Genomic DNA, 110314 nt, shown 5'->3' with positions numbered 1-110314 from the left:
TTTTCCAGCTCATTGGTGGCGAGCCAGGCGCGGGCGGCTGGGTTGTTGTCGAGCAGGAAGCGGGCGCTGACCTCGCTTTTGTCGCTATCGGGTCGCACCATGCTCGCTTCGGCTCGTTCCCCGAGACAGAGGCCGAGGGCGTCGATGGCGATGGATTTACCGGCACCGGTCTCACCGGTGATGCAGGTCATGCCCGGCTGCAGATCGAGTTCGAGAAACTTGACGATGGCGAAGTTGTTGACGGTCAGCTGGGTCAGCATGGTCTCATCCTGTATAGGTCAACATTACTGTGTATGCATCCAGTATATACTGGTCTTATATACAGTAAAGAGGGCGACGCCATTTTTAACAAGAACGGGTCACCTGACAGGTGACCCGAACGGGATGGCGATGAGAGAGATGCGAGACGGTGGGGCCGGGTCAGTGAAAGGCCGACATCAGATCCGGATGTGCGGCGATCACCTCGTCCAGCGCTTGTTCCAGCTGACTACCGCTGGTGATGAGGGGGTTGAGCACCAGAGCGCGCCAGGCGGTATGGCGGTTGCCGCTGATAGCTGCTTCGATGGTGAGCTGCTCGAACTCCTTCATCAACTGCAGCAAGCGCAGGGTATCTTGCGGAAAGGGGGCTACGTTGAGTGGCAGTGGGCCTGACTTGGTAATGAGGGAGCTGACCTCTACGGCGCACTCGTCTGGCAGACCGTTGATGGCGCCATTGTTACGGGTGTTGACGTGCATGATGATGCGTTTGTCGTTGTGGATCGCGCTCATCAGTTCGCATGCAGCTTCCGAATAGTACTGGCCACCGCGTCCTTCCAGCGCTTTCGGTTTCTCGGCGAGATCCGGGTTGCGATAGAGATCGAACAGTTGCTGCTCGATGGCCTTGACCACCTCACCGCGGGTGCCTTCGCCATTGGCCTCCCCGAGTTCCTGTTTGAGGATATCGTCGCTCATGTAGTAGTAGCGCAGATAGGCACAGGGGATCATGCCCAGATTAGCCAGCAGATCCTTGGGCCAGGCAAAGGGGGGAATATTGCGTGGCACCAGCGGATCAGACCCTTGTGCCAGCCGATCGATCACCGCGCCGAGCTTATCCTCGCCGTTATGCTGGATCTGGCGCACGAAGATAAAGTGGTTGAGCCCCGCCACCTGCATGATGAACTCCTGCTCATCGCGGGTCTCCAGCAGGGTGGCGACCCCTTTTTGCATGATCACCGGCACGTTGCACAGCCCCACCGCCTTGATCTTGCTATGGCGCAACACGGCTTCGGTCACCATGCCCGATGGATTGGTGAAATTGAGCAGCCAGGCATCGGGGCAGAGGCGCTCCATGTCGGCGGCGATCTGCAGAGCGACAGGGATGGTTCGGCAGGCGTTGGCAAAGCCGCCCAGTCCATTGGTCTCCTGACCGATCAGGCCATATTTTAACGAGATCCGCTCATCGCTGATGCGTGCTTCCAGACAACCTGCGCGGAACTGGGAACAGACATAGTCGGCATCGCGCAGCGCCTCTTCTCGATCCAGCCGGGTTTCAACCCGTACCGCCAGCCTTGCTTTGGCCAGCATGCGGCGGGTGAGGGCGGCGATAATCTCCATCTTTTCGCGACCATCGTCGATATCGACCAACCAGAGTTCGCGCATCGGCAATTCGTGCTGGCGCTGGATCAACCCTTCGATCAGTTCCGGTGTGTAGCTGGAGCCTGCACCGATGACCACAATCTTGAGTCCGTTTTTCATTGTCCACCTCATTAACAGGGATAGGGTTTGATCCTATTAAATGAGGGTTGTTGCGGGCCGACAAACGAAATAAGGGGGGCTATGGATTAGCCTGTTTCATGTATGAGCGGAATGGCATACTGATGCCCTGCATCGCAACGAGCGTCATAACGAGGTCCTCCATGCTGGTACAACAGAATACCCTGGCCCTGCTGCACACCTTCGAAAGTACGGCGCGGCACCTCAGTTTCACGCGTGCCGCCGAAGAGATGAACCTCACTCAGGGGGCTATCAGTCACCGTATTCGCCATCTGGAAGGGCTGCTGGGGTTTCGCCTGTTTATTCGCCTGACACGCAAGCTTGAATTAACGGAGGAGGGGGCACGACTGCTGGCGACCCTGAGCCACTCTCTGCGCCAGATCAACGAGGAGATTGAAGATATCCGGGCTCAGGATCTGCGCGGTACGCTCCATGTGGGGGTTGCGCCGACGCTGGGGCTCAATTGGCTGATGCCCAGATTGCCGCGCTTCCAGCAGCGCTGGCCCGGGCTGAATGTGATGATGCGGGTACGGGCGGGGGCGGTGGATTTCAACGAGGAGCGAGTGGATCTGGCGATTTATTACGGCGCGACTCGCTGCAGTGATCTGCACCGGGAGTTGTTGATGGAGGAGCGTTTGGTGCCGGTTTGTTCCCCTGCCTATGCTGGCCAGCTGGGATTGCAGGCGGATCCGTCCCGGTTGGCGGAGGCCTGTTTTATCCATGCCTCGGAATCGACTGATGTGCAGCAACTCTTCTCGGAGTGGCGCCTCTGGTGCGATGGCACAGGCATGACACTGCCCTATGAACAGCGCCACTACGGTTTCAATCACTATCAGATGGCCCTGCAGGCGGCACAAGGGGGGATGGGGGTTGCAATGGGACGAGAGGTGTTGGTGCGTGACTTGTTGGAACAGGGTGCGCTGGTGGCGGTAGGTGGCCCGGCAGTAGCCGCCGGGCGCAATTACGAGTTGATCTCGCCGCGAGAGAACAGCGAGCGGCCGCGCTTTCGTGCCTTTAGCGACTGGCTTCGCAGCGAGGTGGCGCTCAGTCTGCCCGACAGTGATCGCATCCTTTAGAAGAGCTTGCTGCCCCAGCCGAGCTTGTTGCGCAGCACGTGGAAGTAGCTGTAGTCGAGCGGATGCACCAGATGAAGCTGGTGGTGGCTCTTCTTGATGAGGATCTCGTCCCCCGGGTGGACCGCCAGGGTCACCTGACCGTCACAGCTTACCTGCATGGCGTCATCCTGATTGTCCGGTGAGACCAGCAGGCGTACTTCGCTGTCGGCATCGAGCACGATGGGGCGGCTGCTGAGGGTGTGCGGGAACATCGGCACCAGCGTGATGGCGTTGAGCTTGGGGGTGAGGATTGGGCCACCTGCCGACAGAGAGTAAGCGGTGGAGCCGGTCGGCGTGGCGACTATGATGCCATCCGAGCGCTGGCTGTACATAAAGCTGCCATCGATATAGACCTCGAACTCAATCATGTGGGCAATTTTGCCCGGGTGCAGCACCGCTTCGTTAACCGCCAGATTGCTCGACTTGCGCTCGCCGTGGCGATAGACCGAGGCCTCCAGCAGGAAGCGGTGTTCGCTCTTGTAGTGGCCGGAGAGCACCTGTTCCAGCGGCAGCAGATAGTCTTGCGGCGAGAGATCGGTCAGAAAGCCGAGGTTGCCCCGGTTGACCCCGATCACTGCCACGTCGAAGCGCGACAGCACCCGCGCAGCACCCAGCATATTGCCGTCACCGCCCACCACGATGGCAAGATCGGCCAGCAGCCCCAGCTGCACCAGATCCATCACGTTTTCATCGAGGATGCTGAGGGTCTGGGCGACCCGGCTCTCTACCAGCACACGAAAGCCGCGGGCGGTCAGGTATTGGTGCAGGCCGGTCAGCGTCTGGTTGGCCCCTTCATGGTGCGGTTTGCCAATCAGGGCGATGGTTTTGAACGGAGAATCCATAGTCTGTCGGGTGTGGAGTGGATATTGCGGGCCAGTATACAGTGCTTTGCCGCGCTTGTGGGGCTCCCGAGTGTGACGCGGTTAGCTATCTCATTGAACCAGCTGGCTAAAAGGTGAGCAGCAACACTCAGAAACAGGTGATTGCGGCCGATCAGAACCCCGGATTGGCCTTTTACCCCTTGAAAGCCGGGGATGCATCCCCATAATAGCGCCAACGTAGTCGGTCTGTTGTCGTCCGGTCGCTCAACCAGACGCCAAGACCTTCATAAGTAACCCCGGAATTGGAGATGTCATGAACCACGAAGAGCAAAAGGTTGAAGCGATGGAGCAAGTAGAAGTCCAGCCAGTCGAGCCGACCGATGTAGACAGTGAAGTGACAGCCGAGCAGGCCCGCATTGCCGAACTGGAAGTGCAACTGGAAGCGGCCCAGCAGGCCTCTCTTGAAGAGCGTGAGCGCGCCATTCGCGCCGTCGCCGAGATGGAGAACCTGCGTCGCCGTGCTGCCCAGGATGTGGAGAAGGCGCACAAATTCGCGCTGGAGAAGTTCGCAGGCGAACTGCTGCCGGTGCTGGACAACCTTGAGCGCGCCATTGAACTGGCCGACAAGGAGAACGAAGCCCTCAAGCCGATGATCGAAGGTGTCGAGCTGACCCTGAAATCCATGCAGAGCGGCGTAGCCAAGTTTGGTCTGGTGGCGCTTGACCCGATCAACCAGCCGTTTGACCCCAACGCCCACCAGGCGATGAGCATGGTGCCGAGCGCCGATGTGGCCCCGAACACCGTCATTGCTGTGATGCAGAAGGGTTACGACCTCAATGGTCGAGTGATCCGTCCAGCCATGGTGATGATCGCCAAAGCGGTCGATTGATTGGCCGTGGGTGATCGAGCCCGCCCGGTGGCGGGCTTTTTGTTTATTTGAGCAACACCCTGTCAGCTTGTTCGGCTGCACGGTTAAACGTGCCGTTCAATCATGACAAAGGGTGTGGTTTTTTAGGGTTGGGGCTTGAAGCTGTGTCTGGCGACCCCATATAGGGTACAAGGCCGCGGCGGCACAAAAAATTTGATGCCGGGAGCTTGAAAGCCAGATTGGCAGCCCCCACCTAGCCGTTAACGCATTAAGGCGAGTTCCTCGCCAGTTTATTCAAAGTATTTGGAGATTCGTCAAATGGGTAAAATCATCGGTATTGACCTGGGTACTACCAACTCCTGCGTCGCTATTCTGGATGGCGACACTGCTCGCGTGATCGAGAACGCAGAAGGCGATCGTACTACTCCGTCCATCATTGCCTATGCCGATGATGGCGAGATCCTGGTTGGTCAGCCGGCCAAGCGTCAGGCCATCACCAACCCGAAAAACACCCTGTTCGCCATCAAGCGTCTGATCGGTCGTCGTTTTGAAGATGAAGAAGTGCAGCGTGACCTGAAAATCATGCCGTACGCCATCGCCAAAGCTGACAACGGCGACGCCTGGGTTGAAGTGAAGGGCAAGAAAATGGCACCGCCGCAGATCTCTGCTGAAGTGCTGAAAAAGATGAAGAAGACCGCCGAAGACTACCTGGGCGAGCCGGTAACCGAAGCAGTCATCACTGTGCCGGCCTACTTCAACGACGCCCAGCGTCAGGCGACCAAAGATGCCGGTCGCATCGCCGGTCTGGATGTAAAACGCATCATCAACGAACCGACGGCAGCTGCTTTTGCCTACGGCGTGAACAAGGTCAAGGGCGAGCGCAAGGTTGCTGTATATGACCTGGGTGGCGGTACTTTCGATATCTCCATCATCGAGATCGACGAAGTAGAAGGCGAGACCACCTTCGAAGTACTGGCGACCAACGGTAACACCCACCTGGGTGGTGAAGACTTCGACAACCGCGTCATCAACTATCTGGTCGACGAGTTCAAGCGTGAGCAGGGCATCGACCTGCGCAACGACCAGCTGGCTCTGCAGCGTCTGAAAGATGCCGCCGAGAAAGCCAAGATCGAACTCTCTTCTGCCCAACAGACCGACGTCAACCTGCCGTACATCACTGCAGATGCCACCGGTCCGAAGCACATGAACATCAAGGTGACCCGCGCCAAGCTGGAGTCCCTGGTAGAAGACATGGTGAAAGACTCTCTGGAGCCGGTTCGCGTTGCCCTGAAAGACTCCGGTCTGGCAGTTGGCGAGATCGACGACGTGATCCTGGTTGGTGGTCAGACCCGTATGCCGCTGGTTCAGAAGACCGTTGCCGAGTTCTTTGGCAAAGAGCCGCGTAAAGACGTCAACCCGGACGAAGCCGTGGCCATGGGTGCTGCCATCCAGGGTGCCGTATTGTCCGGTGACAAGACAGACGTACTGCTGCTGGACGTTACCCCGCTCTCTCTGGGTATCGAAACCATGGGTAGCGTGATGACTGCGCTGATCGAGAAGAACACCACTATCCCGACCAAGAAGTCCCAGGTGTTCTCCACTGCCGAAGACAACCAGTCTGCCGTGACCATTCACGTGCTGCAGGGTGAGCGCAAGCGCGCCAGCGACAACAAGTCTCTGGGTCAGTTCAACCTGGAAGGCATCCGTCCGGCTCCGCGTGGTCTGCCGCAGATCGAAGTGACCTTCGACATCGATGCCAACGGTATCCTGCACGTCTCTGCGAAAGACAAAGAGACCAACAAAGAGCAGAAGATCACCATCCAGGCCTCCTCTGGTCTGTCTGATGACGAGATCGAGCGCATGGTACGCGAAGCCGAAGCCAACGCGGCTGAAGACAAGAAGTTCGAAGAGCTGGTACATGCCCGTAACCAGGCTGATGGTCTGGTCCACTCAGTCCGCAAGCAGATCACCGAAGCCGGTGAAGCCCTGCCTGCTGACGAGAAGAGCAAGATCGAAGCCGCTGTGAGCGAGCTGGAAGCGGCCCTCAAGGGTGACGACAAGGCAGCTATCGAAGCCAAACAGCAGGCTCTGCTGGAAGCGTCTCAGAAGCTGATGGAAATTGCCCAGCAGCAGGCTCAGGCACAAGGCACCGCCGGTGCTGATGCCGGTCAGTCTTCCTCTTCTGCCAAGGCTGATGACGACGTAGTCGACGCCGAGTTCGAAGAAGTAAAAGACGACAAGAAGTAAGCCCTACCCAGATGGGCGGAGTTCGCTTCGCCCATCGGCTTAGTCAATGAATTCACGGGCGTTGGGTAACCAACGCCCGTCTGCGTAACTGCTTAAGCAGCAACAGGATGAGTATGTCGAAGCGCGATTTCTACGAAGTGCTGGGTGTGGCGAAAGATGCCGACGAGCGCGAGATCAAGAAGGCGTACAAGCGTCTGGCCATGAAGTATCACCCGGATCGCAATCAGGGTGATGCCGCATCCGAAGAGAAGTTCAAAGAGGTCAAGGAAGCCTACGAGGTCCTGACCGATGCCAACCTGCGCGCCCGTTATGACCAGTACGGTCATGCCGGTGTCGACCCGAGCCAGGGGGGCGGTGGCCACGGTGGCTTCGGTGGTGGTGCCGACTTCGGCGACATCTTTGGCGATGTGTTCGGTGACATCTTCGGTGGCAACCGTGGTGGTGGCCGTCGCGGTCCGGCCCGTGGCTCCGATCTGCGTTACACCATGGAGCTGACGCTGGAAGAGGCGGTGCGCGGGGTCTCCAAGGAGATCAAGGTGCCGACCCTGGTTCACTGTGAAGTCTGTAATGGCTCCGGTGCCCACACTGGCAGCAGTGCCCAGACCTGCCCGACCTGCCACGGCTCCGGCCAGGTGCAGATGCGTCAGGGCTTCTTCGCGGTGCAGCAGGCGTGCCCGCACTGCCACGGTCGTGGCAAGATCATCAAGGATCCATGCCGTAAGTGCCACGGTGAAGGTCGCTACCAGCGCACCAAGACCCTGTCGGTGAAAATTCCGGCGGGCGTCGATACCGGCGATCGCATCCGTCTCTCCGGCGAAGGGGAAGCGGGGGAAGCGGGGGCGCCGGCAGGGGATCTGTACGTACAGGTGCACGTCAAAGAGCACGAGATCTTTGTGCGTGACGGCAACAACCTCTACTGCGAAGTGCCCATCAGCTTCACCGCTGCCGCCCTAGGTGGCGAGATCGAAGTACCGACCCTGGATGGCCGGGTCAAGCTCAAGGTCACTCCGGAGACCCAGACCGGCAAGATGTTCCGCATGCGTGGCAAGGGCGTCAAGTCCGTGCGCTCCGGTCAGGTGGGGGATCTGATGTGCAAGGTGGTGATCGAGACTCCGGTCAACCTCACCGAGCAGCAGAAAGAGCTGCTGCGCCAGCTGGACGAGTCGTTCAGCGGTGCCGCTGCCAAAACCCACAAGCCGAAATCGGAAGGTTTCTTCGAAGGGGTGAAACGCTTCTTCGACGATCTGACCAGCTGATTTCAGCCACCCGAATAAAAAGAGCCGGCCTTGTGCCGGCTCTTTTTTTGGTTTTTTGCTGTCAATCAGTGGTACTGGTGCGCCAGAACACCTGCTTGATATGGGGGTGGATGGCCAGTTTTTGCATCAGGGCATCCAGTTCATCGCCATTGATGGAGGTGGCGAGCAGTACCGCCGAGATCTCCAGATCCCGCACACCGAACGGCTCGATATCGAGCTCGCTCAAAGGGTAGTTGGCCTGCTCCAGCATCTCTTCGAGCCAGTGCAGCACCTCTTTTTGATGCTCGCGCTGGGTCAGCGCCGTTACCTTGTAGGTCACTTCGGTGTCGGTATTGTCCACCGGACGCCGGTTGATCTGATTGACCAGTGGCCGTAGCAGGGTATTGGCGGCGAGCACGAACAGAGCCCCCAGGATTGCCTCTATGGCGAGCCCGGCGCCACAGGCGGCGCCGACCGCAGCTACACCCCACAGGGTGGCGGCGGTGTTGATGCCACGGATGTTGCCCGATTCGCGCATGATGACACCGGCGCCGAGAAAGCCGATGCCGGAGACGATATAGGCCACTACATGGACCACGTTGTAGTTGCCGCCGTGCAGGTCATAGATGCGCTGGGCCAGACTGACGAACAGCGCTGCCCCCACGGCGACCAGCACGTTGGTGCGAAGGCCTGCGGTACGTTGGCGGTACTGGCGCTCCAGCCCGACCAGACTACCGAGCACGAAGGCGAGCAGCAGGCTGGCCAGGGTGTCGAGCAGGGAGATCATGTCTATTTGTTGCCACATCTTCATGGCGTACTCCTTCTGATGAACGCTGGCTTGGCACAATCCATGATGAAACGCCGGATGGCGGATGGATCAGGGGATGATTGCGCTGACGGCCAGCAGGAAAACACTACAGAGTGCCTGCCGTATGGCACCCGGAATGCAAGCATTGGTGGCGTATCTGTTATCCGATACGCCGCAGGGTCAGGGTCTGATCACGATAAACGGGGCCAGCGTGGCTGGCCCCGTGAACGGTGTTAACGCAGGATGGCGTCCTCAGTTGAGTTGGGGATTGCCATCACTGCGTGGACGCAGCTCCCAACGTACCGGATGTGCCACCCCGACCTGATGGACAAACTGCACCAGATAGCGGCGCTGGGGTGGGGTGCACTGCAGGTTGAGCACAAGCTCCCGCCCGCCGCTGCGACCCGGCTTCATCGATTGCATTGGTTGCAGCCCGGCCGGTTGCAGGGTGTGGTTCACCATATCCAATACCTGCTCCATATCGGCGCGATCCTCGCAGCGGATCTGCAGCCGGTAGTGGTGCTGGCGCTGTTTGCCGCGCAGCCAGCGTGGCAGCCAGCGACGGCCCAGCTTGCTCAGCAGGGGATGAGCCTGTGTTGCCATCATCGGGTTGGCAACGGACTTGGTTGATACAAAACGCATAGCAGCCTCCTTGTGGGAAGCAGAAACTATGCAGGCATGACGGCCATGGCTTTTGGCCAATGGTCACCAGACGTCAAGTGTAAAAAGAGAAGAGGGGAGTGGATTTCCGCTTCTCGCAGGGCTGCGAGCATGCGGCAGAGAAAGACCTGCGGTTAGCTCGCGACCTGGGTACCGGCTGACAGGGCCGGTCTACAACTGTCACTTGATGAGTTGCCCACTGATGGTCTCCGCTATTGATAAGAGGCTCTAATGATAGCCGAGGCGGTAGGCAGGGTAAACCCCATGCCACCAACAGCAACATCTTGAAACATAATTGAATACCGGAATTCACAGATGGCGCCGGATTATCAGAATCGGTTAGTGCAACCTCATCTGTTTTTAGCACCACCTCTTTTACACCACTCTATTTCAGGCCCAAGCGCTTCAGGAGCAGGGCTGCCGGACAGAAACCGGTGAACGCACTCTGGATCAGGTTGACCCCGACAAAGACGCTAAGCCAGACAAAGCCCGGATGGACCCAGGCGGTAAGGATCAGCGAGAGCAGCAACATGCAACCCGCGACGACTCTGACTCCGTTATCTACCGTCATGACCTTCTCCTCATTTAATTTAGGCATTGCTAATTTAGTGTCGCTTTATACAATAGAACCAAATATCAGCAATTGCTAATTTACTTCTATGAGTCAATTCGACGAGATGAACAGACATGCGACAGCCGCCGCCTCCCTGCTCAAGGCGTTGGCTCATCCTGAACGCCTGATGGTGCTTTGCCAGCTGGTGGAGGGGGAGAAGGGGGTCGGGGAGCTGCTAGCCCACAGTCAGTTGGGTCAGTCGGCCTTCTCCCAGCAACTGTCGGTATTGAAGCGCTACGGTCTTATCCGTTCGCGCAAGGTCTCCCAGCAGATCTACTACTCGCTGGTGAGCGAGGCAGCCGCCGATGTGCTGGGGGCGCTGCAAACCCATTTTTGTCACTCAGAAAATAAGGAATCTTGATGATGGAAAGCCAATGGCTGCTCTCTTTGGGCGGCGGCATGCTGGCGGGGCTGTCAGCTCTGATCCTGATGTTGTTCAACGGCCGCGTTGCAGGGATCAGCGGCATTCTGGCCGGTGCCTTGCAACACCGCGCGCCTTGGCGGGTGCTGTTTCTGCTGGGACTGGGGGTGGGCGCCTGGCTGGCACTGACTCTGGGTTGGGCCAGCATGCCTGCATTCACTACCCTGCCCGGTTGGCCGGTGGTGCTGCTGGCCGGTCTGCTGGTCGGCATCGGCACCCGTCTGGGCAATGGCTGCACCAGTGGTCACGGTATTTGCGGCATGGGGCGGCTTTCCCTGCGATCCATCGTCGCCACCCTGACCTTTATGGCGGCAGGATTTATCACCGTCTTCGTCACTCATCATCTGTTGTAAGAGGCTGATCGCCATGAAGTTGCTGACAAGTTTGTTCGCGGGCCTGCTGTTCGGGCTGGGGATGGCCATCTCCGGCATGGTGGATCCAGCACGGGTTACTGGTTTTCTCGATCTGGCTGGCGCCTGGGATCCCAGCCTCGCCTTCGTGATGGGAGGCGCCCTGCTGGTCTTTATGCCGGGTTACTTCTTGTTGGTGAAACCCCGTCGTCAGAGTGTGCTGGGGGAGCCCATCGCGGCCGTACCAGCCTCAAAACTGGATCGCAATCTGGTCGGTGGTGCCGCGTTGTTCGGTATCGGCTGGGGATTGGTGGGTATCTGCCCGGGGCCTGCCTTGAGTCTCATTTCCAGCGGCCAGCCCATGATAATGTTGTTTATAGTGGCCATGGTGGCCGGGATTTTGCTTGTTGATCGGGTTTTGGTGAAGGTGCGGGAGAAGCGCTGCCATCCCCGCTCTGTCTGAACGGATTGCCCCTGGTGTCGGGGAAGGAGGATTATCATGGAACAGATCCGCGTGCTGGGGGCCACCATGCTGGCCGTGGTCTCCGCTCTTGTCTCTCCGATGACATGGTCTGCCGAGGTGAATGGCGATGCAATCCTGACCCTTGCCCCTCGTCAGGTGACCGACTGGCTCACCCTGGATGGCACCGTCAGTGCTATCAATCAGGGGACGGTGGCGGCCCAGACCAGCGGCCGGGTCTCCCGTATGCTGGTGGATGTGAACGATCAGGTGCAGGCGGGGCAACCCCTGCTTGAGATCAGCGGCAAGGAGCAGTTTGCCGCCGTCACGGGTGCACAGGCGCGGTTGGCCCGGGCGCAGGCCCAGCAGGTGGAAGCCGAGCGCCAGCTTGCCCGCTTTCAGGCTCTGATTGCCAAGGGGGTGATCACCCGCGCCCAGCTTGATAATGCCGAGGCTTCCGATCGCGCCGCCCGTGCCGAGGTCAATGCGGCCGATGCAGCCCTCACTCAGGCCCGCGAGGCCTACGGTTATACCCGTATTCTGGCCCCCTACGCCGGAGTGGTGACCAAACGGTTGGTGGAGCTGGGGGAGACGGTAGCTCCCGGCACGCCGCTGCTCTCCGGCTTTTCCCTTGATGCGCTGCGGGTGGATGTAGATCTGCCCCAATCTGCGCTCGCTCTCGCCAGTCAGCCAGCGGATGTGCAGGTGTTGTTGCCGGACGGCAAAACCGTTACCCCTCTCAAACTGACCCGCTTCAACTATGCCGACAGCCAGAGCCACGCCTTCAGGCTGCGCCTCGACCTGCCGCTGCAAACCGCCGGGGTATTGCCCGGCATGTGGCTCAAGGTACAGCTCAAACAGGGTGAACGTCAGGTGTTGCAGGTGCCGGAGCAGGCCCTGCTGAGGCAGGGTGAGTTCAGCGGTCTCTACCTCAAACAGGGGGATGGCTGGGCGCTGACGCCGGTGCGAGTGGGTCACTGTCAGGGGGCGCAGTGCGACATTCTGGCGGGCGTCCAGAGTGGCGATCAGGTAGCGGCGGATGGCTGGGTTCGCCAGCAGGCGGTGTCCCATGAGTAACGATGTTGACGGCAACAAAGGCAAGCTGGGGCCTGCCGGCCGACTAGCTGCACTGTTTCAGGGCTCGGCCATCACCCCGCTGCTGGCACTGGTGGGGCTCTTGCTCGGCCTGTTTGCGGTACTTGTGACCCCTAAGGAGGAGGAGCCGCAGATCGATGTCACCTTCGCCGATGTCTATATCCCCTTCCCGGGAGCCACCCCGGCAGAGGTGGAGTCTCTTGTCACCACCCCTGCCGAGCAGGTGGTCTCCCAAATCAAGGGGGTCGATACCCTCTACTCGTTCTCTCGCCCTGATGGTGCCCTGCTGGTGGTGGTGTTCAAGGTAGGGGTGAGCCGCGAACAGGCCATCGTCGATCTCAACAACCAGCTCGACTCCAACCGCGACTGGTTGCCACAGGGGATCGGGGTCGGTCAGCCGCTGGTGAAACCCCGGGGGATCGACGATGTCCCCATCGTCAGTCTGACCTTATGGAGCAAAGAGTGGAACAAAGAGGGGAGCAAGCAACTGGGGGCCCCCGAGCTGACCCGGGTCGCCCATGAGCTGGAGACCGAACTCAAGCGCATTCCCGGTACTCGCGATATCTACAGCCTGGGTAGCCAGAGTGCCGTGTTGCGGGTGATGCCGGATCCGGCGGCCCTCAGCGCCCACGGCATCAGCTGGGGCGAGCTGAGCCAGAGGCTTGCGGCCGCCAATCAGGTAGGAACGACACAGGCTATCGAGCAGGACAACAGTGAGATCAAGGTGCAGGTGGGGCAGTTCCTGCAAAGTGAGCAGGAAGCCCGCGAGCTGGTAGTGGGGCTGCACGACGGCAAGCCCGTCTATCTGGGGGAGGTGGCCAGGGTCTCTCTGGGTCAGGAGACCCCGACCAAGCGCAGCTGGATGGGGCTGGGGCAGGCCAGTTATCCGGCGGTGACGCTGGCTATCGGTAAGCAGCCGGGTCAGAACGCGGTCGATGTGGCCAAGCGGGTAGAGGCGCGGGTCGAGAGCCTCAAAAATCGACTCATTCCGACTGGCGTCGAGGTGACGGTGACCCGTGACTACGGCGTCACCGCCGAGACCAAATCCAATACCCTCATCGGCAAGCTGATTTTTGCCACCACGGCGGTGGTGGTGCTGGTACTGGTGAGCATGGGCTGGCGCGAGGCGCTGGTGGTGGGCGTTGCCATCGTCATCACCCTGGCACTGACCCTGTTTGCCAGCTGGGCCTGGGGTTTTACCCTCAACCGGGTATCGCTGTTTGCGCTGATCTTCTCCATCGGCATCCTGGTGGATGACGCCATCGTGGTGGTGGAGAACATCCACCGTCATCGCGGCCTGGGCAAGGGTTCCCTCAAGGATCTCATTCCGGGAGCGGTGGACGAAGTGGGGGGGCCGACCATACTGGCGACCCTGACCGTCATCGCGGCCCTGTTGCCGATGGCCTTTGTCAGCGGCCTGATGGGCCCCTACATGAGCCCCATCCCCATCAATGCCAGCATGGGGATGCTCATCTCCCTGCTGGTGGCCTTTATCTTCTCCCCCTGGCTGGCGAGCCATTTGCTCAAGGATTCGGTGCACGGTACCCACGGCGAGGCCAAGGCCGGCCTCTTTCACCGGCTAATGACCCCTTTCCTGATCGGTGATGGCGCCAAGAGGGCCAGACGCAAACTCTGGCTGGTGGTGTTGCTGCTGGTCGGGGCGGCTGCCGCCATGCCGGTGGTGCAGTGGGTGGTGCTCAAAATGCTCCCCTTTGACAACAAGTCGGAATTCCAGCTGGTGCTCGACATGCCGGAGGGGGCCACGCTGGAGCAGACCGAGCGCACCCTGCTGGCGGTCGGGCGAGAGCTTGCCAAGGTGCCCGAGGTGAAGGATTACCAGATCTACGCTGGCACCGCGGCCCCCATCAACTTCAACGGCCTGGTGCGTCACTACTTTATCCGCAGCGGTGCCAACGTGGGGGATATTCAGGTCAATCTGGTGGACAAGCATGAGCGGGATCGCAGCAGTCACCAGATTGCCCAGTCGGTTCGGGCACCGCTGCAGGCCATCGCCAGCGCGGTGGGGGGCAACCTGAAAGTGGTGGAGGTACCCCCCGGCCCACCGGTCTGGTCACCCATCGTTGCTGAAATCTATGGCCCGACTCAGGCCACCCGCGAAGCGGCGGCGCGCGCCGTTCAGGCCCGCTTTATGGCCACCGCGGATCTGGTGGATGTCGACATCTATCTGACCGACCCGCAGCCCAAGTGGCGGCTGGTGGTGGATCGCAGCAAAGCGGCCTTGCTTGGGGTCGATCTCGGCGACCTGGTGAGCACCCTCAATGGCGGGGTGGGTTATCAGGATGCCAGCTGGCTGCAGGGGCACGGCGCCAAGTATCCGGTGCCGATCCGCATCGAACTGGCCCCCGGTGACAAACGGGAGCTGGCGGGCGTACTGGCCCTCAAGGTGCGCAGCCAGAGTGGCCAACTCATCCGGGTATCCGAGCTGGTGAGCCGCCGCGATGAGGTGGCACCCAGCTATATCATGCACAAGAACATGCAGCCCATGGTGATGGTGGTGGCCGACATGGGCAGCCACACCGATAGCCCGCTCTACGGCATGTTTGCCGCCGGTGCCGATATCGACCAGCCCCAATATTACGTGCAGCAGCCCGACAAGCTAGGGGAGGTGGCGCTGTTGTGGGACGGGGAGTGGAAGATCACCTACGAGACCTTCCGCGACATGGGTATCGCCTACGGGGTGGGGATGATCCTCATCTACCTGCTGGTGGTGGCCCAGTTCCGCTCCTATCTGGTGCCGCTTATCATCATGGCTCCCATTCCGCTCACCCTCATCGGGGTGATGCCGGGCCACGCCCTGCTGGGGGCCCAGTTTACCGCCACCTCGATGATCGGGATGATCGCGCTCGCCGGGATCATCGTGCGCAACAGCATCCTGCTGGTGGACTTTATCGAACAGCAGCGCAGCGCCGGAGTGGCGTTCGAGCAGGCGGTGATCAAAGCGGCGCAGGTGCGGGCCAAACCCATCATGCTGACCGCGTTGGCGGCGATGATCGGAGCCCTGTTTATCCTCGATGATCCCATTTTCAACGGGCTGGCCATCAGCCTGATTTTCGGGATCCTGGTCTCCACCTTGCTCACCTTGGTGGTGATACCCTTGCTCTATTATGCCCTGCTCTCCCGACGCTCATGACGGGAGTAAATAGCGAAAGGATGCGCGATGAAGAGAGGCTGGCTGTGGTGGGGATGTGGTGCCGTGGTGGCGGTGGTTGCTGTGGCATGGTGGTGGCGACCGCAGCCGACGCCGATCAGGCTGGCTGAGGTCGGGCGGGGGGACGTGCTGGTCAGTGTGGTCAACACCCGGGCCGGTACCATCAAGTCGTGCCAGCGGGCCGGGCTCAGTCTGCCCGGTGGCGGGGTGGTTGAGCAGATCGCCGTCAAGGCCGGGGACAGGGTGGCGAAGGGGGAGCTGCTGCTGACCCTCTGGAGTGACGATATCCGCGCCGATCTCGCTCGTGCTCAAGCCCAGCAGGCTCTTGGCAAGACCCAGCGCGAGGAGCGCTGCAGCGAGGCGGCCTACTACGAGCGGGAGGCTAACCGACTAGCCACCTTGCTGGCCAAAAACCTCACCTCCCGCACGCTCGCCGAGCAGGCCCAGAATCTGGCCGATACCCGCCGCTATAGCTGTCAGGCATCCCGTCAGCAGGAGCAGGTTGACGAGGCGCAGGTCGCCCAAGTAGAGGCCCGCTTGAGCGAGCGCCGCTTGCTGGCACCGTTTGCCGGGGTGGTGGCCGAGGTAAACAGCAAGCTTGGCGAATACATGACCCCCTCACCACCCGGGGTGGCCATGCCTCCGGTTATCGATCTCATCGACGATCGCTGCCTCTATGTCTCAGCCCCCATCGATGAAGTGGATGCTGCCCGCCTCAAGGTGGGCCAGCAGGCTCGGGTGCTGCTCGACGCCATGCCTGGGCGCGATTTTGCCGCCACCGTGACCCGCATCGCCCCCTATGTGAAGGAGTTGGAGAAGCAGGCCCGCACCGTCGAGGTGGAAGCGACGCTCACCGCCCTGCCCACCGATGTGCTGCGGGTGGCGGCCAGCGCCTTCGTCTTTTGAGTCACTGCCTGAGCCGTTTCCAGCTTTTTGCAAGAGCGTAGTGCTTCAAGACGTTGCTCGTTAATCTCATCTTGCAGTGTGGCCAACTGCTCCCCGAGTCGGATTTGTTCTCTTTTCGCGGCGATCTTCGCCTTCATGATTTCTGAAATTTCAGCCATGTCTACTTCCTGATCGACTTCCTGAACTAATGCCAATAATTCGTCGAGCAGGAGCCTGCCAAGTTGGAAAGCATGGATCCACAATTCTCCCGTTTTAGCGCGACTTTTTGTGCCAAGTGAGAAACGGGTCTCACGAGGTGCGCCGAACTGGCGGAGGGAAGGGGGGAAGATCAGGCGGTAGCAGTAGACACCACAGCGGTTTTTGATGAGACCGGGATAGAGCATATGTGACACCTCAGTGTGTCACTCCCTGACCAGCCATAAAGAAAAAGCCCTGACGAATCAGGGCTTTAGAAGGTGGTGGAGCTGGGGGGATTTGAACCCCCGTCCAAAATTACTACATCCTTGGTACTACATGCTTAGTCACTCTTTACATTCGCCAACCCGCTGCGGAGAGACACGCCACGAATTGACTAGCTCGATTGGTTTTAATGCTTCCGCCCCGAGCAGGACTTCCACACGATCCTGTGAAGGATGACCTTCCGATTCCCTAGGACACAGGCAAGCTAGGGTAGAAGGGCTCTATGCAGGTTATTAAGCTGCTAGTGCGTAGTTTTCGTCGTTTGCGACTATTTTTTTGCGGTTTATTAACGAGGCCTACCGCACCTCGGCATGCACCTTGGGTTTCGTGAATCTTGTCGAATCCAGAATCAGCCCCAAGTTGTCAAAAGTGATTGTACGCAAAAATGTTGTGATAGCAAGGCGTTGATCCCCATTCCCTCTGGCAATCCGTCTGTTTGCCGATTTATTGTGCGTAGCTGGACTTGGCTGCCAGCTGCGTTGGGGGAAGGTGAACTGGCGTCGGGAGTTGGGGCGGCAGATCAGCCGCGATTCTTGTTCTTCATGATGCGGGCTTTTTCCCGATCCCATTCGCGGGCCTTGGTATCTTCGCGTTTATCGTGCTCTTTCTTGCCCTTCACCAGACCAATCTCGACCTTGACCCAGCACTCTTTCCAGTAGAGGGCCAGTGGCACAATGGTGTAACCCTGACGGGCGGTCAGGCTTTCGAGTTTGTCGAGTTCGCGACGGCTCAGCAGCAGTTTGCGGGTCCGGGTCGGATCACAGACCACATGGCTGGAGGCCGCGTTCAGTGGCAGGAAGGTGGAGCCAAACAGGAAGGCCTCTCCTTGCAAGAAGATGACATAGGCTTCGCTGATGTTGGCCTTGCCCGCCCGTAGGGATTTGACTTCCCACCCTTGCAGGGACAGACCGGCTTCCACTCTCTCTTCGATGAAGTATTCGTGGCGCGCGGTTCTGTTGAGTGCAATGGTGCTGGACCCGGCTTTGTTTTTACTGTTTTTTTTGCTCATGACGGGCGATTTCCGGCAATGACTAGGAGGCTCGTATTATACGTAGGCGTGAGCGGCTGTAAAACGCGCAGCAGGTCAAGTGGTGGCTTTCTGAGCGGTTTGGCCGAGGTTTTACCTCCACAACCCGAAACATGGTGATAAAATCGCGCCGATTGGATGAGGAAAAGCCATGCCCCGTATTACTCGCAGTGCCCTGGTGATGTTCAGTGCAGAACAGATGTTCAAGTTGGTTAACGATGTGGATGCCTATCCGCAGTTTTTGCCCGGCTGTGTCGGCAGCCGTGTTCACGAGGCTGGCGATGACTATATGATGGCGTCGGTCGATGTGGCCAAGGCGGGGATTGCCAAGACCTTTACTACTCGCAATCAGCTCGATGTGAATCGTCAGATCAAGATGGAGCTGGTGGATGGCCCGTTCCGCAAGCTGGCGGGCTGGTGGACCTTTACCCCGCTTGATGTGGATGCCTGCAAGGTGGAGTTTGATCTCGATTTCGAATTCACCTCCAAGCTTATCGAGGTGGCGTTTGGTCAGGTGTTCCGCGATCTGGTGAGCTCCATGGTCTCAGCCTTCTCCAACCGGGCCAAGGAGGTCTACGGTGTCTGATCAGCTCAATATCGAGGTTGTCTATGCTCTGCCGCAGCAGCAGACGGTGATTGCCTTGCGGGTGGCGCCCGGGACCTGCGTGCAGGCTGCCATTGAGCAGTCCGGTATCGTGCAGAAGCACCCCGAGATCGATCTGGCTGTCAACAAGTTCGGCATCTACAGCCGCCCGGTCAAGGGAAGCGAGCCGTTGCAGGATGGGGATCGCATCGAGATCTATCGTCCACTCATCGCCGATCCGCGCGAGATGCGTAAAAAGCGTGCCGAGAAGGCCAAAGAGGAGGGGCGAGCCGATAGTGTCACTGGCGGACGACCCGATGCTCACCGAAAACGGGGTGAGCGTGAGTCGCAATAGCTCTTGCTATCTTTCAGGATCAAAAAAGGCGCCGAGGCGCCTTTCTTGATCCTGCCTGCCGGTCATCTGGCCGCGCGGGACATCAAGGGGGGACTGCATCAGCCTAGGGTTGGCTCTGCCACACCCAGCCGGGTGCGTGCCCAGGCGGCCAGCAGTTCGACACCGCTTTGCATCACCCGCTCATCGAAATCAAAGGCGTTGTGGTGGTGCGGCGCTGCCAGATCGGCCCCCAGGATCAGGTAAGCTGCTTCGCCCCCCTGTTTTTGTACCCGCTCCATCAGAAAACCGGCATCTTCGCTGGCGCCAAAGCGGCGGGTCTGGATGGTGGCGAGCCCCTGTTTGCGTGCCAGCGCCGCCAGCTCGGCTTGCAGCGCCGGGCTGTTATCGAGCGCAATGGCCTCACCCTGTTTGATGATGCGGTAGGTGACTCCGTGGGCGAGGGCGGTGCCTTCGACGATACGCTGCACCTGACTGAACATGTAGTCGTTGAGCGCGCTGTCGGCGCCGCGGGTTTCACCGTGCAGTTCGGCATGGTCGGGGATGACGTTGCGCCCGTTGCCACCATGAAGCTGGCCGATGTTGATGCGGGTCATGCCGTCGCGGTGGCGGGGAATGCCGAGCATGGCGGTGGTGGCCATGCAGGCGGCGGCCAGCGCATTGCTGCCGGCGTTGGGCTCGAGACCGGCGTGAGCTGCGGTGCCCATAAAGTGGACGTCGAACTTGGTGGAGCAGAGAAATTCGGTCGGGTTGATCACCAGCTCGCCGCTGCCGGCGTGAATGCCGATATGGAGCGAGAGCAGGGCATTCACGTCATCGAGTGCGCCACCGGCAGCCAATGCCTTGCCCCCGCGACACCCCTCTTCTGCAGGTTGGAAGAAGAGCTTGATGCGACCGCAGAGCTGCTCCTTCATCGCCATCAACTGGCTGGCCAGCCCCATGCCGATGGCAGTATGGCCATCGTGGGCACAGGCGTGCATCCACCCCTTGTTGTGGGAGGCAAAGCCCTCTTGCTGCGGCTGGTGTTGTTCGGCATCGGACTCTTCTACCTCCACCGCGTCGATATCGAAGCGAAAGGCCAGGGTCGGGCCGGGACGGCCGGTATCCAGCTCCCCCATCAGCCCGGTGACATCGCCGATGCGTTCCAGCCAGTCGGGATGAGCTCCCTGACGGCGGGCGCGAGCCTTCTCGGCCGCCACATCCACATCACGGCCCATCATCAGATTGCTGGCCAGCAGCTTGTCACCGAGCACGATGCGATAACCGAGCTCGCTCAGGTGGTGGGCAATCAGGCTGGTGGTGCGAAACTCTTTCCAGGCGGCTTCCGGCAGGCGGTGCAGGTCGCGGCGCCACAGGATCAGGTGCTCAAGGGTCATCTTGGCTTCCTTGGTGATTCGATTTGTCGGCTATTGTGCCTTTTTTCCCGGCTGACCACACGGGGGCTGCAGCTGGTCGGGGGAGCTGTGAGTGCGAGTGCTGGTAGTGGAGGCTGTGAATGGTGGTGAGCGCCCATAAAAAACGCCTCCACAAGGGAGGCGTTGTCGATAGATGGTTATCAGGCCGCGTGATGGTAAGCGGAGGCTTCAAACAGCTTCTTGTTGGCCACCAGATCGATAGGGTCAAAATCATCGACGTTGATGGTGCGCAGGCGACTGATCTCTGCGCGGCGCAGTAGCTCCGCTTCACTTTGGGTCAGTACGCCAGCGGCCAGGCCAATGTCGGCCACCTTGTCCAGCGCCATGAAAGGACGCTTGATGCCGTCTGCTTTGCAGACTTTCTCGAACAGCGGTTCGGCCGCCAGCACGTCATCGAGCGCCTGCTCCAGCAGCCCGAAGGGGTTGCCCTCTTCGCGGGTCAGATACTGACCTTTGGCCAGACGGCTGCGGGTTTCGCTCGGAGTTTGCAGCAGACGGGCAACCTGTTGATCCAGCTTGTCGCACGGGCGGTTCAGGTCACGACCGAGCGGCAGCACCACGGCGCGCAGGGCAAGGCCAATCCAGCGGTTCGGGAAGTTGCGCAGCAGCTCGTCGATCGCCTCTTGGGCCTTGAACATGGCATCTTGCAGTGCCCAGTGCAGCAGCGGCAGGTCGGCCTGCTGGCGTCCCTCGTCCTGATAGCGCTTGAGGGCGCTGGAGGCCAGATAGAGCTGGCTCAGCACATCGCCAAGACGGGCTGAGACCCGCTCCTTGCGCTTGAGCTCGCCACCCAGGGTGCCCATCGCCATGTCTGACAGGAACGCCAGGTTGGCCGAGAGGCGGGAGAGCTGCTGGTAGTAGCCCTTGGTCTGATCCTTGTAAGGGGCCGCGGCAAAGCGGGCGCCGGTGATACCGAGCCAGAAGCTGCGCACCAGGTTGCTGATGGCAAAGCCGACGTGGCTGAACACCGCCTTGTCGAAATCCTTCAGCGCCTGCTCTTTGTCGGGGTGGCTGGCGGCCAGCATCTCCGGCAGCACATACGGGTGGCAGCGGATAGCGCCCTGACCGTAGATGATCATGCTGCGGGTCAGGATGTTGGCCCCTTCCACCGTGACGGCGATGGGGGCACCCTGATAGCCACGGGCCAGATAGTTGTTGGGGCCCATGCAGATGGCCTTGCCGCCGTGGATGTCCATCGCATCGATGATGCACTTCTGGGCACGGTCGGTGAGGTGGTATTTGACGATGGCGGAGATGACCGAGGGCTTCTCGCCAAGGTCGATACCGGTCACGGTCAGGTTGGCTGCGGCGCCCATGATGTAGGCGTTGCCACCGATGCGGGCCAGCGGCTCTTCAATCCCTTCCATCTTGCCGATGGGCAGTTTGAACTGACGACGGATGCGGCTATAGGCACCGCTCGCCAGGGCCAGCATCTTGACGCCGCCGGTACTGTTGGAAGGCAGGGTGATGCCACGACCGACCGACAGACACTCGACCAGCATTCGCCAGCCCTGACCAGCCATGGTCGGGCCGCCGATGATGAAGTCGAGCGGGACGAACACATCCTTGCCCTGAGTCGGGCCGTTCTGGAACGGCACGTTGAGTGGGAAGTGGCGACGGCCGATGCCGACACCCTTGATGTGAGTGGGGATCAAGGCGCAGGTGATGCCGAGCTCCTCTTCATCACCCAGCAGGTGTTCCGGGTCATGCAGCTTGAAGGCCAGACCCAGCACGGTGGCGATGGGGGCCAGAGTGATGTAGCGCTTGTTCCAGGTCAGGCGCATGCCGAGCACTTCTTTTCCTTCCCATTCGCCCTTGGCGATGATACCGAAATCGGGGATGGAGCCGGCGTCAGAACCCGCTTCCGGGCTGGTCAGGGCGAAGCAGGGGATCTCTTTACCTACCGCCAAGCGGGGCAGGTAGTAATCCTTCTGCTCGTCAGTGCCATAGTGCTGCAGCAGTTCGCCCGGGCCCAGCGAGTTGGGTACGCCGACGGTGGAAGCGAGCACGGCGCTGGCGCCGCACAGCTTTTGCAGGACGCAAGACTGGGCGTAGGCCGAGAACTCCAGACCGCCATATTTCTTCTTGATGATCATGGCGAAGAACTTGTTGTCCTTCAGGTATTGCCACACCTCAGGGGAGAGATCCGCACGCTCGTGGGTCACTTCCCAGTCGCTCACCATGCGGCATACTTCCTCGACAGGCCCATCAATAAAGGCCTGTTCTTCGGCAGAGAGGGTCGCGATCGGGATGGCGTGCAGCTTCTTCCAGTTCGGGTTGCCCGCGAACAGATCGGCTTCCCACCAGGTAGTACCCGCTTCAATCGCCTCTTTCTCGGTGCGAGACATCTCCGGCATGATCGATTTGTAGAGCTTGAACAGCGGTTTGGTTATTTGAGTGCGGCGAAATTCCACCAGATTGAGCGGGATAGCGATCACCGCGAACAGCGCCCAGACCAGCAAGGGCACATGACCATAGATGGCGCCAAGCACCAGGGCTGCACCGGTGACCAGGGTGGAGGTGAACAGGGATGCCCGGCGATAGGCCAGGGCTCCGATAACCAGGATCACCCCGAGCAGAGTGAGGGTCGTCGTCATTGCTTGCTCCTTGCGTGTATAAGGTTGCCAACGTGGCGTAACTGATCCAGAGGTCTGACCTGTTGGATATGGCCCCTGTTGTAATTCATACGCACAAAGTTATCAAGCTGTTTACATCTTCATTACCTTCTGTCTGTGATCCCCATAACGCTCACGAGTCGCCAGCGGTGTAGCTCGCAGGGGGGGCGACTGTGCGCTTGGCTTGTGCGAGAATAGTCGCGAGCTACACGCACACTAAAAACCGTGGAAGAGACATCATGTACCAAGAATTGATCCGCAATGAACTGACCGAAGCTGCCAGCGTACTGCAGGCCTTCCTGGCTGATGAGCAGAACCTGAAAAACATCGAAGCGGCTGCCAAGCTGCTGGCTGACTCTTTCAAGGAAGAGGGCAAGGTGCTCTCTTGTGGCAACGGTGGTTCCCACTGTGACGCCATGCACTTCGCCGAAGAGCTGACCGGTCGTTACCGTGAAAACCGGCCGGGTTATGCCGGTATCGCCATCTCCGATCCGAGCCACCTCTCTTGTGTTTCCAACGACTTTGGCTATGACTATGTCTTCTCCCGTTATGTGGAAGCGGTTGGCCGTCGTGGCGACGTGCTGCTTGGTATCTCCACCAGTGGCAACTCCGGCAACATCCTGAAAGCTATCGACGCGGCCCGCGCCAAGGGGATGAAAGTGATCGCCCTGACCGGCAAGGATGGCGGCAAGATGGCGGGTCTGGCGGATGTCGAAATCCGGGTGCCGCACTTTGGTTACGCCGACCGTATTCAGGAAGTGCACATCAAGGTGATCCACATCCTGATCCAGCTGGTCGAAAAAGAGATGGCCAAGTAATCGGCAACTCGTCGATAAAGGAGCAGGGAGGAGTACCAGTGATGCACTCCTCTCTGCTCTTCTAATCCGGTTTTTGCTGGCCAGCCCGAGAGCTAAGCCAGTTGTTATGTAGTCAAGGAAGGGAGCATCCGGATATGTGCGAACTGCTCGGCATGAGTGCCAATGTGCCGACCGATATCTGTTTCAGTTTTACCGGCCTGATGCTGCGTGGCGGCAAGACCGGCCCCCACAAGGATGGCTGGGGCATTACCTTTTACGAAGGGAAGGGCTTTCGCACCTTCAAAGATCCCGAGCCCAGCGCCCAGTCACCTATCGCCAGACTGGTACAGGCGCTGCCCATCAAGAGCTGCGCCGTGGTCAGCCACATTCGGCAGGCCAACCGTGGCTGCGTGTCGCTGGAAAATACCCACCCCTTTACCCGTGAGTTGTGGGGCCGTTACTGGACCTTCGCCCACAACGGTCAGCTGACCGGCTACAAGAAGCTGCCAACCGGCCGCCACCGGCCGGTGGGGGATACCGATAGCGAGCACGCCTTCTGCTGGCTGCTCGATCGGCTGGAGCAAAAATATCCCAAGCGTCCTGCCAACTTTCCCGCCATGTTTCGCTATATGGCCACCTTGTGTGATGAGCTCAGAGGGCTGGGAGTATTCAACATGCTGCTCTCGGACGGGGAGTATGTGATGAGCTACTGCAGCAACAACCTGCACTGGCTGACCCGCTGCGCGCCTTTTGGCGAGGCGAGTTTGCTGGATGAGGAGGTAGTGATCGATTTTCAAAGCGAGACTACCCCCAACGATGTGGTGACGCTGATCACCACCCGCCCGCTGACCGGCAATGAGAACTGGGTCAAGATGGCGCCCGGCGAATTTAACCTGTTTCGCATGGGGGAGCGGGTGGCGACTAACCAGACCAGTGTCGCACCATAAAAAAATACCAGGGTAGAAAACTACCCTGGTTCTTCGCAGCAGCCATAAAGGCAAAAAGGGATGAGAGGTGTTGCTGAGCAATATCACTCTGACAACATGATTGTTTCTTTTGTGTTAACAAAAAGAAACCTGGTTGTGTTTTTTGTCATGGATACAGCGTCGATAGTGGGTGTTTCCTCACGTTTTTACTCCCGCCCCCTCTTCATCATTAAATGGTGGTTCACTACTCTCGCGAAATAGTTGATGAAATTATCTATAGTATGGTCTGTTTGAATACCTTCCTGAGGAGGCACAGATGGAGTGGGTAGATCGCAAGGTATTGCAGCAACTGGCCGAAGATATTGGCCAGGAGATGTTGCCGGTGGTTATCTCTGTTTTTATCGAAGAGGTGGGCGAGCAACTAAGCCAACTCAGACCACTCTATGAACAAGGCGAGTGGGGGCAAATGGCCAGAGTGGCTCACAGCATGAAATCATCCTGTGGCAGCTACGGCGCCATGACCAGTTATCAGCAGGTGGTTGCGCTGGAGATGGCCTGCAAGCAGGCCGATGCCGGTGAAGCGGAGCGTCAGCTGCAACTGCTGGAAGCGTCGCTGCCCCAAGTTCTCTCGTTGCTTTCCGACTACCAGTAGATGGTGCTTTGCGCTGATGGAGACCAGCTTAGCGCTGGTTGAGCAGTTGCTGGATGATCTTGTCCAGCGCCAGTTTCAGTTTCAATCGATCGTGACGATGGGGCAGTTCGACCTCACCCAGTTCAGCTTCGATCAGCCGTCTTTGCCATGGCCCGGCATCATCAGTTCCATGGGGGGCCAAGATGGCGTCGAGCCGCCCGCTCCCCACCCGTGACTCCAGCCAGCGACATTGACTCATCAGATCCAGCTGGCTGGCAGGGCCATTCTCCGCCACCAGATTGCAGACAAAGACCAGCATGGCGCGGCTTTCATTGATGGCCTTGGCTATCTCGGTCAACAACAGTGGCGGCATGATGGAGGTAAGAAAGCTGCCTGGCCCCAGGATGATCATGTCGGCCTGTTGCAGCGCCTGCACAGCTTCTCTGGTCGCTTGCACTTCAGGCCTCAGGCCGAGTGAGAGGGGCGGGGTAGCCAACTGATCGATTGAGACCTCTCCCAGGATCTGAGTGCCACACTCCATGTGGGCACAGAGGTCGGTGGGAAATTCAGACATGGGTAGCAATTGTGACTCGATTTTGAGCATGTCGCTGATCAGCTTGATAGCATCAAGAGGACGGACACAGAGATTATCGAGCGCCAGCAGCATCAGGTTGCCAAGGTTGTGGCCCGCCAGCTCGCCTTTGCCGGCGAAGCGGTGTTCAAACAGCAGGCTGCCGATGCTGGGATCGGTTACCAGCTGGTTCAAGCAGTTGCGCAGATCGCCCCAGGCAATGCACTCCTGGCTTTTGCGCAGGCGCCCGGTTGAGCCGCCATCATCGGTGGTGGTGACAATGCCGGTCAGGCGTTGGCCGAGGAAGGAGAGTGAAGAGAGCACTCGACCCATGCCGTGGCCACCACCGATGGCAACGACCCGATCGAAGTCATTGATGTTTTTTTGCCACATGTAGGCGTCCTGTCATTGGGTTCAGTTGACTGCTATGTTAGCAAGAGCAATAAGATAATTGTTTGATAAAGGTATGATTTTTGCTTGCGACCGCTATCCGATAAGACAAGGAGATGGTGTTGAAATTTCTGACCGTTCACTCCCTCGCCCAGAATTCATCGCTGGCGGCTCAAGATATCTGCGCGCGGTTACGCCGCTATACCGAGCAAGCACCCTCCCTTTTGCTGGTCTATTTTACCCAAGCTCATGACGGGGCGATACTGCGCGAAGAGTTGAAACGCCAGTTCCCGGTCACCCGATTGCTGGGGTGTAGCTCCTGTGGCGGCGTGATGACAGAGATGGGGCATCATGCGAGGCAGGGTTATGGTCTGGCGGTGGCGGCCCTGTACGATGAGCGGGGAGCTTACGGGATCGCGGGTGCCAGAGGTGAGCATGTGGATGTGCGGCAGTTGCTGCGCAGAGCCATGAGCGATTGTGGCCGGCCTGGCGAGTTACCCCAGCTCATCCTCTTGCATACCAGCCCGGGGCAGGAGGAGGGGTTGCTGGCTGGCATAGAAGCCGAGCTTGGTGCATCGGTACCGGTGGTCGGTGGCTCTGCGGCCGATAACGGTGTAAGTGGCGAGTGGCAACTGTGTTGGGATGATGAGGTCAGCTCGGATGGCATTGTGCTGGCAGTACTCTACCCGGAGTGTCAGTTGGCGTTCCAGTTTCACTCCGGCTATGTGCCTGCCGAACACAGCGGCGAGATCACCGCCTGCAGCGGGCGGGAGGTGCTCACCATTGATCACCAGCCTGCCGCCGAGGTTTATGCTCGCTGGTGTGGGCGCGATCATCCCTGGTCTGCTGGTGCTATTTTGCGGGAGACCACCTTGACCCCGCTAGCCCGCCAGGTGGGCATGCTGGATGGTATTCCCTACTATAAACTCTCCCATCCCGAGGCCGTCACCGAGCAGGGGGGGTTGCGCCTCTTTACCGATGTGGTGCAGGGAGAGCGGTTGCTGTTGATGTACAGCAGCCAGGAAGGGTTGTTGCAGCGCAGTCTCAATGCCATCCGGATTGAGCCAACCTATGGGGTTGATGCCGAGTTACAACCGATCGGTGCCCTCATCATCTTTTGTGCTGGTTGCCGTTTGGCGCTTGGTGAGATGTTGTGCCAGTTTGTCGAGCAGAGCCAGGCTCGTCTCGGCAAGATCCCGTTTATTACACCCTTTACGTTCGGTGAGCAGGGGCGGTTGCCCCATGGCGAGCTGGCCCATGGCAACCTGATGGTATCGAGCGTGATCTTCCTGACCAGTTGAGCAGAGCAGGCAACAAGATGATTGGCAACAGTGAACTGGAAGCCCTTGGTGACAAATTGCAGACCACGCTGGTTGATCTCATGCGCTGTCGCGAGCGTGAGGCCAAGTACCGTCATGAGTCCCAGACACTGTTGGGCGGGGTTGCCACATTGGCGGATGCAAAGACCCTGGAGCAGGTGCTGGAGAGCCTTATCCAGGTGCTCAAACCCTTTATCGGATTTGAGCATGCAGATGTGGTGGCTTGGGAGGGGACACAGGGGATAACCCACCTCAGCACCGAGCCGGGTCAGTGTGGGCGCCACTGGTTGATGACGTCAGCCTTTGGCCGTGCCATTGCCGGAGAGACGCTGGTGATCTATGACCCTTCCCAGTTGCCTGAGCTGGCGCCACTGGCGAGCGAGCCGGGTTGGGCCAGCGTGATGCTGACCGGGCTGCAGGCTCCCGGTTTTACTGCTGTCATCATCTGCCGTCATTCACAGGCGGGCACGTTTGACCTCACCAGCAAGGCAGCCATGCAGCGCTGTCGCCCGCTCATTTCACAAGCCTTGGTCAACATCACATATCGCGCGCGTTTACAGGAGCAGGTCGAGGTAAAAACCGAGGCATTGCAGGCCAGTGAACGCCGTTTTCGCAGTTTCGCCGCCATGGCCTCGGACTGGTTCTGGGAGACGGATGCCGAGCATCGGCTCAGCTATGCATCCGAGCCGGGATACCTTGATGAGATGACGCCGCTGGCCACGCGGCCGACCCTTTATGACTATGTTTGCAACAAGCAGAGTGCCGAGTCGCAGTCTTATCTCACGCTGCTGGGGCAGCGCAAGCCGGTGCGGGGTGTACGCATGCAGGTTGCGCTGGTCGAGGGGCCCTGCTGGATGGAGGTGAGTGCCGAGCCCTGCTTTGACCATGTCGGCACCTTCACCGGGTATCGCGGAACGGCACGGAATATCAACAACCAGATCCGCCGTGAAGAGGAGTTGGCTCGGGCACGGGATGAAGCTGAAGCGGCTAACCGTGCCAAGTCCCAGTTTCTTGCGATGATGACCCACGAGATCCGCTCTCCCATGAATGCGGTGCTGGGGATGCTCGATTTGGTGCTGCATGCCGAGCTGGCACCGGAGCAGCAGCAACTGTTGCGCCATGCCACCCATTCGGCAAGGTTGCTGCAGACAATCATCGATGACGTACTCGATTTCTCGAAAATCGAGTCCCAGACCTTGGCATTCCACTGTGAAACCCTGCAACCGTTCAGGCTGTGCCAATCCCTGATTGAGCCGTTACAGCGTCGCGCCCAAGCCAAGGGGATTGCGCTGCACTATCGGGTGGATGAGGCGGTCCCGATGGCGTTGCAAGGGGATCCGGTTCGCCTGTCACAGGTGATGGGGAATCTGCTCGATAACGCCCTCAAATTTACCGATCAGGGACAGGTGACGTTGCACCTTGGTTGGCATGAAGAGAAGCTGCGGGTCTCGGTCTGCGATACCGGAATAGGCATCGCCGAAGCAGATCAATCCATGTTGTTTGAACCCTTCTCCCAGGTCGATAACTCGGCCACCCGCCGTTTTTCCGGTACTGGCCTCGGTCTTGCCATTAGCAAGCGGTTGGTGGCATTGATGGGGGGAGAAATCCGGTTGGCGAGCGAGCCGGGCAAGGGAAGCTGTTTCTGGTTTGAACTCCCCGGTATGGCACTGCCTTGCGACTGCCAGCCCCAGCCGGAGGAGACTCCCCCCCCTTTGCTGCCACTGGATGTGCTGGTGGTGGAGGATAGCCCGGTTAATCAGCTGGTGGTGTCGCTGATGCTGAAAAAACTGGTGAGCAAGGTGCGTCTTGCAGCCAACGGTCTGGAGGCGCTGGCCCAGGTAGATGAACACCAACCGGACCTGATCCTGATGGATATGCGGATGCCCCTGATGGATGGACTGGAAGCTACCCGACGGCTACGGGAGTTGGGATGCGCCATGCCTATCGTCGCGTTGACAGCCAATGCGATGGCGGAGGACAAGGCGTGCTGTCTGGCGCAGGGGATGGATGATTTTCTGGCCAAGCCAATTACGTTATCGCGGCTGAGAGAGTGTCTGCAGCGTCACTTTGGTCAGCGGTTGCCGACTCGCGGATAAAAAAAATGGTCAACTTTGTGGGTTGACCAGTTCTTCAGCAAATACTGAAGAGAGCACGGGATAAATCGGGTTGTAAAAATCTATATGAAAAATCTGTGCCAACTTTTATAAGGACTCTTTTGTGTTCATTTCGGCCGTTTAGCGCAGCGGCTCTCTCTTGTTCTGACCTATTTCGTTCCTACTCATTTGCAAAATGCAAAAATCTTATTTTCATTGTTGGAATAATTGCATTTTGCAACGCTGTTTTTTGTCATTGCGAAATCAGGCGATGCAGGAATTTGCGGGCTGCTTCGCTGTTTTGTTTGGCAATCAGCATCTGCTTTTCATAAATCGGCATCGGCAGAATCTCGAGCCAGCGTTGGCAGAGCCAGGCCGCATCTTCAAATCGTTTGTCCGGATAGAGCTCGTCCAGTTCAGGGTACTGCTCGAACACCTCGCGCAGGCGGTTGACCAGCAGCTTGTCGTTGAAATCAGAGTGGGTGCTTGGCCAGTTGGGGAGCATCTCTACTTTGGCCCGGCGCAACCCCATGGTGTCGGTTTCCATCTCGTGGATACAGAAGCGCTCAAGCCCAAGGACAGTGATGCCCAGTAGTCCATCGTTCAGGGTATAAAAGTCGGTTACCTTGACCCGGGTGCCCACTGGCAGGATCCGCCCCGATTGACCGGAGCTGGTCGACTCTTCCATCACGATGCCAAATCCCTGATCGTTGATGAATGACTCCTTGAGCATCTGCAGATGGCGTGGCTCGAACAGACGCAGAGGAAGCTTGCCGCCGGGAAGTATGTGGGAAGGCAAGGGGAACAGCGCCAAAGGTTGTAGTTTCATGTTCCATCCTCCATTGAGTAGTTGCTGTATAGGGCAATGCAGCGACTGTGCCAGAGAATGAAAAAAGCCACCGGAGGGTGGCTTTTCGGGGGGAAGATAGCGCTCAGTTGCGCTGTTCCAGATACATGACAGCCGCTTCCACGCGGCTTTGCGCCTCGAGTTTCTTCAGCAGGCTCTTTACGTGAACCTTGACCGTTCCCTCGGAGATATGGAGTACCGAGGCGACCTGTTTGTTGGAGAGGCCTTTTGCAATTTCGCGCAGGATTTGCATTTCGCGACGCGTTAAGCTTTCCAGCTTCTGTTGCAGGTGATCCAGCTCGTAGATGTTTTCGAGATAGGGGCGCAGCGGTTCGCTCAGGATCTGCTTGCCGGTCATCACGTCTGCCAGCTGGGCCAGCAGCAGATCAGGCTCGGTATCCTTGAGCAGGTAGCCATCGGCTCCCGCCTTGAGCAGCGCGATCACATCCTGGCGAGCATCGGAAACGGTGAGGATCACCACCCGGGAGGTGATCTCTTCAGCGCGCAGTGCCTTGAGGGTGTCAAGACCCGATAGTCCCTTCATGTTGAGGTCTAGCAGGATCAGATCCGGTTCTGACTCTTTGGCAAGTGCCACGGCATCTGTACCGTTGGAGGCTTCGCCAGTTACCTCCATGTTCTCTTCCAGAGCTAGCAGCTGCACAATCCCTTTGCGCATCAGGGGATGGTCGTCCACGACCAGAACACTGTATTTCATCTCGTCCATCAGGCGTCTCTCGTTAGACTGGTGGGAAAGGTCAGATGCACGCGGGTGCCTTGTGGCTGTTGTTCACTGATGGTCAACAGACCATGCAGCTTGCTGGCACGCTCGTTCATGATGCTCAAACCGTAGTGGTTGATCGCCGAGCGGGCGAGTCCGATCCCGACACCGTCATCTGAAATCTGGACCTCGATGTTACCACTGGCGAGGGTCTCACAGCTAACATCAATCACTTGCGCGTTGGCATGTTTGATGGCGTTGAGCACTGCCTCACGGATCAGCTGCAGGATGTGAATATGCTGACCCGCCTCCAGATCGGTGTCGGCCAGACCGTAGTGGCACCTGATCTCGGCCTGAGTTTGCGGCTGCAACTGATCGAGCATGACCCGGATCGCTTCGCCCAGATTGGCGTCTCCGATGGTGAGACGGAAGGTGCCGAGCAGCTCGCGCAGCTGGGTGTAGGCGTTGCTGAGTCCCTCATCGATCTGCTGCATCGCCTCTTGGGTTTTTTCCTGCTGCCCTTTGGCATAGGAGCGTTTGAGCAGCGTGGACTGGATCTTGAGATAGGAGAGCGCCTGGGCCAGCGAATCGTGCAGCTCTCTGGCAATCACTGCCCGCTCCTCCATCAACAACAATCGCTGCTGCTGTAGCTGGGTCTGATCCTTGTGCAGCACCTGGGCCAGCAACATGGTGAAGTTTTTGATCAGTCGTTCATCGATAGGATGTTGGCTGATGATGTCGAGGCGGCCGAACTCCTGCTCGTCCATTTGCAGATAGAAGCTGGCCACCGCATCAAGATCGCCGGGCCAGCCGGTGCGCCCCGAGATGTAGACCGGCATGGCATTGTGCTCGAAGCGGGTCAGCCGGATATGGTCGATATGCTGGTGGGCGGCTGCCCTGTCCAGCAGCTTGATCAAGGTGCGGGTGCTGAGCGGGGCTGCGTGCAGCTTCTGGGCGGTTGAGTAGAGAAACGAGAGGGTATCGTTGGCCTGCTGCAGCTTGGCGGTTTTCTCCTCGACCTTGTTTTCCAGCTCCCGATAGAGCTTGCCCAGCTCGTCCGCCATGGTGACGAAGGCGCGCGACAGCTCCCCCAGTTCATTTTCGCCGTGGGCGGGCAGTTGCAGATCGAAGTCTTGGCGCTGGATCTGGCGAGCGCAGAAAACCAGCTGGTTGAGCGGGGCAACCACCTGCTGGCGGGTGAAGCGTACCGTGAACCAGGCGATGGTGATGATAGCGAGCAAGCCGAGCCCCTCTGCCAATGCCAGCATCCGCACCTTGAATTCGACATGGTATTGCATCTGATTTACGAAATTGTCGATGGCCGCCACAAACTGTTCGGTGTTATCGGTGTAACGTCTGGGGGTGCGATCCTCGATGTGCTGGCGCATCACCTGCCACTGACCGAGTACCTCGCCATAGGTACGGCGCAGAGAGGCGGGGGTGATCCAGCGTTGGGTCTCCTGTAGCTCCGCAGCATGAAGTGTCTCTTCAAACTGGCTCAGACGGCCCAGTACGCTGTCGCCCCGTTCGATCTCGTAGGCCATCCGGTAGGCTTGCATCCGCAGCGAGCCGGAGAGGTTGATCGCCTTGGCGTCAGGTACCGAGTAGAAAAGGGTCACCATCGCGACCAGCGCAATCAGGCTCGCCATGAAAAGGATCAATACCATAGCGCGGCCAATGGCACTGCTGACCGAATGGACCCTGAATCGTTTTCCCATACTGATGCGCACCTCTGGCTAGTGATAAGGACTCAGCAAGATGCGTGGGAGTGTACTCCAACTTGTGTTAGCATCGAAAAACTAGATGAACTCCGAGCGGTTTTGCCTACGTCCTTGCGATAGGGGAAAACCAGCCGACAGCCGTTGTGCGAGCTGTAAGGGTCAGGAAAGAAATGCCCTGGCCTCCCGTATTTGGAAAGGTGTTTATGTTGCCACTTGAAGATGGTTTTTCCCGTCGTTTTTACTATTTGCGTCTGTCAGTGACAGATGTTTGCAATTTCCGTTGCACCTACTGTCTCCCCGACGGTTATCGCCCTGCTGAAGACCACAAAGAGGGGCGTAAATCTTTTCTCTCGGTTGACGAGATCCGCCGCGTGGTGAGTGGCTTTGCTGCCATGGGTACCCGCAAGGTGCGTATCACCGGCGGCGAGCCCTCCTTGCGTCGTGATTTCACCGAGATCGTCAATGTGATCGCGACCACGCCGGGCATCGAGAAAGTCGCCATGACCACCAACGGTTATCGCTTGAAAGAGCGGGCCCGCGAATGGTTTGACGCCGGACTTAATGCGCTGAATGTCAGTGTCGACAGTCTCGACCCGCGCCAGTTTCACCAGATCACCGGTGAAAACAAGCTGGCCGAGGTGATGGAGGGGATCGAAGCGGCGCTCGCTGCCGGTTTCAAATCGGTGAAGATCAACGCCGTGCTGCTCAAGGGGCTTAACGACTACCAGCTCGATGCCTTTTTGGGCTGGATCAAGCACAAGCCCATCGAGCTGCGTTTCATCGAGCTGATGCAGACTGGCGAGATGGATACCCTGTTTCGTGACCACCATGTCAGTGGTGAGCTGATCAAGCAGCGCTTGCTTGAGAGTGGCTGGGTACAGCAGCTGCGCGGCAAGGATGATGGTCCGGCCCAGGTCTTTATGCACCCGGAGTCGCAGGGCGGGGTGGGTCTCATCATGCCCTATAGCAAAGATTTTTGTGCCGGTTGCAACCGGTTGCGGGTCTCCTCGAAGGGGAAGCTTCACCTCTGTCTGTTTGGCGATAACGGTGTCGATTTGCGTGATCTTCTGACGACGGATCAGCAGTCGGATGCACTGCAACAGCGCATTCGTGCCGCGTTGGCTGGCAAGAGTGCCAGCCACCGCCTTCATGAAGGCAATGCGGGCATCACCCCTCATCTCGCTTCTATCGGCGGATAACCGCAAAAAATTGCCAACGATTAAATAGCAATCCTCACATGGAGGTATTTTAACCGATACCTCCATTTTTATTGCGCTGCAAGGCTTTGATCTAGCGCAATAATCCCCTCTGTTTATCTCCCTGGTGGTATATCCCTGCCCTTGTCAGGACCGCAATATACACCCACTCTTATAATTGGTATCACAAATGCCAATCTTGGACTCGCACCGCACCCTTCTCCAACCAAACGGGAGTCAATATGCCGGATGAGATCGATCTTACCCGCCGTGGCCTGTTTCGGGGGCGGCTGCGAACCACCGAGCCGCCGCTGCAGTTGCCCTGGTCGGTGAACTGGTCTGCCTTTGTCGCCGACTGTACCCGTTGTGGCGACTGTCTGGCCGCCTGTCCGGAGCAGATCCTGGTAAACGGGGAGGGTGGTTTTCCGGTGGTCGATTTCCAGCTTGGCCAGTGCACCTTCTGTACCGAGTGTGTGTCAGCCTGCAAGGCGCCGCTGTTTCGCCCGACCACCGAATCCCCCTGGCACTACCAGGCCCATATCGAGGCTAACTGTCTGGCCAATGGTCAGGTGTTCTGCCAGCGCTGTCAGGACAGCTGCGAGCCCCATGCCATTCGCTTTATGCCGGTACTGGGACGAGTGCCCACCCCGACGATCGATCCGGGTCGTTGCAATGGTTGTGGTGCCTGTGTGCAGGACTGCCCGGTTGGCAGCATCAAGGTTGACGGGCGAGCAGCCCCATTAGGTGGTGTGAGCCAGCCCACCCTCAAGCAGGAGTCAGAATGAGCCAGAAGCCGTGTGACACAGAAGCCACCAAGGATCAGGAGTTCCATGTATCGAGTCTGGTGGTGCTGACCCAGCCCCCCTTGCGCCATCAGCTCGCCGAGCAGATTGGCGCCCTTGAAGGGGCCGAGATCCACGCCGTCAGTGACGAGGGCAAGTTGGTAGTGACCCTGGAAGGTCCGAGTCAGCGGCCGATCATGGCGGCGATTGATGCGATACAGGCGATGCCGGGCGTGCTCTCTGCCGCCCTGATTTACCACCAGTTCGATGAACTCGGCGGTCATTGAAAGGATTGATGGGATGCCGGGTGTGGCTTCTGCCGCTGGTGGTTGGCTCCCGTTCGACAGATTCGACAACTATTACGCGATAAGCAATGTGAGGATATGCCATGAAGCTGAGTCGACGCGACTTTATGAAGGCCAACGCGGTGGCAGCTGCCGCGGCGGTGGCCGGTGTCAGTGCCCCCACGCTGGCAGCCAATCTCATCACCAGTACCGACAAGACTGCCATCCATTGGGATAAAGCCCCCTGCCGTTTCTGTGGCACCGGCTGCTCCGTGCTGGTGGGTTCTCAGGATGGTCGGGTCGTGGCGACTCAGGGTGATCCCGATGCACCGGTCAACCGTGGCCTCAACTGCATCAAGGGCTACTTCCTCTCCAAAATCATGTATGGCCAGGATCGCCTGACCCAACCGATGTTGCGGATGAAAAACGGCCAGTTCGACAAGGATGGCGACTTCGCCCCCATCAGCTGGGATCAGGCGTTCGACATCATGGCCGAGAAGTTCAAGGCCACCCTCAAAGAGAAGGGGCCGACCGCCGTCGGCATGTTCGGCTCCGGTCAGTGGACCGTCTGGGAAGGCTATGCCGCCGCCAAGCTGATGAAGGCCGGTTTTCGTACCAACAACATCGATCCCAACGCCCGCCACTGCATGGCCTCCGCGGTAGTCGGCTTTATGCGTACCTTTGGCATGGATGAGCCGATGGGCTGCTACGACGATATCGAGCAGGCCGATGCATTCGTGTTGTGGGGCTCCAACATGGCCGAGATGCACCCCATCCTCTGGTCGCGGATGTCCGATCGTCGCCTCTCCAACCCCGATGTGCAGGTGCACGTGCTCTCTACCTTCGAGCACCGCAGCTTCGAGTTGGCGGACAACGGCATGGTATTCACCCCGCAGACCGATCTGGCGATCCTCAACTATGTCGCCAACTACATCATCCAGAACGACAAGGTGAACTGGGAGTTCGTCAACAAGCACACCGTGTTCAAGAAGGGGGTTACCGACATCGGTTACGGTCTGCGCCCGACTGATCCGCTGCAGCAAAAAGCGAAGAACCCGGATAGCGGCGATGCCACTCCGATGACCTTCGAGGAGTTTGCCAAGTTCGTGGCGGATTACGATGTGGAGTCGGTCTCCAAGCTCTCTGGCGTCTCCAAAGAGAAGCTGGAAAAGCTGGCCAAGCTCTATGCCGACCCGAGCAAGAAGGTGGTCTCTTACTGGACCATGGGCTTCAACCAGCATACCCGCGGTGTCTGGGCCAACAACCTCTGCTACAACATCCACCTGCTGACCGGCAAGATCTCCCAGCCGGGCTCCGGTCCTTTCTCCCTGACTGGCCAACCTTCTGCGTGCGGTACCGCGCGGGAAGTGGGCACCTTTGCCCACCGTCTGCCTGCCGACATGGTGGTGACCGAGCCCAAGCACCGCGCTATTGCCGAGAAGATCTGGAAACTGCCGGAAGGCACCATTCCTGACAAGGTGGGTTTCCACGCTGTGCTGCAGGATCGCATGCTCAAAGATGGCAAGCTCAACGCCTACTGGGTGATGTGCAACAACAACATGCAGGCCGGCCCCAACATGAATACCGATCGCCTGCCGGGCTATCGCGATCCGCGCAACTTCATCGTGGTATCCGATCCGTACCCGACCGTAACTGCCCAGGCTGCCGACCTCATCCTGCCCACCGCCATGTGGGTGGAGAAAGAGGGGGCCTACGGCAACGCCGAGCGCCGTACCCAGTTCTGGCACCAGCAGGTGAAAGCGCCGGAAGGGGCCAAGTCCGACTTGTGGCAGCTGATGGAGTTCGCCAAGCGCTTCAAGGTGGAAGAGGTGTGGCCAGCAGAGCTGATTGCCAAGATGCCGGAAGTGAAGGGCAAAACCCTGTTCGACGTGCTCTATGCCAACGGTCAGGTCAACCAGTTCCCGAAAGAGCAGAGCAAGGGGGTGCTGAACGACGAGGCCGAGCACTTCGGGTTCTACGTCCAGAAGGGGCTGTTTGAAGAGTACGCCAGCTTCGGCCGTGGTCATGGCCACGATCTGGCTCCGTTCGATCAGTACCACGAAGCCCGTGGTTTGCGTTGGCCGGTAGTGGATGGCAAAGAGACCCTGTGGCGCTATCGCGAAGGGTTCGACCCTTACGTCAAAGCGGGCGAGGGGGTGCGCTTTTATGGCAAGCCCGATGGCAAGGCTGTCATCTTCGCCCTGCCGTTTGAGCCTGCCGCCGAATCGCCGGACCAGGAGTATGACCTCTGGCTCTCCACCGGTCGCGTGCTGGAGCACTGGCACACCGGCACCATGACCCGTCGGGTACCCGAACTCTATCGCGCCTTCCCGGATGCAGTGTTGTTCATGCACCCGGAAGATGCCAAGGCCCGTGGCGTACGCCGTGGTGAAGAGGTGATCGTCTCCTCTCGTCGCGGCGAGGTGAAGACCCGGGTCGAGACTCGTGGCCGCAATAAACCGCCCAAAGGCTTGGTGTTTATGCCTTTCTTTGATGCGAGCCAACTGGTCAACAAGTTGACTCTGGACGCCACTGATCCGCTCTCGAAAGAGACGGATTACAAGAAGTGCGCCGTCAAGGTCGTCAAGGCATAAGGCGGGGAGCGCGAGATGAGTCGTAGTCGGCGCCAGTTTCTGGTCGACATGGCCTCTCTGGCAAAAGGGGCCTGCGGTGTGGGCCTGCTTGGCGTGGGGCTTGGCGGCATGGCACGCCAGCAGGTGCATGCAGTGCCGGCTCAGGCGCTGCGTCCCCCTGCGGCCCTCGATGAGGGAGAGTTCCTCAGCGCCTGCGTGCGCTGCGGGCTCTGCGTCGAGGCGTGCCCCTACGACACCCTCAAGCTGGCCCGGCTGTTTGAGCCGGTGACCACCGGCACCCCCTACTTCAAGGCGCGCGCCGTCCCGTGCGAGATGTGTGATGACATCCCTTGTGTGGTGGCCTGCCCGAGCGGGGCGTTGGATCAGACCATGACCGACATCGATCAGGCGCGGATGGGCGTGGCAGTGCTCATCGATCACGAGACCTGCCTCAACTATCTGGGTCTGCGCTGCGATGTCTGTTATCGGGTCTGCCCGCTTATCGACAAGGCGATCACCCTTGAGCTGCAGCATAACCAGCGCACTGGCAAGCACGCCATGTTCCTGCCCACGGTGCACAGCGATATCTGTACCGGCTGTGGCAAGTGCGAGCATGCCTGCGTGCTGGAGGAGGCCGCCATCAAGGTGGTGCCCCGCCAGCTCGCCAAAGGTGAGCTGGGTCATCACTACCGGCTTGGTTGGGAAGAGAAAGCGAAGGCGGGCAAGTCGCTCATCGGCGACAGGCTCACCCTGCCAACCCGCAAACCGGAGGGGCTATGAGTCGTTATCCGGGAGATGAGGCGCGCATCAAGCTGGGGTGGTGGCGTGCTCATCGCTTCCTGCTGCTGCGTCGGCTGAGTCAGTTCAGCGTACTCGGGCTGTTTTTGCTGGGGCCGCTGGCGGGCATCTGGATCCTCAAGGGCAACCTCTCCAGCTCGCTGTTGCTGGAGACGGTACCGCTGACCGATCCGCTGACCCTGTTGCAGTCGCTTGCTGCAGGCCATTGGCCGATTCCCACCCTGTGGTTGGGGGCTGTCATCGTGCTGGCCGGTTACTGGCTGGTCGGGGGGCGGGTGTTCTGCTCCTGGGTCTGCCCAGTCAACCTCATCACGGACGCGGCGGCCTGGCTCAGGGGGCGTTTTGGCCTCAAGGGCAACGGTCAGTTCAGCCGTGCGACCCGTTACTGGCTACTGGCCATGGTGCTGGTGGTGCCTGCGGTGGTCGGGGTGATGGCGTGGGAGTTGGTCAACCCGGTGTCGCTCGCCATGCGCGGTCTGCTATTTGGTATGGGGGCGGGCTGGGCCCTGTTGGCGGCGCTGTTCCTGTTTGATCTCTTCGTGGTGGAACGGGGTTGGTGCGGTCATCTCTGTCCGGTGGGGGCCTTCTATGTCCTGCTCAACCGGAGCGGGTTTATCAAGATTTCTGCCAAGGGACGCGAGCGGTGCAACAACTGCATGGATTGTTATGCGGTTTGCCCGGAGCGTCCGATCCTGCGCGGGCCTGTTCACGGTGCCAAGCGCGGTCACGGGCCCTTGATTGTGGCTCAGGAGTGTACCAACTGTGGCCGCTGCATTGATGTCTGCGCGGAACAAGTTTTTGAAATCACTGTAGGTTTTGCCGTCAAGGCAGAAAAAACGTCGGAGAACACATAATGAAAAAGCTGATTGGCGCAATGCTGGCCTGCCTGATGGCGGGCTCCTTGATGGCAGCCACCCCTGAAATCACCAACAGTACCGGTGGGATAAAGTCCGAGCGTGGCGACATCGATCTGGTGACTGATGCCGATGCCGCCCCGTTGAAAAACTTCCGCAAGGATGGTGCACCTTACGATCGCCAGTACATGCACCAGCCGCCGTTGATCCCCCACGATATCCGCAACTACGAGGTGGATACCAAGGTCAACAAGTGTCTCTCGTGCCACAGCTTCAAGAATGCCAGCGCCATGAAGGCACCCAAGATCAGCCCGACTCACTTCGAGACCCGGGATGGCATGACGCTGGGTGAAGTCTCCCCCCGCCGCTACTTCTGCCTGCAGTGCCATGTGCCGCAAGCGGATGCCAAACCGCTGGTGGAGAATACCTTCAAGCCAGTCGACGCACTGAACTGAGGAACCCATAGATGAAATTACCCGGCTTTATCCAGCGTCTGTGGATCACCTTCAAATCACCGTCAAAGGCGGCCCTCTGGGTACTGCTGCTGATGGGTTTCTTCGGTGGTGTTATCTTCTGGGGCGGTTTCAACACCGCCATGGAAGCGTCCAACACCGAGGCCTTCTGCACCAGCTGTCACGAGATGAAGGACAACGTGTTCGAGGAGTACCGCGACACCATCCACTACGCTAACCGCTCTGGCGTACGGGCCAGCTGCCCGGATTGCCATGTGCCGCATGAATGGACCTACAAGATCATCCGCAAGGTGCAGGCATCCAAAGAGCTGTGGGGCATGCTGACCGGCAAGGTCGATACCCGCGAGAAGTTCGAGTCGCACCGGCGTGAAATGGCGGAGCGGGAGTGGCAGCGGATGAAAGACAGCGATTCGCGCGAGTGCCGTAACTGCCACAACTTCGAGTACATGGACTTCTCCGTGCAAGGGCAGCGTGGCGCCCAGATGCACTCCACCAGTTTGGCCAGTGGCGAGAGCACCTGTATTGACTGTCACAAGGGGATTGCTCATCAGCTGCCCGACATGACCGGAGTGAAGGGGTTCTGATCCTCTTTGCGCAGGTCGGGTTTGCCCGACCTGCGTTTTGTCTATATATGGGACAAACATCAGATTTGTGAGTCTTTTAAATCCCATATCTCGTGAAACCTTTGATAGAATCAGCCCGCCGTCAAGCGCTTGAGCAAGTTGGTTACTCCTGTCTGCGTCAGTTTCTGCATCGAGACAGATGACCCCTCATACCCCTTCTCTTCCTGCCTCGTTGACGGCCCATAGCCATAAGGAGCTGCCCGATGGGACAGAAAAACAACGCATTTATTCCCCTCAAGATTGCCGTGCTGACGGTCTCCGACAGCCGTACCGCCGCCGATGACAGCTCGGGTGACTATCTGGTCTCGGCCCTCACTGACGCGGGTCATCAACTGGCCGACCGCGCACTTTGCCAGGATAACCTGTTTCGCATTCGGGCCCGGGTGAGTGACTGGATCGCCGATGAAGGGGTACAGGTAGTGCTGATCAACGGTGGCACCGGTTTCAACGAGCAGAACCGGGTACCGGAAGCCGTAGGCGTGCTGTTCGAGCGTACCGTACAGGGCTTTGGCGAGATGTTCCGCCAGCTCTCCTTTGCCGAGATCAAGGGCTCCGCCATGCAGAGCCGTGCGCTGGCAGGATTGGCCAATCGCACCCTGATCTGCTGCCTGCCCGGTTCCACCGGCGCCTGCCAGCTGGGCTGGGAGCAACTTATCCGCGAGCAGCTCGATGCCCGCACCAAGCCGTGCAACTTTGTCTCCCACCTTTGAGAGCAAGCGATGAACCAGACCGATCCCAAGCAGATTCAGCCTAACTTGACCCACCTCAACCAGAGCGGCGAAGCCCATATGGTGGATGTGACCGACAAGCAGGTGACCGAGCGTGAAGCCCGTGCCGAGGCGTTTGTCGCCATGGCACCCGAGACCCTGGCGCTGATCCTGAGCGGTCAGCATCACAAGGGGGATGTGTTCGCCACCGCCCGCATCGCGGGCATCATGGCGGCCAAGAAGACCTCTGATCTTGTCCCCCTCTGCCATCCGCTTGCCTTGACCAAGGTTGAGGTGGAGATAGTGCCGCTGCCCGAGCAGGATCGGGTGCATATCCGCACCCTCTGCAAGCTCTCCGGCAAGACCGGCGTGGAGATGGAAGCGTTGACGGCTGCATCGGTGGCGGCGCTGACCATCTACGACATGTGCAAGGCGGTACAAAAGGACATGGTGATTGAACAGGTACGACTGGTGGAAAAAAAGGGCGGTAAATCCGGTCACTTCCAGCTGGGTGTGACTGCAGGAGAGCAAGCATGATCAAGGTACTGTTTTTTGCGCAAGTAAGAGAGCTGGTTGCGTGTGACGAGTTGAGTCTGCCTTGCGACTACGCCACTGCCGAAGCACTGCGTGCAGCTCTCTGTGAGCGCGGCGACAAGTGGGCGCTGGCCCTTGAGGCGGGCAAGTTGCTGGTGGCAGTCAATCAGACTCTGGTGCCCCTCGACACGCCCCTCAATGATGGCGATGAAGTTGCCTTTTTCCCGCCGGTGACCGGAGGCTGATGATGAGCGAGGCAACCATGACCGATCGCATTCTTGTACAGCGGGCCGATTTCTCGCTGGCCGATGAATATGCCCGCCTCGCCACCCGCGCTGACAGTGGCGCCATTGTGACCTTCGTTGGCAAGGTGCGCGATTTCAATCAGGGGGAGGAGGTGAAGGGGCTGGCTCTTGAACACTACCCCGGCATGACCGAGAAGGCGCTGGCCGATATTGTGCAGGAGGCCCGCCGCCGTTGGCTGTTGCAGGAGTGCACCCTGATCCACCGTATTGGCGAGTTGCTGCTTGGCGATCAGATTGTGCTGGTGGCGGTGAGCAGTGCCCACCGTGACGCCGCGTTTGATGCCTGCCATTTCATCATGGATTTTTTGAAAACCCGGGCGCCGTTCTGGAAAAAAGAGCTGACCGCCGAGGGCGTACAACGCTGGGTTGAGGCCAAGGAGAGCGACAACACTGCCGCCGCCCGCTGGCAAGTTTGACCTGCTTACGGTAAGGGGCGCAGGTTCAACGGAAGCCGTGCCCCAGTCTTGGGGCTGGCTTGGCCAGACCCGCATCAGGAGGAAAGGAATGAAACCGCTGTTATCTGTTGTCATGTTGGGGATCTGTGCTGCCACCTTGCATACCGGTGTTGCGCAAGCTGATGAAGTGAAAGTGGCCGTGGCGGCCAACTTCAAGGGAACCATCGAGCGGATTGGCAAGGAGTTCACAGCCAAGACCGGCCACACCCTGGCTATCTCTTCTGCCGCGACCGGAGTGCTCTATACCCAGATCAGCCATGGTGCGCCGTTCGATCTCTTCCTCTCCGCCGATGTGAAAACGCCGCAGAAGCTGGAGCAAGAGGGTAAGGGGAGCGATCGCTTCACCTACGCCATCGGCCAACTGGGGCTGTGGCAGAAGGGGGGACCCGCTCCTGATGAAGCGACCCTGCGCAACTGGAAAGGCAACCTTGCTATCGCCAATCCGAAAACCGCCCCCTATGGTGCTGCCGCTATGGCAACCCTTGACCATCTCAAGATCGATCCCAAGCAGTACCGTCTGCTGACAGGTACCAACATCGGTCAGACCTGGCAGTTTGTTGATACTGGTAATGCCGAACTGGGCTTTGTTGCCTGGGCCAATCTGGTGGAAGCGGGCAAGACCGGCGAAGCCTGGGCTGTGCCTGCCAGCTTCTATCCGCCCATTGAACAGCAGGGGCTGGTATTGAAGAAAGGGGCGGCGGTTGATGCTCTGGTGGCCTGGCTCAAGGGGCCGGGTCAGGAGCAGATCAAGGCCGCAGGTTATGCGTTGCCGCAGTGATGGCATGAACGTGAACCGGCAGATGGCGGGTCGACCTTCGGGTCGGCCCGCCTTTGCGAGTGAGAAGGGATGCCATGTTGTTATCTCAATTGATGCGGGAGGCTGGCGATGAGTGAAGGGGATCTGCTGGCGGTCTGGTTAACCTTGCGGTTGGCTGCCAGTACCACCGGCATCCTGTTGTTGCTGGCGCCACCACTGGCATGGTGGTTGTCGCGCAGCCAGAACCGGCTGCGCCCCTTGGTGGAGGCGCTGGTGGCGTTGCCACTGGTTCTGCCCCCCACGGTGCTGGGTTTTTATTTGCTGCTGGCCTTCTCTCCTGAATATGGTTTCGGTGCCTGGTGGCGTCACACCTTCGGTGCGCCACTTGCCTTCAGTTTTACCGGCCTGCTGCTCGCTTCCATTCTCTATTCGCTGCCCTTTGTGGTTCAGCCGCTCACCTCCGCCTTTGTCAATATGGGCAACAAGGAGCTGGAGGCCGCCGCTACGCTGGGGCTGGGTCCACTGGAGCGTTTTTTCCACATTATCTTGCCGATGACCCTGCCGAGCTTTGTGATGGCAGCGGCCCTTGGCTTTGCGCACACCCTGGGGGAGTTTGGCGTGGTGCTGATGATTGGCGGCAATATACCCGGCGAGACCCAGGTGCTCTCCATCGCCCTGTTTGACCACGTGGAGACGATGGATTACCAGAGTGCCCATGTTCTGGCGGGCGGCCTGATGGGCTTCTCGCTGGTGATGCTGGTACTGGTCTACGGGGTGTTGCAACGTCGGCAACGGAGGCTGTTTGGATGAAGCCGTCACCTGTTGATGCACAGAGCAACACGTTGCAGCTCGAGGCCAGGCGCGAGTTTGGCCCCTTTACCCTCGATTGCGAACTGCTGCTCGAACTGGGGGGGATCCTTGGCCTGTTTGGCCCCTCCGGCTGTGGCAAGAGCACTTTGCTGCGCATTATCGCCGGGCTCGATCGCCAAACGGGGGATCGTTTGCAGTGGAATGGGCAGTTGTTTGCGAAACGGCTACCCGAAGCACGTCGCATCGGACTGGTGTTTCAGGATTCGCGGCTCTTCCCCCATATGACGGTGCTGGGTAATCTGCAATTGGCTGCTCGCAAGGGGCGAGGGCGCTGGCAGCCTGAAGTGCTGGCGGCGCGACTCGGTTTTGCCGATCTGCTGGCGCAGCCGGCGCATGCCCTCTCTGGTGGTCAACGCCAGCGGGTCGCGCTGGGGCGGGCGCTGCTGGCCGAGCCCGATCTGCTGCTGCTTGATGAGCCTTTTTCTGCGCTGGACCGGCGCAGCCGCATCCATCAGGCCCATGTGCTCAAGGGGTTGCAGCAGGAGAGTAGCATACCCATGATCTTCGTCAGCCACGCCATGGAGGAGGTGAGCCTGCTCTGCGATCAGCTGGTACTGCTCGAAGGTGGCAGGGTGGAGGCGCAGGGCAGGCCGAGCGAGATCTTTGCCCGCACTGACCTCTCGCTTGCAAGCCGTGACGATGCCGGGGTGATGCTGGATGCCACGCTGGCCCATTACGACGATGATGAGCAGATGGCGACCCTGCTATTGGGCGATCAGCGTCTGCGGGTCACCATGAACCATGTGCCCGATGAGAGTGGCCTTTTGCAGATCAAGGTGGCCGGGCGGGACGTGGTGATCGCCACTGCCCCCATCGAGCACTCCAGTCTCTCCAACTGCCTCACCACCCGGTTGCTGACAGAACGAGAGGTTCGTCCCGGCCAGACCCTGTTGCAGTTGGCGCTGGGTGAGCAGATACTGCTGGCCCGGATCACCAGCCGCTCCGCCAGGCGCTTGGCGTTGGCGCCGGATCAGCAGATCTACGCCTATATCAAGGCGGTGAGTCTGGTCAGCGAAGGTTGAGTCGTCCCCGTTCTGATAGAGTGTGGCGGTGACGGGAGCAATAAAAGCACCAAATGGTTCATGGAATGAGTCGAGAGGCAATGAACTGATGCGCCGCAATCAGGTGATGAAATCGAACGGTCTGGCCCTGCGCAGTGCGGGGGAGGGCCCCTTGCTGCTGTTGCTGCATGGGCTGGGCTCCTCCAGCCTCGACTGGCAGGCGCAGCTCGAGCGTTTTTCCGAACACTACCGGGTGGTGGCGCTCGATCTGCGTGGCCACGGCCAGAGCATGCAGGAGGGGCCGTTCGACGTAGCGACTCTGGCGGCCGACGTGGTGCGCTGGCTCGATGAGCAGCCAGAGCCCGCCTGGGTGGTGGGATTGTCGCTGGGTGCCATGGTGGCGCTGGAGCTGGCACTGCAACTGCCGCACAAGGTGCAGGGATTGGTGCTGGTCAACGGCTTTAGCGAATTTTTGCTGGAAACGGCAAAAGAGCAGGAGCGCTATGCCCAGCGCCTCAAGTGGTTGCGCTGGTTTGGCATGCGTCCGCTCGCCTGGTGGCTGGGGCGCGAGCTCTTTCCCGGTTCAGATCTTGCCCAAGTGCGCCACACCTTCCGGTTGCGCTTCGTACGCAACAACAAGAAGAAGGTCTACAAGGCACTGCTGGAAGCCTTGCCAGGCTGGTCAGTGCGCGCCCGTCTCGGTCAGATTTGGCAGCCGGTGGCCATCATCTCCACCAGTCATGACTACCTGCCGCTCGCCAAGCGGGTGGAGCAATTTGCCTCCCTGCCCAATGCTACCATCCACACTCCCAATGGCCACCACGCCTGGCCTGCAGAAGATCCTTCCGGGTTCAATCACCTGTTGCAACGGATATTGGCCACCCATTAAAACCGAGCTCTGCCGTGAGCTTGGCTCGTCGCATTTTGAAACAATTGTCATGTTGTAGTGGTTGATTAATCTCATTAACTTGGGTGATGCAAGAGGGATATTTTTACACCACATTGACTGTAGAAAATTCACCTCTTTTCATCCGGTTAGACCGAAAATAATAATATTGTCAGGGACAGTAAAATGAAAAAAATAGTATTGACTGCAATCACTGCATTAATGATGGCGGGTTGTGCCCAGCAAGGTTTCACGGTTCATTCGGGCACTGCGGCTGCGCCGACCAAAGAGGTGACGCATCACTTTTTTATCTCGGGTTTGGGTCAGAGCAAAACGATTGATGCGGCTGCTGTATGTAACGGTGCGGACAAGGTTGTGCGTGTCGAATCGCAGCACACTTTCCTTAATGGCCTGTTGGCTACCGTTACCTTCGGAATTTATACCCCGCGTGAAGCTCGCGTTTATTGTGCCGGTTAATTTCTGGGAATGTGTTTGAACTGAAAAAGCCGGATCAGATGATTCGGCTTTTTTGATCATGCTGTCCCATCGGCTTTAAGCGTGCGAGCAGACCGGGCAGTCGGGCCGCTTGGGCAGCTTCATTTCGCGGAAGGTACCGCCAAGGCCATCGATCATCAGTAAACGGCCGCTGTAGTTTTTGCCCATGCCAGCCAGGAGCTTGATGGCTTCGAGCGCTTGCAGGCTGCCCACCAATCCCACCACGGGGGCGAGTACCCCCGCTTCGACGCAGGTGAGTGCCTGCTCGCCAAACAGGGCGCTGAGGCAGGCGTAGCAGGGTTCACCCTCCTGCCAGGTGAAGCTGCAAACTTGGCCTTCGAGCCGGATGGCGGCACCGCTGACCAGCGGCACACCGTGTTGGCGGGCCTTCTGGTTGAGCAGATTGCGAATGGTCAGGTTGTCGGTGCAATCGAGTACCAGCTGATGCCGGGGCAGCAGGGTATCGAGCAGCTCCTCATCCGCCACGGTAGCGTGGGTCTCCACGTTAAGCCAGGGGTTGAGAGCGCGTAGCGACTGCGCTGCCGAGTCCACCTTGTAGTGGCCGATCCGCTCATCGGTGTGCAGCACCTGACGTTGCAGGTTGGAGAGCTCCACTTTGTCGAAATCGACCAGCGTGAGCTGGCCGACCCCGGCCACCGCCAGATACTGGCTGGCAGCGCAGCCGAGGCCGCCTGCACCTATCACCAGCACCCTGGCCAGTTTGAGCGCCTCTTGCCCCTCAAAATCGAAGGATTTGAGGATGATCTGGCGGTTGTAGCGCAAGAGCTCTGCGTCGCACAGGATCTCGCTCACAGCAGCAATCCCCCGAACGGTTCGACGGTGACGGTTTCGCCTGCCGCGACGCGGCCACGCTCGCGTTCAAGGATGATGTAGCAGTTGGCTCGCGACAGGGAGCTGAACACGGCGGAGTCCTGCGAGCCGGTGCTGCGCACTTCAAGGCCGTTTGGTCCCTGACTCAGGATACCGCGTTGGAAATCAAGCCTCCCCGGCGCCTTTTTAAGCGGCTCGGCCGCGATGGCGTTGAGCTGGAGCGGGCGAGCGAAGTGTTGGCCAGCCAGCTTGGCCAGCGCCGGTTGCACCAGCTGATCGAAGGTGACCATGGCGGAGACCGGGTTGCCCGGCAGGCCGAAGAACCAGGCGCGGGGCAGGCGGCCGAAGGCAAACGGCTTGCCCGGTTTGATGGCTAGCTTCCAGAAGCCGATCTCGCCGAGCTCGTCCAGCAGCTGTTTGGTGAAGTCCGCTTCACCCACTGATACGCCGCCGGTGGTGATGAGCACATCGGCCTCTTCATCGGCGCGGAGAAAGGCGGCGCGTAGCTGGGCCGGGTCGTCCGGGATGATGCCAAGGTCGAGACAGTCACAGCCCAGACGCGCCAGCATGGCCCGAACGCCGTAACGGTTGGAGTCGTAGATGTCGCCGTGGGAGAGCGGGGTGCCGACCGGTTTGAGTTCATCCCCGGTGCTGAAAATGGCCACTTTCAGCGGCCGACGCACTGGCACGGTCGCGATGCCAAGGGAGGCCAGCAGGGGCATCTCGCGGGGGGTAAGGCGAGTGCCAGCGCGCAGCACGCAATCCCCCTTGCCGATGTCGCTGCCTGCCAGGCGAATGTTCTGTCCGGCGGTGGGGTTGCACAAAAAAGTGATCCGATCGCCGTCGGCCTGCGTTTCTTCTTGCATCACCACCGCATCAGTGCCCGCGGGCACGGGTGCTCCGGTCATGATCCGTACGCAGTGGCCAGCGGGCCACTCGCCCTGATAGGGCTGACCGGCAAAGGCTTTGCCTGCCATGATGAGGGGCGTGCCGTTTGCCAGATCGGCCAACCGCACTGCGTAACCGTCCATGGCCGAGTTGTCGAAGGGAGGCACGGCGAGGGGGGAGGCGATATCACTGGCAAGGATCCGGCCAAGGGCTTGTGGCAGGGGCAGTGGCTCGCTGTCGCAGCAGCAGGCGAGTTGCTCCAGCATCCCTTGCAGGGCATCGCTTAACGGCAGCAGTGCGCTGGTATCAAATCCCATCGTCATGACCTCTTTCTATGATTGAAGGCGGGATTATCACAAAATTCCCTCGGGATGGGCAGGCTATCTCAAGGGAATCTCGAGTCAATAGCAGGCGAAAAGGGGGGTCATGGTCATAAAGTATGAGGTGACGCACAAGTTGACTTGAATCTTGGCGGCAATGGCCGTTTACTATGCCGCCATAACCGATATGGCCGACATAACATAAGGGGTTGCTCGGCGAGCGACCCTCACTGTCCCTGAGCGTGGGAGATAAGATAATGACAACCTTAAGTCAGGAAGCCTTGCAGGTCATGGCTGCCCTCGAAACACAGGGACTGGAAACCCCCTTGGTCGCCAATGAGCTGAACAGTCAGCAGAAGCGGGAGAAGATCGAAGGCCATATGCGCGCCATTATGGAGACGCTGGGGCTGGATCTGGCCGATGACAGTCTGGCCGAGACGCCGCACCGCATCGCCAAGATGTACGTTAACGAGATCTTCTCCGGCCTCGATTATTCCACCTTCCCCAAGGTGACGGTGATCGAGAACAAGATGCGGGTCGATGAGATGATCATGGTGCGCGACATCAGCCTCACCAGTACCTGTGAACACCACTTCGTCACCATCGACGGGTTGGCCCATGTGGCCTATATCCCCCGTGGCAAGGTGATCGGACTCTCCAAAATCAACCGCATCGTGCAGTTTTTTGCCCGCCGTCCCCAGGTGCAGGAGCGACTGACCCAACAGATCCTGCTGGCGCTGCAAACCCTGCTCGGTACTCAGGATGTGGCCATCAGCATCAAAGCGACCCACTACTGCGTCAAGGCGCGCGGGGTGATGGATTCGACCTCCTACACCACCACGACCTCCCTCGGCGGAGTGTTCAAAACCCAGCCTGACACCCGGGCCGAGTTTTTGAGTGGCCTGCGTGGATAAAACAATGGTTGTTTTGTAACCGCCTAGCTGAATATGTGCTGAATAAAAGAGACGCCAGCAGCCCTTGCTGGCGTTTTGCATTGGCAAGGGTGAGCGTCGTGGCGTTACGGTTTGACCTGAAGTGATAGCGGCAGGTAAGCGTTATGCATTTCTTCGATTTATTCATCTGAACGGTATATTTAATCGAGGGCGAAAAATCCCCCCTTTTTACCTTACAAAAAGTAACCAAACAGACTCTTTCCGGGCTACAACAATCCGGTTAATCTAGTGGCCTCTTCAAGACGCTCGCTGTCGCTCATGGAATTCAGAGATATTCATCAAGGTTGGATGGTCCGCCACTGAACCAGTGGTCGGTTAGTACATGCCATGGGGTGTGGACCGGACGAGTGCAACGAATTTAACGACCACCAGGATACGCCATGAATACCAGTTCAATGACCATAGGCAAAAAACTCACCGCCGGCTTTGCCGTGCTCGGTTTGATGGTCGCCTTTATCGGCGGCTTTTCGTTGCTGGAGTTCAGCAATATGAACCGGGCCGCTATCGGTTTTACCGACAGTATCCTGCCTGCCGTCAACCGCACCAATGCGATCGGTGACAGCATCAGCGAGTTGCGTCGTTATGAACTGGGCCTGTTTCTGGTGGCCTCGGATCCCCAGAAGGGGAGCGAGTATCGCAGCATGGCTTCGCAGTTGGTTGAGCGTCTCAAGCAGCAGATGATCGACCATGACAAGACCATCTGGGCACAGGATCTGGAAGAGCGTCGCACCTTTGATATCGTCAAGTCAGACTGGGCAAGCTATCTCGCCCTGCACCAGCAGGTGAAGCAGATGCAGGACAGCGGTCTGATGGCCGAGGCCCAGCAAGTGTTCATGGAGCAGGGGATCCCTCTCTACAACAACCTGCACAAGTCCGTAGCCGAGCTTATCCGCATCAACCATAGCTATGCGACCGAGTCGCGCAAGGTGGTGGTCGCCTCTTATGACTCTGCCAAGTTGAGCGTGACGATTGCGCTGGTGCTGGGTCTGGTGCTGGTGGTGGCACTCTCCATAGTGCTGACTCGCCAAATCCGTGACCCGCTCATCATGCTGGCCCGTCAGGCCCAGCGCATTGCCAATGGCGAGCTGGGGCAGGGCGAACTGCAACAGTGGATCCGTGACAACCGCTTCAACCGTGACGAACTGGGTCAGCTGGGGTCAGCCATCAACCGGATGCAGGGCTCCCTCTCCGATCTGGTGAGCGAGATTGCCGGTTCCGTGAGCCAGCTTAGCAGTGCGGTGGAGGAGGTGAGCGCCATCTCCACTCAATCTGCCAGCGGCATGGCCATTCAGCAGAGCGAAGTCTCCCAGGTGGCGACTGCCATGAACGAGATGCAGTCCACTGTCAATGAAGTGGCCCGCAATACCACGGATGCCATGAGCGCCGCCAAGGATGCTTCTCGCACCTCTGCCGCTGGCAGTGACGTGGTGCGCAGCTCCATCGCCAGTATCGAAGAGGTATCGGTCAAGATTGAGCAGGCAGGTACTGTGGTACAACAGCTGGAAGCTGACAGCGCCAACATCAGCGTGGTGCTGGATGTGATCCGCGATATCGCCGGTCAGACCAACCTGCTGGCGCTCAATGCCGCCATCGAAGCCGCTCGTGCCGGTGAACAGGGCCGTGGTTTCGCGGTCGTTGCCGACGAAGTGCGTTCGCTGGCTCAGCGTACCCAGGACTCCACCGCCGAGATCAGCAAGATGATCGAGCTGTTGCAGAGCCGTGCTGCCGAAGCGGGCAATGCCATGCAGTTGAGCCGCCACCAGATGCAGCAGAGTGTCGGTCTGGCGCGGGATGCTGGCACCAGTATCGATACCATTAATGGTGCCGTGGTGCGCATTACTGACATGAATACCCTGATTGCTACGGCCACTGAAGAGCAGAATGCGGTGACTGAAGAGCTCAATCGCAGCATCGTCAACATTCACAATGCGGCGGACGAGAATGCCCAGGGGGCCGATCAGATTGCCCAGGCCTGTGTCGAGCTGAGCAAGCTGGCCAGCACCCTGCACCATATGACCCAGCGCTTCACCCTGTAACAGGTGACGTCTGGATAACAGAAGGCCCCGCCAATTGGCGGGGCCTTGTTGTTTCTGGCCGGTTTGTTGATCGTAGGGTCGAGTAGCGAAGCGTAATCGGCCGAAGCCAGATCCCTCACCTGACCATTTAGCTCAGGCCAATTATCTCGCCGTTCTCATCGATATCGATATGACGATAGGCTGGCAGGCTGCCCAGCCCCGGCATGGTCATTATGGGGCCCGCCAGGGCATAGACGAACCCGGCACCGGCACAGAGCCTCACCTCGTCGATGGGGACCTCAAAATCACGGGGCACCCCTTTGAGGGCCGGGTCATGGCTGATGGAGAGCGGCGTCTTGGCCACGCAGACTGGCAAGTGGTTCCACCCCTCGGCGGCAAGTTGTGCCAGCTGCTGGCGCACTTTGTCCGAGAGCTGCATGCCGCGCCCGCCATAGCCACACTCCACCAGCGTCGCCAGCTTGGCTTCAAGGCTTGCCTCGTCGGGATAGAGCAACTTGACTTTGCCCGGTTGCTCGCAGGCAGCGACCACGGCGTGGGCCAGGTCACTGGCACCGGCACCACCCTGGGCAAAGGCGTTGGAGATGGCGCTGCCACAGGCTCCGGCCCTCATCGCCTCGCGGGTCAGCAAGGCAAGTTCAGCCTCGCTGTCGGTGGGGAAGCGGTTGATGGCGACCACCACGGAGACGCCGTAGCGGCGGGCATTGGCGATATGCCAGGCGAGATTGGCACAGCCCTGTTCAAGGGTCGGCAGATCCTCGCGCAGCAGGCTTTCCGGCAGCGGCTGGCCCGGGCGGATGTCGAGCAGACCGCTGTTGGCCTTGAGGCCACGTACCGTCGCCACCAGCACCACGCAGGAGGGGGTCAGGCCGGATTGGCGACTCTTGATGTTGAAGAACTTCTCCAGCCCCATGTCGGAGCCAAAGCCTGCCTCGGTCACCACGTAATCGGTGAGACCGAGCGCCATGTGATCTGCGATGACCGAGGAGTTGCCATGGGCGATGTTGGCAAAGGGGCCGGCGTGCACCAGTACCGGGGTCTGCTCTGTGGTCTGCATCAGGGTCGGCAGCAGGGCCTCTTTGAGCAGCACCGTCATGGCGCCCGCCACTTCCAACTGTTCGGCTGTGATGGGGTTGCCGTGAATGTCGCGGGCCAGCTGGATGCGGCCGATGCGCTGGCGCAGGTCTTTCAGGTCGCTTGCCAGCGCCAGAATGGCCATCAGCTCGGAGGCGGCGGTGATGACGAAACGATCCTGCCGTTCAACCCCGTCGGCGGCGCCACCCTGACCGATGGTGAGGTGACGCAGGGCGCGGTCGTTCATGTCGAGGGTGCGCGGCCAGAGGATGTTGTCGGCATCGATATCGAGCCGCGGCAGGCCAGTTTTGGCGCTGAACTGGTCGCCGAGTTTGCGCTCGTGGAACAGGCGGGCATCGAGGGCCGCCGCCGCCAGATTGTGGGCCGCCGTCAGGGCGTGAAAATCGCCGGTGAGGTGGAGGTTCATCTCCTCCATCGGCACCACCTGGGCGTGGCCACCGCCAGCAGCTCCCCCCTTGACCCCGAATACCGGGCCGAGACTCGGCTGGCGGATGGTGGCGATGCTGGGCTGGCCGATATGGTTGAGCCCCATGGAGAGGCCCAGCGTGGTCACTGTCTTCCCTTCACCGAGCGGAGTGGGGGTGATGGCGCTTACCAGTACCAGCTTGCCCGCTGTCTTGGGCTTGGCCTTGAGCAGGTCGAGGCTGAGTTTGCCTTTGTAGTGGCCGTAGGGGCTGAGCAGGTGCTGGGGGATGGCGAGGCGATCAGCCAACGCGTGAATGGAGAGACGGGGGGACTGGCGGGAGATCTCGATATCGCTTAGCATCAGCACCTCGTTGGCATATCAGGGTAAAATATGCGGCGCAGTCTAGTGGAATATAACGGGTAATCCAATGACGAAAACGTTTTTATGTGGTGGTGAGCAGGCTCAGAAGCCTCTTCTGCTGGATCTCAATGAGCTCTATCATCCTCCCAAACAACCTTTCACCGCCTTTGGTCTGGTCAGTGCGCTGGTTCCGCTGTTTGGTGTCGGCTGGCAGGCGATGACTGCGGATCCGCAGACCCAGCTGCGTTACGAGCTGCGCAAGCGGGTCAATAAACACAGAACCGATGAGGTGAATCTCATTCTGATTTTGCAATTGGCCGCTATGTTCGATTGCCACGAGGTGGTGGTGACGCTGCCCTACACACTGAGCGAAGAGCAGCTTGCGGCCATTCGCACCCGGTTGCCGCGCTGGCAACTGACGCAGGAAGCGTTGCAGCTGCAAGCCACACATGCTCCGGCAACGTCTGCCAAGCCTTAAGATTCCCACTTTTGCGGGGCGAGATAGCGCTCCTGCACAAACTCGATAAAGCAGCGCACCTTGGCCGAGACGAAGCGGCGGTGCGGATAGACTGCATAGAGTCCCACCTCACCCTTCTCCCACTCCGGCAGCAGGCTCACCAGCTGCCCTGCCCGCAGCGCCTCTCCCACGATAAAGGTGGGCTGCAATATGATGCCTTGATCATCACAAGCGGCGCGGGTCAGTGCCACCCCGTTGTTGGCCCGCAGCGGTCCCTGCGGCCGGATACTCTGTGCCTCGCCACCCTGTTTGAAGTGCCACTCCGGTTGGGTCAGGGTGTAGACCAGACAGTCGTGCTGTTTGAGATCCTCCGGGCTCTGCGGGGTTCCCTTGCACGCCAGATAGGCGGGGCTGGCGCAAAGTGCCAGCTGGATGGTGGCGAGCTGGCGTGCCACCAGTGAGGAGTCGCTGAGATGGCCGATGCGCAGCGCCAGATCGAACCCCTCTTCCACCAGTGCTACCCGCCGGTCGCTGTACTCGATATCGAGCTTGAGGTCGGGGAAGCGTTCACGAAACAGTGGCAGGGCGGGGGAGAGGTGGAGATAGCCAAAGTCCATCGGTACCGAGAGCTTGAGAGTCCCGTTGGGTTGCTGGTTGTGGTGGGTCAGCTGGCTGTGGGTCTCTTCCAGCTCCGCCAGCAGGGCGAGGGAGCGCTGGTAGTAGAACTGGCCCGCTTCGGTGGGGTTGACCTGACGGGTGGTGCGCGACAGCAGCCGGGTGGCGAGGGACTCCTCCAGCTGCTGCATCAGTTTGGAGGCCATGGCCACCGAGATGCCAAGCTGGTTGGCGGCCTTGGTAAAGCTCTGGCACTCCACCACCTTGATGAAGGTGCGCATGGCGGCGATCTGATCCATTTTCCATCCTCAGTAAATAATGAATTTAATGAATCGCTGATTATTCATCCTGACGACGAGGTTAGCATGTCCGCCAACGATGTGAACCCCAAGATGAAGGAACGAACGGATGAAAATGAGCAAAGCCCTGCTGGCCTCCTGCCTCTTTATGGCAGCCCCCCTGATGGCGGCGGAGTACGATGTCGACCCGGCGCACACCACGGTGCAGTTCAAGGTGGGCCACCTTGGCTTCTCCGAGCTGGTGGGCCGCTTCAACACCTTCAGCGGCACTTTCAGCATGGATGACGCCCATCCGGCCGCGGCCAGGGCGAGCTTCGAAGTGGATGCCGCCAGTGTGGACTCCAACCACGAGCCCCGTGACAAGCACCTGCGCAGCCCCGATTTCCTCGACGTGAAGCAGTATCCGAAGATGACCTTTGTCAGCTCCGCTTACGAAGGAACCAAGGACAAAGGCGTACTGAAAGGCACTCTGACCCTGCACGGCGTCGCCAAGGAAGTGGCATTCGATCTGGTGAAGATCGGTGAGGGCAAGGATCCCTGGGGCGGTTATCGCAGCGGCTTCAACGCTTCCACCACCATCAAGCGCAGTGACTTTGGTGTGAGTTACATGCTGCCCGGCATTCCGGACGAGATGAACATCAACCTGTTTGTCGAAGGCGTGCGCAAGTAATGGGCGCCTCACTTTTGCTGCAAACCCTGGCGGCTCCTCTGGGAGCCGTTTTGCTGTCGTGGCGTTGGCCGCGGCTGGGTTATCTCTGGGGCGCTCTGGCTGGTGGGATCCTTGTTGGGCGGAGCCTATGGCCTGCCGGTTAAGGCGTGGCAGTGGTTGCCGCTGACCTTGCTGGTGCCAGCCATCGCGGCGCAGGTGACCGATCTGCGCGGTTCGCTGCTGCTCTTTGCCGTCGTCGGTGCCTTGATATGGTGGCAGGGGCTGGCCTCGGTGCTGGCGAGTGAACCCATGATCTGGCTGGCACTGCTGCCCGCCATCTGCTGGTTTGGCTGGAGCGCCTTGCGCGGTGACAGCCTCGAGGGGCTCGGTTTTGCTCTTGGCTTTATCTGGCTGGCGCTGGTGATCGGCATCGATGGCAGCCTGTTGATTGCCCAGTTGGCCGGGGCCTTGGCCGCCTTCGCCGGTTTTGGCGCGCTGCTCGCCGCGTTCACCGGTCGCAAGGTGATGCCTGCCGGGTTGGCACTGGCGTTGGCCTTCGTCCAGATGCTCGCCTGGCAATATGTGGAGGTGCCGCTGGTGGTATTGTTGCCGGTCTGGTTGCTGCCTGTGCTGGAATGGACATGCCGTGACAAACGGTTGCCACTGCGTTGGGGAGCACAGATCCTGCTCGCCACAGCGGGAACCGGCATCAGCCTGTGGTGGGTGTGGCCAGCTGCTTCTCTATACTGATTTTTGCATGAAAAACAGACGATTACGGCCATTTTTGCATGTCTGCTCATACTCTTGAGAGATAAAGATTGAGCCCCCTATGTGTTTCAGATAAAAAGGATTTTCAATTTATTTGGACACACACAGAACCCGGCTGTGCCGGGTTCTGTTTGCCTGCTTTGCGGCACATTAAGGAGGCCACAGTTGCGCAGTCAAGGATCTGAGCATCTGTTTTTTCGCCATTTCACCGGACAGGGACGCATCGACGGTCTCTGTATTCTTCTGGTTACTCACCTGCTGCCTGATCGTCCCCGCTTTATCGAGGCGCTGGGTCAGATCGGGCGGATCGGCGCTATTTTGCCGAAACCCAAATCGGTCCATGGCCCAACCCTGGAGTGGGTCTCTCGCCACTATCCGGTTGTACCGCTTAATCGCCAGTGGACCAACTGCCCACAGGGGGTGATCGAGCAGATCGCGCCACTGGTCGCCCCCCATGAGCGGTTGCTGATCCTCGATATCGGTGGCTACTTTGCCACGACTCAGGCGACCCTGAGCGAATACTTTGGCCCCCGTCTGCTCGGGGTGGTGGAGATGACCGAAAACGGCCATCAGCGCTATGAGCAGGAGGTGCTGACCACCCCGGTAGTCTCGGTGGCGCGTAGTCCCCTCAAGCAGGCCGAGGATATCCAGATTGGCCTTAGCGTGGTCTACTCTGCCGAGTCGCTGGCCCGCAATCTCAACCGCACCTTCAACGTCTGCGAGGCGGCACTGTTTGGCTATGGCAAGGTGGGGCGCAGCATCGCGCGCGACCTGCGTGGTCGCAACCTCCATCTCGGCTTGGTTGAAACCGACGTGCTGCGACAGGTGGAGGCGCTCTCCCACGGTTTTCGTCTTATCAGCAAGGCGGAGGCGTTGAGTCGCGCCGAGCTGGTGATCTGTTCCACCGGCAATGGTTCGCTCGATCTGGCAGATCTGCAGGCGCTGCGTCCCGGCACCATGGTTGCCTCGGTCACCTCTGCCGACGACGAGTTCGCCTTCTCGCTGGCCCAGCTGCCCTGGCCGACGGAGGAGGTGTGCCCCCATGTGCTGGCCCTCAATCGGCCGGATGGCAGCCTGATCTATCTGCTCAACCGGGGCGAGGCGGTCAACTTCGTCCATGGTGCCGTGATTGGCGAATACGTCTATCTGGTGCTGGCGGAGATCATGGAGGGGATCCGCATGCTGGCGGCTGGCCCCCTTGCTCCCGGTCTGTTCGAACTGCCAGAATCGGTGATGCGCGCCATCGCTCGCTATTGGTTGGCTGATTTTCATGGCGTCGAGCAACAGGGCGTCAGCCAATAGAAGAGGGCGGTATGCCATTTCCTGCCATTGGCCGATTTTTATGGAGTCACCTATGACCGAATCCGAAACCCTTATCAGCAAACCCCGCATCGAGATCCGCTACTGCACCCTCTGTCGCTGGATGTTGCGTGCCGCCTGGCTGGCGCAAGAGCTGCTCTCCACCTTCGACAGCGATCTGGGGGAGGTGGCGCTGGTGCCCGCCAGCAAGGGGGAGTTCCGCATTCTGGTCAACGGGGTACAGGTGTGGGATCGGGTGGCCGACGACGGTTTCCCCGAGGCGAAGGTGATCAAGCAGCGGGTACGCGACATCATTGCCCCCGAGCGAGATCTCGGCCACTCCGATCGCAAGACGAGCGGGTAACGGCAGACGGCAATAAAGAGCGCTGTGCCGCGTTTGGTGCGAGGTCAGACAACAAGAGAAGAGGGAGGCGTTGGCCTCCCTCTTCTCTTTTGCTGCCGGTTGACCGGGGATTAGCCGCGCCAGGTGGCGGTGAGGCGAACCAGCTCGATCAGGGTGGCGACTGATTTCTCCATGGATTGCAGCGGGATGAACTCGTGCTTGCCGTGGAAGTTGTGGCCACCGGTGAAGAGATTGGGGCAGGGCAGGCCCATAAAGGAGAGGCGGGCACCATCGGTACCGCCGCGAATGGGTTTGATTTTCGGCACCACGTCGGCGGCTTCCATGGCGGCGCGGGCCAGTTCGACGATGTGCATGTGCGGCTCGATCTGGCTGCGCATGTTGCGATAGCTGTCGGTCAGGGCCAGCTCGATGCGGGCCTTGGGACACTCGGCCTGCATGGCGGCCACCCGGCTCTCCATCTCGGCCTTGCGTGCGGCGAAACGCTGGTCGTCAAAGTCGCGGATGATGTAGTGCAGGGTGCTCTCTTCCACGGTACCGCTCATCTGGGCCAGGTGGAAGAAGCCTTCGTAACCTTCGGTGCACTCCGGGGTCTCGGCGGCGGGCATGGCGGCGTGGAAGCGAGCGGCCAGGGTCTGGCTGTTGATCATGCTGCCTTTGGCGGTGCCGGGGTGGACGTTGTTACCAACGAAACGGATGTTGGCGCTGGCGGCGTTGAAGTTTTCATACTCCAGCTCTCCCAGTTCGCCGCCATCGACGGTGTAGGCCCACTTGGCCGGGAATCTGTCCAGCGGGAACAGGTTGGCGCCGCGGCCGATCTCTTCGTCCGGGGTAAAGCCGACCCAGATATCGCCGCGCGGGATCTCGGGGTGTGCCTGCAGATGGTCGATGGTGCTGAGGATTTCGGCGATGCCCGCCTTGTCGTCGGCGCCGAGCAGGGTGGTACCGTCGGTGGTGATGAGATCCTGCCCCAGGTAGTTTTTCAGGAAGCGGTAGTCACGGATGGCGAGCACCTCGTCACCCTTGCCAAGGCAAATATCGCCGCCCTGATAGTTCTCGATGATCTGCGGTACCACGTGCTCCGCCTCGTAATCGGCGGTATCCATGTGAGCAATCAGGCCGATGGCGGGAGCATCCGGCTGGTTGCCCGACAGGCAGCCAGTGAGATAGCCGTGCTCATCCAGGGTGACCTGGGTCAGCCCCAGAGCTTCCATCTCCCCTTGCAGGGCGCGGGCGAAGATCAGTTGCCCCTCGCTGCTCGGGCAGGCGGGATTGGTTTCGTCAGAGCGGGTATGAAAAGTCACGTAACGCAAAAAACGCTCAAGCAGGGTATCCATTAATCAGCCTCCGGTTGTGAGCGCTCATTTTGCGCCAATCCGTCCCCACCACTCATTGCGTCAGCGCAGGTTTTTTCCATTTTTTACCTTGGTCCTACCAGCGGCCCAAGCACAGTCGCTGCCGGTTTATTGCGCATAAAAGTCGCCACTTCGGGGATTTTTAATCACGACTCAATGCGGGGTTGTTGGCCTGCAAGTCCCGCATCACAAGGGCTGTCTCTTTTGAGGGGGAAAAGCGACTCTTTTCAGCGCGAATAACAGGGTGGGGCGATCATGCGCTATCCCAGCCCCCGCCTGCCCGCCAGCAAGATTTGTTCGACTTATTAAAAGGGGATTTTGAACACTATTTTTTATTGTCACCGCCTGCGGTAAGTGTGTACACTCCGCGCCGATCCGAAGGTAACCCTGAAGCAGGCAGAGCCGCCAGAAACCGGACCGATCATACGCCTATAGGGCGAGGCACGCAGAAACGACAGACACTGCTGGGGAATGGTTTCTTTAATACCGGTTAGGCTCCGGTATCAGGGAGAACAACAGACTCTCATCCTTCATTTGACCGAGTGGGCCAATGGCTCATCATCTTCCCTTGTCATGGGCGGTCACTGACGGTGAGGTGGGCTGTGGTTGTTGTCGTCTATCTACACGCATGCGTGCTGGCGCCTTCGCTTCTCTTCCTTGGAACCCTCTCCTTCTGTCGGGATCGCTGCCGAATGATGAACTGACGGCGTGGCTGATGTCGTCTGTCATCAAAGTACCGCGGCGCCACGGCATAGTGGCACCGCATACCGTTGAGCTTGATGTAAAGCCACCAGCCCCACATCAAGACTCGTTACTTCCCCAAGATCCACCAGGCAGCCTCTGGCTTGCCGCGATGTGCAAAGCGCAAAACAGCTTTGCACTAGATGGTCTGGATGTGATTGAGGGTAACGAAGGCGACTTCCCGTCGCTCATTTGCGAGGCATAGCCCATGACTAACTGGTCCAGCAAGGACTCCTTGAAGGTCTACAACGTTCCCTACTGGGGTGCGGGTTTTTTCAATATCAATGACGCCGGTCATGTGACCGTTGCTCCCGACAAGTCACGCCCTGACGCCCAAATCGTCATCTCTGATGCTATCGAACAGTTGCGTCAGTCCGGGCTGACCACCCCCGTGCTGCTGCGCTTTCCCGATATCCTCAAGAGTCGGGTCGATGCACTGTTCAACGCCTTTGGTCAGGCCATCGAAAAGTCAGGCTATGAAGGGGACTACCTCTGCGTTTACCCGATCAAGGTAAACCAGCAGCGTCGTGTCATCGAGACCATCAGCCAGTCCTACAGCGACAAGCCCCGGCTTGGCCTGGAAGCTGGTTCCAAACCGGAACTGCTGGCCGTGCTTTCCCATCACCATGAGCAAGGCTCGGTGATCGTCTGCAACGGTTACAAAGACCGCGAATATATCCGCCACGCTCTGCTCGGCAACCTGATGGGCCACAAGGTCTACATCGTGGTAGAGAAGCCCTCCGAGCTGGAGATGGTGCTGGACGAGTCAGCTCGTCTCAACATCAAGCCAAACATCGGCGTGCGCGCCAAGCTCGCTTCCACCGGCTCCGGCATGTGGGAATCGAGCGGCGGCTCCATGTCCAAATTCGGCCTGTCAGCCTCCCAGATCCTGGCGCTGATCGAGCGTCTGCGTAGTGTTGGCAAGCTGGACTGCCTGCAACTGCTGCACTTCCATCTGGGCTCCCAGATCGCCAACATCCGCGACATTCAGGGCGGTATCCGCGAGTGCGGCCGTTTCTACGCTGAACTGCGTCGCCTCGGTGCCAACATCGAAGTCGTTGACGTTGGTGGCGGCCTGGGCGTGGACTACGAGGGAACCCGTTCCCAGAGTCACTGCTCCGCCAACTACAGCCTCTCCGAGTACGCCAACAACGTGGTATGGGGCATCGGCGATGTCTGCCGCGAGTTCGACCTGCCGCACCCGACCATCATCAGCGAGTCCGGCCGTGCCCTGACCGCTCACCACGCCGTGCTGGTTACCAATATCATTGGTGCCGAAGGGGTGGAGATGAACGACATCAGCGCGCCGGGCGAAGATGCACCGACCATTTTGCAGAACATGTGGCAAGGTTGGCTGGATCTGCGCAGTGAAGATCCCTCCCTGCTGGAGATCTTCCATGACTCGGTGGCTGATCTGGGCGATGTGAATACCCAGTACACCATGGGCCTGCTCAACCTTGAGCAACGTGCCTGGGCCGAGATGCTGCACCAGAACACCTGTCTGGCGCTCAAAGAGATGCTCAACCCGGTCAACCGCAACCACCGTGCGCTGGCTGACGAACTGAGTGAAAAGCTGGCGGACAAGTGCTTTGCCAACTTCTCCCTGTTCCAGTCTCTGCCGGATGCCTGGGGTATCGGTCAGGTGTTCCCGGTGATGCCGCTGGCTGGTCTCGAGCGTCCGCTCACCCGTCGCGGTATCCTGATGGATATTACCTGTGACTCCGATGGTCAGGTTGAGCACTACGTCGACGGTCTGGGTGTTGAAAGCACCCTGCCGATGCCGGTTTATGGCGAGAACGAAGAGTGCCACGTCGGCTTCTTCCTGGTCGGTGCCTATCAGGAGATCCTGGGCGACCTGCACAACCTGTTCGGTGATACCCACTGCGCGGAAGTGTGGCTGGACGAGGAAGGCAAGATGGACATTCGCAACGTGGTGCGCGGCGATACCGTCGACCAGCTGCTGCGTTACGTCAACATCGACCCGTCCGTCATCCGCGAGAACTATCAGCGGATCGCCTCCCACCCGGCGCTGGACGATGCTACCCGCAAAGCCCTGCTCGACGAGCTGGAGCTGGGTCTGCAAGGCTACGCCTATCTGGAAGACGAATAAGCGCCAGCGCTTGACGTTCGCCGTGAAGGCATAAAAAAGGGAGGCATTTGCCTCCCTTTGTTCTATCTGTTCCGCGGTATTCCGGTCAGGTCTGCGAGCTCAGCGCTTTGTACAGATCTTGTTGAAACTGCTGGTTGTCATCTCTCTGCAGTTCCACGACCCCCAGCTGCAGCCCCTGCTCGATGGTAAGCGATCCATCCAGCATGGCGTTGATGGCCGCCTCGCTCAGCAGCATGATCCGATCATTGGGATGGGGGCCCGGGGTGTGCAGCTGGAGCAGCAGTGACTCCTTGCCGCGCACTCGGGACCAGAGCCCCGAATCGATCAACAGAATGGAGATCCCGCCTTGGATACCTGCCTTCTGAAAACGACTTTTCAGGCTCTGCAACCACACCTGGCTGCGGGTGAAGCCTGCTTCGCCCGTCAGGGTGGGCAAGGAGGCCAGCCGGTCACTGCTTACCGCCGCAGCGGTGGCCATGGCGATATTGACCGTACCCGGCCAGCTTTGTTCGAACGGGTTGGGGTAGAGGGCATCGTAACCACAGCTCTGCCCCATCCCGGGGATGAGGCAGAGCAAGGCCATGCCGGTGCGCAAGGTACGTTGCATCATGGCGTCACTATGTTGAACCAGAAGTTGAACTTGTCGAGCAGGCTGATGAAGTCGCTGAACGTCTGCTGGTCACCCTTGATTTTGATCTCGCCGCTGGCGATCTTCTGTTCCATGGTGCCTTGGCCGAGCTGGATATCATCCAGCGTCTTCTTGCTCAGGGTAATGGTGACATCAGGCTTGGTGGCATAGCGGGTAGTGTGGTTCAGCACCGAGTTCTCCAGACTCAGGGTATGTTTCTCGCCGATGTCGGTGAAGTCCATGTTGATGACCATCTTCTTGCCCGCCGCTTTCTCGGGGTTAATACGCACCGAGAGATAGTCAAACAGCATGCTGGGGCTCATGGCGCGGATGGTATCCGGCGAGGCGGTCACGGTTCCGCCAACGTTAGGAACGCCATTTCGCAGCTCATAGGCACCTTGCAGATAGACGGAGCGCCTCAGCCTGATAACCCAGCTGCTCCAGCGCATCTGCCAACAGCAGCTTGCCCTCTGTGTTGTTCGGGTTGGCAAACACCAGATGTTTGAGCACTTCCGCCACCCAGCGATATTCCCCCTTGTCGAACGAGGCTTTGGCTTTTTTAAGTACCTCCTGCTCGCCCCCCATGAACTCGATATATTTGGGACCAACCATTTCGGGGGGCAGGTTATCCAGATCGGATGGGTTGCCGGAGTACCAGCCCATATAGCGTTGATAGACGGCGCGGCTGTTGTGGCGCAGGGTGCCGTAATAACCGCGGTTCGGCCAGAAGTTGTTGAGCTCTGGGGGGAGGGTAATCTGCTCGGAGATCTCCTCGCCGGTGTAGCCCATGTTCATCAGGCGTACCGATTGGTCATGAATGTATTTGTAGAGATCACGCTGCTTCTTGAAGTAGTCGACGATGTTGGTATTGCCCCAGCGTGGCCAGTGGTGGCTCTGGAATTTGACCTCGGCCTGATCACCCCAAGTTTCGATGGTCTCGTTGAGAAAGCTGGCCCACTTCAGTGCATCGCGCACCTGGGCGCCGCGCAGGGTGAGGATGTTGTGCATGGTGTTGGTGGTGTTTTCGGCCATCCACAATGCTTTGCTGTCCGGGAACCAGGTGTTCATCTCGGCGGGGGCTTCGGTGCCCGGGGTCATCTGGAAGACCATCTTGACGCCATCCACTGTCAGCGTCTCACCGGTTTTGGTGATAAAGCGGGTTGGCAGCAGCAGTGAGGGCACACCGGTGGAGGTAGTTTGCCCCAGACCGCCGTTGACGCCCCCCTGCGGGTTGCGCGGCAGCAGGGCGCCGTACATGTAGACGGCGCGGCGGGCCATGGCATTGCCGGCGATGACGTTCTCCGACACCGCGTGTTCGGTAAATCCTTCCGGTGCGATGATCTCGACGCCGTTCTTTTTCACCTCGTCCAGCGAGTTGAACAGACCGGCGGCACCGCCGTAGTGATCCACGTGGGAGTGGCTGTAGACCACTGCCGTGATCGGTCGCGCCCCTAGTGTCTTGTTGATGAAGGCCAGCGCCGCCTTGGCGGTTTGCGGGGAGATCAGCGGATCGAACACCACCCACCCTTTGTTGCCTTCGATAAAGGTGATGTTGGAGAGATCAAAGCCGCGGATCTGGTAAATCTTGTCGGTGACCTTGAACAAGCCGTACTGCATGTTGAGCTGAGCGTTGCGCCACAGGCTGGGGTTGACGGTATCCGGGGCGGCCTTGTCGAGGCCGATGTAGGTCTTGTATTGCTCCAGATCCCACACCACGTTGCCCTTGTCATCCTTGATGGTGAGGATCTCCGGCTTGGCGATGAAGCCGCGCTTGGCATCCTCGAAATCTTGCTTGTCGTTGAATGGCAGGGTCGCTAGCACATTCTGGTTTGCCTTGATGGTAAATTCGCTCGCTGGCTTGGGGGCTATGACGGCCCAGGTGGGCTGTGAAAGCAGCGTGCCGGACAGCAAGAGCGTGACAATCGTGGGGGTGGAAAGCCTCAGCTTCATCGGTATGACTCCAGATGGTGGTGATGTGGGTCGGAGGGACTAAGTGTAGTCATGCTCTGGTTAGGCAGGAGCTAACCTGCGGTATTGAGTCATGCCACATCAGGTCAAGCTGCCACTGACTATGCTGGCAGATAGCATTGGCAAGGTGGGTAGGGGAGAGGCACTTGCGGTGTAGAACGCCATCAAGGAGGTGAAATGGCGGGAATTGCGCCCGCAGGGGGCGTTGCCGTTGCACATCTTGATCTGTATCAAGAACGGTCGCGGTTGGTTGTTTTACGGTCAGAAGTGATGTTGATTGGATGTAACAAAAGGATGTGTATATGGAACTGAAAAGGGACCCGAGATGCTATACCGACGTCTGTATTGACGGTAAGTGGTATCACTATGACCACTGCAGCACCAATGTCTACATGCTGATGGGGGGCGCCGCTCCGTGCCTTCAGCTGGCCTATGAGCCGAGCAGCGAAGAGGAGTTGATCGAGATGCTCCAGCAGCTGGCCCGCTTCTGAGTGACAGGGTTAAGAACCTCGAATCTGGCCATCGGGCGCGATGCTGCGATGGCCAACTTTCTTCACTTTTCTGCGCGATATCAGCGGTTTTTCTTGCCCAATAACTCCTTGCCGATCTCCATCATGGCGATGGCTGCGGCGTAGCCGACATCTGACTTGCCCACTTCATCTGCCACATAGAGAAAGTTGGAGTGGTACTTCTCGACAGCCTCGCTTGGGCTGGTTGCGTCAATAAAGTCCTCCTCTACTTCGAATCCCTGTGCCAGCAGCGCCTCTTTCTCCGTCAGAAAGGTAGGGGAGGCCATATCGATAAAGGTGTATTGCTGCCGGTTGGAGGCCGGGATAGAAAAAAACTGGTACTTCGCCATGTGCGATACCTCGTTGGAACGGGTTTGTCGGATGTGACCTTCCGCTGGCCGAACTGCTCCCGGTTTTCTTGCCTCTATCTTGTGCCTTGGGAGAAAAAGGTAGCGTTCGACTCTTTTTTCGTCCGAGCTTACTCTGGCTGCGCAGCCACGACCAACAGAAAATGCGTTTTTTCCGTCATGTTGCCCGGATTGCGCAGGTTGGAGAGGGGAATAAAAAACCAGCCCTGGCGAGGGCTGGTGGTGGCGGATGACGGGTTGGTTTGAGCCAGTGTTACAACACGAAGCTCTGCACCATGGTGCGCAACTGTTCGGTGAGCTGGTGGATCTGGCGGGCTGCATCGCGCGCATCGTTGGCGACCTGTAGTGCCTCGTCACTGCCATCGGAGATGCGCACCACGTTACGTTCTATCTCGTTGACTACCGCCCCTTGCTGCTCGATGGCGCTGGCGATGACGGCATTGGTATCGACCATCCGATCCACCTTCTCGGTGATGGCACCGAAGGCGTGTTGGGTCTCTTGTGCCAACCCTACTCCCTCCTGCGCTTCGTGACTGGCGGCGGACATGGCACTGACCGAGGCGTGGGCGCCGGATTGCAACTGTGCGATCATCTGCTGGATCTCGACGGTCGCCCCCTGGGTGCGGCTGGCCAGCGAGCGTACCTCATCGGCGACCACGGCGAAGCCGCGCCCCTGTTCACCGGCCCGGGCCGCCTCGATGGCGGCGTTGAGTGCCAGCAGGTTGGTCTGTTCGGCGATGCCGCGGATCACGCTGATGACGCCGCCAATCTGGCTGCACTGCTGCTCCAGCTGGCCGATGGCTTCGGCGGTGCGCAGCACCTCTCGGTTGATATGATCGATGGCCTTGATGGTTCGCTCGACCACCTCTTCACCCTGACCCACCACCTGCTGGGCCTCCTGAGTCATGCGGGCTGCCTGCAGAGCGTTGTTTGCCATCTCTTGCGATGTGGCAGCCAGCTCCTTGATGGCGGTGGCGACCTGATGGGTCTCCCCTTGCTGATCGGCGATCACCTCCTGAGAGCGGTTGGTGCGCTCTTCGATCTCGGTCGCACTCTCCACCACGGTAACGCCGTTTTCCCGCACCCGTCGCATCAGGGTGCGCAGGGTCTCCAGGGTGACGTTGTAATCCCGGCTGATGGCGGCCAGCTCATCCTGACCGACGATCTCGATATGCTGGCTGAGATCCTGGGCATTAACCCGTGCGGCAATCTCCCGCACCCGGCCCACGGTTTCGCGCAGGGAGAGATAAGCGCCGATCATCAGGTAGAGATAGAGCAGCAGGATAGCGGTCAGGGGGGCGGTCACCCACCAGAAGTGACGCTGGTTGGCCGCCACCCGCTGGTGCAGGTCTGTTGCCAGCCGCTGGCGCACCTGGCTTGCCAGTGCGGTGATGGTGCCATCCAGCTCATCCCCCAGCGCCAGTACCTCCTTGGTGGAGAGCTGTATCAGCTGATCCTTCATCATCTTGTTTTCGATGGTATCGACCTCCTGACGCGCCTGCTGCAACAGGGTATCGGTCTGCTGTCCCAACTCAGCCCGATATTCAGGTGCAATCTGGTAGAGCAGGGTCAGGTCGGCCTCCAGCTCCTGCAGGGTGGCGATGATGAGATCGAGACGAAAGCGCAGGCCACTGTACCCTTCCGCCTGAAACAGGCCGAAGTCGGCGATGGTGGCGGCACGATCCCGCACCTGAGCCAGCAGGTCGCGCAACTGGGGCAACCGTTCGCTGGTGAGGAGGACCATGTAGTAGGTGCCGATCGCAGGATCCTGGATCAGACTGTTGGCAGCGGTGATGTGCTTGTAGAGGTGGCGCACCTCGGTCAGCAGTTTGTCGTGGCGCAGGTTGCTCTGCTCCACTTCCAGCTGACTCTCTTCACTCTGCAGGGCGGCCCATCCCTGTTTGAGCGCATCAAAGGAGGGATTCTCCTGCCGGGTATCGGTAAAGGCGCTCAGGCTCTCGTCCACAGCTTGTGCGGCAGCCTTGAGCTGCTTCTCGCTCGCCGGGTTCTGCTCATAGGCGTGTTGGGTCACCAGATTGCGGTGGGTCAGCAGCGCTTGCTCGATGGCGGGCACGGGGGCCAGGTTGTTGACGCCAGCCAGCTCCCTGCGCGCCTGCGCGTTGTCATCCTGCAGCCGCCCCAGCAGATTGGTCATGCTGTAGGCCAGCGGCAGCAGCATCAGGCAGGACCAGAGTAGAAACTTGTATTTGAAGGAGAGCTGATTGCCCAGCCGGATGGCCGGGTTGAAAATCCATTTCATGTGAGGCCTCGATACCCGAAAAGACGGGTGCATGCGGTTATGTCTGAATATTACTCCTCGCCGCTGTACTTCGGTCAGGGAGAGGGGGAAGTTGTGATCACCTTGGCTTTTTGTTCTGTTGCCAGCGCAATACCAATGAAAACGGGCCACCTGATGGTGGCCCGTCTGTTGGCAATTTGGCTTTCAGGCCAATCAGTTGAACGCCAGGAACGGCGAGACACAGAGCAGCAGGCCGGTGACGATGATGATGTAGAGGGACGTTCCCTTGTACTTGTGCAGCGCCGGTACCTGATAGACCAGGTAAGCCGGGATAAGGCAACCCACCATGCCGAAGATGGGGCTGCAGATGGAGGTAAAACTCAGCACCGGTGCGTTGAGCACGATGGCCCCCCAGGAGAGCATGACGGTAAAGACCATGATCCCTTTGCCGACCAGACCCTTGTTGATGCGGTTTTCCGGCATCACCCGGCGCAGCAGGTTCATCGCCAGTCCCTGACAGGCTTCACGAAAGCCCAGATAGACGCCGAAGTAGGCGGTCATCACCGCGAAGATGTTGAGGGTGAGGCTGAGCAGCTTGAGGGTCTGGCCGGGCATCCCTTGCGCCACCATCGCCAGTGCCGAGATGTTCTCTTCGGAGGCTTTGACTGCCTGATCGTGACCCATGGCCAAGGTGAATGATACCGCGTAGAAGAACACCACCACGAACAGGATGCCGAAGGCGATATTCATGGCGCGCATCGCCTTGAAGCGGGCCACTTCCAGCGACTTCTCCCGCGAGCGGTAGGAGATCACCATGGGGCTCAGGCTCTGGATAAAGAGGATGGAGGTAAGGGTGAAGGGGAGCATGATGATGGCATCCTTCATCCAGTCACCGGCGGCGGGCATGGCGGTGATGTTGGCCGCATCCCACTTGTCCACCATCATCAGGCCAAGCACGGCTACCACGCTGATCTTGGTGAGCACCATAAAGGTGGAGATCTTGAACAGCATGTTCTCACCGCGCGATGCCAGAGCGACCAGACCGCAGATCAGTACCAGACCGTAGAGGGGATTTTCCGAGAGCAGGCCGTTGGTGACACCGAAGCTCTGCAGGAAGGAGGCGCTGTCATTGGTGATGGCGGTGGAGTAGACAAAGACCCAGATCACCAGCATCACGAAGTAGAGTGCGCCGAGCAGCATACCCCAGTTCTTGCCAAGGTAACCGGTGATGACGCTGGGGTAATCCTTGCACTCCGGCGAGGTGGCCAGGGTATTGATAAAGAGGCGCTGAAACATATACATGGCCGGGTAGCCGATCACCGCAGAGAGCAGAAAGACCCACAAGCCCATCAGCCCCACCTGTACCGGCAGGAAGACGATCCCCGCGCCGATGGCCATACCGATGCTCATGATGATCCAGCCCCAGTCGGTGCTGTCGAAGCGAACCGCCTCTTTCCATTCCAGGGTGCCCATCATCGGGCCATTGAGTGTGGTGCTATGCGCGTCCATTAAAACCTTCTTTTTTGTAGGGTAGGGGAAAGCGGCGCAAATATAGTTGAGTAAATGCGTTATAAACAATGCCCTCGGCACTACTTTTGTGCAAATCAGGAGGACGATCACGGTTTACATTGAGACCTAAAGATGCTTTTTAACGCCATTTTTGTATCTTTTTGTTGAATGGATAAAATAAAAAGCAAATAATGTTGAACGGAAAGGGGCTTTTAATTGCAAAAAAAATTGCACAAATAGGAGAGAACTATATGAAAAGCATCATCACAGCAGCCGCGGCACCTGACGCCATTGGTCCTTACAGCCATGGCACCGCCTACGGCGACCTCATCTTTACCTCCGGTCAGCTGCCCGTTTGCAAGCAACAAGGTGGTGTGGTGGAAGGGGGCATTGCTGCCCAGACTCGCCAGTCGCTGGAGAATCTGAAATCTGTACTGGAAGCCGCAGGCGGCTCGCTGGATACCGTGCTCAAAACCACCTGCTATCTCGCCGAGATCAGTGATTTTGCCGCGTTCAACGAGGTTTACAAAGCCTATTTCCAGAAAGATTGCCCGGCGCGCAGCTGCTTCGCGGTGAAGGATCTGCCGATGGGTGTCAAAGTAGAAGTCGAAGCGATCGCCCATATCGCTCGTTAATGCTGATAAAAAGGTTTAATTGATGAAACAAGCGTGGCAGCAGTATCTGCAGATTATTCAACAGGTTGTCAAACCGGCGCTGGGCTGTACCGAGCCTATCGCCACCGCTTATGCCGCCGCCGTTGCCGCTCGGCAACTGGGCTGCGAACCCCGCCGGATTGAGGTGGCGGTGTCGGATAATCTCTACAAGAACTCGATGGGTGTCTATGTGCCGGGTACCGGCAAGATCGGCCTCGCCATTGCGGCGGCATCTGGCGCCCTCGGTGGTAACGCCGATGCCGGGCTGGAAGTGCTGGCCGCCATTCAGGCCGAGCAGGTAGCCAGTGCCCAGGCGCTGATCGATGCCGGTCACGTGCTGGTCAGCCGCACCGCCGCCCCCGAGTTTATCTACTGCCGCGTGACCCTGTTCGGCGCTGATGATCAAGGTGAGGAGCACAGCGCCGAAGTGACCCTGTGTGGTGGCCATACCCGTATCGTCGAGCAGCGCCGCGATGGCGAGGTGACGTTCACTGCCGATCAGAGCCAGAGTGGTGCCACCGGCGCTATCTGCGACGGAGTCGATATCAGCATCGCCGCCATCTACGAGTTCGCCACCCAGGTGGAGTTCGAGCAGATCAAGTTCATCCTCAAGGCCTCCGAGCTCAATGGCAAGCTCTCTGCCGAGGGGATGAACAACCCTTACGGTCTCGAGATCGGCCGCACCATGCAGCAGAACATCGATGCCGGTCTTATCGGCGAGGATGTGATGAACCGCATCGTGATGATGACGGCTGCCGCTTCCGATGCCCGTATGGGGGGCGCCACCCTGCCCGCCATGAGCAACTTTGGCAGTGGTAATCAGGGCATTGCCGCCACCATTCCGGTTGTGGTGATAGCCGAACGCTATGGTGCCAGCGAAGAGCAACTGGCTCGCGCGCTCATCATGAGCCATCTGGGCGCCATCTATATCAAGTCCCACTATCCGCCGCTGTCGGCATTTTGTGGTAACACAGTGACCAGCGCGGCGGCTGCCATGGCCATGGTTTATCTGGCGGGCGGCAGCTTCGAGCAGTCCTGCTTCGCTATCCAGAACGTGTTGAGCGACAGTGCCGGCATGGTGTGCGACGGGGCGAAAGCCTCTTGCGCCATGAAGGTGAGTACCTCCTCCGGTGCGGCGGTTCGCGGTTTCCTGATGGCCCTCAACAGTCACTCGGTGTCGGGGCAGGGGATTGTCTCTGACAACGTGGATCAGACCATTCGCAACGTGGGTCAGATGGTGAAGGACGGCATGTCTGCCACAGACACCGCCATTATTGATATCATGTCAGCCTGAGTGTCCCTGTCGGCTGCTGCCTGGCCTTGCTGGCCGATGCGGCAGCCTTTGCAAGAAGGTTCCATTGTGAAGCTGCAAGAGTTGAGTCCGAGTGATTTCCAGATCCTCAAGTCGATGGAGAACATCGTAGACGGGATCGCGGCCATGTATGGCCAGCACACCGAGGTGCTGCTCCACAGTCTGGATGTGGGCAATCCCTCGATCGTCAAGATTGCCAACGGCCATATCACCGGTCGCAGTGTCGGCGCCCCCATCACCAACCTGGCGATGATGAAGCTCAAGAGCGGGCAGGATATCTCCAGCCCCTACATGACCAAGTGTGCGACCGGCAAGACCCTGCGCTCCATCACTACCGTCATCCGTAACGGGGAGCACAAGGCGATCGGGCTGCTCTGCATCAATAGCGACATGGATGCGCCGTTGCAGTCGGTGTTGCGCACCATGATGCCGGAGTGCATGAATCCCCACGAGAGCCATGCTACTCCGGAGGTCTTTGCTCGCAACATTGATGAAGCCCTCAACAGCACCATAGATACCGTCAGTGCCGAGGTGCGCGGCAACGAGGCGGTGCCGCCCTCCCAGAAGACCCGGGTCATCGTCAACCAGTTGCACGACATGGGGATCTTCGAGCTTAAAGACAGCGCCCAGATCGCCGCGCGTCAGCTCGGCATTTCGGTCCACTCCATCTACCGCTATCTGCGGGAGATCAAGAAAGGTTAAGCGGGTGATCAGGCTGCTCTGGCAGGAGACGGGTCATCTTTGACCCGTTGTTTCTGTCCGGTTTTATCTCCCGGTGTACGCCTGCCTCCTGGCATTTCTGCTATTATCCTTCCCCTTTATTTTTCTATCTATCTGAACGTGCTGGAGAAATCATGTCTCGACTCATCTATCTGCTGCGCCACGGCCAGACGGCATACAATGCCGAGCTGCGTTTGCAGGGGCGTTGCAACTCCGATCTGACCGAGAAGGGAGAGGCGCAAGCCATCGCTATGGGGGTGCGACTGCGAGACGAGCTGGACGAGCCAGTCCGCTGGACTGTTTATGCCAGCCCGCTCGGGCGAGCCCGCCAGACGGCACTGCTAGTATGCGAGCAGTTGGGGCTGGCGGTGGATCGCATCGTCTGGGACGATCGGTTGATGGAACTGGGTATGGGGGAGTGGGAGAGCCGCCAGCTGCCGGAGCTGCGTGCTGCTCATCCGGAACTGGATACTGGCAAAGGGGACTGGTACCTGCAGGCGCCGGGGGCTGAATCCTTCGAGAGCATCCAGCGCCGCGCTCAGCAGTGGTTACTGGATCCGGCGATTTCCGGGCGGGCCATCGTTATTTCCCACGGTCTGCTCGGTGCCATGCTGCGCGGCGTCTACGCTGATCTTGATTATGCCGCCGTCTGGGCGCAGGAATTACCGCAAGATGCTTTCTACAAGCTGCAGGATGGGCATATTACCCGGATTGCCTGCTAACAGCCTCGAGCTTGCCATCGCGGTTCACCGTCTCTGGCCAGAGGGGAAAAAGCAGGGGGCTGGAATGGGTGAAAAGCGCCCCTATCGGGTTCGTTCTGTCTTGTGGCGAAACAGCGCTGTCGTGGCCGTGGTCAGGGGATAACGATCCACTCCCGTCGGACCCCGTCATATACCGAGCTCAGATCATAGTGTTGCCAGATATCGGCCATGGTGTCGCCGAAGACCCCCAGAGTGAGGGATGTTCGCAGACCTTTCAGCAGACCGGAGGGGAGCTGCGGATTGCATGCCAGCCATCGCTCGACCCGGGCAAGTACCATGACTCGCTGGATCTTGCTACCTCGCGCAGGAGTGGTAATCAGCTCGGGGAGCACATCGCTGATCAGCAGATCGAAACGGCCCGCCTGCAGCATGGCGATCCCCTGGCTGGCCTTGGGTAGCAGTTCGTAGCGGATCGCCGCATTATCGAGCAGCTCCCTCAGTTCGGCGACATCGATGGCGCCGATCCGGTAGTTACGCAGTACCTCGATATTACTCAATGGCTTGACGGTTCCCTGTCGGGCGTAGACGGCGAGGGTAATGGGGGCTATGCGTGCAACGTAGCGCAGGGTTTCAGCATTCTCGGCGGAGAAGTGCACACCAAGTCCGCAACTGTTTGGCTCGGTGGTCACAATCTTGAGCAGGCGCCGCATGGGTTTGGCCTGAAAATGGATCTCAAGCCCTTGCTGCTTTGCCAAGCGGGCAAAGACATCGACATAAGGGCCGCTTAACCCCTCGCCGTTGACCTGAATGAAAGGGGGGTAGGCGTCGGCATAAATGTTCAGCACGGGCTGCGCCGATGCGAGTTGGCACCACAATGCCAGCAATACCCACCACCCCTTCATCAACCCTCCTAAGGATGTGTAACCAGCTCCACAGGGGTCTGTACTATGCCGGGCAGATCGGCTTGCGCTATTTTTTGAGCCAGCGCTTTCAGGACGAGATCGAGCGCATATTGTGCCTGTTTGCCCGGATACTGATCAGCTGTCGCTACGATGTCGCCCTCATTGAGGTAGGGGTGGATCCCCGGGATATTGTCATAGCCACCGATCAACACCTTGCCCTTTAGCCCTAGCTCAGCCAGAGCTTGAGCTGCACCGATGGCCATATTGTCGTTGCCACAGAGCAGCGCTTTGACATCCGGAGTTGCCTTGAGGAGATCGATCGTGGCGCTCTTGCCCTGGGCTATGTCCCAGTAGCCGCTGCGCACGCCAGCGACGACCATGTCTGCTGCGCGCAGGGCCGCCCGGAATCCGTCGCTGCGAGCACGACTGTTGATGGCACCTGGAGGGCCTTCGATCAATCCGACTTTACTGCCAGCCGGAAGCTTCCTGGCGACATATTCACCGACACTGCGCGCGCCGGCAAAATTGCTGGGGCCGACGAAGGGGATATTGACCCCTTCCAGAACCAGCGCCCGGTCATCCAGTTTGTTGTCCATGTTGATGACGAGGATGCCGGCGCGGATTGCCTCCATCAACACGGGGAGCATGGCGACCGAATCAGTCGGGACCACCACCAAGGCATCCACTTTTTGGCTGATCATTTTACGGATGATCGCCTCCTGACCGGTGACATCCACCTCCTGCTGGATGCCTTCGAGCTGTAGTGTCAGAGCGTCGGGGTGAGTCGCTGCATAAGCTTCTGCCCCTTTCGCCATCTCGATAAAAAACTCATTGCGAACAGACTTCAGTACCATGCCGACGGTCGGTTTGGCTGATACCTCACTGGCCGCAAACAGTGCTACGGCCGCCCACAACAAGCATCTCTGCCAACATCTGGTCATGTTACCTCCGCCCTGCCGGGCTAATCATCCAGCGCCACGATGTTGTCCAAGTATATGCCAGCTATGGCCGAGTCAGTGGCCTGTGGATCTCGCTCGCACAAGAAGCGTGGTAACAGAGGCATCGAAGCGGGGTAGCCAGCCCGTACGAATCACATAGCGGATGAGCATGAGCAATCAGAGCGGGTTGCACTTTTCTCGCATTGCGGTGATGGACCACCGGATTTTTGCCGCCGTTCAACACATCAGAGCACCTTATCGCGGCAAGATGAGGTATCTTATGCCCCGATTTCATCCATTAAACGGATCCGAGACCCCATATGATTATCAAACCCAAGGTTCGCGGCTTTATCTGCACCACCACTCACCCGGTTGGCTGTGAAGCTAATGTTCGTCGCCAGATCGCTTATACCAAGGCCAAGGGCGCCATCGAGAATGGTCCCAAGAAGGTGCTGGTGATCGGCGCTTCCACCGGTTATGGTCTGGCCTCCCGCATTGCTGCGGCTTTTGGCTCCGGTGCTGCCACCCTCGGCGTCTTCTTTGAAAAAGCGGGTAGCGAAACCAAGACTGGCACCGCTGGCTGGTACAACTCTGCAGCTTTCGACAAGGCCGCCAAAGAGGCAGGCCTCTACGCCAAGAGCGTCAATGGCGATGCCTTCTCCAATGAGTGCCGCGCCAAGGTGATTGAGCTCATCAAGCAGGATCTGGGTCAGATTGATCTGGTGGTCTACTCCCTGGCCTCTCCGGTGCGCAAGATGCCGGACACCGGTGAAGTTGTGCGCTCTGCCCTCAAGCCGATCGGCGAGGTTTACACCACCACCGCCATCGACACCAACAAGGATCAGATCATCACTGCCACCGTTGAGCCGGCGAATGAGGAAGAGATCCAGAACACCATCACCGTCATGGGCGGTCAGGATTGGGAGCTGTGGATGGCAGCCCTGCGCGATGCCGGCGTGCTGGCTGACGGCGCCAAGTCCGTGGCCTACTCCTATATCGGCACCGACCTGACCTGGCCAATCTACTGGCATGGCACCCTGGGTCGCGCCAAGGAAGATCTGGACCGCGCTGCCGCCGCCATCCGTGGCGATCTGGCTGCCAAGGGCGGCACCGCTCACGTAGCCGTGCTCAAATCCGTGGTGACTCAGGCCTCTTCCGCCATTCCGGTCATGCCGCTCTACATCTCCATGGCCTTCAAAATCATGAAGGAGAAGGGGATTCACGAAGGGTGCATGGAGCAGGTGGATCGCATGATGCGCACCCGTCTCTACGCTTCCGACATGGCGCTGGACGAGCAGGCCCGCATCCGTATGGATGACTGGGAGCTGCGCGAAGATGTGCAGCAGACCTGCCGCGACCTGTGGCCGTCCATCACCAGCGAGAACCTCTCTGATCTGACCGACTACGTCGGCTACAAGCAGGAGTTCCTGCGCCTGTTCGGTTTCGGTCTGGACGAGGTCGATTACGATGCGGATGTGAACCCGGATGTGAAATTCGACGTGGTCGAACTCTGAGTCTGAGCCAAGTGAAAATGGGGCCCTGAGGGGCCCCATTTTTTGTCGAAAAATTTGCTAAGTTACGGAATTTTATTATCAGCGATCACCTTTTTTCCATATAAAAACCGCTAGTCTGGCGGTGATCGGATTACATGACGGCATTGCCGAGGAACGGAAGCTATGACCACTCCAAACGAGGCGCCCAAGAAGCGCCAACTCCCCACAGTCTATACCCTGCTTTTCATCATCATCGCCCTGATGGCGGCCCTCACCTGGGTGCTGCCGGCGGGCAAATACAACTACGTGACGGCCAAGACCCAGCAGCCAGTGGCAGCCGCTGCCGTGGCCGACTACAGCGGTGACGAACGGTTGTTGCCGGTACCCGGTAGTTACACCGAGCTCACCTCCCAGCCGCAGGGAGTATTCGATGTGCTCAAGGCTCCCATTCAGGGCTTCCACAAGGCTGCCGACGTGGCACTGTTCGTGCTCATCATTGGCGGTTTCCTGGCGGTAACCATGCAGAGTGGGGCGCTTGATGCCGGGGTCGGGGCCATAGTACGCGCCTTTGCGGGCCGCGAACGCTTGCTCATTCCGGTGCTGATAGCTCTGTTTGCCCTCGGCGGCTCCGCCTTCGGCATGGCGGAGGAGACTGTGGCCTTCTGGGCACTGATCGTGCCGGTGATGATGGCGGCGGGTTTCGATCGCATGGTAGCGGCAGGGATCATCCTGCTTGGCTCCGGGGTCGGGGTGCTGGCCTCTACCGTCAACCCGTTTGCCACCGGCATCGCCTCCGGTTTTGCCGGTATCCCCATCGGCGAGGGGATTGGCCTTAGGGTCATCCAGTGGTTGCTGCTGGTGATCTTTGCCTCCTGGTTCGTGATGCGTTATGCCAAGCAGGTGCAGCAGGACAAGTCCCGCTCCGTGCTGGCCGACATCACCTATGACGACGAGTTCTCCCAGATGAAGAGCGGCAACCTCGCCTTCACCGGCAAGCAGAAGCTCACCATGCTGGTCTTCTTCGGCACCTTCCTGCTGATGATCTATGCGGTGGTGCCCTGGTCTGATCTGGGTATCGACGTGCTGCCCACCCTTGGCTGGTGGTTCGACGAACTCTCCACCCTGTTTTTCAGTGCCTCGATCTTGATCGCGCTGATCAACCGGATGCCGGAATCCAACTATGTGGCAACTTTCCTCAACGGCGCTCGGGACCTTATCGGGGTGGCGCTGGTGGTGGCGGTGGCGCGTGGCATCTATGTGGTGATGGAGCACGGCGTCATCATCGACACCATTTTGCACTGGGCCGAGGGGCTGGTGAGCGGGCTGTCGTCGTCGGTCTTCATCCTGATGGCCTATCTGGTACACATCATCCTGAGCTTCTTCATCCCCTCCACCTCGGGGCTGGCGACCGTCTCCATGCCGCTGATGGGGCCGCTGGCGGACTTCTCCGGCATCTCGCGGGATCTGGTGATCACCGCCTATCAGTCCGCTTCCGGTTGGATCAACCTGTTCGCCCCCACCGCCGCCCATCTGGTGGCCGGTCTGGCGCTCGCCAAGATACCCTACGATCGCTTCGTGCGCTGGGTGCTGCCCTTCATCATCGGCGTGGCCCTCATCACCATGGCGGTGCTGGTGGCCGGAGCCCTGTTGCACGGCTGATGGTACGGACGAAAAACGACAGATAATAAAAAGGCTCCGTGAGGAGCCTTTTTCATTGGCTTTGTTTACTGCTTGTAGCCTTTGAGGAAGCGGGCGAGGCGGCCGATGGCATCCTCCAGCTCCTCTTCCCGGGGCAGGAACACCAGCCGGAAGTGATCCGGCGCAGGCCAGTTGAAGCCAGTGCCCTGCACCAGCAGGAGCTTCTCCTGTTGCAGCAGGTCAAACACCATCTTCTGGTCGTCACGGATGTCATACACCTTGGGGTCGAGGCGCGGGAACATGTAGAGCGCCCCCTTGGGCTTGACGCAGGAAACCCCGGGGATCTCGTTGAGCAGCTCCCACGCTTTGTCCCGCTGCTTGCGCAGGCGGCCGCCCGGCAGGATCAGCTCGTTGATGCTCTGGTAGCCGCCAAGCGCAGTCTGGATGGCGTGCTGCATCGGCACGTTGGCGCACAGCCGCATGGATGCCAGCATCTCCAGCCCCTCGATATAGCCACGAGCACGGCCCTTGGGGCCGGTAATGACCATCCAACCCTGGCGGAAGCCGCAGGCACGGTAAGCCTTGGAGAGACCGTTAAAGGTCACTACCATGACATCGTCACACAGGGTACAGACGCTGGTGTGGGAGATGTCGTCGTAGAGGATCTTGTCGTAGATCTCGTCGGCGAAAATGATGAGGTTGTGCTGGCGGGCGATCTCGATCACTTCCAGCAGGAACTCGCTGCCGTAGACGGCGCCGGTCGGGTTGTTGGGGTTGATCAGCACCAGGCCGCGAGTACGCGGGGTGATGCGGGCGCGGATGTCATCGAGATCCGGATACCAGTCGGCCCCTTCGTCGCAGCGGTAGTGCACCGCATGGCCGCCGGAGAGGGTCACCGCCGCGGTCCACAGCGGATAGTCGGGGGAGGGCACCAGCATCTCGTCGCCGTTGTTGAGCAGCGCCTGCATCGCCATCACGATCAACTCGCTGGCACCATTGCCGATGTAGATGTCGTCGATATCGACCTTGCGCATCCCTTTTTGCTGGTAGTACTGCATCACCGCCTTGCGGGCTGAGAACAGCCCCTTGGAATCGCAGTAGCCCTGGCTCAGCGGCATGTTGAGGATCACATCCTTGATGATCTCCTCGGGGGCATCGAAACCGAACGGGGCCGGGTTGCCGATGTTGAGCTTGAGAATGCGGTGACCTTCGTCTTCGAGACGGCGGGCTTCTTTATGCACCGGGCCGCGGATGTCATAGCAGACATCGTCGAGCTTGTGCGACTTGTCGATAGTGAACATGGTGAGTGTGATTCCTTCCCCACGGGGACGCGTTGGCGAAAAAGGCGATTTTTAGTATCAAATATCTTTTCCCCTATTCTTCACAGAATTGAATGCTAGAACAATCTTCTTTTTAGTAGAAATTCCTGATTTTTAGCCCCAAAACAGAGTTATTAAAACGTTAAATTCAGCACAATCGTTTGTGCTTGGCAAGGTTCACCAGTGAAAGATGGGGGTGTGATTAACAAAGCTACTCTACTGTGTTGAAATCTTCACTCTCTCTGGCACGATTGGCTTGCGTAAAAAAGCCTCTTCATTGCCTCTCCCGACGAGAAAAATCTGATACAACTGGCACTGGCTAACGCGTATTTCTCCTTAATCCCGTCCTGTTCAATCTGCAGAGGTATCCCATGCATGCACCCACACCTGGCCGATATCGTCACTTCAAGGGGGGCTACTATCAGGTGCTAGCCTTGGCAGTGCATACTGAAACTCAGGAGCAACTGGTGATCTATCAATCCGAACAGGATGGGCAGGTCTATGCTCGCCCTGTTGCCATGTTCATGGAGTGGATAGAGCATCAGGGGCAGGTCGTCAGCCGCTTTGCGCCGGTCAAATAAGCAACAGCCCAGCCCGCAGTACTGGCGTTTCGCTGTTTGTCGGTGCCATTCTGGTGGCGCTGGCTCATCGGTCTGGTAGTAGCTGAGCAGAAGTGATTGTTCGCGAAACGATGTGTGGTATCGACACGCCAAAGGGCGTGTTTTTGGTGGGTAAAAGTCAACTACACGCGCTAGAGGCCCTTGGCCTGCAGCATCTCTTTATAGCGTTGGTGTAGCAGTTGAACACGCTCCACATAGGCGCGAGTTTCAGCATAAGGTGGGATACCACCATGCTTTTGTACCGCCCCCGCCCCCGCATTGTAGGCTGCGGTAGCCAATGCCACGTTACCGTCATACTGCTTGAGCAATCCCGCCAGGTACTTCACTCCGCCGAAGATATTCTGTTCCGCCAGCAGGGCATTGCCGACGCCCAGCTCCCGCGCCGTGGCTGGCATCAGCTGGGTCAAGCCCATTGCCCCTTTACGTGAGATGGCTAGCGGGTTAAAGGCCGATTCAGCGTGGATCAGTGCTCTGATGAGGGCGGGTTCTACATGGTAAGCATTGGCTGCAGCCTTGATGGTACTGGCATAGTCATAGAGAAATAGCCCTGTGGTGTGCCAGTTGACGTTCGATTTGGGGTCGCAAGCGAAGCAGTCATTAAAGAGCAGGAGCTCGTAGTTTCCCTGTTCAGGGGCCATGTCGGAGTAACGTATCACCCCGTTTTTTTGCACCGACTTATAGACCTGGATCTGTTTATTGCCCGAGGTTGTGGTTGTCGTGACTTGATTTGCTGCCTGGGGGGTTGGCTCGGCCTCAATGACCGGACGCAAAGGGGAGGGGGCGGCTGTCAGGAATACTACCTCTGCAGGTGGGGGCGTCTGGCTCCATCCCGTCAGGGGTAACCATAATATTGGGCCTGCCAGCATCCATGCTTTCAACCGCAAAATCCTCTTTGTGATAGCCATGTTGAGTAAAGCATCATGGCGAGTCCAGAACAAGCGAACAGAGGAGGAGATGTGAAGTGACAGAGTGCGCGGGATCACAGCCGTAGAGGTTCGCTGAGTGCGTGATCGGGCGGGTTGTTGTGGCCTATTTTCCCGGTTGTCAGGGAACGTTGCCGGGTTTATGGAGACCGCGGTTCAAGCCCGCTTTTTTGTCAACAGAAGGCATGTTATCGTGCTTGCGTCAGCTGGTCGGATTAGCCAGTCACATTTGACATTAATAATTGATTATCAAAGGATTTGTGTGTGACAAGCAAGCTGGCGATGGAACTTACCTTCGAAGAGTACTGCGAGGCAGACCTCTCCCTTATCAGGGACTATTACGAGACGACCTTTTCCCACTATGTGCCGGATCTGGCCGAGCGGATCTTTGTCGTGCGTGATGCTCACTGGTTGGTGGGGGCGGTGCGGTTGCGGGACGAAGAGGAGTTTTACCACCTGTGCGGTTTTCGCCTGTTGCCCCATTACCAGTCATTGGGCTTGGGTTCACGTCTGTTGCAACACGCTTGCTGTGGTCTGGCGGACAAGCCGGTGGTTTGTCAGGCGCTCCCCTTCGAAAAACCCTTTTATCTTAAGGCCGGTTTTGCCGATATGCCGCTCAACCGATTGAGTGGCGCCCTCTTTTCCCTCTACGAGCGGCAGCAGCAACAGGGCTATCAGGTGGAGCTGCTGGTACGGGATACCACCCAGCCCCTCCTGAATTGAGCGGTTTAGCGGGGTTTGGTGAGCAGATGGATGTTACCTGGTGACAACTCCAGTCCCAGCAGATTTTCTTTTAGCCAGGCCTGATTTGGGTCCTTGTCATTGAGCTTGTAAACCGGTTTGGATTCCAGCCGCTTTTCCATGCTTTGCAATAGCATGCCGAGCATGAGCCCGAACTTCTTCTCGGCCGCCTCCGGCTCCAGCTTGTACTCCACCAGTTTCATGTTATCGAGAAACAGCGCGCTCTGAGCCTTGTCGTAACGGGGTCTCGCCTCATATGTCATCTGCAGGCGGGCATCGTATTCAGTGTTGTCTGGCAGGGCAATCTTGAGCTTGCCCTTGCCATAGACCCGTGCGGTATCGGGGCGTTGGCGACCAATCTGCACATCGCTCTGTTCCAGCTGCACATGGGCCTTGATGATGCCGGGCAGTTCCAGCTGTTTGTCGACTTGTACCTGGGATTGCAGGTACTGGTTTATCTGTTGCTCATTGATGTCATATGAGCCTTGGCCTAGCATGGCCAAGCTGAGCAGCATAGATTGCAGGATCATGCATGCGACCTGATAGAATGGATGTGCTTTACAGCATACCATTCCTGCCAAGTGGGATCTGCCCACCACTCTGTTTGCCGATTAGAAGGAGTCTCCGTTGTTCAACGGTCTCGAATACGATCTCCACCTGCTGTTTTCCCGTTTTCTCGGCTGGTTGCTGCTGCTGTTTCATACCGTCATCGTGACCGGTGTGTCGTTTCGGGTGGTGATGAAGCGGCGTCCCATCGGGGTGTCACTGGCCTGGCTGGCCCTTATTTACGCTATCCCTTTTGCCGGAGTCGGCTTTTATATCCTGTTTGGTGAAATAAAGCTGGGCCGCCGTCGCGCCGAGCGGGCGCAGGCGATGTACCGCCCTTATGCCATCTGGATCCGCCAGCTGGCGCGTCTGTTTCCCCAGCACTGCTGTGAGGTGGGGGCCAAGGCACAACCGCTGCATGATTTGATTCAGGGGCGGCTGGCCATGCCGATGCTCTCCGGCAACCGCATGACCTTGCTCAACAAACCGGACTTGATCTTGCGCGAGATTGCCCAGGATATTCGCCGCTCTACCCTCTCCTGCTATCTGGAGTTTTATATCTGGCATCCTGGCGGCGATGCTGACGAGGTGTGCGAAGCGTTGATTGAAGTGGCACAACGCGGCGTGGATTGTCGCTTGCTGCTTGATTCGGTGGGCAGCAAACAGTTTTTCCGCTCCTCGTGGCCCAAAACCTTGCACCAAGCAGGTGTCAAATTGGTGGAGGTGTTGCCGGTTGGCGCCTGGCGCATCCCCTTCCAGCGCCAGGATCTGCGGATGCACCGCAAGCTGGTGGTGATTGATGACAAAGTCGGTTACACCGGCTCGATGAACATGGTGGATCCGCGTTTCTTCAAGCAGGATGCGGGTGTCGGTCAATGGGTCGATATCATGATCCGGGTACAGGGTCCCATGGTGCCGCTGATGTGGTCGATCTTTGTCTGGGACTGGGAGATGGAGACCGGCGAGCGGTTGCTCGACAGTCTGCAACACGAGCCAGAGGCCTGGACACAGACCAACTATCGGGCCCAGCTCATTCCATCCGGCCCCTTCGTCGGGGGAGACTGCATTCAGCAGAGCCTGCTGCTTGCCATCTATCAGGCGCGTAGCCATCTGGTGCTGACGACCCCTTACTTTGTGCCCGATGACCCACTGGCCGCCGCTCTCAGTTCGGCGGCGGCTCGTGGCGTACAGGTGCAGCTGGTGTTGCCCGCGCGCAACGACTCCATCATGGCCAACTATGCCTGCAACGCTTTCATGGAAGAGTTGCTGGCGGCCGGGGTGGAGATCTATCGCTACGATGCCGGTCTGCTGCACACCAAGAGCGTGCTGGTGGATGACGACTTTGCGTTGGTTGGGACGGTCAATCTGGACCGGCGTAGCCTCTGGCTCAATTTCGAAGTGACCCTGTTGGTGGACAACCCGTCGTTTGTGGCCCAGATGACCCGGCTGGTGCAGGGCTATATGGCGGAAGCCACGCCCATGACCCTGGCCAAATGGCAGGCCCGCCCCTGGTACAAGAAAGCGATGGAGAACATCTTCTATCTCTTCAGCCCCTTGTTGTGATGTTACGGTGTGGCCGAAGAATTTCGGGTTGTCTCCTGATTGCACTTGCCTCGCTCCGAGTCCGCCCCTAGAGTGCAGTGACAACTCCTGGGAGATGCATGGAAATATGAAAAAGATAGTGGCCCTCGCCGTGGGTGCGGCACTGGTAGGTGGTGGTTTGGCTGCGTGCTGGTACACGGGCAACAGCTTTGATCGCATCATGGCGGAGCAGATCGCCAAGGTGAAGAGCGAGAGCGGTCTGGAGCTGCAATGGCAACCCGCCAATAGCAACCTCTTTACCCGCGACGGGGTATTGAAGCTGGTAGTGACTCCCCAGGAGATGGCTGCCCTCGACAGCGATCTGGAAGGGAGCCAACCTCTGGATCTGCAATTCGTGGTAACAAGTCGTATTTTACCGCTCTATATCAAGAGCCATCTGCTGCTTGATACCAAGCAGGGCTCGCTGGCTCCGGTATTCACCGCGCTGGGTATGGATCAGTGGCAATTTGGCTTGGAGTCGGTAAGCAGTCTCTGGACTCAGGCTAACAGCAGCCGGTTTTGGGCCAATGAGTTCAAGGTTAAACAGGGGCTGGACGAGTTCCATTTCCTGCCGCTTTCCGGCGAGTTTCATGGCAACCTGGAGGGGAATGGCCACATCACCATGACCTGGCAGGGGATGACCGTCCATGAAGAGCAGAACAAGATGGATCTGGTGCTGGCGGACATGAAAGGGAGCGCCGATATTGCCGAGATCAGTGGCGTCATCCTTTCGCCGCAAAGCCAGATGACACTCTCTGCTCTGACAATGCAATTGCCGGACAGCGTCAAGGTGTCGTTGCAGGGGGTGTCCACAGAAACCCTGCTCAAGGGCGACAATGCCCAGACCCTCTCCAGCAGCTACCTGATGAAGATCGCCAAGCTCAATCTGGAAAATGAGACAGATACCCTGGCGGTGACCGACAGCAAGCTCGCCCTTAACCTGAATGGACTTGATCTGGAGGGTTATCAGGGGCTGCAGGCCGCCGGTGGCAAGGGGGTTGAAGATGCGGCCATCCAGCAGGCGCTGGACAAGATGCTCAAGCGTGGTGCAACCCTGGAGCTGGCCGACCTGAGTGCCAAGCTCAATGGTGAGGCGGTGACCATGAAGGGGGATGTGAAGCTGGCATCAACCTCGCTGGAGCAGCTGTTTAACAGTGAGGAGGGGATGCAGGCATTGAGCGGTCAACTGCATGCCACCCTGAGCGACAAGCTGGGCAAGGCCGTGCCACAGTTGGCCCCCATGCTCGATCAGTTGACGGCGATGGGTTATCTGAAGGCAGATCAGCAGCAACTGACTTCCGAGCTGAAGCTGGAGAAGGGCGCCGTGACGGTGAACGACCTGCCACTCTGATGTTCGGCTTGCAAACAACAACGGCTCCCGCGGGAGCCGTTGTTGTTTCTGGCATTTTCATGCGGGCCGCGTGGGCGGATTACTTGAAAACCACCGTCTTGTTGCCGTAGACGAACACCCGCTCGTTCAATACCAGCTCCAGCGCCCGGCTCAGCACCGATTTTTCCACGTCACGGCCCGCCTTGGCCATGTCATCCGCACTGAAGGCGTGGCCGACGTGGATCACGTCCTGCTCGACGATGGGGCCTTCATCCAGATCGTCGGTGACAAAGTGGGCGGTGGCCCCGATCAGCTTGACCCCACGGTCAAAAGCTTGCCGGTAGGGGCGGGCTCCGATGAAGGCGGGCAGGAAGGAGTGGTGAATATTGAGGATCTTGCGTGGATAGGCCTCGACAAAGCTTGGGGTTAGCACCCGCATGTACTTGGCCAGGATCACATAATCCGGCTCATAGCTGTCGATGATGGCGCGTACCTGCTCTTCATGTTCGGTCCGGCTCAGCTCGTCGTGGCTGACGGTGTGGAATGGAATATTGAACTTGCCGGTCAGTTCGGCCAGGGTGTCGTAGTTGCCGATCACCGCGACGATATCCATATCCAGCGCACCGGCGTAGTTCTTCATCAGAATGTCGCCGAGGCAGTGGGTCTCCTTGGTCACCAGAATGACGATGCGCTTCTTGCCTGCCTTGACCAGACGGCGCTGGGCGCCAGTGGGGAGGGCATCATCCAGATCTGCCAACAAGGTCTCGTCGTTGAAACGCCCCTCCAGCTCGGTACGCATAAAGAAACGGCCATTCTCGTGATCGACAAACTCGTCGTTTTTGATGATGTTGAGCTGGTGCTTGTAGCAGATGTTGGTGATCTTGGCGATGAGGCCCTTGGCATCCGGGCAGTCCGTCAGCAGTATTTTCTTTTCCATCTCTGTCATTTTCCGTTTGTGGTGTTGGCGCCGCAGTCTGCGCAGGCAGCGTGTTTCAGGCTCTTTTTTCGGGCACTGTTTTTTGTTTTGGGAACTATGCCATAAAGCGATCCGTGCCATAAAGAAATTCGCCAGTCGCGGCCTCTCGCGCTGGCCGACGGGTTGCAGAGCGAGATCTTGAGCGCAATGTTGAAACGCTTTTCAGCCAGCGCGGGATTTTGGCTGGTATCTGCAACCGTTTTTCTTTAGGCTGTCAGCGCTTATTCTCAGGGCGGGGTGCAATTCCCCACCGGCGGTATCCTGATTGATTCGGGGAGCCCGCGAGCGCCCGAACCGGTTGGTTGCCGGTTTGGGGTCAGCAGATCCGGTGAGATGCCGGAGCCGACGGTCATAGTCCGGATGAAAGAGGATAAGACAGACATTGCTGCGTTGGCTCTGCTGGGCTGGCCGCTGCATGCTTATCTCTGTCTGCCTTTCCATGCCCTGATTCTGGTCCTTGTCTTGTTTAGGAGTTTTACCATGAATCAGTCTCTACTCAGTGAATTCGGTGATCCCATTACCCGTGTCGAAGCGGCCCTGACAGCCTTGCGTGCCGGAGGCGGCGTGCTGGTGGCCGACGATGAAGATCGGGAGAACGAGGGCGACCTCATTTTCGCCGCCCAATCCATGACCAATGAACAGATGGCGCTGATGATCCGCGAGTGCTCCGGTATTGTCTGCCTGTGTCTGCCCGATGAACGGGTCCGTCAGCTGGAACTGCCCATGATGGTGGAGGCCAACTCCAGCCACTATCAGACGGCTTTCACCGTGACCATCGAAGCGGCGCAGGGGGTCACGACCGGTGTCTCGGCAGCCGATCGCATTACCACCATTCGTGCAGCTATCGCTGACGGCGCCAAGCCGGGAGATCTGCACCGACCTGGTCATGTTTTCCCGCTGCGAGCCAGAACCGGTGGTGTGCTCACCCGTCGCGGTCATACCGAGGCGACGGTCGATCTGATGCAACTGGCTGGTCTCAAACCGTTTGGTGTGCTGTGTGAATTGACCAAACAAGATGGCTCTATGGCTCGTCTGCCAGACCTGGTTGCATTTGGCCATCAGCACCGGATGCCGGTACTGACCATTGAGGATCTGGTGCAATATCGTCAACTGCTGTCAGAACGAACAGCCTGAGCTTCATACGAAATTGTAATAAGCCAAAAATTTGGTTAACCTTTGTTCGTGTCCTTACCACGCGGCACTCATTTTTTAGACGAACTTGGGTAAAAAGTGTCCATTCAAAAAAAAATGAGGGTTTTAATGCATTTATCTGTGGTGGGGACTATGCAAAGTATTATTTATTTGTGCCATAATCACGCCGCTTGCTAAACGTCTGGCGAGTTCAAGGGAGCTTTAAAAATGAAAAAATTGTTGTTGGTAGGTGTTGTTGGTCTGTCCGCTCTGCTGGGCGGTTGTGCAAACACCAGCGAACTGGAAACTTCCGTTCAGAATCTGTCTAACAAAGTTGACCAACTGGCTCAAGATGTTAGCGCAGTTCGTGCTGATCAGTCCAAAATCGCTGCTGATGTTGCCGAAGCCAAGCAAGAAGCTATGCGTGCTAACCAGCGCATCGACAACATGGCTACTAAGTACAAGAAGTAAGCCATGCGAAAAAAATGGCGCAGTTATGCGCCATTTTTTTTTGCCTGAAATTCATGTTTTTCAGAACCGTACGCCACCATTTTCCCCTTTGACCCATGAGGTCATGCCGGTCTCCCGGCACTCCCCCATCATTACCAGCCAGTTCTCGCCTCTGATCAGTAGAGCAGACTATAGAGTTTGCGACGGTAGCTTTGCGCCGCCGGTGTACTGCCCATGGTTGCCAGGATGTCGAGGTAGGTCTTTCTGGCATCACCGAAGGCGAGATCCCGCTTAAGGATGGAAAGCAGCAGCTCCAGCGCCTCTTCCTGACGTCCTGCCTGGTTGTATTGCACAGCCAGCTCTTGTGCCAGCGCAAAGTCTTCCGGGTTTTCTGCATGGCGGGCTTCCAGCGCACGCAGCTCCGGGCTGTCTGCTGCTTGCAGCGCCAGGGCGAGCCGTGAGCTCAGGGCATGGAATTGGCTATCCTGCGCCACCATCGGGATGGCGCCTAGGCGCTCCTGTGCTTCATCAAGCAGATTGAGGTCGAGCGCCGCCTGAATGAGCCACAGGCTGATATCGTGACGTGCAGGCACCAGTAGGTGCGCTTTGGTCAGATGGGCATAGGCGATACTGGGTTGTTCGTCAGCCAGTGCCTGCTGCCCTTTGGCCAGCAGCTCTTCCTCTTCTTTGGGGGCGAAGGCGGCGAAATACTGGCGCAAGGTTGCTTCATCCTGTGGCCCTTCAATAATCCCCTGCTCGTCGGGTCTTCCCTGATGGAATAGCACCAGCGCAGGCAGAGCACGCAAGCCGAGCTGGCTGGCCAGTGGTTGCAACTGGGGATCGTTCATATCCACTTTGGCCAGGGTAACCTGACCGTTGGCGGGCCCAACCAGGGATTCGATCAGTGGAGTCATCCCCTGACACTCAGGCATCTGTGGAGCATAGAAATAGATGACGACCGGTTTTTTCATGGACGCATCGATCAGTTCGGCGTGAAAATTCTGGGGAGTAATATCGACGATCATGAGTTGGACTCTTCAGCAAGTGTATTGAGTAACATGGGGTTGATAGGCAGGCAATTCAAGCGTTCATCCAACCGGTAAAAATTCACCGGGCTTGCGGTGGTGGCCAGACTGAGCCAGCCCCCGGCAAATGGCCAATCCTGCACCTGATAACCGGTATCATCGAGCCGGTTGTCGAGGTACCACCCCTGCTCCGGGACAAATCGCACTTTCTCGAGCCCTGCGGCTATGCCGCCGCCGTGGGCTTTCAGTACGGCCTCCTTGCGTGACCAGAGCCGATAGAAGGCGGACTCCTGCTCTTGCTTGGGCAGTGCGCAGAGCCACTCATATTCACTCTGTGCATAAAATCGGCGGGCCAGGGGGAGGGGATGATGCCGCCGTTTGCCCAATTCGATATCCACTCCTAGCGGCCCTTGCGAACAGAGCACCACTACCAGCCAGTTGCCACTGTGGCTCAGATTGAAATGCCAAGCATCATCATGCAGTCGAGGCTTGCCGTGGGGGCCGTGGCAAAATTGCAGGCTGGCGGCAGGTTGCTGCAGCCGTTCGGCCAATAGCTGGCGCAGCAGGGCGCGGCTCACCAGATATTCCTGGCGTCGTTCAGGATGGGTCATGGTTTGCCAGATATGCTGCTCATCGGTTGACAGCCATCCGGGCAATTGAGCGAGCAGTTGCTGGCACACCCTGGCCGGTTTTAACAAAAAAAGATCGGTTTCGATCATGTTTTTTCACTTGAAAAAGGTGATGAAGCAGGGATAAAAGCCAGTTATCTATGAGCCCCATGGCTCTTTTGGCGATTGTATATTGTTTGGGCATGATCACATTAATTATGAAAAATCGTGCATTTCCTTGCAAAAATGTGAGCCTGATAGGGATTTTCACTTGCCTCGATAGAATTCTTGGATATAGTCGGGTGCTGTTGCCTTATAAATTGCCCTTTGGGGCCGTATTTTAACAAGATTTACTATTTTGCGGGGATAAAGGATTGCGCTACCTGATGCTACTGCTGGTTGCGCTCGGAATGGCGGGTTGTGCGTCGGCACCCCAACCCGAGGTCGCGAGCAAGCTCGAAGTTTCCATGGTTGAACCTGTAATTGAACCGGAAGCTTCCCAGACACCCGATGTGAATGAAATCCTGACAGTATATAAAGAGTGGCGTGGTGTACCGTATCGGATGGGTGGCAGCAGCCAGCGCGGTATCGATTGTTCTGCTTTTGCCCGTGAAGTTTTCCGTAATGCCGTTGGTGTCGAATTGCCCCGCGATACCCGCTCCCAAGTCCATGAAGGGACGCGTGTTGCCAAACGGGATCTGGTCGAAGGTGACTTGGTCTTCTTCAAAATCAATCGTCGTCTCAACCACGTTGGCATCTATGTCGGCAATGGTGAATTTATCCACGCTTCAACCCGCGCAGGTGTGACACGCTCAAAGCTGGACAGCCAATACTGGCGCAGCAAGTTCTGGCAAGCTCGCCGGATCGACATCTGAGTCAGGCTGGACAAACGGCTCGCAGTACGGACTGTTTTTCCAACCTCACTTGAACCGGGCCACGTAGCCCGGTTTTTTATTGCAGTCATTTAGACTTTCATGAGCCAAATCACTATAGTGTGGGCCCGTTTTCTTCGGCAGGCTTAGCATGAAACCCCGCATCACATCAGCCGGTGACCCTCAGTCAGGTGACCGCAAATCCGGACTCCACCCACGTAATCGTCATCAGGCGGGTTATGATTTGGCGGCGCTCTGCCTGCGAACCCCTGAGCTATCCGTCCACGTCTTCACCAACGACTACGGCACCCGCACCATCGATTTTGCCGATCCAGATGCGGTCAGGATATTAAACCGTGCCCTGTTGGCCCATCACTACGGAATTGCTCATTGGGATCTGCCTGCCGGTTACCTCTGTCCACCCATCCCGGGGCGGGTCGATTACCTGCACTGGGCGGCCGATCTGCTTGCGGAAAGCGCTGGCACTATTCCCACCGGCAAGGGGGTGAGGGTGCTGGATATCGGGGTGGGGGCAAATTGTATCTATCCGTTGCTTGGTTGTCGTGAATATGGCTGGCGCTTTGTGGGATCGGATATCGATCCCGTCTCGGTCAAAGCGGCAACCTTGCTGGCCAAGAGTAACGGGCTCGGCAATCAGATTGAGTGCCGTCTGCAGAGCAATGCCAACCATGTCTTTCGCGGCATCATCGGTCCTAAAGAGCGTTTTGCCCTGACCCTATGCAATCCGCCGTTCCACGCGTCGCTCGCGGAGGCGAGCAAGGGGACGGAGCGCAAGCTGCGCAATCTGGGCAAGGAGGTGACAGGCGCGCCGGTGCTCAACTTTGGCGGCCAGAAGGCTGAGCTCTGGTGCGAAGGGGGCGAGGCGGCGTTTCTGGCCAATATGATTGCCCAGAGCAAGGAGTTTGCCAGCCAGTGCCTCTGGTTCAGCTCGCTGGTATCGAAGAAAGAGAACCTGCCGGGAGCGAAGAAGGCGCTGAGCCGGGTGGGGGCGCGTCAGGTACGGGTAATTGATATGGCGCAGGGGAACAAGGTGAGCCGGATCCTGGCCTGGTCCTTCCTGGATAAAGAGGGTTTGCAAAACGGGTGGCCACAAGCACGTTGAACCAGTTCTTCAAGGCCCGGCAAGGGTCTTTTTTATGATGAACCTCTCATGTTTGCTATTTTGGTGGATTTTGCGGTATTTGGTTTTATAGTTGGAAACTCATGCCTTATTTTTGTTTTTGAGTGGTTACTTATGTCTTGGTACAGGTGTACGCCGAGATTTTTTTGCACTCTTGACTGAAAGTTTAATAAAATAGGACTGGTTAGACCTCTTTACAGGCATTGGATCAAATAGGGATCGGTAGATGAAAGTTGTCGATTTTCTGAAGCGCAAGCGCGAAATCTTGGCGCAGCACCCCTTTGAGCTCAAGGATTGGCTCTCTCCGGCGATCCGCGACTACTGGCGTGAGTTTCAGCAAAAGGCACATCTTCATCCGTTGTTGGGGCGTGTGCTGGACTTGCAAGCCGAGTTGCAGAGCGAGCAGCAACAGGATGCGGTAACCGTGGCGCAAGTCGTCAACGGTCAGCCAGCCATGACTCAGGAACCGGCGGTGGAGCTGGTTGGTGATGCAGCCGAGCTTTATGCTGCCCTGCAGGCCCACATTGGTGAAGAGACCCATGTCGGTGAGTGGCTCCATGTCAGCCAGCAGATGATCGATCAGTTTGCAGCAGTGACCGGGGATCACCAGTGGATCCACACCAATCCGGAGCGCGCGGCTGCCGAGTCGCCCTTCAAGACCACCATCGCCCACGGTTTTCTGACCCTGGCGCTGTTGCCTCAATTGACCGGCTCGGTTGATGAGACCACGCCCGAGTTTCCGACTGCCCGTATGGTGGTGAATTTCGGGCTGGATCAGGTGCGTTTTCCGTACCCCATCAAGGTGGACAGCAACATCCGTGCGCGCACCAAGTTGGCACGGGTGACCCCCATCAAGGGCGGGCTGGAACTGCTCAAGGAGATCAAGGTGGAGATCGAAGGGATCCGCCGCCCGGGTTGTGTCATCGAGTCAGTGACCCGCATTTACTTTTGAGCGCCCTCATCGGCAGGATGATGAAACGGGCCCGCTTCGGCGGGCCCGTTTTTTTTGCCTGGTTGTTACCGATGGTGAGGTGCCGAGCATAGCGTACTGTTCCCAGCTTGATATGACTCACAAAACCGGATCGGCTGCAGTTAGCCAGCTCTCATTTTGGCGAGATAGCCGGCCGGAGTCATAGCATGTTGTGCCACTATCGGCTCCTTACTCCCGATCCTGGAGACCATAGTGCTCATCAATCACAAGATTATTCTGCCATTGCTGCTTAGCCTCGCCATCCTGCTGATCCCGACCCATTGGATCCCGCTGGAGGGGATCACCGTGATTGAGCAGCGGGTTGTGGCTATTTTCGTGCTGGCTGCCCTCTGTTGGATCCTGGAGCCCATTCCGATCTTCGCCACCTCGGTGCTGATCATCGTGCTGGAGTTGCTCCTGCTCTCCGACAAGGGGCTCTGGTTTATGACCGCAGGCAAAGCAGATCCTGGCTTCGGTGCGCTGCTCAAGTCGACCGAGGTGATGGCGACCTTTGCCTCGCCAGTCATCATGCTGTTTCTTGGGGGCTTTTTTCTGGCTATCGCCGCGACGAAATATCATCTGGACGTCAATCTGGCGCGAGTGTTGCTGCGCCCGTTTGGTCGGGATCCCAGAATCGTCATGCTGGGCTTGATGCTGATCACTGCCACCTTCTCCATGTTCATGAGCAATACCGCCACTACTGCCATGATGCTTGCCATCCTCGCCCCGGTGCTGGCTGCTTTTCCTGACAAAGACCCGGCCAAAATCGGCTTTGTGCTGGCGATTCCGCTGGCTGCCAACCTGGGCGGGATTGGTACACCCATCGGTACTCCACCCAACGCGGTGGCACTCAAATACCTGACTGGTGAACACGCTATCTCGTTTGGCCAGTGGATGGGGTTTGCCGTGCCCTTCGTGGTGGTCTTGTTGCTGCTTGGCTGGTTTTTGCTGGGGCGCTTCTTCCCAAGCCCCCTCAAGCGCATTGAGTTGAAGATTGAAGGGCGCTTTATGCAAACTCCCCGCGCTTGGGTGGTCTATCTCACCTTTATCACTACCATAGTGCTGTGGCTGTTGGGCGATTTACATGGCATGAGCTCTTACGTCGTGGCCATGATCCCGGTGGCGGTGTTCCTGACCACCGGGATCATCACCAAGGACGATCTGCACAAGATCTCTCTCGACGTGCTTTGGCTGGTGTCGGGCGGTATTGCGCTGGGGCTGGCGCTGGAGGATTCCGGTCTGGCAGAGCGGCTCATTACCCACATTCCGTTCCATGAGTACTCTACGCTGGCGGTGCTGGTAGGCGCTTGTCTGCTGGCGGTAGTGATGGCCAACTTCATGTCCAATACCGCGACTGCCAACCTGCTGCTGCCGCTGGTCGCTGCATTGGCGGTCAGTATGCCGGAGCTGGCGGAGTGGGGCGGTAGCCATACCCTTATCCTGGCGGTGACGCTCTCGGTGTCATTGGGCATGTCGCTGCCCATCAGTACCCCGCCCAATGCACTGGCTCATGCGACCGGTCTGGTGGAGAGCCGTCAGATGGTACGGATCGGGGTCATCATGGGGTTGGTCGGTACCCTGCTGGCGATGGTGTGGATTTACCAGATTGCCGCCTGGGGGCTGATCTGAGAGTGATGTCGACGAGTCGTGAGTTTGCATCACTCTCATCACTATTACTGCAATAGAAAGAGGAGCCAAATTGGCTCCTCTTGTTGATTTGCTCGCTACTCAAAAGCTTGCCCCCAAACTAAGCAAGTGGCGCCACTCGCTCTCAGATATTTCGGCATCCACCCCAGGATAGTGCAGTTCGCCATTTTGCCGCTCTATCTCGCTCGACCAGGAGAGGCGCAAGTGGTCGTTGAAGTAGTAGCGCAGACCAAGACTGCCAGTGATGTCCTTATCCAGCGTGAGGTAGGGAGAGGGCTGTGCCAGGTATTTCAAATAGGTACCCTTGCTGAACAACTCAAATTGCTGTTGCCAGAATGCCAGTGGTTGGCGGTAATCCCAGCCCAGGCTACCGATGGGGTAGCTGATGATCCGGGAATCGAACAAGGCCAGTCCTGGCTGGCTGTCACTGCGAAAGTAAGCACGCTGGATCCCACCTTGAGCGATCAGCTCCAGCCGTCTGCGCTTGTCATTCCAGACGCGATAGCCCGGCCCAGAGCCAACATTCAGCTTGAGGTAGTTGTCTGCCAGCATGTCATAGTCGGCATCGAGCGAGTTGCGCACAAACCAGTGTTGATCGAAAAAGTAGTCAAGGGTTGGATTCAGCTTGTAGTCGTGGTTATCGGTGACGCTGTCAGAGGTTTCATAGGTGTATTCACCGGACAGGCTGTATCGCCAGTCCAGATTGGCGATTTCAGTAGTGCCTTTGAAGTTGACGTTGTTGGTTTGTTTGTCTTTGTTCTTGAGCTTGATGTTGAGATCGCCACTGCCGGTCCACAGCCAGGCGTTGCGCTCATCCTGTTCATCCTTGAATAGCTTGATCCCCCCTTTGGCCGTCGCCTTGGGTTTATCCTGTTTCTCCAGTCGCCAGCGCTTGATGGCATCCCGTTTGACGGTTACGGCACCGGTATAGGGCAGGGCGATGCGCACCGACTCATCGCCGATCTCTTCGATGGTGCCAGTCAGGCGATCGCCGTTATTCATCCAGAGAATGTCTTTTGCCCACAGTGGGCAGCTTGCCAGCATAAGCGCGAGGGGCAGGTATTTCATGATGCGGGGCAACTCCGGTGGGGCTCACGCTGTGATGACATAAACAGTGAGGCGTTAACCACTGATCGGGCGGGGCAGGCCATTTTTACTGTCCAGCGCGGCAGTGACTTCATCCTGTGCAACCTCGGGGGCACTGATAAAGTGCTCGATGGTTGGTGATAGCACCAGAGGGGCCCCATTTTCAAGCTCCTCTTCGGTGCGGGAGAGTGGTGAGTGCACCTCTAGCCAGCGGCGTCCATCCGGCTCGATAGCCACCTTGACCGGTTGATTGATGACTCGCACCTGTGTACCGATCGGCACAATCTTGAACAGTGCCTCTATATCGTCAGGACGTAGCCGAATGCAGCCAGCACTCACCCTCAGGCCAACGCCAAAATCCTTGTTGGTACCATGGATCAAGTAGTCGCGCTTGCCATAACCGAGCCTCATGGCGAACTTGCCGAGAGGATTCTCTGGCCCGGGAGGGACCACTGCGGGCAGGGTGATCCCATTTTGCTCCAGCCAGGATTTACGCACCATGGGGCCGGGTACCCAGGTGGGATTGGGGGTCTTCTCGATGACGGTAGTGGTCATCTCGGGGGTCTCGCGGCCAATATCACCGATCCCGATGGGCAGCACGATCACCTCACTCTTGCCTTTGGGAAAGTAGTAGAGGCGCAACTCGGGCAGATTGATGACGATCCCCTCGCGAGGCACATCGGGCAGCAGCATTTGAGTTGGCAGTGTCAACCGGGTGCCCGGCTTGGGTAAATAGGGGTCTACACCGGGATTTGCCTCAAGCAGCGCCAAAAAACCAATCTGGGTATGTTTGCCAACCAGCTCCAGATGCTCATTCTGCTGGATGATGTAATCCTCCAGCTCGCCGATAAGGCGGCTCTCTGCGGGTGGCAGCGGGTAACGTTTGGCCTGCACTGGTACTGCGCAAAGCAGGGTCGCAGCCAGTAGCAGGAAGAGAGCAGGTTTTATGGGGGTAGGCATGAATATCGGCAGTTGCATCGGGTGTCCATCGGTTCAATCGGGGCGGAACATCATCAATCTGGCCGCCAGGATGGTGCGATTGTTCCTCAATCAGCCCATGATTACCAGCTTGCCGCATATCCTCAACGGTTTATGGATAGATAGGAAACCTGCCAAAATCGACCTCTTCCACATGTTTGACCGCCAAGCGGGAAAAACGAACCCAACATAGTTATGGCCCAATATCACGACATGGATAGGGACGGGTTCGCGAACGGGATTGAGGCCGGGTGGCGGCAGGGCTGTTCGAAGTGGCCTGTCAAAGTGAGCTGTGGATGCCGCATTGTGAGCCTGCTCTCAGATATTTCATTCAGCCATTTGATATGTAAGAAATTTTTATTGCATCATCGGCCAGGCTTGGGTAAAACTCTTTCCCCACGGAGAGATGCCGGAGTGGCCGAACGGGATTGACTCGAAATCAATTGTGGCAGCAATGCCACCCAGGGTTCGAATCCCTGTCTCTCCGCCAAATGATAAGCCCAAGCAATTGAATTTATTGGGCTTTTTCTTTTTGCACGATTTTTGATATGCCATCTACTATGCCATCTGATGTTGGCTGGTACGGAACTATCTCGTACCTTATTGGACAATCTCATTGACACATAACGGGTTGCTGTCGATGGCCCTTGCCAGCATCTATAAACATAGAGAAGATAACCCTGTCGCACATGATGGCAATTGTAGAGGCGCTTATCCATCTGGTCGGCATTAATCGATGCAGTGGGTGAGCAACAGTTAATGAGATACCTGTTGTATTAAGGTCAGTTGGTACAGAGGTTAAGCGACTTGATTATTGTATAACTCGGTGAAGCTAAACAGCCATTCCAGCCAATGTTTACCCCAGACCTGGTATGAATGTTACTGGCTGATCGCCATCCGCAGTAATCACAATAAGCACATATAGCCGAAAAGTTCTTTGTCGATTATTGTGGTCAGCTCATGGAAATCGATGAGCCGCATTCTATTGAGTTTATCCGCTAGGTTCAGGGCTTTGTTCCTATAAAAGAACAGGCTGCAGTAGGCAGCCTGTGTACTTAGCGGGGCGAAATGATGGTTCAATAGTCGCCTTTTACATCGGAGTGTACACCAAGGTCATTAAGCAGGCTACCAAGCAGACTGGACGCACCAAACCGATAATGCTCAATGGATACCCAGTTTGGCCCCATAATCTCATCAGCCATCGCCAAATAGTGCGCTGCATCTTCTGCCGTTCTGACGCCGCCAGCGGCTTTGAAACCTACGGTGTCCTGGACTCCCATCTCTCGAATCACTTCCAGCATCGTACGAGCGCTTTCTGGTGTTGCGTTCACTTTGACCTTTCCGGTGGAGGTTTTGATAAAATCCGCCCCCGCATTGATCGCGATAGAAGAAGCTCGGCGTATAAGATCCTCTGACCTCAATTCACCTGACTCGATGATGACTTTCAACGTCACCATTGCAGGCGTACAGACATCCTTACAAGCCCGGACCAATTCAGAGCCAATATTCTCATCTCCCTTCATCAAGGAGCGATATGGAAACACCACATCGACTTCATCAGCTCCATAGGCGATTGCAGCCCGCGTTTCCGCAACGGCAATCTCAATGTCTTCGTTACCGTGGGGAAAGTTAGTCACGGTTACGATCCGGATCTCCGGTGTTCCCTGTTCATTTAATGTTTTGCGTGCAACAGGAATAAAACGGGGAAAGATACAGATGGCGGCGGTGTTGCCAAAGAGTGTCTTGGCCTGCTGACAAAGTGCAATAATTTTGGCGTTGGTGTCATCCTCATTGAGAGTGGTGAGATCCATCAAGGTCAGGGCACGAATACTACTGTTCATACTTCTCTCCAAAAAATGAAGAATGGGGCCCCATTCTTCTTGCTAATGTTTTAGGCAATACCGGTCGTGACCTTGAACACTTTCGTCGCCTTTGGTTCCAATCTAATCAGTGTGCCGTTCTGTTGGGCGGCCTTAAACCCTTCCGGACGACAAGTTGCGGGCAGTGCAAAGGCAGCGACCTGCTGGTCAGCATTGTGCAAGATCCAGCGAGTGGCATAGTTGAACTCTGCGCTACTGAACCGAGTGAGATAAACCGTACCGTCGGGCGTGGTCATTGTGAATTCCGGCGTGGTGGTATATTGGTCTAGCTCATCAGCAAAGAACACGATCTCGGGGTCATAGCACTCGGGCTGGTTCAAGCAATCCGTTGTCACCCGACCATTCAATATGTCTTGATTGAAATCCATCCATGTCGGTGTTGGCGTGACGTGGACTGGGATGGATTCACGTAAACGCCAAGCTTCAGTCGGAATGTTCTGGTCGAATTTTGCACCCGCTACATAGGCATAGTTCATGTGACACATATACTGAAGCGGCATAGCAACGGAGGCCAGATTGGTGACCGACATGACAATATCAAACAGCGCGCTGTCTTTATGCAGGGTCACTCGCGGTTCGGCCCTGTAATGATGTCCGAACCCCATCACATACTCGATACGACCACATAACGTCAGGGTATCCTCCGTCAGTTCGAGCCAGGCTTCATCCATGGGAGCACAAGGCATTTCACCGTGGAGTGGGTGGGTATCCTCCGGAGCCGGACAGCCATTTGCTAACAGTCCGGAATGGTAGGCAAAACATCCGTAAGTCCCGATCACCTCACTCACCGACTTGGGTTGCGTGAACATATTTTTCATGGTTAGGTTGTGACCATCAAACTCAGCCCCCCAGATCATCTGGCCCATCCAGGGCAATACAATAAGACTGCCACGTGAGTTCTTTATCTCCAGAGTCTCTACCCCACTGGGATAGCGGCTAGCCGTCACTTTGAATTCGTCATTTTTCAGGATCTGGTGTGGCAGTTGGGTGAACAACTCACGCCACAATGGAATATTGGTGTTCATGACTATTCCTTATGATTGGCACGAGTGGCTGTGGCATCCATGGTGTTCTTCTCTTTGTGTTCTCCGAAGAAATACATACCTACATAGACAAAACAGCACATCGAGACTAAGAAGGAGACTTGCAGGGAACCTACTATATCGGCGACCAACCCCTGGATAGCAGGAACCACAGCAGCACCTACAATGGCCATCACGATCACCGCCCCCGCCATCTCGGTGTGCTCATTGTCTACGGTGTCCAAAGTGCCTGCATAGATAGTTGCCCAGCACGGACCGAACAGAATGGAAACGAATACTGCCATGTAGATAGCGCTAAAGTCAGGAACTAGAGCGACATAGGCTAGGGTAAAGACACCGATGACAGAGTACAGGGTCAACACTTTTTCTGGGCTGAACTTGGTCATCAGGATGTTGGCGACAAATTTGCCAATGAAGAAGCAGATAAAGCTGTACACCATGAAGTTGGAGGCATCACGCTCGTTGATATCACCCAATTCCAGGGCCAGACGAATAGTGAATGACCAGACAGCTACCTGCATACCGACATACAAAAACTGTGCGATGATTCCTTTGCGAAAGCGCTTGTTGGTGGACAGATAGAGCAGGGTATCGGTGGCGGATGGTCGCTTGCGACTGGAGGTCTGCTCAACCTTGCATTTAGGGAACTTGGTGAAAGCGAACAGGATAAACACTACCACCAATACCATGATCATGTATTTATAGGGCTCCAGGGTATTTTCCAGCATCGCTAGCTTAAAGTTGTGCAACTCTGCGCCACTCAGGCTCGCCATGGTGGTTTCCAAGCTATCACCGTCATGGAACACCAAGTATTTACCTAACAGGATACCGGCAATGGCTCCGATCGGGTAAAACGTTTGGCTAATGTTTAGGCGCAGGATTGCGGTTTCTTTCGGACCGATCATGGAACTATAGGTGTTGGCTGCGGTTTCCAGAAAACTCAAGCCAATCGCGATGGCAAAGATGGCGGCCAGGAACATGGTATAGGTGGCCATGTGCGAGGCTGGAAAAAACATCGTGCAACCGCTAATATAAAGTGTCAAACCAGTCAAAATGGCAAACTTATAAGTGTTCTTTTTAATGACCAGTGATGCGGGGATGGCGATCAGGAAATAACCGCCGTAAAAAGCACTCTGGACCAACGCCGAGGCAAAGTTACTCAGTTCAAATACGCTCTTGAATTGGGTGATAAGAATATCGTTCAAAGATGCCGCACACCCCCAGAGTGGGAACAGGCAGGATAGTAAAATAAATTGAAATATAGGGGTTTTATTGAGATATCCGTCGGGTAACTGGATAATGTTATTCATTTTTAAATCCTTTTTTATTCATAAAGTTGGATGAAATCATCGAATTTTTCCATAGAAGGATATGCAATCTGTGTACCCTTACCCATCACGCTGTAGGCTGCATATAGAGAGGCTTTTCTCATGGCAGCTTCAATATCACCGGTGTTGACATAGTAGTGGGAGAAACAGCCGATAAACGCGTCTCCGGCTCCACTGGTATCTACGGCATTCACACGGAGGGCCGGGACATGCAACTCCGAATTCTTAGTGATCCAGAGTGAACCTTGCTGACCCAGAGTGACTATTATGTTCTTCAGTCCTTTACTGATCAGGGTATTGGCGGCATTGCGCACATTATCGATATTAGTTATTGTCATGCCTGTAAGGATCTCAAGTTCAGATTCATTAGGGACAAAGAAATCACATTTACAGGCATAGTTAATATCGAGATTCTTCAAGGCTGGAGCTGGATTGAGCAGAACTTGAATGCCATGTTTGTTGCCAAAGTCGATGGCGTGATACACAGTCTCTAGCTTGATTTCGAGCTGAAGTATAATTAATTTGCAACGTTTCAGGTCATCGGCAGCTCTATCTATATCTTCCGGTAAGAGATAATTGTTTGCACCTTTAATAATCAGAATGCTATTGCTCGAACTTGGATTAACAAAAATAGGTGCAACACCACTACTGGTGCCTTTTACTTTTTCTACATATTTCGTTTCGATACCAAAGGACTCCAAGTTACGGATTGTATTATCAGCAAAAATATCATCACCAACTTTGCTTAACATCATGACATTCGATCCAAGTTTTGCAGCGGCAACGGCTTGATTCGCTCCCTTACCACCACATCCCATTTTAAAATCTGGTGCTTCAAGAGTTTCCCCTTCTTTTGGCATTTTATGGATGTATGTGATCAAGTCGACCATGTTTGAGCCAATAACAGCAATCATTTTTATCTCTCCATATATTCATATTTAACATGCAGAAATATTATCAGAATAAAATCGCTGCCTTTCGTGATGGAACTCACAAATAACGTGATTGCAAATTTTTATGGTGAGATGTGAATAATTGGTGGGTGTTTTGTTGTTGATGTGATCCTTGTGACTTTTAATTAACAGAAGGCATCAAAAAATACAACCCACCAATTGTCAAGCAAGGGGTTTTTATATTTAATTTATTAGATTCCCTTCATTTCATCGTTAATAAAAAATAAAACAATATTATTGCAGGCTTGTTTTAGGTTCTCAATTGGAGTGGTAGACCGTATTCGCTGAGTGAGTGTTCAGAGTGCCATGTGATAGAGGTTAGGAATTGATGGTGCTGGTCATCTTCATCTGTAGGAACGTACATATGCTACTTTGGCGCTTCAAATACCACCCTGGTTAAAGGTGACAGTCCCATTAATAGCTTCCGTTGCCGAGTAAATAGCAAGATAAACATGGCCATGGCTGCCCAAGGTATCAGCTTCACAGGTGAAACCGCGGTGATGGACGGTGATACGCTGCTGGTATCGGGTATCTAGCTTGCCGGTCAGTAATCTGGTTTCCGGTTCCTTGATGATGGCCGGGAAGATTGCCTCCAGCCTGTCTATTGCCTCTTCTGCCCATTCGCCAATCAATGAGGCTCGATCTGACAGAAAGTGCAGCCGGTGGTGCTCCCGGATAAGGCGAGCGCCAAAGCGAGGTGTGGCGGCATGGGGCAAGCCCCACTGTGCAAAAACTCGGGTGGGCTGGTCTGGTTCATCAGGTTGTTGGCTATTGGTGTGGGTGGTTGTCGTGGTCATGATTAGCGATACCTCAGTTGAATGTCGATGATGGTGCCGGGCACGTTGTGGCGCTGGTGTAGTCTGGTCAGGTGTTCTGGGAGTTCGGTCACTCTGGCCAGTCGCCCCCGGTAGAGCCGGGAGAGATTGACGTAGTCGGGATGGCTCACCGCGATGGTCACCTGATGCCCTTGCTGCCAGCGGCCAAAAAGGCGGGCTTTGGCCATCTTTGATGGTGGTGATGCCGGGAGCAGGTAACGTCTGGCGGTTGCGCAGATGCCGTTTGTTAAGCTCGGGGGCATAGCGATGCACCTCGAGCCCGGTGATAAGACGGGTCATGTTCGGTGACGCCAATGATGCAAAGGGCCAGCCTGTGAGGGCTGACCCTTTGTGCTTTTTGATAGAGATGGTGGCCTGCTGTTTAGTCAGCCACCCTCATAGTCGGTGGGGCCACCTTGTTGGTTAGGCAATGCTGACAGTTGGTTGAGGATAATGTGTCAGTTCATCAGCAGTTGGAGCGCCGTCAGCACCAGGACGGCTCACCACAATCGCTGCCACCTGATTGCCAAGCTGGACCGCCTCTATTAATGGCATGCCGCAGGCAAGCCCAGCTAGCGTGCCACCACAGTGGGCATCACCAGCCCCGACGGTGTCACACACCGTCACTGCCACCGGTTGTACCCGCAGACACTGACCATCTGGGGTACCTACTAGGGCACCGTGCTTGTCTTCCCGCACGATGAGAGAGGCTCGATGGCGTTGGCAAAATTGCGCTACCGCGGTCGCGCTGGCTGGCGAGCCCAGCAGTATGTTCGCCTCTTCACGGTTGAGTGTGAACAGCGCGCCTCGGGCGAGCAGTGCAGCAAGAGCCGAGGCCGACATCGCTTCGATACGCGGGCCCGGATCGATAAAGGGTGTGATGTGCTTTGGCAGATTGAGCAACCAAGCAAGCAGTTGCTCTCCCTGGGTGCCTGTCAGTTCATAGCCAGAAGCATATAACCAACTTGGTCCCTCTGGCAGTAACGCACTCAGGGCTGCTGTGTCCCAATACTGTTCGCACCCCTCGACCGTAATAAAAGTACGTTCTCCGCAGGGCTCTACCAGGGCCAAGCACCAGCCGTTGTCATGAGTCGGGTCACGTAGTTGCACGGGAAGCGATTCTGCTACCATCGCTTGTTCTACGGTATGTCCCCATGTTCCCTGACCGACAGTAATGCCGTTGATGACCGGAGTATCCAGCCGGGAAAGAGCCCGGGCTACGTTAAAGGCGCACCCACCAATCTGGCGACCACTTTCGTGGGCTATCTCGTCAGCTCCCGAGGTAGGCAAGCGCGCCATTTCAAGTATCACATCGCCGAAAGCGGCGCCAATCACCATGACAGGTATGTTAGGCGTCAGTGTGAGCATATCAGTAGCTCCTTTGTGAAGGCAGTAACAGTGCATAGAGCACCAGACTGACAGCAAACGAGACAAACAGCCCCAGACTCGAGTCAGCAAAAACGCCAAGGGCAAGCGGCCCATCAATAAAGCCCGTTTTGGTGACCATTAAGCCAGTGAGGGAGCCTGCCAACCAACAGAGTAGCGGGCCTTTGCGTACACCGGTGTCACCATAGAGCGCCTGATACTCATAGCCTTGATGACGGCGTAGCACGACATAGTCGAGGATGAAGATGGCAGCCCACGCTGCGAGGAACAGGCCACAGAAGATCAAAAAGGCGATAAAGGGACCGAGGAAGTCCCCGGAGACAAACAGCACATAAAGCGCGACACCGACCACGAGTATTGCATCGAGCATAACAGCGTGGGATTGGCGCAATTTGACCCCCATGCTGAGCAGGTTGAGGCTGGCGGAGTAAAGGCTCAACACCGCAATCGTTACAATACCAGCTACGGCTGCAGCCAGATAAGGGATCGCCATCCAGGTTGGCAGCAGTGTTCCGATGGCGGCAATGGGGTTCTCGGTGGAGGCGAGATCTGGAATTTGGGCGGTAAGTAGGATGCCAGCAAACATGAGCAGTGTCAGTGGTAGTGCGGCGCCAGCAACAACAGCCGAAAAGATGGCGCTCGGTCGAGAGTGCTCGCTCTGGTCCCTGCTGTAGTCTGCGCCCGCGATGGCCCAGCTAATGCCGGTGCCTGCTGCGATGACGGAAACTGCGGGCAAAAATCCGGTTAACCAGTCCCCGGAGGGGAGTGCCATGATGACAGTCCAGTTGGCATTCGCCATCAGATAAAGCACCACGAACAGCGTCATCACACCGAAGGTGCGGGTGATCCATTTTTGCATCAGTAGCACGGTATTTTGCCCCAGCATGGAGACGACCATGGTCAGGCCACCAAACAACAGCAGAGAAAGGGCCGTGATCCAGTGGGTTCCTGTGATGCCGAGAGCACTGAATAGCGCCACCAGAGTGAGTGTGCCAGTGACAAGATTGACCGCTTCCCATCCCATCAGGTTGATCCAACAGAACGCGGTTGGGGCTATATTGCCCCGTTTGCCAAAGCAGACCCTGGATAGGGTCAACGTAGTAGTACGGCCCAGTTTACCAGCCATGCTGGTGAGCCCAACCATTGAGAAAGAGGCTACCCCAACGACGGCCGCGAGCAGGGACTGCCAGAAGGAGAGTCCAAAGGATACTATTACTGCACCGTAGACAATACCCAGTATGCCTATGTTGGCAGCACACCATACGAAGAAAAGTTCACCAGGTTGCTTGGTTTGATCATGGGAGGGGATAAGATCGATGCCGCTGTAGGCTGACTCCGGCACGACTTCTGTTGTTTGATGGCTCATATTCACACTTCCTGTTGTCGATAGTGAGCTAAGGCCTCGGCATAGTGGCCGAAGTCAATGTTGTTGGTTTTCGCTATGAGCTGGCGCGCGGTTTCTGGCAGCGCCGTGACCCCGGCCAGCGCACCACAGATGGCCGTGGCCATGGCTCCGATGGTGTCGGTATCACCGCCGAGGTTGGCGCAGAGCTGGGCGCAGAGCATGGGGTCCCCTTCAGCCAATTCCACCATGGCAAGGGCAGTCGGTATCGATTCAATGACATCCATCCCTGTACCGATCAGGTCGTAGATCTCATCCAGACCGGATTCGATGGTATGTGCTTGTTGAACGCACTGGAATGCCAGTTCGATACGGCGAGCGAGGGATGCGCTGAACGTGGACGCAAACCGCGTCTGTACTTCGTGCGCTAATGGAGGCAGTTCACGGCGAATATCGCACCAGCTTGCACCTTCAATGGCACGACTGATGGCCCAGGCGATGACCGCTGAACCCGCGATAGCAATATCTGACTTGTGAGTGGGGATGCTAGCGAGTCGCACACCTTCGATAAAGGCTTCCCGATCTGCCGTCGTCATCAGGCAACCGATGGGTGCAATGCGCATGGAGGCACCGTTGGTGACCCCATTAGCCTCTATTTGGTCAAGGGGGGTACCTCGTTGCAAGGCGATAAGCGCCCCTTTGGAGGTGGGGCCCAGAATATTCTTGTTAAATGCATCGATACGTTCTGCCCATGTCATGATATTGCGGGCGATGGTCAGAGGATTGATGGTCCCCTTATCTTCGATGATCGCATCCATCAGGGCGACCGCTTGACAGGTATCATCCGTAAACTGACCGCGAACAAACTCATTGGCGGCAATGTTTTCTTGTGGTCCATCCAGGAAGTCATTGATCCATCCGAAGAAGGCGCGCACCTTCGCACGTGGCCAGAGTTCCGATGGCATGCCGAAGGCGTCACCAATAGCCTGACCGTAGAGGCAACCCAAAATACGCTGCTGTGGTGTCGGGGATATTGTTGATGATTTATTAATGGTTAAGTCGAACATTTGCGGGCAATCCAGTTGCAGTCCAGTGGTTATTATACATACCAGTTTGCAATCCAGTGTGAGCTGTGACTCATTTTGCAGTAAAGTGGACTGAATACGTTTACGGGTGACGAGATGGCGATGCAGGCAGTGAGTGTAGAGAACCTGATTAATGAGTTGAAACAACGGCTGGAACCTGCGGGGAATGAGCCTCTTTATCTCATTTTGGCGCAGGGATTTCAGCAGGCTATCGAGGAAAAGAAACTGCCTCACGGTAGTGTGCTCCCTTCCGAACGCCAGCTTTCAGACCGACTCGGGTTATCACGTTCGACGGTGGTCAAGGCTCTCTTTTTGCTGGCAGAACAGGGGGTAGTGATTAAACAGCAGGGTAAGGGCTCCGTGGTTCACGCCCCTTTTACTTACAATCTGGCGGGCGGCAGCTTTACCGCCCAGTTGAGTCAGGTTGGGTTGTTGAGCGATCGTTGGTTGGTCCGTGAACTGGTCATTGCTTCAGCCGAGCAGGCCATCTCAATGGGGATAGCAGAAGGAGCAGAGATCGCCAAAATCCGCCGTGTACGCTGTGTTAACGATGAGGCGACCTCTATAGAAACCACTTATATTCCCAAACATTTTTTGCCGCGTCCGGACTTGTTGGAAGGTTCCCTCTATCTCCACTGGCGCCAAGAGGGGATCGTACCTGGTAATCAACAGTTCCAGATCCGTCAACTGGTACCAACGCGGGCGGAAAGTTCCATGCTTGGGTTACCGGCTGATATGCCGGTGTTGGCGGTGACTCAACGAAGTTACACTGTCCAAGGCGCATTGCTTGAGGTGAGCCATAGCCTATGTCGTGGTGACTGCTACAGCTTTACCTTCGACAGTGCGGTAGTGGGATCTTGAGGCGATGGCAAGATTGCGTTGGGAGGGGTAGAGGTTGACTCATTTCACACCTCCGGCTTGCGTTCAAAGTGGCGGGTCACAACGCCCGCCTCTGGGTCGATGCTGATAAAGGCCGGGGCCTGCGGGTGGTGCTGATAGAGTCGCGCCAACTCGGCACAAAACGCCTCGACGTTCGGTGCTATCACATGGCTGGTATCCCCCTCGGCATATGTAAAGGTTTCGAGCGTCTCTGTGTTAATCCAGATGCCGAAATACCACGCGTCTTCCTCGGTATCGTATTGTTGCCAGCCCTGGGCCAGCAGCGTGCGGTCGTAGTAATAGCGGTCAGCCTGATGGCTCCCCCGGTCGATGCGGCAACCCGTCACAGTGAGCTCAAACGGGATACAGCCCGCCTTGTGGGCTTTCTTGACCCGGCGCAGCAGCTTGAGGGCCTTGGCTCTGCTGCGGCTATTGCCGAGCGGGAGTGGCTGCTTAGCCCGTAATGTCAGGTGGCTCATTATCTTCGGCGCGGTGTTGTGGTTCAGCTGACCGATGGCAGTGGTGATCTGCCGAGCGGTCAGGGTCTTGTAATCACGTAAGTCATGCATGGTTGGGCTTCCTTAAAATGCAAACAGCCCCTCGGAGTGAGGGGCTGCATGGGGTCTTGTGTGTGCTGGTGGTCGTGGCTCAGGTGTGACTACTCCAATCCGGCTTGTCATTACTACCGTGGTTGACGTAGGCCCCGACAATTACCCGTTGCCACTCACCAACCGGCTGACCCGCTGCATTACAGGCGCAGCGAAAGCGGGCGAAGTTAATCTCACGTGGCAGGTGTTCACGCATATCCCGTGTGCTGACAAAGAGCATGGTCTTGTGCAGCACCGGGTTGGGGGCTACCAAGGGTCCGCCAATACGTCGCCCCTCCACATCGTGGACATAGGCAAAGCCCGGCAGCATCAACTGCTGACTGATGAGCTTGGCAAGCCCTGAGTGAGCACACATGGCCTCCGCAACTGCGGCTTGGCTAAAGCTGTCGGTAAATTCAATCATGGGTGTTTCTCCATTTCAGCCGGTGAACGGTAAGCCGCTGCCAGCAGCGCAAACTGTTCAACGAGGTAACTGATGCTGATGCCCAGTTCATCACTGACCCCATCCCCTAGACGGTGATGCAGGTGTGCCATGTCATCAGAGATACGTTGGGCTATCTGGGCGGTTAAGCTCGGTGGCGAGCTTGTCACTGTCAGGGTTATGGAGAGAGCCATCACATCTCTCCCCAAGGGGCTTGTTCCCACAGCGACAGCCGGGTCAGCACGTCTTGCGCGAGAGCCTGTTGCAACTGCTGTAGTACCTTCACAAGCCGAGGTGCCTGCTCTGGGCTGCCGGACCATTCACTCGACTGGTACAGGGCGCAACAGGTGAATTTGTAGAGGACTACCAGCTCGCTATCGGTGAGTGGTCCCTGGTGGTAACGATGGGCAGGTTTAAGCGGTCCCAGTTTGGTTGAGCCACGCTGGCGTGGTTCCTTCTGGTCTTGCTGGCGTCCTAATTGATAGCGATGCCAGACCGCCCGCCTGTTAGCGAGCATCATCAACCGTAGCAACCGATCAACTCGCCATGTCCAGGTACTGGTCGTGTCTGCTGGCGGGAACCACCAGAGGGTGCGCAGCAACTCAAGGGTGTAGTGCGGTGGCATCGGGGCATTGCAAAAGCGGTGTAACTGAACGGCAAAGGCCTGGTAATCCTTGCGGTCAATCATGAAGGCAGACATGGGAATCGCTCCTTGAAATGCAAAAGGCCACCTGCAGTGAGGTGGTCCTGTGGGTTGTGTCGGGATATCCGGATCATGGTGTTGGCGCTGATGATCCGGTTTTGGGGATGCTGGCGTTATTCGTGCACCTGTTCTGCGTCTGGGTGAGCAACATCAAACAAGATGGCGTAGAGCGCACAATCAATGCCGTTAACGGCATCGTGATGCGGGTAATAGGGCGGATTGTCTCGAGATCGCTCGAAGTAGTCGCCAAAGCAGCTGAGACACTTGCGGATCTCAACGGTAGAACCGTGCAGCAAGGTCTCTTCAAGCTGCTTGGCATATACCCTGTCACCACGAGCCTTGGTGACTGCTCGCTCCAACAACGCCAGCGCCCCTTGGTTGCTGGCGGCTGCTAGGCTATGGCGCAGCCTCTCGAGGGTTTCTTCTAGGGAATAGGGATTGGGTAATCGCATGGTGCTTGTCCCCTCCTGGCGCGGCTAATGGCGCAGCTGATGGAGCAGCGCATCAATGGCGTCGATGCAGTCAGCCTGGGTGAGCAGGTAGCCGTTAGGCAGGTGAGCCACGATAGCGGGCTCAGCCTGCATGTCGATGTTGTCAGCAAGCCAGCAGCGCAGCTCGAGGAGGATATCGAGGGCGGTGAGGTGGGTTTTGCCTGGGGTCTGGTTCATAGCTGACCTCTTTCGGCCATCGAGACTACGCCTTCGGCACCAACCACCAGATGGTCGAGTAATCGCACATCGACCAGTGCCAAGGCCTCTTTGAGGGCCTGGGTAAAGACCCGGTCTGATTGGCTAGGTTCAGGGTCACCGCTGGGGTGATTGTGCACTGCGATGATGGCGCCACTGTTGAGTAACAAGGCCCGCTTGACCACTTCCCGTGGGTAGATGCTGGCGCTATCGAGGGTGCCGCGAAACAGCTCCTCAAAAGCCAGCACGCGATGCTGGGAGTCGAGGAACAGTGCGCCAAACACTTCATGCTCCCGATCCTGCAACAGGGTTTGCAGTCGCTCGGCGGCCTCTGTAGTACTGGTAATAGCGGTGCCTTTGGCTAGGCGCTTGCGGGCAATTTGGTTGGCAATACGCAGCAGGTCTTGTTCGGTCACTGGTTCGGTGACGACATAAGTGCCGGGGCATTCCCCGGCTTTCAGTTTGTGGTAACGCATGGTGGTCTCCTGAAAAAGAAAAACCCCGACAGCGCGAGGCATACCGGGGCTAAATGCAGAGGTGTTGTTGGTTCATCTTGAGGGTAGTTCAGCTGGCCGTCGTGATGGGGGCTGCCATGGCTGTGGGCTCACGCTTCATCGGCATCAGCGGTCCGGGGACCAGTACGTTGAGTGGGATAGCGAGCACAACGCTCAGCCGTTCCGCCAGTTGGTAGGCCGGTCCTATGGTGTCGTAGTCAGCTACCCAGGTGGCCAGCGCCAACCCACTGCCCTCCACAGCCCGCAGGTAGACGCTGTAGCCCTGAACCGTCAGGCCGCTGTCACGTACCACCTGTGTCTCTCCCTCTCGATTGATGGCCTCCAACTCAACGGCTATCGGTTGTTTGGGCATCATGCCTCCTCAGTCACCACTGACGGTGACGGTAAAAAAGCCCAGCTGGGCGTAGGCAAGAAAACTGTTCTGCCACATGTTGAATAACTCTTGGGCATCCGCCATGGGGAGCGGTCCCCAGCCTTGCAGGTAGTGCTCGTTATCCAGGAAGTTGAAGTCGAGTTCTTTACAGAGCTCGGTATCTTGTCCCAAGCCTTGGTAGCTAAAATCAGTGACGTAGTCGAATAGCCAACCATCAAGACCACGTATCAGCTGGATCTCAACCGGATGGACCCCACCACTTTGAGGTTGATAGTCAGGGTTGCGAAAGCTGAAGGTAAGCCGGGTGAGTTGTTCAAGGTCGAAGTGGCGTTGTTGCCCAAATCAGCCAGCAGTCATGACTTCCCCAGCCCCAGGTAACCGCTACACTCGGGGCTTTCTGACAGGTAGGCCAAGGGTATTCAGTTTATTTATGGCGCTTACATACGCCATGACTTCTCCCACTTGGCCGTTGTAGTTACGCAGACTGATTTTCCCCGCCAGCAACTGCTTGAACCGATACATCGCCGTCTCTGCCAGCGAGCGACGGTGATACCCCGATATTTTCTTCCAGTGCGCCAACCCTTCCTTACGCATCACCAGCACGGCCTCATTTCTTGGGTGCCCCTTTTTCCAGAGTCCAGCGTTCTTGCGAGGCGGG

At 57.8% G+C, this 110314-nt stretch carries 111 protein-coding genes, 1 tRNA gene, 1 other RNA gene, 3 pseudogenes and 2 riboswitches (1 of these 118 cut by a window edge); of the genes and pseudogenes, 62 read left to right on the top strand and 54 right to left on the bottom strand.

Translation table 11 applies throughout. From position 1 onward, the window contains the following. Both recN and ACE1BR_RS06760 read right to left on the bottom strand, forming a co-directional pair. Nucleotides 1–260, bottom strand: the beginning of a protein-coding gene (gene recN, locus ACE1BR_RS06765; RefSeq protein WP_374868752.1) for a DNA repair protein RecN. The gene continues 1405 nt to the left of window position 1, outside the view; the window shows 260 of its 1665 coding nt (coding positions 1–260); it begins with the start codon at nucleotides 258–260; its stop codon lies off the left edge, out of view. Between the two features lie 160 nt (nucleotides 261–420). Continuing rightward, entirely contained in the window at nucleotides 421–1734 is a 1314-nt protein-coding gene (locus tag ACE1BR_RS06760) for a 6-phospho-beta-glucosidase (RefSeq protein WP_374868750.1), read from the bottom strand. Between the two features lie 161 nt (nucleotides 1735–1895). Between ACE1BR_RS06760 and ACE1BR_RS06755 the strand changes: the two genes are divergently transcribed. Beyond that, nucleotides 1896–2828 carry a LysR substrate-binding domain-containing protein gene (locus tag ACE1BR_RS06755; RefSeq protein WP_374868748.1) on the top strand — a complete coding sequence of 311 codons (933 nt, stop codon included), beginning with the start codon at nucleotides 1896–1898 and terminating at the stop codon, nucleotides 2826–2828. On the opposite strand, the gene nadK is transcribed toward ACE1BR_RS06755, so the two are convergent. Next, nucleotides 2825–3709, bottom strand: coding sequence for an NAD(+) kinase (nadK, locus tag ACE1BR_RS06750; RefSeq protein ID WP_182927550.1), 885 nt, complete (start codon nucleotides 3707–3709; stop codon nucleotides 2825–2827). The two genes, ACE1BR_RS06755 and nadK, sit on opposite strands and share 4 nt — an antisense overlap. A 292-nt stretch (nucleotides 3710–4001) precedes the next feature. Between nadK and grpE the strand changes: the two genes are divergently transcribed. From grpE to dnaJ, 3 genes are all read left to right on the top strand, one after another. Then, entirely contained in the window at nucleotides 4002–4577 is a 576-nt protein-coding gene (grpE, locus tag ACE1BR_RS06745) for a nucleotide exchange factor GrpE (protein ID WP_374868746.1), read from the top strand. Nucleotides 4578–4874: 297 nt separating this feature from the next. Continuing rightward, nucleotides 4875–6803, top strand: coding sequence for a molecular chaperone DnaK (dnaK, locus tag ACE1BR_RS06740; protein ID WP_374868743.1), 1929 nt, complete (start codon nucleotides 4875–4877; stop codon nucleotides 6801–6803). A 113-nt stretch (nucleotides 6804–6916) separates the two neighbouring features. Continuing rightward, nucleotides 6917–8059, top strand: a complete 1143-nt coding sequence (gene dnaJ, locus ACE1BR_RS06735) for a molecular chaperone DnaJ (protein ID WP_374868741.1) — start codon at nucleotides 6917–6919, stop codon at nucleotides 8057–8059. A gap of 61 nt (nucleotides 8060–8120) precedes the next feature. Here dnaJ and ACE1BR_RS06730 read toward each other — a convergent pair whose 3' ends face one another. From ACE1BR_RS06730 to ACE1BR_RS06720, 3 genes are all read right to left on the bottom strand, one after another. Beyond that, on the bottom strand, nucleotides 8121–8849 hold the full coding sequence (locus ACE1BR_RS06730; RefSeq protein WP_374868739.1) for an MgtC/SapB family protein: 729 nt from the start codon (nucleotides 8847–8849) through the stop codon (nucleotides 8121–8123). Between the two features lie 249 nt (nucleotides 8850–9098). After that, complete coding sequence (locus ACE1BR_RS06725) at nucleotides 9099–9488, bottom strand: hypothetical protein (protein WP_374868737.1); 390 nt, start codon at nucleotides 9486–9488, stop codon at nucleotides 9099–9101. Between the two features lie 403 nt (nucleotides 9489–9891). Further along, nucleotides 9892–10077 carry a DUF2892 domain-containing protein gene (locus tag ACE1BR_RS06720; RefSeq protein ID WP_374868735.1) on the bottom strand — a complete coding sequence of 62 codons (186 nt, stop codon included), beginning with the start codon at nucleotides 10075–10077 and terminating at the stop codon, nucleotides 9892–9894. An 88-nt stretch (nucleotides 10078–10165) separates the two neighbouring features. Here ACE1BR_RS06720 and ACE1BR_RS06715 point away from each other — a divergent pair, with 88 nt between their 5' ends. From ACE1BR_RS06715 to ACE1BR_RS06690, 6 genes are read left to right on the top strand one after another with little or no spacing between them, the layout of a single operon-like run. Then, entirely contained in the window at nucleotides 10166–10480 is a 315-nt protein-coding gene (locus ACE1BR_RS06715) for a helix-turn-helix transcriptional regulator (protein ID WP_005338008.1), read from the top strand. Then, complete coding sequence (locus tag ACE1BR_RS06710; protein WP_268011267.1) at nucleotides 10480–10893, top strand: YeeE/YedE family protein; 414 nt, start codon at nucleotides 10480–10482, stop codon at nucleotides 10891–10893. The genes ACE1BR_RS06715 and ACE1BR_RS06710 overlap by 1 nt, the downstream gene beginning before the upstream one ends. A 13-nt stretch (nucleotides 10894–10906) precedes the next feature. Further along, nucleotides 10907–11353 (top strand): DUF6691 family protein, encoded by a 447-nt coding sequence (locus ACE1BR_RS06705; protein ID WP_374868733.1) that lies wholly within the window; start codon nucleotides 10907–10909, stop codon nucleotides 11351–11353. Between the two features lie 36 nt (nucleotides 11354–11389). Then, a complete protein-coding gene (locus ACE1BR_RS06700) occupies nucleotides 11390–12427 on the top strand; it encodes an efflux RND transporter periplasmic adaptor subunit (RefSeq protein ID WP_374868731.1) in 1038 nt (345 codons plus the stop codon). Further along, complete coding sequence (locus ACE1BR_RS06695; protein WP_374868729.1) at nucleotides 12420–15596, top strand: efflux RND transporter permease subunit; 3177 nt, start codon at nucleotides 12420–12422, stop codon at nucleotides 15594–15596. Before ACE1BR_RS06700 ends, ACE1BR_RS06695 begins: the two co-directional genes overlap by 8 nt. 27 nt (nucleotides 15597–15623) lie before the next feature. Beyond that, nucleotides 15624–16520, top strand: a complete 897-nt coding sequence (locus ACE1BR_RS06690) for an efflux RND transporter periplasmic adaptor subunit (protein ID WP_374868727.1) — start codon at nucleotides 15624–15626, stop codon at nucleotides 16518–16520. On the opposite strand, the gene ACE1BR_RS06685 is transcribed toward ACE1BR_RS06690, so the two are convergent. The 3 genes from ACE1BR_RS06685 to smpB form a co-directional block, all read right to left on the bottom strand. After that, nucleotides 16412–16903, bottom strand: a complete 492-nt coding sequence (locus ACE1BR_RS06685) for a hypothetical protein (RefSeq protein WP_374868725.1) — start codon at nucleotides 16901–16903, stop codon at nucleotides 16412–16414. The two genes, ACE1BR_RS06690 and ACE1BR_RS06685, sit on opposite strands and share 109 nt — an antisense overlap. 73 nt (nucleotides 16904–16976) lie before the next feature. Further along, nucleotides 16977–17336, bottom strand: a transfer-messenger RNA (tmRNA) gene (ssrA, locus tag ACE1BR_RS06680). 163 nt (nucleotides 17337–17499) lie between these two features. Next, entirely contained in the window at nucleotides 17500–17988 is a 489-nt protein-coding gene (gene smpB / locus ACE1BR_RS06675) for an SsrA-binding protein SmpB (RefSeq protein WP_042062518.1), read from the bottom strand. A 169-nt stretch (nucleotides 17989–18157) separates the two neighbouring features. Here smpB and ACE1BR_RS06670 point away from each other — a divergent pair, with 169 nt between their 5' ends. Together ACE1BR_RS06670 and ACE1BR_RS06665 are read left to right on the top strand one after the other, a co-directional pair. Next, complete coding sequence (locus tag ACE1BR_RS06670) at nucleotides 18158–18592, top strand: SRPBCC family protein (RefSeq protein WP_374868723.1); 435 nt, start codon at nucleotides 18158–18160, stop codon at nucleotides 18590–18592. Continuing rightward, complete coding sequence (locus tag ACE1BR_RS06665; protein WP_374868721.1) at nucleotides 18585–18944, top strand: RnfH family protein; 360 nt, start codon at nucleotides 18585–18587, stop codon at nucleotides 18942–18944. The genes ACE1BR_RS06670 and ACE1BR_RS06665 overlap by 8 nt, the downstream gene beginning before the upstream one ends. 98 nt (nucleotides 18945–19042) lie before the next feature. On the opposite strand, the gene ACE1BR_RS06660 is transcribed toward ACE1BR_RS06665, so the two are convergent. Continuing rightward, nucleotides 19043–20317: an amidohydrolase gene (locus tag ACE1BR_RS06660; protein WP_374868719.1), complete on the bottom strand. Its 1275-nt coding sequence runs from the start codon at nucleotides 20315–20317 to the stop codon at nucleotides 19043–19045. A 179-nt stretch (nucleotides 20318–20496) separates the two neighbouring features. After that, entirely contained in the window at nucleotides 20497–22953 is a 2457-nt protein-coding gene (fadE, locus tag ACE1BR_RS06655) for an acyl-CoA dehydrogenase FadE (protein WP_374868717.1), read from the bottom strand. A 257-nt stretch (nucleotides 22954–23210) separates the two neighbouring features. Here fadE and lpcA point away from each other — a divergent pair, with 257 nt between their 5' ends. The 3 genes from lpcA (at nucleotide 23211) to ACE1BR_RS06640 (ending at nucleotide 25346) form a co-directional block, all read left to right on the top strand. Continuing rightward, nucleotides 23211–23789 (top strand): D-sedoheptulose 7-phosphate isomerase, encoded by a 579-nt coding sequence (gene lpcA / locus ACE1BR_RS06650; RefSeq protein ID WP_033136250.1) that lies wholly within the window; start codon nucleotides 23211–23213, stop codon nucleotides 23787–23789. A gap of 134 nt (nucleotides 23790–23923) precedes the next feature. Further along, nucleotides 23924–24715 (top strand): class II glutamine amidotransferase, encoded by a 792-nt coding sequence (locus ACE1BR_RS06645; protein WP_374868714.1) that lies wholly within the window; start codon nucleotides 23924–23926, stop codon nucleotides 24713–24715. Between the two features lie 295 nt (nucleotides 24716–25010). Then, nucleotides 25011–25346, top strand: coding sequence for an Hpt domain-containing protein (locus tag ACE1BR_RS06640; RefSeq protein WP_374868712.1), 336 nt, complete (start codon nucleotides 25011–25013; stop codon nucleotides 25344–25346). 28 nt (nucleotides 25347–25374) lie between these two features. On the opposite strand, the gene yvcK is transcribed toward ACE1BR_RS06640, so the two are convergent. Beyond that, nucleotides 25375–26289 carry a uridine diphosphate-N-acetylglucosamine-binding protein YvcK gene (gene yvcK, locus ACE1BR_RS06635; RefSeq protein ID WP_374868710.1) on the bottom strand — a complete coding sequence of 305 codons (915 nt, stop codon included), beginning with the start codon at nucleotides 26287–26289 and terminating at the stop codon, nucleotides 25375–25377. A gap of 113 nt (nucleotides 26290–26402) precedes the next feature. Here yvcK and ACE1BR_RS06630 point away from each other — a divergent pair, with 113 nt between their 5' ends. Together ACE1BR_RS06630 and ACE1BR_RS06625 are read left to right on the top strand one after the other, a co-directional pair. Further along, nucleotides 26403–27587: an FIST signal transduction protein gene (locus ACE1BR_RS06630; protein WP_374868708.1), complete on the top strand. Its 1185-nt coding sequence runs from the start codon at nucleotides 26403–26405 to the stop codon at nucleotides 27585–27587. A 17-nt stretch (nucleotides 27588–27604) separates the two neighbouring features. Then, nucleotides 27605–29701, top strand: coding sequence for an ATP-binding protein (locus ACE1BR_RS06625; RefSeq protein WP_374868706.1), 2097 nt, complete (start codon nucleotides 27605–27607; stop codon nucleotides 29699–29701). A 250-nt stretch (nucleotides 29702–29951) separates the two neighbouring features. Here the strand turns inward: ACE1BR_RS06625 and ACE1BR_RS06620 are convergent, their stop codons facing one another. From ACE1BR_RS06620 to narQ, 3 genes are all read right to left on the bottom strand, one after another. Then, entirely contained in the window at nucleotides 29952–30527 is a 576-nt protein-coding gene (locus ACE1BR_RS06620) for an LON peptidase substrate-binding domain-containing protein (RefSeq protein ID WP_374868704.1), read from the bottom strand. Nucleotides 30528–30630: 103 nt separating this feature from the next. Beyond that, the gene (gene narL / locus ACE1BR_RS06615; protein WP_374868702.1) at nucleotides 30631–31269 is read right to left on the bottom strand and encodes a two-component system response regulator NarL; all 639 of its coding nucleotides are present in this window, start codon (nucleotides 31267–31269) and stop codon (nucleotides 30631–30633) included. After that, nucleotides 31269–32981 carry a nitrate/nitrite two-component system sensor histidine kinase NarQ gene (narQ, locus tag ACE1BR_RS06610; RefSeq protein ID WP_374868700.1) on the bottom strand — a complete coding sequence of 571 codons (1713 nt, stop codon included), beginning with the start codon at nucleotides 32979–32981 and terminating at the stop codon, nucleotides 31269–31271. The genes narL and narQ overlap by 1 nt, the downstream gene beginning before the upstream one ends. Nucleotides 32982–33059: 78 nt before the next feature. After that, a riboswitch (molybdenum cofactor riboswitch) is annotated at nucleotides 33060–33200 on the top strand. Here narQ and moaA point away from each other — a divergent pair. The 17 genes from moaA to ACE1BR_RS06525 all read left to right on the top strand — a co-directional run bounded on the left by moaA (nucleotide 33188) and on the right by ACE1BR_RS06525 (nucleotide 46559). Next, a complete protein-coding gene (gene moaA, locus ACE1BR_RS06605) occupies nucleotides 33188–34183 on the top strand; it encodes a GTP 3',8-cyclase MoaA (RefSeq protein ID WP_374868698.1) in 996 nt (331 codons plus the stop codon). (Overlaps the previous riboswitch by 13 nt.) Before the next feature lie 239 nt (nucleotides 34184–34422). Next, nucleotides 34423–34965, top strand: coding sequence for a ferredoxin-type protein NapF (gene napF / locus ACE1BR_RS06600; RefSeq protein WP_374868696.1), 543 nt, complete (start codon nucleotides 34423–34425; stop codon nucleotides 34963–34965). After that, nucleotides 34962–35249 (top strand): chaperone NapD, encoded by a 288-nt coding sequence (locus ACE1BR_RS06595; RefSeq protein ID WP_374868694.1) that lies wholly within the window; start codon nucleotides 34962–34964, stop codon nucleotides 35247–35249. The genes napF and ACE1BR_RS06595 overlap by 4 nt, the downstream gene beginning before the upstream one ends. 101 nt (nucleotides 35250–35350) lie before the next feature. Then, complete coding sequence (gene napA, locus ACE1BR_RS06590) at nucleotides 35351–37840, top strand: nitrate reductase catalytic subunit NapA (RefSeq protein WP_374868692.1); 2490 nt, start codon at nucleotides 35351–35353, stop codon at nucleotides 37838–37840. A 15-nt stretch (nucleotides 37841–37855) separates the two neighbouring features. Next, nucleotides 37856–38599 carry a ferredoxin-type protein NapG gene (gene napG, locus ACE1BR_RS06585; RefSeq protein ID WP_374868690.1) on the top strand — a complete coding sequence of 248 codons (744 nt, stop codon included), beginning with the start codon at nucleotides 37856–37858 and terminating at the stop codon, nucleotides 38597–38599. Beyond that, nucleotides 38596–39471, top strand: a complete 876-nt coding sequence (gene napH / locus ACE1BR_RS06580) for a quinol dehydrogenase ferredoxin subunit NapH (RefSeq protein ID WP_374868688.1) — start codon at nucleotides 38596–38598, stop codon at nucleotides 39469–39471. Before napG ends, napH begins: the two co-directional genes overlap by 4 nt. Next, on the top strand, nucleotides 39471–39926 hold the full coding sequence (locus tag ACE1BR_RS06575; protein WP_374868686.1) for a nitrate reductase cytochrome c-type subunit: 456 nt from the start codon (nucleotides 39471–39473) through the stop codon (nucleotides 39924–39926). Before napH ends, ACE1BR_RS06575 begins: the two co-directional genes overlap by 1 nt. An 11-nt stretch (nucleotides 39927–39937) precedes the next feature. Further along, entirely contained in the window at nucleotides 39938–40528 is a 591-nt protein-coding gene (locus ACE1BR_RS06570; protein WP_374868684.1) for a cytochrome c3 family protein, read from the top strand. A gap of 242 nt (nucleotides 40529–40770) precedes the next feature. Then, on the top strand, nucleotides 40771–41277 hold the full coding sequence (moaB, locus tag ACE1BR_RS06565) for a molybdenum cofactor biosynthesis protein B (RefSeq protein WP_374868682.1): 507 nt from the start codon (nucleotides 40771–40773) through the stop codon (nucleotides 41275–41277). Nucleotides 41278–41286: 9 nt separating this feature from the next. Beyond that, nucleotides 41287–41811, top strand: coding sequence for a cyclic pyranopterin monophosphate synthase MoaC (gene moaC / locus ACE1BR_RS06560; RefSeq protein ID WP_374868680.1), 525 nt, complete (start codon nucleotides 41287–41289; stop codon nucleotides 41809–41811). Further along, the gene (moaD, locus tag ACE1BR_RS06555) at nucleotides 41808–42053 is read left to right on the top strand and encodes a molybdopterin synthase sulfur carrier subunit (RefSeq protein WP_374868678.1); all 246 of its coding nucleotides are present in this window, start codon (nucleotides 41808–41810) and stop codon (nucleotides 42051–42053) included. Before moaC ends, moaD begins: the two co-directional genes overlap by 4 nt. A 2-nt stretch (nucleotides 42054–42055) precedes the next feature. Then, nucleotides 42056–42529, top strand: a complete 474-nt coding sequence (moaE, locus tag ACE1BR_RS06550) for a molybdopterin synthase catalytic subunit MoaE (protein ID WP_374868676.1) — start codon at nucleotides 42056–42058, stop codon at nucleotides 42527–42529. Nucleotides 42530–42617: 88 nt separating this feature from the next. Next, on the top strand, nucleotides 42618–43346 hold the full coding sequence (gene modA / locus ACE1BR_RS06545) for a molybdate ABC transporter substrate-binding protein (RefSeq protein WP_374868675.1): 729 nt from the start codon (nucleotides 42618–42620) through the stop codon (nucleotides 43344–43346). Nucleotides 43347–43454: 108 nt separating this feature from the next. After that, a complete protein-coding gene (gene modB, locus ACE1BR_RS06540) occupies nucleotides 43455–44135 on the top strand; it encodes a molybdate ABC transporter permease subunit (protein ID WP_374868673.1) in 681 nt (226 codons plus the stop codon). Then, nucleotides 44132–45217: a molybdenum ABC transporter ATP-binding protein gene (modC, locus tag ACE1BR_RS06535; protein ID WP_374868671.1), complete on the top strand. Its 1086-nt coding sequence runs from the start codon at nucleotides 44132–44134 to the stop codon at nucleotides 45215–45217. The genes modB and modC overlap by 4 nt, the downstream gene beginning before the upstream one ends. An 88-nt stretch (nucleotides 45218–45305) precedes the next feature. Next, the gene (locus tag ACE1BR_RS06530; RefSeq protein WP_374868669.1) at nucleotides 45306–46085 is read left to right on the top strand and encodes an alpha/beta fold hydrolase; all 780 of its coding nucleotides are present in this window, start codon (nucleotides 45306–45308) and stop codon (nucleotides 46083–46085) included. A 183-nt stretch (nucleotides 46086–46268) separates the two neighbouring features. Beyond that, complete coding sequence (locus ACE1BR_RS06525) at nucleotides 46269–46559, top strand: Bor family protein (RefSeq protein ID WP_374868667.1); 291 nt, start codon at nucleotides 46269–46271, stop codon at nucleotides 46557–46559. Nucleotides 46560–46634: 75 nt separating this feature from the next. Here the strand turns inward: ACE1BR_RS06525 and moeB are convergent, their stop codons facing one another. Together moeB and moeA are read right to left on the bottom strand one after the other, a co-directional pair. Continuing rightward, entirely contained in the window at nucleotides 46635–47390 is a 756-nt protein-coding gene (moeB, locus tag ACE1BR_RS06520) for a molybdopterin-synthase adenylyltransferase MoeB (protein WP_374868665.1), read from the bottom strand. Beyond that, complete coding sequence (gene moeA / locus ACE1BR_RS06515; protein WP_374868774.1) at nucleotides 47387–48613, bottom strand: molybdopterin molybdotransferase MoeA; 1227 nt, start codon at nucleotides 48611–48613, stop codon at nucleotides 47387–47389. The genes moeB and moeA overlap by 4 nt, the downstream gene beginning before the upstream one ends. Before the next feature lie 260 nt (nucleotides 48614–48873). Between moeA and folE the strand changes: the two genes are divergently transcribed. Together folE and ACE1BR_RS06505 are read left to right on the top strand one after the other, a co-directional pair. Continuing rightward, nucleotides 48874–49530, top strand: coding sequence for a GTP cyclohydrolase I FolE (folE, locus tag ACE1BR_RS06510; protein ID WP_374868663.1), 657 nt, complete (start codon nucleotides 48874–48876; stop codon nucleotides 49528–49530). Between the two features lie 419 nt (nucleotides 49531–49949). Next, nucleotides 49950–51605: a methyl-accepting chemotaxis protein gene (locus ACE1BR_RS06505; RefSeq protein ID WP_374868661.1), complete on the top strand. Its 1656-nt coding sequence runs from the start codon at nucleotides 49950–49952 to the stop codon at nucleotides 51603–51605. Between the two features lie 127 nt (nucleotides 51606–51732). Here the strand turns inward: ACE1BR_RS06505 and ACE1BR_RS06500 are convergent, their stop codons facing one another. Further along, entirely contained in the window at nucleotides 51733–53463 is a 1731-nt protein-coding gene (locus tag ACE1BR_RS06500; RefSeq protein ID WP_374868659.1) for a formate--tetrahydrofolate ligase, read from the bottom strand. 67 nt (nucleotides 53464–53530) lie between these two features. Between ACE1BR_RS06500 and ACE1BR_RS06495 the strand changes: the two genes are divergently transcribed. Next, a complete protein-coding gene (locus ACE1BR_RS06495) occupies nucleotides 53531–53941 on the top strand; it encodes a hypothetical protein (RefSeq protein WP_374868657.1) in 411 nt (136 codons plus the stop codon). Here ACE1BR_RS06495 and ACE1BR_RS06490 read toward each other — a convergent pair. Continuing rightward, entirely contained in the window at nucleotides 53938–54834 is an 897-nt protein-coding gene (locus tag ACE1BR_RS06490; RefSeq protein ID WP_374868655.1) for a LysR family transcriptional regulator, read from the bottom strand. The two genes, ACE1BR_RS06495 and ACE1BR_RS06490, sit on opposite strands and share 4 nt — an antisense overlap. A gap of 109 nt (nucleotides 54835–54943) precedes the next feature. Here ACE1BR_RS06490 and ACE1BR_RS06485 point away from each other — a divergent pair, with 109 nt between their 5' ends. From ACE1BR_RS06485 to ACE1BR_RS06470, 4 genes and pseudogenes are all read left to right on the top strand, one after another. Continuing rightward, a complete protein-coding gene (locus ACE1BR_RS06485; RefSeq protein ID WP_374868653.1) occupies nucleotides 54944–55504 on the top strand; it encodes a YceI family protein in 561 nt (186 codons plus the stop codon). Beyond that, nucleotides 55504–56233 (top strand): annotated as a pseudogene (locus ACE1BR_RS06480) (hypothetical protein). The gene ACE1BR_RS06485 and the pseudogene ACE1BR_RS06480 overlap by 1 nt, the downstream one beginning before the upstream one ends. Nucleotides 56234–56416: 183 nt before the next feature. After that, nucleotides 56417–57553 (top strand): adenosylhomocysteinase, encoded by a 1137-nt coding sequence (locus tag ACE1BR_RS06475; RefSeq protein ID WP_374868651.1) that lies wholly within the window; start codon nucleotides 56417–56419, stop codon nucleotides 57551–57553. 52 nt (nucleotides 57554–57605) lie between these two features. Further along, the gene (locus ACE1BR_RS06470; RefSeq protein WP_374868649.1) at nucleotides 57606–57914 is read left to right on the top strand and encodes a SelT/SelW/SelH family protein; all 309 of its coding nucleotides are present in this window, start codon (nucleotides 57606–57608) and stop codon (nucleotides 57912–57914) included. Nucleotides 57915–58024: 110 nt separating this feature from the next. Here ACE1BR_RS06470 and pepT read toward each other — a convergent pair whose 3' ends face one another. Then, the gene (pepT, locus tag ACE1BR_RS06465; RefSeq protein WP_374868647.1) at nucleotides 58025–59248 is read right to left on the bottom strand and encodes a peptidase T; all 1224 of its coding nucleotides are present in this window, start codon (nucleotides 59246–59248) and stop codon (nucleotides 58025–58027) included. Nucleotides 59249–60215: 967 nt separating this feature from the next. Between pepT and speA the strand changes: the two genes are divergently transcribed. Beyond that, nucleotides 60216–62117, top strand: coding sequence for a biosynthetic arginine decarboxylase (gene speA, locus ACE1BR_RS06460; protein ID WP_374868645.1), 1902 nt, complete (start codon nucleotides 60216–60218; stop codon nucleotides 62115–62117). Nucleotides 62118–62202: 85 nt separating this feature from the next. Here speA and ACE1BR_RS06455 read toward each other — a convergent pair whose 3' ends face one another. Together ACE1BR_RS06455 and ACE1BR_RS06450 are read right to left on the bottom strand one after the other, a co-directional pair. Next, on the bottom strand, nucleotides 62203–62727 hold the full coding sequence (locus ACE1BR_RS06455) for a hypothetical protein (protein ID WP_374868643.1): 525 nt from the start codon (nucleotides 62725–62727) through the stop codon (nucleotides 62203–62205). After that, a pseudogene (locus tag ACE1BR_RS06450) lies at nucleotides 62724–64695 on the bottom strand (alkyl/aryl-sulfatase). The gene ACE1BR_RS06455 and the pseudogene ACE1BR_RS06450 overlap by 4 nt, the downstream one beginning before the upstream one ends. Nucleotides 64696–65015: 320 nt before the next feature. Here ACE1BR_RS06450 and ACE1BR_RS06445 point away from each other — a divergent pair. Beyond that, the gene (locus tag ACE1BR_RS06445) at nucleotides 65016–65204 is read left to right on the top strand and encodes a hypothetical protein (RefSeq protein ID WP_374868641.1); all 189 of its coding nucleotides are present in this window, start codon (nucleotides 65016–65018) and stop codon (nucleotides 65202–65204) included. Nucleotides 65205–65284: 80 nt separating this feature from the next. On the opposite strand, the gene ACE1BR_RS06440 is transcribed toward ACE1BR_RS06445, so the two are convergent. The 3 genes from ACE1BR_RS06440 to ACE1BR_RS06430 form a co-directional block, all read right to left on the bottom strand. Further along, nucleotides 65285–65572 carry a hypothetical protein gene (locus ACE1BR_RS06440; RefSeq protein ID WP_374868639.1) on the bottom strand — a complete coding sequence of 96 codons (288 nt, stop codon included), beginning with the start codon at nucleotides 65570–65572 and terminating at the stop codon, nucleotides 65285–65287. 271 nt (nucleotides 65573–65843) lie between these two features. Then, on the bottom strand, nucleotides 65844–67850 hold the full coding sequence (locus ACE1BR_RS06435) for a methyl-accepting chemotaxis protein (RefSeq protein ID WP_374868637.1): 2007 nt from the start codon (nucleotides 67848–67850) through the stop codon (nucleotides 65844–65846). A 192-nt stretch (nucleotides 67851–68042) separates the two neighbouring features. After that, nucleotides 68043–69338: a hypothetical protein gene (locus ACE1BR_RS06430; protein ID WP_374868635.1), complete on the bottom strand. Its 1296-nt coding sequence runs from the start codon at nucleotides 69336–69338 to the stop codon at nucleotides 68043–68045. Nucleotides 69339–69589: 251 nt separating this feature from the next. On the opposite strand from ACE1BR_RS06430, the gene ACE1BR_RS06425 reads away from it, so the two are divergent. From ACE1BR_RS06425 to ACE1BR_RS06410, 4 genes are all read left to right on the top strand, one after another. After that, complete coding sequence (locus ACE1BR_RS06425; protein WP_042058012.1) at nucleotides 69590–69973, top strand: Rid family detoxifying hydrolase; 384 nt, start codon at nucleotides 69590–69592, stop codon at nucleotides 69971–69973. 22 nt (nucleotides 69974–69995) lie between these two features. After that, nucleotides 69996–71285 (top strand): serine dehydratase subunit alpha family protein, encoded by a 1290-nt coding sequence (locus ACE1BR_RS06420; protein WP_374868633.1) that lies wholly within the window; start codon nucleotides 69996–69998, stop codon nucleotides 71283–71285. Between the two features lie 66 nt (nucleotides 71286–71351). After that, nucleotides 71352–72005, top strand: coding sequence for a transcriptional regulator (locus ACE1BR_RS06415; RefSeq protein WP_374868631.1), 654 nt, complete (start codon nucleotides 71352–71354; stop codon nucleotides 72003–72005). 152 nt (nucleotides 72006–72157) lie between these two features. Continuing rightward, nucleotides 72158–72745: a histidine phosphatase family protein gene (locus ACE1BR_RS06410; protein ID WP_374868629.1), complete on the top strand. Its 588-nt coding sequence runs from the start codon at nucleotides 72158–72160 to the stop codon at nucleotides 72743–72745. A 131-nt stretch (nucleotides 72746–72876) separates the two neighbouring features. Here the strand turns inward: ACE1BR_RS06410 and ACE1BR_RS06405 are convergent, their stop codons facing one another. Both ACE1BR_RS06405 and ACE1BR_RS06400 read right to left on the bottom strand, forming a co-directional pair. After that, entirely contained in the window at nucleotides 72877–73626 is a 750-nt protein-coding gene (locus ACE1BR_RS06405) for a substrate-binding periplasmic protein (protein ID WP_374868627.1), read from the bottom strand. Nucleotides 73627–73634: 8 nt separating this feature from the next. Then, on the bottom strand, nucleotides 73635–74567 hold the full coding sequence (locus tag ACE1BR_RS06400; RefSeq protein ID WP_374868625.1) for a sugar ABC transporter substrate-binding protein: 933 nt from the start codon (nucleotides 74565–74567) through the stop codon (nucleotides 73635–73637). 317 nt (nucleotides 74568–74884) lie between these two features. Here ACE1BR_RS06400 and fabV point away from each other — a divergent pair, with 317 nt between their 5' ends. Continuing rightward, on the top strand, nucleotides 74885–76078 hold the full coding sequence (gene fabV, locus ACE1BR_RS06395) for an enoyl-ACP reductase FabV (protein ID WP_374868623.1): 1194 nt from the start codon (nucleotides 74885–74887) through the stop codon (nucleotides 76076–76078). 162 nt (nucleotides 76079–76240) lie between these two features. Further along, complete coding sequence (locus ACE1BR_RS06390; RefSeq protein ID WP_374868622.1) at nucleotides 76241–77716, top strand: YfcC family protein; 1476 nt, start codon at nucleotides 76241–76243, stop codon at nucleotides 77714–77716. Nucleotides 77717–77781: 65 nt separating this feature from the next. Here ACE1BR_RS06390 and ACE1BR_RS06385 read toward each other — a convergent pair whose 3' ends face one another. Next, the gene (locus ACE1BR_RS06385) at nucleotides 77782–78996 is read right to left on the bottom strand and encodes a pyridoxal phosphate-dependent aminotransferase (protein ID WP_005334367.1); all 1215 of its coding nucleotides are present in this window, start codon (nucleotides 78994–78996) and stop codon (nucleotides 77782–77784) included. 389 nt (nucleotides 78997–79385) lie between these two features. Between ACE1BR_RS06385 and ACE1BR_RS06380 the strand changes: the two genes are divergently transcribed. Continuing rightward, the gene (locus tag ACE1BR_RS06380) at nucleotides 79386–79595 is read left to right on the top strand and encodes a DUF1653 domain-containing protein (RefSeq protein WP_374868620.1); all 210 of its coding nucleotides are present in this window, start codon (nucleotides 79386–79388) and stop codon (nucleotides 79593–79595) included. Between the two features lie 170 nt (nucleotides 79596–79765). Here ACE1BR_RS06380 and ACE1BR_RS06375 read toward each other — a convergent pair whose 3' ends face one another. Further along, complete coding sequence (locus tag ACE1BR_RS06375; RefSeq protein WP_374868618.1) at nucleotides 79766–80512, bottom strand: lytic transglycosylase domain-containing protein; 747 nt, start codon at nucleotides 80510–80512, stop codon at nucleotides 79766–79768. A 327-nt stretch (nucleotides 80513–80839) separates the two neighbouring features. Here ACE1BR_RS06375 and ACE1BR_RS06370 point away from each other — a divergent pair, with 327 nt between their 5' ends. Next, nucleotides 80840–81280: a GNAT family N-acetyltransferase gene (locus tag ACE1BR_RS06370; RefSeq protein WP_374868772.1), complete on the top strand. Its 441-nt coding sequence runs from the start codon at nucleotides 80840–80842 to the stop codon at nucleotides 81278–81280. Between the two features lie 5 nt (nucleotides 81281–81285). Here the strand turns inward: ACE1BR_RS06370 and ACE1BR_RS06365 are convergent, their stop codons facing one another. Then, on the bottom strand, nucleotides 81286–81828 hold the full coding sequence (locus tag ACE1BR_RS06365; RefSeq protein WP_374868616.1) for a DUF1439 domain-containing protein: 543 nt from the start codon (nucleotides 81826–81828) through the stop codon (nucleotides 81286–81288). Nucleotides 81829–81925: 97 nt separating this feature from the next. On the opposite strand from ACE1BR_RS06365, the gene cls reads away from it, so the two are divergent. After that, nucleotides 81926–83407 carry a cardiolipin synthase gene (cls, locus tag ACE1BR_RS06360; RefSeq protein ID WP_374868614.1) on the top strand — a complete coding sequence of 494 codons (1482 nt, stop codon included), beginning with the start codon at nucleotides 81926–81928 and terminating at the stop codon, nucleotides 83405–83407. 106 nt (nucleotides 83408–83513) lie between these two features. Next, complete coding sequence (locus tag ACE1BR_RS06355) at nucleotides 83514–84776, top strand: DUF945 family protein (protein WP_374868612.1); 1263 nt, start codon at nucleotides 83514–83516, stop codon at nucleotides 84774–84776. A 79-nt stretch (nucleotides 84777–84855) separates the two neighbouring features. Here ACE1BR_RS06355 and purU read toward each other — a convergent pair whose 3' ends face one another. Beyond that, on the bottom strand, nucleotides 84856–85692 hold the full coding sequence (gene purU, locus ACE1BR_RS06350; RefSeq protein WP_042655976.1) for a formyltetrahydrofolate deformylase: 837 nt from the start codon (nucleotides 85690–85692) through the stop codon (nucleotides 84856–84858). A 258-nt stretch (nucleotides 85693–85950) separates the two neighbouring features. Continuing rightward, nucleotides 85951–86107, top strand: a riboswitch (FMN riboswitch). Between the two features lie 104 nt (nucleotides 86108–86211). Here purU and ribB point away from each other — a divergent pair. After that, nucleotides 86212–86865 (top strand): 3,4-dihydroxy-2-butanone-4-phosphate synthase, encoded by a 654-nt coding sequence (ribB, locus tag ACE1BR_RS06345; protein ID WP_374868610.1) that lies wholly within the window; start codon nucleotides 86212–86214, stop codon nucleotides 86863–86865. Between the two features lie 225 nt (nucleotides 86866–87090). Further along, on the top strand, nucleotides 87091–87333 hold the full coding sequence (locus ACE1BR_RS06340) for an Lpp/OprI family alanine-zipper lipoprotein (protein WP_033115038.1): 243 nt from the start codon (nucleotides 87091–87093) through the stop codon (nucleotides 87331–87333). Nucleotides 87334–87488: 155 nt separating this feature from the next. Here the strand turns inward: ACE1BR_RS06340 and ACE1BR_RS06335 are convergent, their stop codons facing one another. Both ACE1BR_RS06335 and ACE1BR_RS06330 read right to left on the bottom strand, forming a co-directional pair. Further along, nucleotides 87489–88337, bottom strand: a complete 849-nt coding sequence (locus ACE1BR_RS06335; RefSeq protein ID WP_374868608.1) for a tetratricopeptide repeat protein — start codon at nucleotides 88335–88337, stop codon at nucleotides 87489–87491. After that, nucleotides 88334–89056, bottom strand: coding sequence for a 4'-phosphopantetheinyl transferase family protein (locus tag ACE1BR_RS06330; protein ID WP_374868606.1), 723 nt, complete (start codon nucleotides 89054–89056; stop codon nucleotides 88334–88336). The genes ACE1BR_RS06335 and ACE1BR_RS06330 overlap by 4 nt, the downstream gene beginning before the upstream one ends. A gap of 275 nt (nucleotides 89057–89331) precedes the next feature. Here ACE1BR_RS06330 and ACE1BR_RS06325 point away from each other — a divergent pair, with 275 nt between their 5' ends. The 4 genes from ACE1BR_RS06325 to ACE1BR_RS06310 all read left to right on the top strand — a co-directional run bounded on the left by ACE1BR_RS06325 (nucleotide 89332) and on the right by ACE1BR_RS06310 (nucleotide 93557). Then, complete coding sequence (locus ACE1BR_RS06325; protein ID WP_374868604.1) at nucleotides 89332–89820, top strand: C40 family peptidase; 489 nt, start codon at nucleotides 89332–89334, stop codon at nucleotides 89818–89820. A 148-nt stretch (nucleotides 89821–89968) separates the two neighbouring features. Beyond that, entirely contained in the window at nucleotides 89969–90940 is a 972-nt protein-coding gene (gene rlmF / locus ACE1BR_RS06320; protein ID WP_374868602.1) for a 23S rRNA (adenine(1618)-N(6))-methyltransferase RlmF, read from the top strand. A gap of 244 nt (nucleotides 90941–91184) precedes the next feature. Further along, nucleotides 91185–91910 carry a MaoC family dehydratase gene (locus tag ACE1BR_RS06315; protein ID WP_374868600.1) on the top strand — a complete coding sequence of 242 codons (726 nt, stop codon included), beginning with the start codon at nucleotides 91185–91187 and terminating at the stop codon, nucleotides 91908–91910. A gap of 231 nt (nucleotides 91911–92141) precedes the next feature. Then, complete coding sequence (locus ACE1BR_RS06310) at nucleotides 92142–93557, top strand: SLC13 family permease (RefSeq protein WP_374868598.1); 1416 nt, start codon at nucleotides 92142–92144, stop codon at nucleotides 93555–93557. Nucleotides 93558–93656: 99 nt separating this feature from the next. Here the strand turns inward: ACE1BR_RS06310 and ACE1BR_RS06305 are convergent, their stop codons facing one another. Both ACE1BR_RS06305 and ACE1BR_RS06300 read right to left on the bottom strand, forming a co-directional pair. Then, nucleotides 93657–94643: a DUF481 domain-containing protein gene (locus ACE1BR_RS06305; protein WP_374868596.1), complete on the bottom strand. Its 987-nt coding sequence runs from the start codon at nucleotides 94641–94643 to the stop codon at nucleotides 93657–93659. A gap of 54 nt (nucleotides 94644–94697) precedes the next feature. Next, nucleotides 94698–95621, bottom strand: a complete 924-nt coding sequence (locus ACE1BR_RS06300; RefSeq protein WP_374868594.1) for a L,D-transpeptidase family protein — start codon at nucleotides 95619–95621, stop codon at nucleotides 94698–94700. Here ACE1BR_RS06300 and ACE1BR_RS06295 point away from each other — a divergent pair. Beyond that, nucleotides 95620–95832, top strand: coding sequence for a hypothetical protein (locus tag ACE1BR_RS06295; protein ID WP_374868592.1), 213 nt, complete (start codon nucleotides 95620–95622; stop codon nucleotides 95830–95832). The two genes, ACE1BR_RS06300 and ACE1BR_RS06295, sit on opposite strands and share 2 nt — an antisense overlap. Nucleotides 95833–96039: 207 nt before the next feature. Then, nucleotides 96040–96129 (top strand) — tRNA-Ser (locus ACE1BR_RS06290). A 586-nt stretch (nucleotides 96130–96715) separates the two neighbouring features. Here the strand turns inward: ACE1BR_RS06290 and deoC are convergent. From deoC to ACE1BR_RS06245, 9 genes are all read right to left on the bottom strand, one after another. Then, on the bottom strand, nucleotides 96716–97480 hold the full coding sequence (gene deoC, locus ACE1BR_RS06285) for a deoxyribose-phosphate aldolase (RefSeq protein ID WP_374868590.1): 765 nt from the start codon (nucleotides 97478–97480) through the stop codon (nucleotides 96716–96718). Nucleotides 97481–97530: 50 nt separating this feature from the next. Then, nucleotides 97531–98544 (bottom strand): aldose 1-epimerase family protein, encoded by a 1014-nt coding sequence (locus ACE1BR_RS06280; RefSeq protein WP_374868588.1) that lies wholly within the window; start codon nucleotides 98542–98544, stop codon nucleotides 97531–97533. A 2-nt stretch (nucleotides 98545–98546) separates the two neighbouring features. Beyond that, the gene (gene fucP / locus ACE1BR_RS06275) at nucleotides 98547–99872 is read right to left on the bottom strand and encodes an L-fucose:H+ symporter permease (protein WP_374868586.1); all 1326 of its coding nucleotides are present in this window, start codon (nucleotides 99870–99872) and stop codon (nucleotides 98547–98549) included. Nucleotides 99873–99886: 14 nt separating this feature from the next. Further along, nucleotides 99887–100804: a ribokinase gene (rbsK, locus tag ACE1BR_RS06270; protein WP_374868585.1), complete on the bottom strand. Its 918-nt coding sequence runs from the start codon at nucleotides 100802–100804 to the stop codon at nucleotides 99887–99889. A gap of 419 nt (nucleotides 100805–101223) precedes the next feature. Next, on the bottom strand, nucleotides 101224–101640 hold the full coding sequence (locus ACE1BR_RS06265) for a type IV toxin-antitoxin system YeeU family antitoxin (RefSeq protein ID WP_374868583.1): 417 nt from the start codon (nucleotides 101638–101640) through the stop codon (nucleotides 101224–101226). 2 nt (nucleotides 101641–101642) lie between these two features. Next, on the bottom strand, nucleotides 101643–101846 hold the full coding sequence (locus ACE1BR_RS06260) for a hypothetical protein (protein ID WP_374868581.1): 204 nt from the start codon (nucleotides 101844–101846) through the stop codon (nucleotides 101643–101645). 235 nt (nucleotides 101847–102081) lie between these two features. Next, nucleotides 102082–103026, bottom strand: coding sequence for a PfkB family carbohydrate kinase (locus ACE1BR_RS06255; RefSeq protein ID WP_374868579.1), 945 nt, complete (start codon nucleotides 103024–103026; stop codon nucleotides 102082–102084). A 1-nt stretch (nucleotide 103027) separates the two neighbouring features. Beyond that, nucleotides 103028–104410: a purine-cytosine permease family protein gene (locus ACE1BR_RS06250; protein WP_374868577.1), complete on the bottom strand. Its 1383-nt coding sequence runs from the start codon at nucleotides 104408–104410 to the stop codon at nucleotides 103028–103030. Between the two features lie 2 nt (nucleotides 104411–104412). Next, nucleotides 104413–105453, bottom strand: coding sequence for an ADP-ribosylglycohydrolase family protein (locus tag ACE1BR_RS06245; protein ID WP_374868575.1), 1041 nt, complete (start codon nucleotides 105451–105453; stop codon nucleotides 104413–104415). Between the two features lie 114 nt (nucleotides 105454–105567). Here ACE1BR_RS06245 and ACE1BR_RS06240 point away from each other — a divergent pair, with 114 nt between their 5' ends. Next, entirely contained in the window at nucleotides 105568–106332 is a 765-nt protein-coding gene (locus ACE1BR_RS06240; protein ID WP_374868573.1) for a GntR family transcriptional regulator, read from the top strand. 44 nt (nucleotides 106333–106376) lie between these two features. Here ACE1BR_RS06240 and ACE1BR_RS06235 read toward each other — a convergent pair whose 3' ends face one another. From ACE1BR_RS06235 to ACE1BR_RS06190, 10 genes and pseudogenes are all read right to left on the bottom strand, one after another. Continuing rightward, nucleotides 106377–106919, bottom strand: coding sequence for a hypothetical protein (locus ACE1BR_RS06235; protein WP_374868571.1), 543 nt, complete (start codon nucleotides 106917–106919; stop codon nucleotides 106377–106379). 79 nt (nucleotides 106920–106998) lie between these two features. Next, nucleotides 106999–107361: a hypothetical protein gene (locus tag ACE1BR_RS06230; RefSeq protein WP_374868569.1), complete on the bottom strand. Its 363-nt coding sequence runs from the start codon at nucleotides 107359–107361 to the stop codon at nucleotides 106999–107001. Next, on the bottom strand, nucleotides 107358–107573 hold the full coding sequence (locus tag ACE1BR_RS06225) for a hypothetical protein (RefSeq protein WP_374868567.1): 216 nt from the start codon (nucleotides 107571–107573) through the stop codon (nucleotides 107358–107360). Before ACE1BR_RS06225 ends, ACE1BR_RS06230 begins: the two co-directional genes overlap by 4 nt. After that, a complete protein-coding gene (locus ACE1BR_RS06220; protein WP_374868565.1) occupies nucleotides 107573–108079 on the bottom strand; it encodes a hypothetical protein in 507 nt (168 codons plus the stop codon). The genes ACE1BR_RS06225 and ACE1BR_RS06220 overlap by 1 nt, the downstream gene beginning before the upstream one ends. A gap of 116 nt (nucleotides 108080–108195) precedes the next feature. Beyond that, nucleotides 108196–108534 (bottom strand): hypothetical protein, encoded by a 339-nt coding sequence (locus tag ACE1BR_RS06215; RefSeq protein ID WP_374868563.1) that lies wholly within the window; start codon nucleotides 108532–108534, stop codon nucleotides 108196–108198. 24 nt (nucleotides 108535–108558) lie between these two features. Next, the gene (locus ACE1BR_RS06210; protein ID WP_374868561.1) at nucleotides 108559–108750 is read right to left on the bottom strand and encodes a hypothetical protein; all 192 of its coding nucleotides are present in this window, start codon (nucleotides 108748–108750) and stop codon (nucleotides 108559–108561) included. Further along, nucleotides 108747–109244, bottom strand: coding sequence for a DNA repair protein RadC (gene radC, locus ACE1BR_RS06205; RefSeq protein WP_073351570.1), 498 nt, complete (start codon nucleotides 109242–109244; stop codon nucleotides 108747–108749). The genes ACE1BR_RS06210 and radC overlap by 4 nt, the downstream gene beginning before the upstream one ends. A gap of 88 nt (nucleotides 109245–109332) precedes the next feature. Further along, complete coding sequence (locus ACE1BR_RS06200; RefSeq protein ID WP_374868559.1) at nucleotides 109333–109635, bottom strand: hypothetical protein; 303 nt, start codon at nucleotides 109633–109635, stop codon at nucleotides 109333–109335. Nucleotides 109636–109644: 9 nt separating this feature from the next. Beyond that, a pseudogene (locus ACE1BR_RS06195) lies at nucleotides 109645–109977 on the bottom strand (DUF2787 family protein); the annotation flags it as partial. A 60-nt stretch (nucleotides 109978–110037) separates the two neighbouring features. Beyond that, nucleotides 110038–110314, bottom strand: a 277-nt coding sequence (locus ACE1BR_RS06190; RefSeq protein WP_374868557.1) for a transposase, incomplete at its 5' end; no start/stop codon positions are given.

The sequence above is a fragment of the Aeromonas sp. MdU4 genome, assembly GCF_041929505.1.
GTDB lineage: Bacteria > Pseudomonadota > Gammaproteobacteria > Enterobacterales > Aeromonadaceae > Aeromonas.
This window is presented reverse-complemented; position numbering and strand designations above follow the sequence as displayed.

Excerpts from the sequence above, each read along its gene's own strand:
- modB (WP_374868673.1), top strand. The coding sequence starts at position 43,455 with ATGAGTGAAGGGGATCTGCTGGCGGTCTGGTTAACCTTGCGGTTGGCT.
- purU (WP_042655976.1), bottom strand. The coding sequence starts at position 85,692 with ATGGAAAAGAAAATACTGCTGACGGACTGCCCGGATGCCAAGGGCCTC.
- napF (WP_374868696.1), top strand. The coding sequence starts at position 34,423 with ATGCCGGATGAGATCGATCTTACCCGCCGTGGCCTGTTTCGGGGGCGG.
- ACE1BR_RS06265 (WP_374868583.1), bottom strand. The coding sequence starts at position 101,640 with ATGACCACGACAACCACCCACACCAATAGCCAACAACCTGATGAACCA.
- napA (WP_374868692.1), top strand. The coding sequence starts at position 35,351 with ATGAAGCTGAGTCGACGCGACTTTATGAAGGCCAACGCGGTGGCAGCT.
- ACE1BR_RS06330 (WP_374868606.1), bottom strand. The coding sequence starts at position 89,056 with ATGATCGAAACCGATCTTTTTTTGTTAAAACCGGCCAGGGTGTGCCAG.
- ACE1BR_RS06405 (WP_374868627.1), bottom strand. The coding sequence starts at position 73,626 with ATGAAGGGGTGGTGGGTATTGCTGGCATTGTGGTGCCAACTCGCATCG.
- ACE1BR_RS06435 (WP_374868637.1), bottom strand. The coding sequence starts at position 67,850 with ATGAAATGGATTTTCAACCCGGCCATCCGGCTGGGCAATCAGCTCTCC.
- ACE1BR_RS06670 (WP_374868723.1), top strand. The coding sequence starts at position 18,158 with ATGCCCCGTATTACTCGCAGTGCCCTGGTGATGTTCAGTGCAGAACAG.
- pepT (WP_374868647.1), bottom strand. The coding sequence starts at position 59,248 with ATGGATACCCTGCTTGAGCGTTTTTTGCGTTACGTGACTTTTCATACC.
- ACE1BR_RS06235 (WP_374868571.1), bottom strand. The coding sequence starts at position 106,919 with ATGCATGACTTACGTGATTACAAGACCCTGACCGCTCGGCAGATCACC.
- ACE1BR_RS06420 (WP_374868633.1), top strand. The coding sequence starts at position 69,996 with ATGAAACAAGCGTGGCAGCAGTATCTGCAGATTATTCAACAGGTTGTC.
- ACE1BR_RS06645 (WP_374868714.1), top strand. The coding sequence starts at position 23,924 with ATGTGCGAACTGCTCGGCATGAGTGCCAATGTGCCGACCGATATCTGT.
- ACE1BR_RS06455 (WP_374868643.1), bottom strand. The coding sequence starts at position 62,727 with ATGATGCAACGTACCTTGCGCACCGGCATGGCCTTGCTCTGCCTCATC.
- ACE1BR_RS06425 (WP_042058012.1), top strand. The coding sequence starts at position 69,590 with ATGAAAAGCATCATCACAGCAGCCGCGGCACCTGACGCCATTGGTCCT.
- ACE1BR_RS06485 (WP_374868653.1), top strand. The coding sequence starts at position 54,944 with ATGAAAATGAGCAAAGCCCTGCTGGCCTCCTGCCTCTTTATGGCAGCC.
- ACE1BR_RS06255 (WP_374868579.1), bottom strand. The coding sequence starts at position 103,026 with ATGCTCACACTGACGCCTAACATACCTGTCATGGTGATTGGCGCCGCT.
- napH (WP_374868688.1), top strand. The coding sequence starts at position 38,596 with ATGAGTCGTTATCCGGGAGATGAGGCGCGCATCAAGCTGGGGTGGTGG.
- ACE1BR_RS06620 (WP_374868704.1), bottom strand. The coding sequence starts at position 30,527 with ATGAAACTACAACCTTTGGCGCTGTTCCCCTTGCCTTCCCACATACTT.
- ACE1BR_RS06500 (WP_374868659.1), bottom strand. The coding sequence starts at position 53,463 with ATGCTAAGCGATATCGAGATCTCCCGCCAGTCCCCCCGTCTCTCCATT.
- ACE1BR_RS06245 (WP_374868575.1), bottom strand. The coding sequence starts at position 105,453 with ATGTTCGACTTAACCATTAATAAATCATCAACAATATCCCCGACACCA.
- yvcK (WP_374868710.1), bottom strand. The coding sequence starts at position 26,289 with ATGTGGCAAAAAAACATCAATGACTTCGATCGGGTCGTTGCCATCGGT.
- ACE1BR_RS06335 (WP_374868608.1), bottom strand. The coding sequence starts at position 88,337 with ATGATCGTCGATATTACTCCCCAGAATTTTCACGCCGAACTGATCGAT.
- ACE1BR_RS06700 (WP_374868731.1), top strand. The coding sequence starts at position 11,390 with ATGGAACAGATCCGCGTGCTGGGGGCCACCATGCTGGCCGTGGTCTCC.
- ACE1BR_RS06640 (WP_374868712.1), top strand. The coding sequence starts at position 25,011 with ATGGAGTGGGTAGATCGCAAGGTATTGCAGCAACTGGCCGAAGATATT.
- moaE (WP_374868676.1), top strand. The coding sequence starts at position 42,056 with ATGAGCGAGGCAACCATGACCGATCGCATTCTTGTACAGCGGGCCGAT.
- ACE1BR_RS06505 (WP_374868661.1), top strand. The coding sequence starts at position 49,950 with ATGAATACCAGTTCAATGACCATAGGCAAAAAACTCACCGCCGGCTTT.
- nadK (WP_182927550.1), bottom strand. The coding sequence starts at position 3,709 with ATGGATTCTCCGTTCAAAACCATCGCCCTGATTGGCAAACCGCACCAT.
- ACE1BR_RS06730 (WP_374868739.1), bottom strand. The coding sequence starts at position 8,849 with ATGAAGATGTGGCAACAAATAGACATGATCTCCCTGCTCGACACCCTG.
- smpB (WP_042062518.1), bottom strand. The coding sequence starts at position 17,988 with ATGAGCAAAAAAAACAGTAAAAACAAAGCCGGGTCCAGCACCATTGCA.
- modC (WP_374868671.1), top strand. The coding sequence starts at position 44,132 with ATGAAGCCGTCACCTGTTGATGCACAGAGCAACACGTTGCAGCTCGAG.
- modA (WP_374868675.1), top strand. The coding sequence starts at position 42,618 with ATGAAACCGCTGTTATCTGTTGTCATGTTGGGGATCTGTGCTGCCACC.
- ACE1BR_RS06380 (WP_374868620.1), top strand. The coding sequence starts at position 79,386 with ATGCATGCACCCACACCTGGCCGATATCGTCACTTCAAGGGGGGCTAC.
- ACE1BR_RS06230 (WP_374868569.1), bottom strand. The coding sequence starts at position 107,361 with ATGATTGAATTTACCGACAGCTTTAGCCAAGCCGCAGTTGCGGAGGCC.
- deoC (WP_374868590.1), bottom strand. The coding sequence starts at position 97,480 with ATGAACAGTAGTATTCGTGCCCTGACCTTGATGGATCTCACCACTCTC.
- narQ (WP_374868700.1), bottom strand. The coding sequence starts at position 32,981 with ATGGGAAAACGATTCAGGGTCCATTCGGTCAGCAGTGCCATTGGCCGC.
- ACE1BR_RS06325 (WP_374868604.1), top strand. The coding sequence starts at position 89,332 with ATGCTACTGCTGGTTGCGCTCGGAATGGCGGGTTGTGCGTCGGCACCC.
- grpE (WP_374868746.1), top strand. The coding sequence starts at position 4,002 with ATGAACCACGAAGAGCAAAAGGTTGAAGCGATGGAGCAAGTAGAAGTC.
- narL (WP_374868702.1), bottom strand. The coding sequence starts at position 31,269 with ATGGACGAGATGAAATACAGTGTTCTGGTCGTGGACGACCATCCCCTG.
- ACE1BR_RS06260 (WP_374868581.1), bottom strand. The coding sequence starts at position 101,846 with ATGGCCAAAGCCCGCCTTTTTGGCCGCTGGCAGCAAGGGCATCAGGTG.
- ACE1BR_RS06400 (WP_374868625.1), bottom strand. The coding sequence starts at position 74,567 with ATGACCAGATGTTGGCAGAGATGCTTGTTGTGGGCGGCCGTAGCACTG.
- ACE1BR_RS06705 (WP_374868733.1), top strand. The coding sequence starts at position 10,907 with ATGAAGTTGCTGACAAGTTTGTTCGCGGGCCTGCTGTTCGGGCTGGGG.
- ACE1BR_RS06760 (WP_374868750.1), bottom strand. The coding sequence starts at position 1,734 with ATGAAAAACGGACTCAAGATTGTGGTCATCGGTGCAGGCTCCAGCTAC.
- moaC (WP_374868680.1), top strand. The coding sequence starts at position 41,287 with ATGAACCAGACCGATCCCAAGCAGATTCAGCCTAACTTGACCCACCTC.
- ACE1BR_RS06305 (WP_374868596.1), bottom strand. The coding sequence starts at position 94,643 with ATGAAATACCTGCCCCTCGCGCTTATGCTGGCAAGCTGCCCACTGTGG.
- ACE1BR_RS06220 (WP_374868565.1), bottom strand. The coding sequence starts at position 108,079 with ATGTCTGCCTTCATGATTGACCGCAAGGATTACCAGGCCTTTGCCGTT.
- ACE1BR_RS06430 (WP_374868635.1), bottom strand. The coding sequence starts at position 69,338 with ATGGACGCGCATAGCACCACACTCAATGGCCCGATGATGGGCACCCTG.
- ACE1BR_RS06595 (WP_374868694.1), top strand. The coding sequence starts at position 34,962 with ATGAGCCAGAAGCCGTGTGACACAGAAGCCACCAAGGATCAGGAGTTC.
- ACE1BR_RS06240 (WP_374868573.1), top strand. The coding sequence starts at position 105,568 with ATGGCGATGCAGGCAGTGAGTGTAGAGAACCTGATTAATGAGTTGAAA.
- ACE1BR_RS06660 (WP_374868719.1), bottom strand. The coding sequence starts at position 20,317 with ATGACCCTTGAGCACCTGATCCTGTGGCGCCGCGACCTGCACCGCCTG.
- ACE1BR_RS06390 (WP_374868622.1), top strand. The coding sequence starts at position 76,241 with ATGACCACTCCAAACGAGGCGCCCAAGAAGCGCCAACTCCCCACAGTC.
- ACE1BR_RS06755 (WP_374868748.1), top strand. The coding sequence starts at position 1,896 with ATGCTGGTACAACAGAATACCCTGGCCCTGCTGCACACCTTCGAAAGT.
- rlmF (WP_374868602.1), top strand. The coding sequence starts at position 89,969 with ATGAAACCCCGCATCACATCAGCCGGTGACCCTCAGTCAGGTGACCGC.
- moeA (WP_374868774.1), bottom strand. The coding sequence starts at position 48,613 with ATGGGATTTGATACCAGCGCACTGCTGCCGTTAAGCGATGCCCTGCAA.
- ACE1BR_RS06470 (WP_374868649.1), top strand. The coding sequence starts at position 57,606 with ATGACCGAATCCGAAACCCTTATCAGCAAACCCCGCATCGAGATCCGC.
- ACE1BR_RS06725 (WP_374868737.1), bottom strand. The coding sequence starts at position 9,488 with ATGCGTTTTGTATCAACCAAGTCCGTTGCCAACCCGATGATGGCAACA.
- ACE1BR_RS06215 (WP_374868563.1), bottom strand. The coding sequence starts at position 108,534 with ATGCGATTACCCAATCCCTATTCCCTAGAAGAAACCCTCGAGAGGCTG.
- ACE1BR_RS06385 (WP_005334367.1), bottom strand. The coding sequence starts at position 78,996 with ATGTTCACTATCGACAAGTCGCACAAGCTCGACGATGTCTGCTATGAC.
- ACE1BR_RS06315 (WP_374868600.1), top strand. The coding sequence starts at position 91,185 with ATGAAAGTTGTCGATTTTCTGAAGCGCAAGCGCGAAATCTTGGCGCAG.
- ACE1BR_RS06300 (WP_374868594.1), bottom strand. The coding sequence starts at position 95,621 with ATGCCTACCCCCATAAAACCTGCTCTCTTCCTGCTACTGGCTGCGACC.
- ACE1BR_RS06685 (WP_374868725.1), bottom strand. The coding sequence starts at position 16,903 with ATGCTCTATCCCGGTCTCATCAAAAACCGCTGTGGTGTCTACTGCTAC.
- fabV (WP_374868623.1), top strand. The coding sequence starts at position 74,885 with ATGATTATCAAACCCAAGGTTCGCGGCTTTATCTGCACCACCACTCAC.
- ACE1BR_RS06370 (WP_374868772.1), top strand. The coding sequence starts at position 80,840 with ATGGAACTTACCTTCGAAGAGTACTGCGAGGCAGACCTCTCCCTTATC.
- ACE1BR_RS06445 (WP_374868641.1), top strand. The coding sequence starts at position 65,016 with ATGGAACTGAAAAGGGACCCGAGATGCTATACCGACGTCTGTATTGAC.
- ACE1BR_RS06570 (WP_374868684.1), top strand. The coding sequence starts at position 39,938 with ATGAAATTACCCGGCTTTATCCAGCGTCTGTGGATCACCTTCAAATCA.
- ACE1BR_RS06340 (WP_033115038.1), top strand. The coding sequence starts at position 87,091 with ATGAAAAAATTGTTGTTGGTAGGTGTTGTTGGTCTGTCCGCTCTGCTG.
- ACE1BR_RS06200 (WP_374868559.1), bottom strand. The coding sequence starts at position 109,635 with ATGCCCAAACAACCGATAGCCGTTGAGTTGGAGGCCATCAATCGAGAG.
- rbsK (WP_374868585.1), bottom strand. The coding sequence starts at position 100,804 with ATGATTGCTGTTATTGGCTCAAACATGGTCGACTTGATCACATACATC.
- ACE1BR_RS06530 (WP_374868669.1), top strand. The coding sequence starts at position 45,306 with ATGCGCCGCAATCAGGTGATGAAATCGAACGGTCTGGCCCTGCGCAGT.
- ACE1BR_RS06295 (WP_374868592.1), top strand. The coding sequence starts at position 95,620 with ATGAATATCGGCAGTTGCATCGGGTGTCCATCGGTTCAATCGGGGCGG.
- radC (WP_073351570.1), bottom strand. The coding sequence starts at position 109,244 with ATGCGTTACCACAAACTGAAAGCCGGGGAATGCCCCGGCACTTATGTC.
- dnaJ (WP_374868741.1), top strand. The coding sequence starts at position 6,917 with ATGTCGAAGCGCGATTTCTACGAAGTGCTGGGTGTGGCGAAAGATGCC.
- lpcA (WP_033136250.1), top strand. The coding sequence starts at position 23,211 with ATGTACCAAGAATTGATCCGCAATGAACTGACCGAAGCTGCCAGCGTA.
- folE (WP_374868663.1), top strand. The coding sequence starts at position 48,874 with ATGACAACCTTAAGTCAGGAAGCCTTGCAGGTCATGGCTGCCCTCGAA.
- ACE1BR_RS06225 (WP_374868567.1), bottom strand. The coding sequence starts at position 107,573 with ATGGCTCTCTCCATAACCCTGACAGTGACAAGCTCGCCACCGAGCTTA.
- ACE1BR_RS06210 (WP_374868561.1), bottom strand. The coding sequence starts at position 108,750 with ATGAACCAGACCCCAGGCAAAACCCACCTCACCGCCCTCGATATCCTC.
- ACE1BR_RS06355 (WP_374868612.1), top strand. The coding sequence starts at position 83,514 with ATGAAAAAGATAGTGGCCCTCGCCGTGGGTGCGGCACTGGTAGGTGGT.
- ACE1BR_RS06720 (WP_374868735.1), bottom strand. The coding sequence starts at position 10,077 with ATGACGGTAGATAACGGAGTCAGAGTCGTCGCGGGTTGCATGTTGCTG.
- ACE1BR_RS06250 (WP_374868577.1), bottom strand. The coding sequence starts at position 104,410 with ATGAGCCATCAAACAACAGAAGTCGTGCCGGAGTCAGCCTACAGCGGC.
- ACE1BR_RS06440 (WP_374868639.1), bottom strand. The coding sequence starts at position 65,572 with ATGGCGAAGTACCAGTTTTTTTCTATCCCGGCCTCCAACCGGCAGCAA.
- moaA (WP_374868698.1), top strand. The coding sequence starts at position 33,188 with ATGTTGCCACTTGAAGATGGTTTTTCCCGTCGTTTTTACTATTTGCGT.
- ACE1BR_RS06575 (WP_374868686.1), top strand. The coding sequence starts at position 39,471 with ATGAAAAAGCTGATTGGCGCAATGCTGGCCTGCCTGATGGCGGGCTCC.
- ribB (WP_374868610.1), top strand. The coding sequence starts at position 86,212 with ATGAATCAGTCTCTACTCAGTGAATTCGGTGATCCCATTACCCGTGTC.
- speA (WP_374868645.1), top strand. The coding sequence starts at position 60,216 with ATGACTAACTGGTCCAGCAAGGACTCCTTGAAGGTCTACAACGTTCCC.
- fadE (WP_374868717.1), bottom strand. The coding sequence starts at position 22,953 with ATGACGACGACCCTCACTCTGCTCGGGGTGATCCTGGTTATCGGAGCC.
- fucP (WP_374868586.1), bottom strand. The coding sequence starts at position 99,872 with ATGAATAACATTATCCAGTTACCCGACGGATATCTCAATAAAACCCCT.
- ACE1BR_RS06695 (WP_374868729.1), top strand. The coding sequence starts at position 12,420 with ATGAGTAACGATGTTGACGGCAACAAAGGCAAGCTGGGGCCTGCCGGC.
- ACE1BR_RS06365 (WP_374868616.1), bottom strand. The coding sequence starts at position 81,828 with ATGATCCTGCAATCTATGCTGCTCAGCTTGGCCATGCTAGGCCAAGGC.
- moaD (WP_374868678.1), top strand. The coding sequence starts at position 41,808 with ATGATCAAGGTACTGTTTTTTGCGCAAGTAAGAGAGCTGGTTGCGTGT.
- ACE1BR_RS06710 (WP_268011267.1), top strand. The coding sequence starts at position 10,480 with ATGATGGAAAGCCAATGGCTGCTCTCTTTGGGCGGCGGCATGCTGGCG.
- ACE1BR_RS06525 (WP_374868667.1), top strand. The coding sequence starts at position 46,269 with ATGAAAAAAATAGTATTGACTGCAATCACTGCATTAATGATGGCGGGT.
- ACE1BR_RS06690 (WP_374868727.1), top strand. The coding sequence starts at position 15,624 with ATGAAGAGAGGCTGGCTGTGGTGGGGATGTGGTGCCGTGGTGGCGGTG.
- dnaK (WP_374868743.1), top strand. The coding sequence starts at position 4,875 with ATGGGTAAAATCATCGGTATTGACCTGGGTACTACCAACTCCTGCGTC.
- ACE1BR_RS06490 (WP_374868655.1), bottom strand. The coding sequence starts at position 54,834 with ATGGATCAGATCGCCGCCATGCGCACCTTCATCAAGGTGGTGGAGTGC.
- ACE1BR_RS06715 (WP_005338008.1), top strand. The coding sequence starts at position 10,166 with ATGAGTCAATTCGACGAGATGAACAGACATGCGACAGCCGCCGCCTCC.
- ACE1BR_RS06280 (WP_374868588.1), bottom strand. The coding sequence starts at position 98,544 with ATGAACACCAATATTCCATTGTGGCGTGAGTTGTTCACCCAACTGCCA.
- moaB (WP_374868682.1), top strand. The coding sequence starts at position 40,771 with ATGGGACAGAAAAACAACGCATTTATTCCCCTCAAGATTGCCGTGCTG.
- ACE1BR_RS06630 (WP_374868708.1), top strand. The coding sequence starts at position 26,403 with ATGGTGTTGAAATTTCTGACCGTTCACTCCCTCGCCCAGAATTCATCG.
- ACE1BR_RS06410 (WP_374868629.1), top strand. The coding sequence starts at position 72,158 with ATGTCTCGACTCATCTATCTGCTGCGCCACGGCCAGACGGCATACAAT.
- ACE1BR_RS06625 (WP_374868706.1), top strand. The coding sequence starts at position 27,605 with ATGATTGGCAACAGTGAACTGGAAGCCCTTGGTGACAAATTGCAGACC.
- ACE1BR_RS06495 (WP_374868657.1), top strand. The coding sequence starts at position 53,531 with ATGACGAAAACGTTTTTATGTGGTGGTGAGCAGGCTCAGAAGCCTCTT.
- napG (WP_374868690.1), top strand. The coding sequence starts at position 37,856 with ATGAGTCGTAGTCGGCGCCAGTTTCTGGTCGACATGGCCTCTCTGGCA.